A 101,692-nucleotide genomic window follows, 5' to 3' on the forward strand; every position below is an offset into this window, starting at 1 on the left:
TCCGCAGCGGACTGGCAGCCGGCCAGCGCAAGCACGGCGCCGGCGAGCAGGATCGCACGCATCTTCATGAAGTCCCTCTCCAAATTCCGCAGCTTCCTGAGCCGATCCCGCCGGCAAAGACAAGACCGATCTTCGCGTTATAGTGGCGCGATGACCCGCCCCGACACCGCCGCCCAGACCCGCCACCGCCTGCGCTCGATCCTGGGAGGATCGGCCGGCAACCTGGTCGAATGGTATGACTGGTATGCCTATGCGGTGCTCGCCAGCTACCTGGCGCCGCACTATTTCCCCGAGGGCACCAGCCAGGACATCAGCGCCTGGATCGTCTTCGCGATCGGCTTCTTCATGCGGCCGATCGGCGGCTGGCTGATGGGCATTTACGGCGACCGGCGCGGGCGCAAGGCCGGACTGACCCTGTCGGTGACGCTGATGTGCGCCGGCTCGATCCTGATCGCCGTGACGCCCAGCTATGGCGAGATCGGCGTGGCCGCCACAGTCGCGCTGGTCGTCGCCCGCCTGCTCCAGGGATTGAGCCTGGGCGGCGAATATGGCGCCAGCGCCACCTATCTCTCCGAAATGGCCGGCAGGAAGCATCGCGGGTTCTTCTCCAGCTTCCAGTACGTCACGCTGATCTCGGGCCAGCTCGTCGCGCTGCTCGTGCTGCTGGTTCTCCAGGCGGTGATGAGCGAGGCCGACCTGAAATCCTGGGGCTGGCGCATTCCCTTCGCGGTGGGCGGCGTGCTGGCGCTCGGCGTGTTCTGGCTGCGCCGGCGCCTGGCCGAAACCGAGAGCTTCGAGAAGCGCGAGGCGGGCAAGAAATCGAGCGCGCTGGCGCTGCTGCGCGAGCATCCGCGCGAGGCCGCGGTGGTGATGCTGCTCACCGCGGGCGGCACCCTCGCCTTCTATGCCTATACGATCTACCCGATCGCCTTCCTCAAGAAGACCGCCGGCTTCTCGGACACGGCAGCGACACAGGTGAACGCAGCCGCGCTGTTCGTGTTCATGGCGATCCAGCCGCTTGCCGGCGCGCTATCCGATCGGATCGGGCGCAAGCCGCTGATGGTAGGCTTCGGCGTGCTCGGCACCCTGCTCAGCTATCCGATCTTCGTAGCGATGGAAGGCGCGCGTGACGGGCTGACTGCCTTCGCGCTGATGACCGGGGCACTGGTGATCGTCACCGGCTACACCTCGATCAACGCCGTGGTGAAGGCCGAGCTGTTTCCGGCGCATATCCGCACGCTGGGCGTGGCCCTGCCCTATGCGCTGGCCAACGCGCTGTTCGGCGGCACCGCGCCGAGCGTGGCCCTGTGGTTCAAACAGGAAGGCTGGGAGCGCGGATTCTACTGGTATGTCACTGGGATGATCGCAATCTCGCTGCTCACCTATCTGCGCATGCGGGACACTGCGAAACACTCGCAGATCCTCGAGGACTGATTAGCTATTGCTAATCATTAGCAGATTTTTCCAATGACCCGCGGCACCCGCCTCGAGGTCGATCCGGCGCAAGCTGTTGGCGCGCGCCCGAAATAACCCGGCCGGCCCTGTATCCGCCAATGGACTCGGAGCCCGTCAAACAATCGTGCGGTGATGGATGTTGATCGGTGCATTCTTCTTGATGCTTGCGGCACTCAATCAGGAGGTGCCGGTCCAATCAACTGACCAGGGAGTCCTTGTTCAATCGGGCCCCGTAAGGAGACTGGACAGGAATGTTCGCCAAGCCCTGATGCCGGGAAAGCCCGACAAGCAAATCAAGCCAGTCAAAGGCTTTTCCTGCCGGCACTTCCTGGGCTATTCCGAAGCTCAAATGCACGTAAATGTGCAAATGGGTGACAGGGCCTGTTCGGGAGAGATATTTCCAGACCATGGCTTCCGCCAGGTCAATTACCTGCGGACTTCCGCGGGTTCGTTGATGGTGGTGATCTATAGTCCGCGTGATCGCATCGATGCCGCCAGCCGCGTGATAATCTACCTGAATGGTGGTCCGCGCTCCATCACCACCAACCGCCCCCTGGCCCAGCAGTTGGTAGCGAAAGGCTATACCGTCCTCATGCCCGTCTATCTCGGCGAGCTCGAGACTCTTCATCCGGCGCCGGATATGCCCGGTGCGGTAGAGCAAATTCGCGCGCTGACACGCTGGGCGGGCGACCGGCTGGTCGCGACGGTGGGAATAAGTACCGGTGCCTATCTTGCAGCGGCCGCCTGCACGGCACATTGCCCGCCGCGTATCCTCCTGGCGCCGCCGCTTACCACGCCCGAAGACGTGATGTCGGATAAACGGGTCGACTGGAGCAAACTGACCGACGGCTCTTGCCTGTGGCGACACAACGGCCCGCACCGGGTGTGCGCCGAAATAGAGACTTTCCTCAAATCCTTTTGGGGCGAGCGATATTATCGCACGAGCCTCACGAGCCTGTTGCGGGGCCAGTGCGCCCGGGTGCGGATCGTCGTCTCGCCGGACGACACCCGCGTTTATGACCCCAAGGGGATTGCCGACCTCCGTTCCGCCGGATGCGCGATAGAAACGCCGGCCGGGTATCAACATGCGATGGTCGATGCGAGCCCGGTGCTCAACGAGCGAACGCTCGCGTTGATCGCGCGCCAGGAAGCGCCGCGCCCAGCCGGGCAGATGCAATCGGTCCAATAGCGCGGCGCTCGACAAGGACGTCCGCGCTAGCGCCCGGAGAGAATCCGTCGAAATGAAACGGCCAAAAGATTTTGCGACAAACCGTTACGGGTTCGCGCAAATGGCTACGTCTATTGTTTCCACGCGTTGCAGCCGTGCAATACCGGCGTTAGGCTCGGCGTATAAAACTATGGAATGCCACAAGCAGCTTTAGCCCCCGCCTTGGACCAAGAGACCCGCCTGCTGATCGTCGATGACGATCCCGGAATCCGCGAGCTCACCGCGGCCTTTCTCTCGCAACATGGCTATATCGTCGATATCGCCTCGGGCGCGACCGAGATGCGCACGCTCACCGCGCGCCATGATTACGACCTCATCGTGCTCGACGTGATGATGCCCGGCGAGGACGGCCTGACCATCCTGCGCTCGATGGACCGCGAGGCCGGCCCCGCGGTGATCCTGCATTCGGTGATCGGCGAGGATATCGACCGGATCGTCGGACTGGAGATGGGCGCGGACGACTATGTGCCCAAGCCCGCCAATCCGCGCGAGCTGCTGGCGCGCATCCGCTCGGTGCTGCGCCGCAGCCAGGGCGATCGCGGCGCGGCGCCGACGGCGATTCCCGCCCGTGCCTTTTTGCGCTTCGCCGGCTGGCGGCTCGATCCCGTGGCGCGCCAGCTCTGGGATCCAGACGATGTGATCATCAACCTGTCCGACGGCGAGTTCCGCCTGTTGCTGGCACTGGTGGAGCGGCCGCGCCGCGTGCTGACCCGCGACATGCTGCTCGATCTCTCGCGCGGGCCCAATGCCGAGCATTTCGACCGGGCGATCGACGTGCAGATGAGCCGCCTCCGCAAGAAGCTGGCGCGGCCCGGCTCCGAGGACCTGATCCGTACGATCCGCAACGAAGGCTATATGTTCGTCACCGAAGTGACGGCCAAGTGATCCGGCAGTGACGCGCCGTTCGATCACGGTTCCCATCGTATTGCTGGTTATCGCCGCGGCCCTGATCGCGACGACGACGCAGTTCACGATCATGTTCAACGGCCCGCCGCCGGGCCCGGGACCGCTGCCGCTTGCCCGCGTTGCAGAGGCGCTGAAGGGCGGCGTGGTGCCGCCTTCCGCCCAGCGCCGGATGAGCATTACGCGAACAAGCGAGGACAAGTTCGGCCGCGAGGACGAGCGCCCCTCCCCCGCGCGCGATGCGGCGATCGCTCGGCTGATCGGCGTGCCCGCCGCACGTGTGCACGGGCTCTATCAGTTCCCCGCGCGCGATCCCGACCAGGACATGCACGGCAGCTTCACCGTGGCACTGGAGGACGGCGACGGCTGGATCATCGCCTCGAGCAGCTTCCGCCCCACCTTCACGCCCTGGCACCTGGCGCGACTGATGGGCATGCTGGCGGTGCTGCTCGTGCTCTCGCTGCTCGCCTGGGGCGTCGCACGGCGCATCTCGCGCCCGATCCGCGAGCTGGCCGGCGCAGCGACCCGGATGCGGCTGGGCGCGCGCCAGCCGATCCCCGACAAGGGCCCGCGCGAAGTGCATGAGCTCGCCCGCGCGCTGGAGAGCATGCAGGAGCGCATCCTGCACGAGGCGGAGAATCGCGGCGCCATGCTCGGCGCGATAGCGCATGATCTCGGCACGCCGCTGTCGCGCATCGCGTTCTGGGTCGAGCAGCTGCCCGACGCCGCGCGGCTGCGCGCCGAGGCGGATATCGAGGAGATGCGCGCGATGCTGAAGGCCGCGCTGCGCTTCACCCGCGACGAACGCAGCGCCGCGCCGCACCAGAAGCTCGACCTGGGCAGCCTGATCGAGAGCCTGGTCGAGGATCTGGCCGCGGCGGGCACCCCGGTGGAAGTCGAATCCGGCCCGCGCGCGGTGGTGCGCGGCGATCCGGCGCAGCTCCGGCGGCTGTTCACCAACCTGATCGAGAACGCCGTGCGCTATGGCGAGAGCGCCCGGCTGCATTGGCGCCCGATCGACGGCAAGGTGGACGTGCTGGTGGAAGATGACGGCCCCGGCTTCGACCCCGCCCGGGCAGAGGCGCTGTTCGCCCCGTTCGTGCGCGGTGAGGCGTCACGCAACCGCGAGACCGGCGGCACCGGCCTGGGCCTGGCGATCGTCCGATCGATCACCGAGGCACATGGCGGCGAAGTGACGCTGGAGAATCGCGATGGCGGCGGCCGGGTTCGGGTGCGCCTGCCCGTTTGAGTTGCAACATGTTGCAACATTTCGCCATTGCGCGAAATTACGTCGTATTTCCGGGATGTGACCAGAGCCCCTGACCAAGGAGGCGGTATGGAACATCAGGACGCGCATGATCTGGGCCTGGCCCATGATTTGAAGACCATGGAATTGCTGGCAAGCCGGCGACGCGCGCTCGGCTGGTTCGCCAGCGCAGGCGGCGCAGCGATGCTCGCCGCATGCGACGGCGGATCGGGCACCACCGCGAGCACCGCCAGCACCGGCACGACCACCGTGACGCCGACCCCGACCTCGTCGGCCACCGCCACGCCGACGCCCACCGCCACCGCGACCAGCGGCAGCTGCGTGGTCGATCCGACCGAGACCAACGGCCCCTATCCCGCTGACGGCACCAACACGTCGAGCGGCGCCACCTCCAACGTGCTGACCGCGTCCAACGTGGTGCGCAGCGACATCCGCTCGAGCTTCATCGGCAGCTCGACCACCACCGCAGCCGGCGTGCAGGTGACGCTCACTCTCACCCTGGTCGATGTGAACTCGGCCTGCGCGCCACTGGCAGGCTATGCCATCTATATCTGGCACTGCGACCGCGACGGGAAATACTCGCTCTACGACCTGCCGGCGGAAAGCTATCTGCGCGGCGTGGGCGTGACCGACAGCAATGGCCAGGTGAGCTTCACCACCATTTTCCCGGGCTGCTATTCGGGGCGCTGGCCGCACATCCATTTCGAAGTGTTCTCGAGCCTGGCGAACGCCACCGGCGGGCGCTACGCCACGCTGATCTCGCAGCTCGCCATGCCGAGCGCGGCGTGCAGCACGGTCTATAACAACGCGACCGGCTACACGACGAGCATCCGCAACTTCGCGAGCGTGAGCATCAACAGCGACAATGTGTTCGGCGACAACACCAGCGCACAGATCGCGCAGCAGACCCCGACGATGAGCGGCAGCGTCTCCGACGGCTACACCGCCACTGCGGTGATCGGCATCGCGCGCTGAAAACGCGCGCGAGCGGCGGGAGCGAGACTGGCCTGCTCCCGCCGCCTTGGCCGAATTTCTAGAGGATCATCCCACCGCCGCCGCGGATCGCGAGCACGCGGCCGATCGAATCGAACAGCGCGTCCATCGCCACCGGCTTGAACAGCACGTCGTCGGCACCCACGGCCAGGCAGCGCTCGCGCAGGTCGACCGCGGTATCGGCGGTGACGACGATGATCGGCAGCTCGCCCTTGGCGTCGCCGCGCGCACGGATGCGCTGAATGGTCTCGAAACCGTCCATGCCGGGCATGCGCAGATCGACCAGCACGACGTCGAACGAATCCGCGTCGAGCATAGCGAGGCCCTCCTCGGCCCAGCTCGCTTCGGCCATCGTCGCCCCGGCAACGTCGAGCATGTCCTTCACGACCCGACGGTTCATCGGATCGTCCTCAATGAAGAGGATGTTCATGCCCGCCCGCCCGTGGCGACCGGTTTCCAGGAAGTGCGCGCGACCGATTTTGTCATGTCCGGTGTGCTATCGTCCTAAGCCGCCCGAGATACAAGCGGGTCGCGACCACCCGCATTTGAATTTTCTTCCGCAGGCGGAATGATAGCATTGATCAGGTCGGCGCCGGTAACGGGTTTTTCGATTATTCGTCCGCCACTTGCCGCAATCAGCTCATTTGTGGTCTCCACATCGGGCTTCAGCCAGAGCACGAAATGGGCCGTCCCCTCGCATGCCGAACGCAGGCTGTGGAGTGCCGCCACGGCGCCATCGGCATCGGCCTTGAGGGTCGCTTCGTCCGCCAGGAGATGGGTGACGTCGCCCGCCTCGAGCATCGGCAGCGCCTCGGCCACGCTCGCGGCGAAACGCAGCCTGGCGACGCGCGGCTCAAACAGCGTGCGCAGCATCGAACGGGCGATCGGATTCTTGTCGAACACGACGAGATCGAGCCCGCCGGCACACTCGCTCGCAGCCGCCGCCTCAGGCGCCTCGGCAGGGACCAGCGGCAGATCGAGGATGAAGCGCGAGCCCTTGCCGTCTTCGCTCTCCACCTGGATGTCGCCACCCAGCGCGCGCGCCAGGTTACGGCAGATGGCAAGGCCGAGGCCGGTACCGCCGAAGCGGCGCGTCGTGCTGGTGTCGACCTGACGGAAGCTCTCGAATATCTCTTCGAACTTGGCGCGCGGGATGCCGATGCCGGTATCCTCGATGCTCAGCTTCAGGCGACGGTCATCGCCCTCCCCTTCGCCTACCGCGCGCAGCGTGACGCCGCCCTTCTCGGTGAACTTGATCGCGTTGGAGAGCAGATTGAACACCACCTGGCGCAGGCGCGCGGCATCGCTGACGATCCAGTGCGGCGCATGGCTGAGCTCGAGCTTGAACGACAAGCCCTTGGCCTGCGCCTGCTCCTCCCAGAGCCGCGTGACTTCGCGCAGCATCGCCGTCAGGTCCATCGGCGCCGCCTCGACGGTGAGGTTGCCCGTCTCCATCTTGGCGACGTCGAGAATGTCGTCGACGAGCGCGCGCATCGTCACGCCGGCGCCGTGGACGATACCGATCCGGTCGCGGGTCTGCGCCTCGAGCTTGGGATCGGAGAGCATGACCTGGGTCATGCCGAGAATACCGTTCAGCGGCGTGCGGATTTCGTGGCTGGTCGTCGCCAGGAACTCCGTCTTGGCCTTGAGCGCCTTTTCGAGCGCGCTGTTGGTCTCGTTCAGCACGATATTGGCGGCGCGCACCTTGTTGCGGCTGCGCCGGATCGTGAACAGGCCCCAGCCAAGCGCCGCCATGACGATCACTGTCGCGGCACCGATCAGCAGGAACAGGATCAGCTGGAAGCGCTGCGTGCGCGTGGCCTCATCCGCCTTCAGGCGCTCGATATTTGCCTGCTGGTCGGCATAGTTGAACTTGGCGGCCATCAGCGCGGCACCGGTGGTCGTCGCCACCTTCGAGGCTTCGTCCTCGAGCCGCTTGAGCGCCTCGAGATGCGCGAGCGCCGAGTGCGTGTCGCCGGCCTTGGTGAAGATCTCATAGGCGAAATAATGGTCGTTGCGGAATTCGACCCGGCTATGCTCGATATCGATGCCGTCAAAGGCCTGGCGGATCAGCTGCACCGCCCGATTCATGTCCCCGCGCTGCGAGGCAAGCTCGGCCGCGGTGGAGAGCATGTGCCGACGCAGCAGATCGGCGTCGGCCCCGCGGATCAGTTCGAAACCACGCTTGACCGTGCGATCGGCCTGATCGAACTGCCCCAGCGAGATCTGCCCGCGCGCCAGATTGCTGAGCATCATCGCCTCAAGCGCAGGCTTGCCAAGCTGGCGGGCGATGCCCACCGCAAGCTGATATTCGGCAATCGCCTCCTGATAGCGCTTGGCGGAGGACAGCGCATTGCCGCGATTATTGTGCAACGAAAGCGAGAGGATCGGATCCCCGTCAAAAGTCTCGACGGCGCGCTGGAAGTTCTTCTCCGCGCTGTCGAAATCGTTGGCGGTATTATAGAGCTGGGCGATGTTCTGATAGGCGATCGCCTTGCTGCGCAGCTCGCCCACTTGCTGGAAGATCTCCGCCGCCTGCTGATAGTTGTTGAGCGCGCGCACCGCCTGGTCGCGCGCCATGAACAGCGCTCCCTGCGACATCAGCAGGTCGCCGCGCAGCTTGATCGGCTCCTGGATCGATTCGATCAGGCGCAGGCCGTCCGCGAGCAGCGGCGCAGCCTGGTCCGGCTGGTCCATGCGCAGATGCGCCTCGCCGGCGAGCCAACGTGCGGCGGCAAGCCCCATGCGCTGCTGGCGCTGATCGGCAAGCTTGCGCGAAAGCGCGTCGATCGCGACAGCGTGGCGCAGCGCCTCCGGCTGATCGGCCAGCATGCTTTCGCGTGCCGCCTGGATCTCGGCGGTGATCGCCGGGGTGAATTCCTTGGCGGCATCGGCAAAGGCGGGAACCGCGACCAGCAATGCGACGAACGCCAGGAGATGGCGAAGCGCGGCGCGCATCAGGCGCGCTTCCAGAAACTCTCGGGGCGAACGAACGAGGTCGGCGACCCGCCCGCATTGTCGAGATGGCCATCGTCCGCCAGGAACTTGCGGAACGCGTCGAGCCCAAGCGGGCGCGAAATAAGGAAACCCTGCACCATGTCGCAGCCCATCACGCTGAGCAACGCCAGCGCCGACGGAGTCTCGACACCCTCGGCGGTGACTTCCATCTCGAGCGCATGGGCCAGGTCGATCGTCGAGCGGACGATCAGCGGGTCGCGGTTGCTGCTGGTCAGCTGCATCACGAACATCTTGTCGATCTTCAGCTCGCGCGCCGGCAGCTTCTTGAGATAAGCGAGCGAGGATAGCCCCGCACCATAATCGTCGATCGCCAGCGTAACGCCGCTGTCGGCGAACCATTGCAGGTGGCGGATCGCGCTCTCCGGATCGCGGATCACCGCGGTCTCGGTGATCTCGAAGCCCAGCTTGGCGTCGGTGTCGGCCAGCATCTCGCAGACTTCGTTGACGAAGGCGGCATCGGCCAGGAGCTGGCCCGAGATGTTGACGAAGAGCAGCATGTCGAAGCCGTCGGCACGCAGCTTCTTCTGGTCCTCGATCACCTGGCGCAGCGTCCAGAGCGTGAGCCGAGCGATTTCGCCCGCCTGCTCGGCAACAGCGATGAAATCGCCCGGCAGGATCAGGCCCCGCGTCGGGTGCTGCCAGCGGACCAGTGCCTCCGCGCTGGCGATCTCCTGGCGGCGGACATGCACCTTGGGCTGATATTGCAGGAACATCTCGCCGCTGGCGATCGCGCGGGGCAGTTCGCGCATGAGGGTAAGCTTGTCGAAGGCGAGATCGGCGCGGGTGAGATCGAGCATCACCACCCGGCCGTCGGCGCGTGCCTGGTCCAGCGCGGATTCGGCAGCTTCGGCGAGCAGGACCTCGTCATCTTCCACCGAAGGGGCGGCGGCGACACCGAAATGCATCTGAAGCTGGTGCGGCTCGCCGTCCAGGTCGAGCGTCCGCAGGAAGCCCTTGCGGATCTGGTCGATCTCGTCCGCCGCGGCTTCGGGCGATTCCCGCTCGAAGGCGATCTCGATGATCGCCCGCCCGGCGGCGGCGATCCGGACGTCGGGCACCAGCGAAGTGATTCGCCGCGCGACATCCAAAACCAGCGAATCAGCGCGTGCGCGGCCAAGGTGCCGGCGCAGCGACGCAAAATTTGCGATCTCGCAGAGTCCCAGAACGTGCCAGTATCGGCCTTCGATGTTGCGATCGTTACTTGCCCGGTGCAGTTCGCCCCGGCGCGGCGCGGAGCGACTTCCGCCCCGCACGCCACTATCGCGGCGGGCTTCGCGAACTTCCTGAGACAGCACGAATTCCCTCGCGATTTCCGCGTGTTCCGCGGAACTCGCGACCGCGCTGAACCCAGCGCTGGCCCGGGTCACCAAAGGCTCTTTTCGTGCCGACATGCACCCTAGGCCTAGGGGAAGACCCTTGAAGGAACCGTTAAATCGCGAAGCCTTGACGATTTCGATCCCGCCAATTCCGCAGAAATCCTGATTGATTCATTGTTAAGAGCTCTTTAACCATCCGAATCGCGCATCCGTGCGCACCGATGGGAGAATATCAATGTCTGCGTTTTTCGACCTTCTGTTCCGTGATGGCGGCGGCGGCACTGACATCCGTCCGTTCTGAGGAACGTTCATCCGGGCCGGCGATGAAGCGACTTCACTCGAAGCCGCGTTGACCGGCCCGGACGACAAAACAGGAAGGCGGCCCCGAGCCGCCTTTTTTATTGTCCGTCGTTTTTGCAGCCCGCCCCCTCGCCCGAACGGGAAGTGTCGATTGACACCCCTTAATCATCTTCGGTACTCGCGGGGGCATCCCTTTCGGGACACACCTGCTCCCTTCCGCGAGAGTCAGTGCGCGCCTTTCGGCCGTGGCCTGCCTCTCTGGATTGGGGCTGACACATGATGATTCGAGCGTTGGAGAAGAGGGGCTTATGGAGTTTCGCGAGAACCGAGCGCTAGTAACGGGCGGTGCCGGATTTATCGGTTCTCATCTGTGCGATCGCCTCATCGAGAGCGGCGCGGAAGTCCTCTGCCTCGACAATTTCTATACGGGTCGCCGGCGCAACGTCGAGCATCTGCTCGCGCACGCCCGCTTCGAGATCAAGCGCCACGACGTGACCTTCCCGGCTTATGTCGAGGTCGACAAGATCTTCAACCTCGCCTGCCCCGCCTCGCCCGTCCACTACCAGTTCGACCCGGTGCAGACGACTAAGACCAGCGTCATGGGCGCGATCAACATGCTCGGCCTCGCCAAGCGGCTGAAGATCCCGGTGCTCCAGGCCTCGACCAGCGAGGTCTATGGCGATCCGTCGATCCATCCTCAGGTCGAGGCCTATTGGGGCAACGTCAACCCGATCGGCCCGCGCTCCTGCTATGACGAGGGCAAGCGCTGCGCAGAGACGCTGTTCTTCGACTATAAGCGGCAGCACAAGGTCGATGTGAAGGTGATCCGCATCTTCAACACCTACGGCCCCCGCATGCACCCCGCCGACGGCCGCGTCGTTTCGAACTTCATCGTACAGGCGCTGCGCGGCGAGCCGATCACGCTCTATGGCGACGGCTCGCAGACGCGCTCCTTCTGCTATGTCGACGATCTCGTCGACGGCATTCTTCGCATGATGAATGCCGGCCCCGACATGGCGGGACCGGTCAACCTCGGCAATCCGGGCGAGTTTACCATGCGCGAACTGGCAGAGATCATTCGCGAGCTGGTCGGCAGTTCGGTATCGATCGAGCATCGGCCGCTGCCGCAGGACGATCCGCGCCAGCGCCAGCCGGACATTTCCCAGGCCAAGGAGAAGCTTGACTGGACGCCGAAGGTTCCGCTGCGCGAAGGCCTGGTCAAGACCATCGCATATTTCGACGAGCTTCTGCGCGAGGACGCGGAGATCGCCTGATCGCTCTTGTTTCGTTACGTTTTTAGGAAATTCCGATGCGCATTGCTATGATCGGCACCGGCTATGTCGGCCTGGTTTCTGGCGCCTGCTTCTCTGACTTTGGCCATGAAGTGGTCTGCGTCGACAAGGACGCGCGCAAGATCGAGCTGCTCCATCAGGGCGTGATGCCGATCTACGAGCCCGGGCTCGACGCGCTGGTCGCCTCGAACGTGAAGGCGGGCCGCCTCTCCTTCACGACCAACCTTGCTGAAGGCGTGAAGGATGCCGATGCCGTGTTCATCGCGGTCGGCACGCCGAGCCGCCGTGGCGACGGCCATGCCGATCTCAGCTATGTCTTCGCCGCCGCGCGCGAGATCGCCGAGAACCTGACCAGGCCGAGCGTGATCGTCACCAAGTCGACCGTGCCGGTGGGCACCGGCGACGAAGTCGAGCGGATCCTGCGCGAAGTGGCGCCGGGCATGGACGCCCAGGTGGTCTCCAACCCGGAATTCCTGCGCGAAGGCGCGGCGATCGAGGACTTCAAGCGGCCCGACCGCGTCGTCGTCGGCACCGACGACGAGGGCGCGCGCGAAGTGATGCGCGCCATCTACCGCCCGCTCTCGCTCAACCAGAACGCGCCGGTGGTCTTTGTCGGCCGCCGCACCAGCGAGCTGATCAAGTATGCCGCCAACGCGTTCCTTGCGGTGAAGATCACCTTCATCAACGAGATCGCCGACCTGTGCGAGCAGGTGGGCGCGGACGTGCAGGAAGTCGCGCGCGGCATCGGCATGGACAACCGTATCGGCTCCAAGTTCCTCCATGCGGGCCCCGGCTATGGCGGCTCGTGCTTCCCCAAGGACACGCTGGCGCTGCTCAAGACCGCCGGCGACAACGAGACCCCGCTGCGCATCGTCGAGGCCACTGTGCAGGTGAACGACGCCCGCAAGCGCGCCATGGGCCGCAAGGTGATCAAGGCGATGGGCGGCGACGTGCGCGGCAAGACCGTGGGTCTGCTGGGCCTCACTTTCAAGCCGAACACCGACGACATGCGCGACGCGCCGAGCCTGGCGATCGTCTCGGCACTGGAAGATGCCGGCGCCACGGTGAAGGCCTATGATCCGGAAGGCTTCGAGCAGGCACGCCCGCTGCTGCCCAATGTCGAGTTCAGCGAGAACGCCTATGAGGCGGCAGACGGCGCGGACGCGCTGGTGATCGTGACCGAATGGGACGCATTCCGCGCGCTCGACCTCGGCCGCATCAAGTCGCTGCTCAAGGCGCCGCTGCTCGTCGACCTGCGCAACATCTATCCGCCTGCCGATGCGGAACGCGCCGGGCTGAAGCTGGTTGGCATCGGTAAGCCCAAGCGCGCCTGATCCCGGCCCTTCGGGGAGGAAAGCAATGAAGGCCAGCCTGCTGCAGATGACGAGCGGGATCGACCCGGCCGCCAATGCGCACGCCATCGCCGATGGCGTGGCGCAGGCGGCCGCCGAGGGCGGTGCGATGCTGTTCACCCCCGAAATGTCCGGCCTGCTCGACGGCAATCGCGAGCGCGCGCGGGGGCATGTGGTGGCTGAAGGCGAGGACCTGGTCCTCGCCGCCACCCGCGAAGCGGCGGCAAAACACGGCATCTGGGTGCATCTCGGCTCGCTCGCGGTGCTTGGCGAAGGCGGCAAGTTCCTCAATCGCGGCTATGTGATCGACGGGACCGGCGCGATCCGGGCAAGCTATGACAAGCTCCACCTGTTCGACGTCGACCTGCCCACCGGCGAGAGCTGGCGCGAATCCAACACCTATCGCCCGGGCGAGCGCGCAATCCTGGTCGACACGCCGATCGGCCGGCTGGGCCTGGCGATCTGCTACGACATGCGCTTCCCGGACCTGTTCCGCGCGCTGAGCGATGCCGGCGCCACTGCCCTCTCCGTGCCCGCCGCCTTCACCCGCCCGACCGGCCAGGCGCATTGGCACGTGCTGCTGCGCGCCCGCGCGATCGAGGCCGAGGCCTGGCTGATCGCGGCCGCGCAGACCGGCGTCCACGCCGACGGCCGCGCCACCTATGGCCATTCGCTGGTGATCGATCCCTGGGGCGAGGTGCTGCTCGACATGGGCGAGGAAGCCGGGCTTGGCACGGTAGAAATCGATCTTGCGCGCGTCGACGACGTCCGTTCGCGCATTCCCGTGCTTCGCCATCGCCGCCCCATCCCCCCCGTCGAGACCTTCGCATGAGTACCAAGACCGAAAACGCCAAGGTATCGGCGCCGATCGAGGATCGGCAGCAGCTGATCGACTATTTCGCCGGGGGCGAGAAGCCGAAGGAACGCTGGCGGATCGGCACCGAGCACGAGAAGTTCGTGTTCGCCACCGACGACTTCCACGCGCCGAGCTACACCGAGCAGGGCGGCATCCGCGACCTGCTCGACGGGCTGACCGCCTATGGCTGGAAGCCGGTGCTCGAGGGCGACAACGTCATCGCGCTGTCCGGCCCCGACGGCACGGTGAGCCTGGAGCCCGCCGGCCAGCTCGAGCTCTCCGGCGCGCCGCTGGAGAATCTCCACGAGACCTGCAACGAGACCGGCCGCCACCTGGAGCAGGTCAAGCAGGTCGGCGAGCGGCTGGGGATCAACTTCCTCGGGCTCGGCATGTGGCCCGACAAGACCCGCGCCGAGCTGCCGATCATGCCCAAGGGCCGCTACGCGATCATGCTGCGCCACATGCCGCGCGTCGGCAATCTCGGCCTCGACATGATGCTGCGCACCTGCACGATCCAGGTGAACCTCGATTATGCGTCCGAAGCCGACATGGCACAGAAGTTCCGCGTCGGCCTTGCGCTCCAGCCGCTGGCGACCGCGCTGTTCGCCAACTCGCCCTTCACCGAGGGCAAGCCCAACGGCTTCCTGAGCTTCCGCTCGAACATCTGGTCGGACACCGATCCGGCGCGCACCGGCATGCTGCCCTTCGTGTTCGAGGACGGCTTCGGCTATGAGCGCTACGCCGAATACGCGCTCGATGTGCCGATGTACTTCGTCTATCGCGACGGCAAATATATCGATGCCGCCGGCCAGAGCTTCCGCGACTTCCTGAAGGGCGAACTGCCCGCCTATCCCGGCCACAAGCCGACGATGGACGACTGGGCCGATCACCTGTCGACCGCCTTCCCCGAAGTCCGCCTCAAGACCTTCCTCGAGATGCGCGGCGCCGATGGCGGCCGCTGGGGCCGGATCTGCGCGCTGCCGGCGCTGTGGGTCGGCCTGCTCTACGACCAGGGCGCGCTCGATGCCGCCTGGGACCTGGTAAAGGGCTGGTCGATGGAAGGCCGCGAGGAACTGCGCAGCTCGGTGCCGAAGCTCGCGCTCGACGCGCCGCTGCCCGGCGGCGGCACGCTCAAGGACATTGCCGGCGAAGTGCTCGACATCGCCGCTGCCGGCCTCAATGCCCGCGCCCGCCTCAACGCCTCGGGCGACAATGAAAGCGGCTTCCTCGATCCGCTGCGCGAAGTGGTTCGCACCGGAAAGGTGCCGGCGCAGGTGCTGCTCGATCGCTTCAACGGCGATTGGGGCGGCGACATAAGCCGTGTCTATGAGGAAGCACGCTTCTGAGGCTGCCCATGCCCCGCGCCTATGGGCCGGGCCCCGCTGGGCATGGCGCAGGCTGGCCCAAGCTGCTGTAGGGGAAGATCATGGCCTATTTCCTCGGCATAGACGCGGGCGGCAGTCATTGCCGTAGCCGATTGGTGGACGAGCGCGGGACGATCCTCGGCACGGGCGAGAGCGGCCCGGCCAATACGCGGATCGGCATCCAGCGGCTGCACGATGTGCTCAGCGACGTGATATCGCAGGCCCTGTCAGCCGCGGCGCTGGACGATGCACAGGTGGCGGGGATCCGCGCCGGCATGGGCATTGCCGGGATCACCCGCACCGGCATGCGCGAGCAGCTCGCCGCCCTGCCCTTCCCTTTCACCGACATCGCCTTCGCCACCGATGCGACGATCGCCAATCTCGGCGCGCATGGCGGCGCCGAGGGTGCGACGCTGATCATCGGCACCGGCAGCGTCGCCGAAGTCCGCGTCGGCACTAACAGCTTCACGATCGGCGGCTATGGCTTCCCGATCTCCGACGAAGGCAGCGGCGCCGCGCTGGGGCTGAGCGCGATGCGCCATGCCCTTCGCGCGCTCGACGGGCGCAGCGAAGTGACGCCGCTCAGCCACGCCGTTACCGCCGGCTTCGGGCACGACACCGCCCGCGCCGTCGCCTGGATGGATGCCGCAACGCCCAAGGACTATGCCGCCTTCGCCCCGCTGGTCATGGACTATGCCGAGAACAACGACGCGATCGCCCGCTCGATCGTCGAAGACGCGGCACTCCACGTCGAGCGCTTCATCGAGACGATCTTCGCCCGCGGCGCGGTGCGCTGCGCGCTCGCCGGCGGGCTGGCGATGCGGATGAAGCCCTGGCTGCGCGCCCGCACCGTGGCGCGGCTGACCGACGCGGCCTCCGACCCGCTCGACGGCGCATTGCTCCTGGCCGGGCTGCCTGCCGCCTCGATGCCGACGCGGAGGCCCGATGTCGACTGAAGCCACCGACCCCCGCTACCGCGAGATCGACCGCTGGCCGACCGAGGCAGCGGTCGAGGCGATGCTCGAGGCCCAGCTTGCCGCGATCGCCGCGCTGAAGAGCCAGACCGGCGCCATGGCCGCGGCTATCGAGGCTGCGGCGGAGCGGCTGCGGCGCGGCGGACGCATCGCCTATGCCGGCGCCGGCACCTCGGGCCGGATCGGCGTGCAGGACGGCGTTGAGCTCACCCCCACCTTCAACTGGCCGTTCGAGCGGCTGGCATTCCTGATCGCCGGCGGCCCCGCCGCGCTCACCCGCACCCAGGAAGGCGCCGAGGACAGCCGCGAGGCAGCGGAAGCATCGATCGCGGAGGAAGGCATCGGCCCCGACGATGTGCTGATCGGGATCGCCGCCAGCGGCCGCACGCCGTATGTGATCGCGGCGCTGGAAGCCGCACGGGCGGCAGGCGCGCTGACCATCGGCGTCGCCAACAATCCCGATGCCCCGGTGCTGCGCGCGGCCGAGCATGCGATCCTGGCCGATACCGGCAGCGAAGTCGTCGCCGGCTCGACCCGGATGAAGGCCGGCACCGCGCAGAAGGTGACGCTCAATCTGATCTCGACCGGGATCATGTTGCGCCTCGGGCTCGTTCATCACGGGCTGATGGTGAACATGCAGGTCTCGAACGCGAAGCTGCGCCAACGCGCGATCCGGATGGTCGGCACGCTGGCCGAGGTTGATTCCGGCCCGGCCGAATCTGCGCTCGACGCGGGCGGGCGCGACATCAAGACAGCGGTGCTCGTCGCGCGCGGGCTGAGCGCCGATGATGCTCGGGCCCGGTTGAAGGCGGCGCAAGGCAGCCTGGGCGCGGCGCTGGACACGCTGGCGTGAAGGCGCTGGTCAACGCGCGCATGCTGCTGGCCGAGGGCTGGCGCGACGATGTGTGCGTTGTCGTGGAAGGCGACCGGATCGCCGCGATCCTGAGCGACGTGCCCTCGGGTGCCGAGCGGATCGATCTGGACGGCGGCACGCTGCTTCCGGGGTTTATCGACGTCCAGGTGAATGGCGGCGGCGGGCTGCTGTTCAACGACGATCCCAGCGTAGAGACCATCCGCGTGATCGCCGAGACGCATCGCCGCTATGGCACCACCGGCATGCTGCCGACGCTGATCAGCGACGATCTTTCCGTCGTCGAGGCCGGCATCCGCGCCGTCGATGCGGCGATCGAGGCGGGCGTGCCCGGCGTGCTCGGCATCCATATCGAGGGGCCGTTCCTCAATCCCGTCCGGCGCGGCATCCATAGCGAGAACAAGATCCAGCCGCTGCAGGACAGGTTCCTGGCGCTGCTCGAATCGGGCAGGCGCGGCAAGACGCTGGTGACGCTGGCGCCCGAAGCGGCAACGCCCGAGCAGGTCGCCCGGCTGACCGCGGCGGGCGTGATCGCCTCCGCGGGCCATTCGGACGCGCCCTATGAGACGGTGCGCGACGCGATCGACAATGGCCTGACCGGCTTCACTCATATCTTCAATGCGATGTCGCCGCTGCTCAACCGCGCGCCCGGCATGGTCGGCGCCGCGCTCGAGGACCCGGAGGTGTTCGCCGGGATCATCGCCGACGGCTATCACCTCCATCCGGCGACCCTGCGTGTCGCGCTGCGCGCCAAGGGGCCCGAGCGGCTGATGCTGGTCACCGATGCGATGCCGAGCGTCGGCAGCGACGAGAGCGTGTTCCTGATCCACGGCCGCGAAATCCACCGCGAGGGCGACCGGCTGCTCGGCGCCGACAACACGCTGGCCGGCTCGACGCTCACCATGGCGGGCGCGGTGAAGGGTATGATGGAGCAGGGTCGCGTCGGGCTCGACGTGGCGGCGCACATGGCTTCGGCCACGCCGGCGGCCTTTCTGGGGCTTGCCGGCGAGCTTGGCCGGATCGCGCCGGGGTTCCGCGCGGACATGGTTCTCGTCGACGAAGATCTTGCGGTGCAACAAAGCTGGATCGCGGGCGTGTCTCGTGACCTAGAAGCAACAACGGCTCAGTACGTTAGTTAATAGCGTTGTTAGCAGTTGCGAAAGCTTCGCAAGCGCTGGTAAAGCTTGAAGAAGAGATTCAAAAAAGGGGATTTTGTGAACCTCGAGTTCGGGACGATCCGTGCCGCCAAGGGCGAAGCACGCAGCACCCGCTCGCGGTGGCAGCCCAGTCGCGCCAAGTTGCGCGCAAGGCTGCACGCAACCCTGATACTTCTCGATCTCGCATGTATCTTTGTCGGCTTCTTCGTCGCGGGCCTGATTTACGAGCCCGGTTCGGGGATCGAGCAATGGTTCTACGCCGCATCGGCCTTTGGCGCGGTGTACCTGGCCGTCGCGCTCAATGGCCATGCCTATGCCACCGAAGTGATCGTCGCGCCGGGCAAGGGCATATTGCGCTCGATCCAGGCGTTCGCGATTTCGGCAGCGGTGATCCTGCTCGTCGCTTTCTATTTCAAGGCGACCCAGAACTATTCGCGCGTCACCATAGGCCTGGGCAGCGGCCTCACGGTCGCGTTGCTGGTCATCGCGCGCCAGCGCTTCCTGGGCAGCGCCCGCAAGATCCTGGGCGGCAACCCCTATAGCGTGGTGCTGATCACTGACGGGACGCAGCACATCGCGCCCGAGGGCTTCTCGCTGGTGATCGCGGCCGACGACGCGCTCGATCCCAACGACGATTCGCCGGACATGTTCGACCGGCTGGCCGCCGTGCTTGGCGAGGCGGACCGCGTCGTCGTCGGCTGCTCCGCCGAGCGGCGACTCAACTGGATGCGCGTGCTCAAGGGCCTGGGCATCCGCAGCGAGATCTTCGCGCCGGAGCTCAGCTCGCTGGCACCGCTCGAGATGGGCCGCTGGAACGGCGAGCCCACGCTGGTCGTCGCCGATGGCCCGCTCAGCAAGTTCGATTCCTTCATCAAGCGCGGCTTCGACATTCTCATCGCGGGCGCCGCGTTGCTGGTACTGGGCCCGGCCATGCTGGTGTTCGCGCTGCTGATACGCCTTGAAAGCGCCGGCCCGGCCCTGTTCGTCCAGACGCGCATCGGCCAGGGCAATCGCATGTTCCGCATGCTCAAGTTCCGCAGCATGCGCGCGGACAATTGCGACGGGAACGGCGACACCTCGACGCAGCGCGACGACGACCGCATCACCCGCATCGGCCATTTCATCCGCCGGACCAGCATCGACGAACTGCCGCAGCTGCTCAACGTGCTGATCGGCCATATGAGCATCGTCGGCCCGCGGCCGCATGCGCTCGGCTCGCGCGCCGAGGACAAGCTGTTCTGGGAAATCGACGAGCGTTACTGGCATCGCCATGCCGCCAAGCCGGGCTTGACCGGCCTGGCCCAGATCCGCGGCTATCGCGGCGCAACGATCCGCGAACGCGACCTGACCGATCGGCTGCAGGCCGATCTGGAATATCTGAAGGACTGGTCGATCTGGAAGGACATCAAGATCCTGATGATGACCTTCGGCGTGGTGGTGCACAAGAACGCCTATTGACGGCGGCGTTCAGAGCACGCCCATCCGCTCGCCGTGATAGGCGCCGCTGCGGATCGGCTCCCACCAGTCGCGGTTGGCGAGATACCAGTCCACCGTCTTCGCCAGCCCGCTCTCGAAGGTCTCGCGCGGCCGCCAGCCCAGTTCCGCCTCGATCTTGGAAGGATCGATCGCATAGCGGCGGTCATGCCCCGGCCGGTCGGCGACGAAGCGCATCAGCTCGCGGTGCCGGCGCCCGCCCACCCGGGCATCGAGCAGGTCGCAGATCGCTTCGACCACCTGCAAATTGGTGCGCTCCTGGCGGCCGCCGATCAGATAGGTCTCGCCGTTGCGCCCCCGGGTCAGCACCCGCTCCAGCGCTTCGGCATGATCGTCGACATAGAGCCAGTCGCGGATGTTCGCGCCCTGGCCGTAGATCGGCAATTCCCTGCCCTCCAGAGCATTGAGGATCACCAGCGGAATCAGCTTTTCCGGGAAGTGGTGGGGGCCGTAGTTGTTCGAGCAATTCGAAAGCACCACCGGCAGTCCGTAGGTTTCGTGCCAGGCGCGGACGAAATGGTCCGAAGCCGCCTTGCTCGCCGAATAGGGCGAGGACGGCGCATAGGGTGTCGTCTCGCGGAACATGCCGCTGTCGAACGGCAGATCGCCGAACACTTCGTCCGTGGAGATATGGTGGAAGCGAAACGCCGCGCGCTGCGCCTCGGCCAGGCCGCGCCAATGCTCGAGCGCGGCATCGAGCAGCCGCACCGTGCCCAGCACATTGGTCTCGACGAACGCCGCGGGGCTGTCGATCGAGCGATCGACATGCGTCTCGGCCGCCAGGTGCATCACCCCTTCGATCCGCTCCTCCCGCATCAGCCGGTGGAGCTGCGCGGCATCGGCGATATCCGCCTCGACGAAGCGGAAATTGGGCTGCCGCATCACGCCGTCCAGCGAGGCGATGTTGCCGGCATAGGTGAGCTTGTCGACGCAGACGACATGGTAGCGCTTCGCCACCAGCAGCCGGCACACCGCCGAACCGATGAAGCCCGCACCGCCGGTGACGAGCACGCGGCGGATCGCACCCGGGGCAGCCGGGGCCTTAGCCTCGATGCTCATGACGCCATTTCCACACAGCGGCGAAGATAGGCGGCATAATCGGTCTTGCCGAGCAGGTTCGCGCGGGCGAGCACCGCCGCCGCGTCGATATGCCCCAGATCGAAGGCGATCTCCTCGGGGCAGGCGATCTTGATCCCCTGGCGATGCTCGATCGTCCGCACGAAGCTGGAGGCATCGTGCAGGCTGTCATGCGTGCCGGTATCGAGCCAGGCATAGCCGCGGCCGAGGCGATTGACCTGCAGGTCGCCGGCATCGAGATAGGCGCCGATCACATCGGTGATCTCCAGCTCGCCGCGCGGCGACGGCTTGAGCCCGCGCGCAATGTCGCTGACCCGGGAATCGAAGAAATAGAGGCCGGTCACCGCCCAGTTCGACCGGGGCGTTTCCGGCTTCTCGACGATCGTCTCGGCAATGCCGGTCTCGGGATCGAAGGTGACGACGCCGTAGCGCTCGGGATCCTCGACCTGATAGGCGAAGATCGTCGCGGTGCCGGCCTGCGCGGCCTCGACCGCGGCACGGCCCTTCGCCGCCAGCCCGTCGCCATGGAAGATGTTGTCGCCCAGCACCAGCGCGGCCGGACCGCCGTCCAGGAACGCCTCGCCGATCAGGAAGGCCTGGGCCAGCCCGTCGGGGCTCGGCTGCTCGGCATATTCGAGGCGGATCCCGAACGCCGACCCGTCCCCGAGCAATTGCCGGAAGGAAGAGAGATCGCGCGGCGTGGAGATGATCAGGATTTCGCGAATGCCGGCGAGCATCAGCATCGACAGCGGATAATAGATCATCGGCTTGTCGAAAACGGGCAGAAGCTGCTTCGAAATGGAGAGCGTCGCGGGATAGAGGCGCGTGCCCGCACCGCCCGCCAGGATAATGCCCTTCATTGCCGTACCGCCATGCTATGGCCAGGCATGAACTCCCCCCGGCCCCTTGGATGCCAGACCGATTTTCGCGTGTTCTGGTTCAAATTCCCTTAACCCTCGCCGCCAGGGTATAGCAGGATAAACATAAACTAGATCGCTGGCGGCGGCATAGCTTCCTAAATCGCCCGCCATGCTGCATTCCGGTACCATGACGGAGACACAGACGAACGGCGCGACCGGCGGGCTTTCGCCTGCGCGCCTGACGCATCTCCAGCGGCTCGAAGCCGAGAGCATCCATATCCTGCGCGAAGTCGTCGCCGAGGCCGAGCGCCCGGTGATGCTCTATTCGATCGGCAAGGACAGCGCGGTGATGCTTCACCTCGCCCGCAAGGCCTTTTATCCGGCGCCCCCGCCCTTCCCGCTCCTCCATGTCGACACGACCTGGAAGTTCCGCGCGATGTACGACCTGCGCGACAAGGCGGCGCGCGACGCCGGCATGGAGCTGCTGGTCCACAAGAACCCTGAGGCCGAGGCGCTGGGGATCAACCCGTTCGACCATGGCGGCCGCCACACCGACATGTGGAAGACCGAAGGGCTCAAGCAGGCGCTCGACAAATACGGCTTCGACGCGGCCTTTGGCGGTGCCCGGCGCGACGAGGAGAAGAGCCGCGCCAAGGAGCGCGTGTTCAGCTTCCGCACCGCCAGCCACCGCTGGGACCCGAAGAACCAGCGCCCCGAGCTCTGGCACCTCTACAATGCCCGCAAGGAGAAGGGGGAGAGCATGCGCGTCTTCCCGATCTCCAACTGGACCGAGCTCGACATCTGGCAATACATCCTTGCCGAGAAGATCGAGATCGTCCCGCTCTATTTTGCCGCGCCGCGCCCGACGGTGGAGCGCGACGGGCTGTTGCTGATGGTCGATGACGAGCGCTTCCGGCTCAATCCCGGCGAGGAGCCGGTGACCCGATCGGTGCGCTTCCGCACGCTCGGCTGCTACCCGCTGACCGGCGCGGTGGAGAGCGAGGCGGATACGCTCGAGGCGGTGATCCAGGAGATGCTGCTGACTACCACCAGCGAGCGCCAGGGCCGCGCGATCGATCACGACCAGGCGGCGAGCATGGAGAAGAAGAAGCAGGAGGGGTATTTTTGACGCGCCACGTCATGCGCAGCGTGACGAAGCGTCAACCCCGGCGCAGGCCGGGGTCTCGTGCCACGCACTGCTCGCCCGCCATCTCACGAGATCCCGGCTTTCGCCGGGATGACGGATTGATTTTATGACCTCCTACCGCCCCGACGCCCTCATCGCGTCCGACATCTCCGCCTATCTCCAGCTGCACCAGAACAAGTCTCTGCTGCGCTTCATCACCTGCGGCAGCGTCGATGACGGCAAGTCGACGCTGATCGGGCGGCTGCTCTACGATTCGAAGATGATCTTCGAGGACCAGCTCGCGAGCCTCGAGGCGGACTCAAAGCGCGTCGGAACCCAGGGCGGCGAGATCGATTTCGCGCTGCTCGTCGACGGCCTCGCCGCCGAGCGGGAGCAGGGCATCACGATCGACGTCGCCTACCGGTTCTTCGCGACCGAGAAGCGCAAGTTCATCGTCGCCGACACGCCCGGGCACGAGCAGTACACCCGCAACATGGTGACCGGCGCCTCCACCGCCGATCTTGCGGTGATCCTGATCGATGCGCGCAAGGGCGTGCTGACCCAGACGCGCCGCCATTCCTATCTGTGCCATCTGCTCGGCATCCGCCACATCGTGCTGGCAGTGAACAAGATGGACCTGATCGGCTACGACCAGGCCGCCTATGACGCGATCGTCGAGGAGTATCGCGCCTTCGCCGAGAGCATCGGCATCACGGTGTTCACCCCGATCCCGATCTCGGGCTTCAAGGGCGACAACATCACCGGCACCAGCCCGAACACGATGTGGTACACCGGCCCGGCGCTGCTCCAGCATCTGGAAAGCGTCGAGATCGATGCCGATGCCGATGCCGCGCGGCCCTTCCGCCTGCCCGTGCAGTGGGTGAACCGGCCCAACCTCGATTTCCGCGGTTTCGCGGGCCTGATCGCGGCCGGCACGATCAAGCCCGGCGACAAGGTGCGCATCCTGCCTTCGGGACAGACGACCAGCGTCGCGCGGATCGTCGCGCTGGGTGGCGACAAGGCCGAAGCAGTTGCCGGCGAGAGCGTCACCCTCACGCTCGCCGACGAAGTCGATTGCTCGCGCGGCGACGTCATCGCCGCCGCCGACGCGCCGCCCCAGGTCGCCGACCAGTTCCAGGCGACGATCGTGTGGATGGATCAGGCCGAGATGCTCCCCGGCCGCGCCTATTGGCTCAAGCTCGGCACCCAGACGGTGAGCGCCACCGTCCAGCCGCCGCGCCACGCGGTGTGCGTCAACACCATGGCCGAGCTCAGCGTGAAGACGCTGGGGCTCAACGATATCGGCGTGGCCGAAGTCTATACCGATCGCGGCGTGGTGTTCGAGCCCTATGCCGAGAGCAAGGACCTGGGCGGCTTCATCCTGATCGACAAGGCGACCAACGCCACCGTTGCCGCCGGCATGCTCAATTTCGCGCTGCGCCGGGCGCAGAACGTCCATTGGCAGGCCACCGAGATCAACCGCGAGGCGCATGCCCGCCAGAAGCACCAGGCACCGCGCCTGCTGTGGTTCACCGGGTTTTCGGGCTCAGGCAAGTCGACCATCGCCAATCTGGTCGAGAAGCGGCTCCACGCGCTCGGCAAGCACAGCTTCCTGCTCGATGGCGACAATGTCCGCCACGGGCTTAACAAGGATCTGGGCTTCACCGATGCCGATCGGATCGAGAATATCCGCCGTGTCGGCGAAGTCGCCAAACTGATGACCGATGCCGGGCTGATCGTGCTCACGGCCTTCATCTCGCCCTTCCGGGCGGAGCGCGAGCTGGTGCGCCGGATGCTGCCCGAGGGCGAGTTCTTCGAGATCTTCATCGACACCCCGCTGGACGTGGCGGAGGAACGCGACGTGAAGGGCCTCTACAAGAAGGCGCGCGCCGGCGAGATCGCCAATTTCACCGGCATTTCCAGCCCCTATGAGGCGCCCGAGGCTCCGGAGATCCGGGTGGACACCACCCGGGAGACCCCCGAAGAGGCAGCCGAACGGATCGTCGAGACGATCATGGGCGGCTGGAGTCCGGTAATTTGAACGATCGCATCCTGTCGATCCGCCGCCTGTTCGAAGGCTGGATGAATCTGCTGGTGGTGCAAGTGCGCGTGCGGGGCCATGTGCTCGAGCGGGCGCTGGTCGAGCATCCCTCGGGCGTGCAGATCCTGCTCTATGATCCCGAGCGCCGCGTGGCGCTGGTCGGCAAGCAGCTGCGCCTCGGCGTGCTGCACCTCGACGCCGCGCAGCTCTTCGAAGCGATGGGCGGCATGACCGAGGGCGGCGATGCCGAGGCAACGGCGAAGCAGGAAGCCTGGGAGGAAGCGGGCGTGCACGTTTCCGACGTGGAATTCGCCGGTCATGTCTGGATGACCCCTTCGAGCACCACCGAGCGCGTGCACCTCTATCTCGCGCCCTATCACGCCGAAGACCGCGTCGCGGCGGGCGGCGGCGTCGGCGACGAGCATGAGCATATCGAGCTTGAGGAACAGCCACTCGCCGAACTATGGACACAGGCCCGGAGCGGTGCAGCATTCGATGCGAAGCTGTTCATGCTGCTCCAGGCGCTCCACCTCCGCCAGCCGGACCTGTTCAAATGACCGATGCAGACCTTGCCCGCTCGATCGCGGAAGAAGCCGGCGCGCTGCTGCTGCGCATCCAGGATGAATGCGCGGGCGGCGATCGCGGCGACCGCGAGGCGAACGCGCTGATCCTCGCCGCGCTGGCGCTGGCGCGGCCCGACGATGCGGTCCTCTCGGAGGAATCGGCGGACGATCCGGCGCGGCTTTCGGCGCGGCGGGTGTGGATCGTCGACCCGCTCGACGGCACCCGCGAGTTCGCCGAGCGACGCGACGACTGGGCAGTGCATATCGCGCTCGCGATCGACGGGGCGCCCGCGGTCGGCGCAGTCGCACTGCCCCGGCTCGGCTGCACCCTGTCCAGCGATCGCCCGCCCGCCCTGCCCGAAGGCGCGTTGCCGCCGCGCATGCTGGTGAGCCGCACCCGGCCGAGCAAGCTCTGCGCCGATGTCGGCGAGCGGATCGGCGCGGTGCATCTCGGCATGGGCTCGGCCGGTGCCAAGGCGATGGCGGTGGTGCGCGGCGAGGCCGAGATCTACCTCCACTCGGGCGGCCAGTATCAATGGGACAATTGCGCGCCGGTCGCGGTCGCGCTGGCCGCCGGGCTGCATGCCTCGCGGATCGATGGCTCGCCGATCGTCTATAATCAGCCCGACACCAGCCTTCCCGACCTGTTGATCTGCCGCAAGGAATGGGCGCCGATCGTGCTCGAGGCCGTGAAGGATTGCGGGGCGTAACGCTGGCCAAGCCGCAGCCGTCATCCCGGCGAAAGCCGGGATCTCATGCGGCTCCGCTCCTGCCTTTCGCCTGAGATCCCGGCTTTCGCCGGGATGACGGAAATATGTGAGATTCGCCCCCTAAGTGACTCTCGCCGAGTCCCGGCGACTCGCGGATTCACCGCGAGTCGCGCATAGACGGCGATTCCCGAACATGGTAAACGCCCCGTTTGGGAGGGGCGTGTTTGACTGCCGATATCTGGTTCTTTCTGGCGATCGGATTCAGCTTTGCGGGCTATGCGACCTACCTGATCGGGCTGCGTCGCGAGCTGGTGGAGCCGAACCGTGCGTCGTGGCTGATCTGGAGCGCGGCAACCACGCTCGAGGCGCTGACCTATGCCGCGGTGAACCCCGGCGCGCCGCAAGGTTGGGTGTTCGCATTGTCCTCGGTCGCCTGCATCGCGGTGACGCTCGGCATCTGGCGGCGCTCGTCCTGGGCCCCGCCCTCGCCCACCGAGACCTTCTGCATCGCCGCCAGCCTGAGCGCGCTGATGCTGTGGCTCGTCTTCCGCGAAGCCTTTTGGGCGCACATGCTGGTGGTCGCCGCGGTGCCGGTGAGCTTCTGGCCGACCTGGGCCAGCGTGTGGACCGATCGCAGCCGCGAGCGTTCGCCGGCCTGGGGCCTGTGGACTTTCGGCGACCTCGCCACGCTGCTGGTCGCGGTGCGCGCCAGCGAACCGGGCGTCGCCGAGCTTTCCTATGTGATCGTCGAGTTCCTCTGCCATGCCAGCGTGTGGTTCCTGATCGGCCTGGCGACGATCAATCCGCTGCGCTCCTTCGGCACGCGCCGGGGCGGGCTGGTCTGGCTCGATCGCTACCGGCCGTCGAGCAACCTGTTCAAGGTGGGCGACAATCATCTGGGCAAGGCAGTGTTCGCCGCCGCCGGCTTCGCCGAGGGCGATGTGCTGATCGAGTTCACCGGCCGACGCTTCCGCGCCGATCAGATCCCCAGCCTGATGCGCGGCCGGGGCGACCGCTTCGTCCAGGTGACGCCCGATCACTATATGGGGCCGTCCGGGCGGATCGACGACCTGGTCAACCATAGCTGCGATCCCAATGCCGGGCTGCGCTTCACCGATCAGGGCGTGTTCCTGGTCGCGGTGCGCGTGATCGCGCCCGGCGAGGAGATCGCCTGGGACTATTCGACGACGCTCCGGGAATCGAACTGGCACATGATCTGCCAGTGCCGCTCGGAGGGCTGCCGCCGGGTGATCGGCAATTTCGACAGCCTCGATCCCGATCGCCAGGAATGGTTCCGCGCGCGCAACCTGGTGGCGCCCTATCTGCGGCGGAAGGACGACGTCGCCGGGCCGCGCAGGGTGGCCGGGCGGCGCTAGGCCGCGATCCCGCTCGGCTGGGCCAGCTGGGCGGTGCCGAGCGTCAGGATCGCCTTGGCGCCGGTGCCCCTGCCGTCGCTGACGAGGTCCAGCTTGCCTTCCATCGCCAGCATTGAATTGGCGCACCAGTGCAGCCCGAGACCACCCGATTTGTGCGCGCGGGTCGAGAAGCCGCGCTGGAACAGGGTGGGCGCGGTGGCGGGGTCGAAGCCCTCGCCATCGTCGCGGATATGGATCTCGGTCGTGTCGCCCTTGTGGTGGATAGTCACGGCGATCGAGCCGCTGGTGCGGCCCGTCGCGGCGATCGCCTCGGCCGCATTGGCGAAGAGGTTGCCGACCACCTGGCTCAGGATGACGCGGTTCGCCATCACCCAATGCGGGTGCGCCGGGAAGCTGAACGCGATCGAGTTCTCGCCCGAATAGCGCGCGATCGTGGCGTTCTGGGCGACGATATCGGTGATGTCGCAGGCATCGAGCGGCGGGCGCTCATGCGCGGCCTCCTGCTGCTGGCCGATGATCTCGAGCACATGGTGCAACGCCTCGCGCCCGACCGCGATCTGGTCGCGGCGATCACTGCGCTCCTGCTCCACGCTCTCGATCGCCGCGGCGAGGAAGGCGACCAGCTTCTGGCGGCGCACCGCGGGGATATCCTCATTGGCAAGCTCGCCGAGCGCGCGGTCGAGCAGCGCGCGGTCCATCGGTGCGCCGGTGCCCAGCCCCTGGCTCATCACCGTGCTGATCGGGTTGAGCGCGTTGCGGACATTGTGCATCACCGCGACCGCGCTTTCGCTGCGGCCGAGCGAGAAGCTCTGCACCTCGAGCTGCTCGCGCAGGTCCTTGAGCTGTTTGAGCATCGAATTGAAGCTGGTGACCAGGCTGCCGATCTCGTCGTCGCGCTCCCGGTCGGTAAGCAGGCCGAGCGTGCCCGAGGCACGGACCACGCCCATATGCTGCTCAACTCGCTTCAGCGGCCGCAGGACCAGCCGGGTGATCATCCGGCGCAGCGCCAGCAGCACGATCGCCAACAGGACCGACGACCCGACCACGGCGAGGATCAGCATGCGCGTGCCGAGCGTCGAAAGGTCGCGCGGCACGCTGTAGGTGACGGTGGCAACCGAGCGGCCGTCCGCCCCGAGGATCGGCACCGCGATCTGGGTGCGCCTGGCACCGGGAGTCCGGGTGACCTCGGCCACCGGATTGTCGAGCGCCAGGCTCGCCTTGAGCTGGAGCAGCGTGCTGAGCTGCGCGGCGGTGACCGCGCGCGCCATCAGCACATAGCCGCGCGGGCTTCCGCTGCCGTCGCTCTTGCGGACCTGCGCAATGCCCACCGCAGCGAGCGTATCGCCCAGCCGGACGAAGAAGCCCGCCGAGCTCTGCCCGTGCAGCGCCCTGGCAAAGTCGAGCCGGGCAATCGCCTCGGCCAGCCGCGCGCGCATCGCCGGCACATCGGCCTGCTTCTCCAGATCGAGCCAGCGCGCGATCACGATCTCGCGGCCGGGCCGGACATAGGCCATGCCGTTGACGTCTAGATTGACCATGGCGAGGGTGGAGAAGCTCTCCTCCTCGAACGCCTTGGTCGGGTTGGCCATATAGTCGTAGGACGAATTCCAGTCGCCATAGTCGCGCACCGCGTTCTCGACCTTGGCCGAGACGTCATGCACCACGGCCTGGGTACGCGCGACGTGCGCGCTGACGGCATCGTCCTCGAGATGGCGGAAGCTCGGGGTGATGACGGTGGCCAACAGCACGGCGAGCGCGGCCGCGCCGAGCAGCCCGACGCCGGTCAGGATCAGGACCAGTTTCGCGCCGAGCGAGGCCGGCGCCTTCAGGCGCCACGCGGATGGCATCAGCCGTTCGTCCCGTTGCTCAGCTCGGCCTCGGGCTCGTCGGTGGTCATGAAGCGCTGCTCGGCCAGGACCAGCGCATCTTCGGCATCCATCGGACGGGCGAGATAATAGCCCTGCATATGGCTGCAGCCGGCCAGGCGGAGCGCCTGGAGCTGCGCCTGGGTCTCGACGCCCTCGGCGACCACTTCCATGCCCAGCGCGCGGCCGAGATGGATGATCGAATGGACGATCGCGGCGCTCTCGCGCTCACGGCCCATACCGTCGACGAAGCTGCGGTCGATCTTGAGGCAATCCAGCGCGAAGCGGCGGATATTGTAGAGGCTCGAATAGCCGGTGCCGAAATCGTCGAGTGCGATGCGGAAGCCCATCTGGCGCAGGCGGAACAGCGTGTCGGCGGCGCGCTCGACATCGTCGAAGATCGCCGTCTCGGTAATCTCGATCTGGAAGCGACCGGGCTCGACGCCGGCATTGGCGACGCGCTCCATCACATGCGCCACGAAATTGTGGCGGCGGAACTGGCGCGGCGAGAAGTTCACCGAGACATATTGCCCCGGCCAGGTCTTCACCGTTGCAACGGCCTGGTCGATCACCCAGTCACCCAGCTCGTGGATCAGGTTCGATTCCTCGGCGATCGGGATGAACATGCCCGGCGAGACCATGCCATATTCCGGGCTGCACCAGCGGATCAGCGCCTCGAAACCAGTGATCTCGAGCTGGTCGCGGCCGACGATCGGCTGGAACACCAGCTTGAGCTCGCCCTTGGCGATCGCCTCTGAAAGCCCGCCTTCGATCTGGCGGCGGAAGCGGATCGATTCGTCCATCGCCTCATCGAACAGGCGGACGATGCCACGGCCGGCATGCTTGGCTTCGTTGAGCGCCAGATCGGCGCGGCGCATCACGTCGATCGGATCGTGGATCGTGCCGGGCGCGACCACCATCAGGCCCACCGAGGCACCGCCCTGCACCGAATGGCCGAACACCTTGAAACTGATCGAGACGGCCTTGAGCAGCCGCTCGGCGACCATAGTCGCTTCGTCCTCACCGGTGACCGGATAGAGCATCGCGAACTCGTCGCCGCCCAGGCGAGCGACAAAGCCCTCGCCAGGCACGTTGGTCTGGAGGATCTCGCAAACCATGCGGATCAACTCGTCGCCGGCGAGATGGCCAAGCGTGTCGTTGACGATCTTGAACCGGTCGAGATCCATCATCGCCATGGCGAAGCACTGGTCGCCCTTCACCGCCTTGCCGAGCATGTGGAGGAACGACAGGCGGTTGGGCGCGTCGGTAAGCGAGTCATGGTTGGCGATATGGACGGCGCGGGATTCGTTCGCGGCAAGCTCGAGCTTCTGCTCCTCGAGCAGCGCGATCGCGCTCTTCAGCTTGCCGTCGGTTTCCCAGCGATGCGCCAGCGCCGTGGCGGTCTGCATCACTTCCTCGGCCTGGAAGGGTTTGGCGATGTAGAAGATCTTGTCGGCCGGCCCCGCGGCGCGGCTGATGTCGAGCGGCGAGAAATCGGAATAGCCGGTGACGATCACCAGGTTGATGTCGGGATCGAGCGCCCGGATACGGCGGGCAGTTTCCTTGCCGTCGATGCCCGGGGGCATGCGGACGTCGATAAAGGCGACGGCAAAGCGGTTGCCGGTCTCGATCGAATCCTGGATCGCCTCCACGGCGTCGAGGCCCTGGTTGAAATGCGCGCAGTCGAAATCGAGCGTGTCGTTGGCGGGGGCCGGTTCCGGCGCGGCATCGTCGTCGCCGAAAAGTTCGGCCGCCATGGCGTTGAGCGCATTGGCGTTTCCGCTGCAACGGGCCCCGAACACCTGGCGATACGACTCGTGCATCGCCGGTTCGTCGTCCACGATCAAAATGCGCACCTGCGAAATCCCCTCGCTCAAACCTGCAAACGGGGTAAGCGGACAGCGTTAAGGAGGCGTAAAATCGTTACGCCTTCGCAGAGGAAATGCTGCGGGACAGGGTTAAGGCGCACCGCTTGGTTTACCCGCCGCCCCGGCCACGATAGCAAGGCCGCATAACAGGAGGATGCATGACCGAAGTGCTGGCCGCACGATCGCTGCTGTTTGCGCCGGGGGATTCCGAACGGAAGATCACCAAGGCCGGCGCCAGCGGTGCCGATCTGGTGCTGCTCGACCTTGAGGACGCAGTGGCAGAGGCGAGCAAGCCCGCCGCCCGCACGCTGGTCGCCGAGCACCTGAAGACGGCGGCGCGTGCCCAGCCACAATGGGTACGGATCAATCCCCTCGACACCCCCCATGCCCTGCCCGACCTGGCAGCGATCGTGCCGGGCCGGCCCGACGGGATCATGTTGCCCAAGGCGACTCGCACCGAAGCCGAGCTGCTCCATCATTACCTGACGGCCCTGGAGGCGGCACATGGCCTGCCCCAGGGCGGGATCCGCACGATCGTGGTGGCGACCGAGACGGCGCCGGCGATCTTCGGGCTGGGCAATTATGGCGGCTGCCCGCGCCTCGCCGCGCTCACCTGGGGCGCGGAGGATAGCGCCACCGCGCTCGGCGCCACGCACAATCGCGACGAGACCGGCGAATATGACTTCCCCTATCAGGTGTTCCGGGCGCTGGCGCTTGCCGGGGCGGCGGCAGCCGGCGTGTCTCCAATCGAGACGATCCATGGCGACTTCCGCGACCTGGATGGGCTCGAAAAGGTCGCAACCAAGGCGCGCCGAGCGGGTTTTCGCGGGATGCTCGCGATTCATCCGGACCAGGTTCCGATCATCAACCGTGCGTTTTCGCCTTCTTCGGAGGAAGTCGAACGGGCAAAACGCATCGTCAATCTGTTCGATTCCCATCCGGGTGCCGGCACCATCGGGCTCGACGGCGAGATGCTCGACATGCCGCACCTCAAGCGGGCCCAGGCGGTGTTGGCAATGGTTCGTGAATAGCGTTGCGTTCCCGTAGCTTAAGGCTAGGAAATTGCTGATGCAGGTGCGCAGGGCCCGATGATCGACGCTTCGGCCGAACCGCTCCCCGTGGGCGAGGACGAGTTCCGCCTGATCGCGGACAGCGCCCCTGTCGCCGTGTGGGTCACGCGGCTCGATCGCCGGCGCAGCTTCGTCAACCGCGCCTATGTGAACTTCCTTGGCGTACCCTATGAAGAAGCGCTGGATTTCGACTGGCGGCGGATCATCCATCCCGACGATGCCGCGCGGCTGCTGACCGAGTCGATCGCGGGCGAGGCCAGCCTCGACACGTTCGAGCTGCAGGGCCGCTATCGCAACGCCGAGGGCGAATGGCGCTGGCTCCATTCCACCTCGCAGCCGCGCCGCGACGCGCAGGGGCGGCACATCGGCTTCATCGGCGTCGCGCACGACATCACCGAGGCCAAGACCGCCGAGCTCGCGCTGCGCGAACGCGAGGCGCAGCTTTCCGCCTTCATCAGCCAGACCACGGCGGGCTTCGCCCAGGTCGATCTGGACGGCCGCTTCACGCTGGTGAACGACCGGTTCTGCGAGATCTGCGGGTGGAGCCAGGAAGAGCTGATGGGCATGACCATGCAGCAGATCACCCATCCCGACGACCTGGGGCGGAACCTGCCGCTGTTCGACAAGGCGGTGCGCCAGGGCACGCCCTACACCCATGAGAAGCGCTACCTCCGCAAGGATGGCAGCGTGGTGTGGGTGAACAATTCGGTGGCGGTGATCCGCCGCCCGACCGGCGAACCGTTCGGCGTGCTATCGGTCACGCTCGACGTGACCCAGCGCCGCGAGGACGAGGAATCGCTGCGCCGGAGCGAGGAGACGCTGCGCCTTGCCACCGAGACTGCCGGCATGGCGACCTGGGAAGTCGACCTGGAGACGCTGGAAGGCGCCTGGTCGCCCAACCGCTTCGACCTGCTGGGCATGCCGCGCAGCCCCGACAGCCACGGCACCTTCCAGCAATGGCTCGACCGGGTGCACCCCGAGGACCGCGCCATGGCCGAGACCGCCGCGCGGCGCTGCTTCACCCGCGGCGTGCCCTACACGATCGAATATCGCATCCTGCGCGCCGATGACGGCACCGAGCGCTGGCTGCAGAGCCATGGCAGCCGAATCGACTATACCGACAGCCGCAAGAGCCGCTTCGTCGGCGTCTCGTTCGACATCACCGACCGCAAGCAGGCCGAGGAAGCGCTGCGCGAGAGCGAGGCGCGCTTCCGCACGATCTTCGAGCAGGCCAACGACTTCCTGATCACCACCACGCTCGACAACCGGATCACCTCGGTGAACCCCGCGGTGATCGAAGCGATCGGCTATTCGGAGGAAGAGATCCTCGGCCGGACGATCGCCGACTTCATGGATCCGGACCAGTTCGTGATCAGCATGGAGGCGTTCAACCGCAAGCTGATGCATGGCGGATCGACCCGGCTGACCATCAAGCTGCGCGCCAAGGACGGGCGCGAGCTGATCTGGGAAGTCAATTCGCAGCTCAGCCTCGACGAGCAGGGCCAGCCGGCGGCGCTCCACGCGATCGCGCGCGACATGACCGAGGCGAAGCGCGCCGAGACGCATCTGCGGCTGCTGATCGACGAGCTCAACCACCGGGTGAAGAACACGCTGGCGATCGTCCAGGGCATCGCGCAGCAAAGCTTCAAGGACGATGTGCCCCCGCGCCAGGCGCGTGCCGCCTTCGAGGGCCGGCTCGCCGCGCTTTCCGAGGCGCACAATTTGCTGACCCGCGAATATTGGAGCCTCGTGTCGATGCGGAAGATCATCGACGACGCGCTGCGCCCGCATGGCGGCGAAAACGGCCGCTTTACGCTGGACGGGCCCAACCTGACGATCCTGCCCAAGACCGCGATCAGCCTGGCGCTTGCAGTCCATGAGCTGGCGACCAACGCCGTGAAGCATGGCGCGCTGTCGCGGCCCGAGGGCCATGTCTCGATCGCCTGGCGACGCGTGGACGAAGGCGGGGCCGCGCGGCTGGTAATGACCTGGGAGGAACGCGGCGGGCCGACCGTGGCGATGCCGACGCGGCGCGGCTTCGGTACGCGGATGATCGAGCGCGGGCTGGCCGCCGAGCTCGGCGGCACCGTCAAGATCGAGTTCAGGCCGGAGGGGCTGGTCTGCCGGGTCGATGCGCCGCTGCCCGAGGGCGCGGAATGAGCGGGCTCGAGGGCCTTCGCGTGCTCGTCGTCGAGGACGAGCCGGTGGTGGCGATGTATCTGGAGGACATGCTCGAGGCGCTGGGCTGCGAGACGATCGGCCCGGCCAGCCGGCTGGCCGACGGGCTTGTGCTGGCCGAGAGCGGCGGCTTCGACGCGGCGATCCTCGACATCAACCTGGGCGGCGAGCGCAGCACCCCGATCGCCGAGGCGCTGCGCCAGCGCGGCGTGCCCTTCGCCTTCGCCAGCGGCTATGGCGTGCCGCCCGACGGCTTTGGCGACGGCATACCGATGATCGAGAAACCCTATCGCGAGGCCCAGGTCGCCGGCGCGCTCGACCTGCTGATCCACTCCTAGGGGCGGCAGCACGCGTCCTACCGCGCATGCGGCAGCGACTCGTCAAAGTACACGAAGTACATGCCAATCGCGGTTCTTGCGGGAGCTTAAGTTCCCTCTTTTCCCGGTAACGCGCCGCATCTCGCAACATTCTTGCGCGAGCGGAATCCTATCTTTCCTACAGGGTCAAAGAGCGGCCGGCGACGAAACCGGCCGCGGGAGCCCAGCAGGCGAAATCCTACATTGCAACCCTGTCGTCATCCTGCCGAAAGCCAGGATCGCACGCGGTTCTTGCGGCGTCTCGCTCTACCGCCCGAGATCCCGGCTTTCGCCGGGATGACGGGAAGCTCGGGCCCGGTTGCTCAGAAGGTCTTGGTCACGCGCAGCTGGAGCGTGCCCGCCTTCTCGCCCTGGCCGGTGCGCAGACCGGTCTCGAAATCGAAGGACCAGGCGCCCTTCAATATGTCGAACCGCGCGCCGAGGCTGAGCTGGAGCTGCTCGCGCTTCCAGCCATTGCCGCTGAGCGAATAGGTCGCCAGGCCCGGGATATCGGCATAATCGAGCCACTGGGCATCGACATCGGCGAACTCGTGGTTCCACTCGGCGCGGACCCGCGGGGTGACCGAGCCGAAGCTCATCTTCTGGCGATACTGGAAGCGGGCGCCGATCGTTCCGGTGAGCGAGCGCACCTGCCGGGCATCGAAGCGCAGATTGTACCGCCCTGCCCCGGTCTCGACATAGGCATCGAGATCGGCGTCCATATATTCGCCGCGGCCATAGAGCGACCATTGCAGCTGGCCGTCCGTGCGATCGACGCCGAGCGAGACGCCCGCCACCGTATAGCTGCCGTCGCGGCTGCCGCGCGCCACTGCATCCACCGCCGCGGCGATGCGCCGGGTGGTGAAGTCGAGCTGGCCGCGCCCGACCATGCCGTCGATGAAGGTGCCGTCCGCGGGCTGGAGGCTGGCATAGGCCGCGTAGATCGTGCTGGTGCCGCGAACCTGCGCCCCGCTGCCGATCCGGCTGAGATCATTGCCATAGCCGCCGCCGACGCCGACCACGATCCCCTCGCCGAGCTTGAGGTCGGCACCGGCGCTGAGGCCCGCGGTGGTCGCCGTCACCTTGGAGCGGTCGGTGGTCTTGTCACGCGTGCCGATATCGATCGCGCCGCCCGCCCAGGTCGCCAGCGAACCGGTACGGCGGGTGCCGTCCCCATTGGTGTCCGCAGCCTGGCTCCGGCCGCCGGTGCTGGGCGCACCGGCCGCCGGGCTCACGCCGCGGCCATAGCCGACCTGGCCGCCCCGCGAGAACGGTGACTGCGGATCATTGGCGACGCGGCCGAGCGCCGGATCCTCGCCCGAAACGCGCATCCGCTCGGTGATCGCCAGGCCCCAATCCTTGTCGCTGGGCCGCTCGGGACCGGTATAGCCGTCGCGCGAGACCAGCGTGACGCCCATCGCCATCCCCGCCCGGCCGCCGCCATTGTGGAGCTGCTCGGTGCGCCGCATGAAGTTGGAGACCTGCGCCCGGGCGAAGCGGCGCGCCGCTTCGGACTGGGCATCGCTGATCGCGCCGACATTGGGATCGGTGCGCGGATCGGGGCGCGCCTGCACGGTGAGCGTGACCGTCGACGGCGCCGAGGTGCCATAGACGTTGTTCAGCGTGTAGGTGACCACGATCGTGCCGCCGAAGCGATTGTTCGGCGTGACGTCGAGGCGGTAGCCGCCGCTGCCCGTCGCAACGATCGCCGTGCTGGCCGAATTGGCCGGCAGCACGCTGACCACGTTCGCGCCGGTGAACGGACCGCGGGCCGCACCGTCGGTGAGCATCACCGACACCATCTGGCCGTCACCGGTGGTCGCCGTCTTGGGCGCGGCGATCGGCACCTGGCCGACCACCGTGATCGTCACCGTGCCGGGCGCCGAGGTGCCACCCGGGCCGACCGCGACGAAGGCGAAGCTGTCGGTACCGGCATAGTTCACTGCGGGCGTGTAGGTCGCGATGATCGGCGTGGCCGGGGCGGCATCGCCCGCGGGCTTTGCCGAGGAGCCGCCGCCGCTGAGCGTGACGGTGCCGTGTGCCGGCGGGGTGCTGATCTGGATCGTGTCATAGACGCCGGTGACCAGCGCCGAGAGATCGATGTTGACGCTGGTGCCCGCCGTGGTGGTGCTGCCCGCGACCGAGCCGGTGCCCGGCGCCGCGACCGGCGGCGGCGGAGTCGCCACCGTCAGGCTCACCGTTGCCGCAGCCGAGGTGCCGCCCGGACCGGTAACGGTGTAGGCGAAGCTGTCCGCACCGAAATAGCCGGTGGTCGGCTTGTAGGTGACGACATCGCCACTGACCGTGGTGGTGCCGTGCGCCGGCGCGCTCGATACGGTGAGCGTGCTGTGCACGCCGGTGATCGACGGTGCCAGATCGATGGCGGTGCCGGCGCTGTTATAGGCGACGGACACGCCGCTCTTGTTGGCGGCGGTCGGCGCTGCGGGCGTCGCCACCGTCAGGCTCACGGTCGAAGCGGCGGAGGTGCCGCCCGGGCCGGTTGCCGTGTAGGTGAAGCTGTCAGCACCGTAATAGGTGGCGGCCGGGGTGTAGGTCACCACTTCGCCCGCGACCGTCACCGTGCCGTGCGCCGGCGCCGTGCCGATCGCGATGGCCGAGCGCACGCCGGTGATCGAGCCCGACAGGTCGATCGCGGTACCCGCACTGGCATAGGGCACGGCCACGCCCGACTTGTCCGCGGTGACCGGGGCCGGCGGCGTTGCCACCGTGAGGCTTACGGTCGCCGCCGGCGAGGTGCCGCCCGGGCCGGTCGCGGTGTAGGTGAAGCTGTCCGCGCCATAATAGGTGGCGGCGGGCGTGTAGGTCACGACATCGCCGGCGATGCTCACCGTGCCATGCGCCGGCGCCGTCCCGATCGCGATGCTCGAATGCACGCCAGTGATCGAGGCGGAGAGATCGATCGCGGTGCCGGTGCTCGCATAGGGCACCGCCACGCCCGACTTGTTCGCCGCAACCGGTGCTGCCGGCGTGGCCACCGTCAGGCTGACCGTCGCCGGTGCGGACGTGCCGCCCGGGCCGGTCGCCGTATAGGTGAAGCTGTCCGCACCATAGTAGGTGGCGGCGGGCGTATAGGTCACGACATCGCCCGCGATGCTCACCGTGCCGTGCGCCGGCGCGGTGCCGATCGCGATGCTGGCATGCACGCCGGTGACCGAGGCCGACAGGTCAATCGCGGTGCCGCTGCTCGCATAGGGCACCGCCACACCCGACTTGTTCGCGGCGACCGGCGCCGCCGGCGTCGCGACGGTGAGCGTCACCGTCGAGGCAGCCGAGGTGCCGCCAGGGCCGGTCGCGGTGTAGGTGAAGCTATCCGCGCCGTAATAGGTGCCGGCAGGCGTGTAGGTCACGACGTCCCCGGCGATCGTCACCGTGCCATGTGCCGGATTGGTGCCGATCGCTATGCCCGAATGCACGCCGGTGATCGAGCCCGACAGGTCGATCGCGGTGCCGGTGCTGGCATAGGGCACGGCCACGCCCGACTTGTCCGCGGTGACCGGCGCCGGCGGGTTCGCCACCGTCAGGCTGACCGTCGCCGGTGCGGAGGTGCCGCCCGGGCCGGTCGCGGTATAGGTGAAGCTGTCCGCGCCGTAATGGGTGGCGGCGGGCGTATAGGTCACGACATCGCCGGCGATGCTCACCGTGCCGTGCGCGGGATTGGTGCCGATCGCGATTCCGGAATGCACGCCGGTGATCGAAGCGGACAGATCGATCGCCGTGCCGGTGCTGGCATAGGGCACCGCGACGCCGCTCTTGTTGGCGGCCACGGGCGCCGCGGGCGTGGCGACGGTCAGCGAGACCGTGGCCGGCGCCGAGGTGCCGCCGGGGCCGGTCGCCGTGTAGGTGAAGCTGTCCGCCCCGTAATAGCCCGCGACGGGCGTGTAGGTGACCACGTCGCCGGCGATGCTCACCGTGCCGTGCGAAGGCACGCTGGTGGCGATGCTCGAATGCACGCCGGTGATCGCGCTGCTGAGATCGATCGTCGTGCCGGTGCTGTTGTACGGGACGGCGACGCCGCTGACCGCGCTGACCGTCGGGGCCGCCGGGGTGGCGACGGTGATGGTCACCTGCTTGGTGTCCGAAGTGCCGCCCGGACCGGTCGCGTTATAGGTGAAGCTGTCCGACCCGTGATAGCCGGCGGTCGGGGTGTAGGTCACCGTGTCGCCGGAGATGCTGGTGGTGCCGTGCTGCACCGGCGTGACGATGGCGATGCTGCTGTGCGGGCCGCCGGTGATCACGCTCGACAGATCGATCGGCGTGCCGCTGCTGTTATAGGGCACCGAAGCAGTGGTGTCCGCCGCCACCGGCCGGGCGATGAAGGTGAAGCTGGCGGAAGTCGTGCTGACCTGGCCGTTGACCGTGACCGTGACGGCCTGTGCGCCGGTGCCGGCGGCCGGCGCAGTGACGGTCAGCGCGGTCGCGCTCGCCCCGGTAACGGTGCCGTTGCCTGCCGAACCGAAGCTGACAATGTTGTTGGCCGGCGTGGTGCTGAAGCCGGTGCCGCTGACCGTGACCACCTGGCTGACCGGGCCCGAGCCCGGCGACACGCCGGTGACCGTCGGCACCACGACGAAGCTGCCGCTGCTCGCCGCGCTGGTGGCCGGGTAGCCCGCCGGCGTGAAGGCGCCGAGCGTGAGCGCCGAAACCGAGCCTGCGGTGACGCCGGTATAGGCGATCGTCACGGTGCAGCTGCCGGCCGGGACGCTGAAGGCGTTGAACTGGAAGTTCGCGCCGCTATCCGAACCGCTGGCGCCGCAGCTGCCGCCCACCGCGCCGCGGCCGACCAGCGCCGAGCCGCTGAACAGCGGCGCGATGCTGGGCGAGGCCGAGGCATTGCTATTGGTGAAGGTGATCGTCGCCGTGCCGCTCTGGCCGACGCCGAGCGAGCCGGTCGAGAAGCTGACCGTGGTGACGATCGGCGCCGCTGCGTTGACGGTGAAGCTCTGCTGCGCCTGCGGCGCGGCGTTCCAGTTGGAGTCGCCCGCCTGGTTGGCATTGATCACGCAGGTGCCGGTCGCGGGGAAGCTGACCGTGGTGCCCGAGAGCGCGCAGCCGCTGCTGCTGCCGTCGAGCGTGAAGACGACCGTAAGGCCCGAGCCGGCGGTCGCGCTCACCGTATAGGTGGCGCCGCCCACCGCCGCACCGGTGGGCGCGGTCGAGGTGAAGCTGACCGTCTGGCTGCCCTTGGCGATCGTGCCCGAGACGGGGGTGCCGTTGGCGGTCACCGGGGTGCCCTGGCTGTCGCTCGCCTGGACCGTGTAGTTGAACCCTCCGGCGAGGACCGGCGTGCCGGTGACCGCGCCGGTCGACGGATCAAGGCTGGTGCCCGCCGGGAAGGCGCCCGAGGCGAGCGCATAGTTATAGGGTGCAACACCGCCCGACGCCGTGTTGCTCTGGCTGTAGCTTGCGCCGACCGCTGTGCCCGATGCCGCGCCGGAGGTGACCACCAGATTGGCCGGCGTCACCGTGAAGCTGCGCGAGACCGTGGCCGCCGCGGTGTAGGCGCCGTCGCCCGCCTGGTCGGCATTGACGGTGCAGGTGCCGGTGGCGAGCAGCGTCAGCGAGCTGCCCGAGACGGTGCAGACACCGGTCGTGGTCGAGCTGAAGGTCACGGCCAGGCCGGAGTCGGCGCTCGCCGAAAGCGTCAGCGGCGACGCCGACAGCGAGGCGTTGGACAGCGTGTTGAAGGTGATCGCCTGGCCGAGCTTGCTGACCGCGACCGTATAGCTCTGGCTGTTGGTGAGCGCGCTGCCCAGCACGCCGGCCGAACTGTCGGTCACCGTCACGGTGAAGTTGAACGTGCCGCCCGTCGTCGTCGTGCCCGAGAGCACGCCGCCCGTGGAGAGCGTGAGCCCGGTGGGCAGTCCGGCGCTGGCGGTGAAGGTGTAGCCGGCGGTGCCGCCGCTCGCGGTGAAGGTCTGGGTATAGCTGCTGTTGGCGGTGGCGCCCGGCAGCGTGCCCGCCGCGGGCGACATCGCCAGCGGCGCGACATAGGTGTAGGTCGCGCTGTCCGAACCGCCCGTGGTCGACACGACGACGCTCACCGTGCCCGCACCGTGCGCCGGCGCAGTGAAGGTCAGCGCGCTGCCGCTATTGGTGTCAACCGCCACGCTGCTGCCGCCGACGGTCAGCGTCGCACCGGTCAGGTTGCTGCCGTTCACCGTCACCGTGTTCAGCCCCGCGGTGGAGCCGCCCGCGGGCGAGAGCGAGCTGATCGCCGGCCCCGCGACATAGGTATAGGTGCTGGTGGCGGTGCCGCCGGCCGTCGTCACCGCGACAGTGGCCGGGCCGGCCGGCTTCGAAGGTGCGGTGAAAGTGATGACGGTGCCGGAGTTGCTGTTGATCGTCACGCCGGCGCCGCCGACGGTCAGCGTCGCGCCGGTGAGGTTGGTGCCGTTTAGCGTCACCGCGCCGCCCGCGAGCGGGCCGCTGTTCGGCGACAGCGAGCCGATCGTCGGCGCCGCGACATAGGTGTAGCTGGTCGAGGCGCTGCCGCCCGCGGTGGTGACCACCACGCTCACCGTGCCGGTGCCGGCGGGCGCGGTGAAGGCAAGCGCGCTGCCGCTGTTGCTGTCGATCGCGACGCTCGCGCCGTTCACCGTCAACGTCGCGCCGGCAAGGTTGCTGCCGTTCACCGTCACCGAGTTCAGGCCGGTTTCCGGACCGCTGCTCGGCGACAGCGAGCCGATCAGCGGCGCGGCGACCACGGTGAAGTGGCGGACCGTGCTGGTGGACGGATTGCCGAGCGCATCCTTCGCCACCACCGTGGCGGTGCGCGCGCCGGTTGCCAGGCCAGTCGCGTTGTAGGTCCAGCTGGTGCCGGTCACCGACGCGCCGACGACGGCGCCGCTGTCGATCTGCACTTCGACCGTGGTGCCCGATTCAGTGGTGCCGGACAGCGTGACGCTGGCCGCGGTCTGCTGGTTCTCGGTCGGCGTGCTCACGATGGGCGCAGCCGGGCCGGTGGCGTCGACGTCGAAGCTGATCTGGCTCGAGGCGCCCGAAGTGACCGTCGACAGCGTCTGGGTGACCTGCGCGGTGTGGCTGCCGTCGTTCAGCGTCGAGGCGGTGTAGGTCCAGTTGCCGCTGCCATCGGCGGTGATCGCCGAGCTGCTGACGCTGGTCGCGCCCGCGATGCTGATGTTGATCGTCGCACCGGGCACCGCGGTGCCGGAGAAGTCCGGCGTGCGGTCTGCGGTGGGCGAGGTGATCGCGTTGATCGTCGGCGTCAGCACATAGGTGAAGCTGCGCGTCGCGCTCGACCCCGCGCTCGACGAGACCGAGACGTTGACGGTGCCGCCCACGCCCGACACGCCCGCGGAACTCGCGGTGGGCACGGTCAGCGTGATCGTGGTGTCGTTGCTGATCGTGAAGTTGCCGGCAGTGAAGGTCGTGCCGCCGAACGTCACCTGGTTGGCGTTGGTGAAGTCCGAGCCGGTGAGCGTCAGCGTGCTGGCGCTGCCGCCGCCGGTGGTGCTGCCCACGCCGTTGGCGACCGTCGCGGAGAGCGACGTGAGCGTCGGGGTCGGTGTCGCGCGGGTGACGGTGACGACATAGTCCTTGGTGGTCACGCCGTCCTGCGCAGTGACGCGCGTGGTGATCGTAGTGGTCCCCACTCCCAGGTTGATCGCGCCCGAAGCGCTGCCCGAGGTGACGCTCACCGAGTTGACCGTCACCGTGGCATTGGCCTGGTTGACTGTCGGCGTCGCGGTGACCGAGGTGACGTTGCTCGCCACGCTGGCGGTGTAACTGGTGGTGCCGGAAGTGAAGCCGGTGTTCAGCGCGACCGTGCTGGCGCCGTTGCGGATCACCAGGTTCGAAAGGTCGGCGTCGTTCGACAGGACGCTGAAGCTCACCGGCTGGTTCGTGGCGGTGTAGGCCGGGGTCGACTGATCGGTGACGTTCACGCTGAAGCTCACCGTACCGCCCGACGGCGGCGTGCCGCTGAGCCCGCAGTTCGACGCGATGGTCAGCCACGCCGGCGGTGCGGTGGCGCCCGCCGCGCAGGTGCGCGTGCCGAAGCCGCCGGAGGTGGTGATGGTGTAGCCGCTGAGCGGCGCCCCCGCCGCTGCCCCGGTGCTGGAGATGGTGGCGGTAAGCACCGGATCGGCGACCGTCACCGTCACCGTCGCCGGCGACGCGGAGACGGTCGAGCCGTCGGACGCGACCGCGCGATAGGTGAAGCTGTCCGAGCCGTGATAGCCGGCCGTCGGCGTGTAGATCAGCACCTTGCCCGCCGCATTAGCGCCATTTGCGACGTTGAGCGTGCCGTGGCTGGGCTGGCTCGCCGGGCTGACATAGGTGGCATTGGCGACCGAAGCGGTGAGATCGATATTGGTCGGAACCGCGGGCGAGCCATTGCTATAGGCGGCGTTCGCGCTGGCATTGGACGCGGTCGGCGTCGCCACCGACACGGTGATCGCGCCGCTGGTGCCGGTGATCGAGCTGCTGACCGTGTCGGTCGCGGTGATCGTGCGCGAGCCGGTGGTGTTGAGCGTGGCGGTGAACGTGCCGGTGCCGGAGGTGAGCCCGCTGTTGCCCGGCAAAGTCGCCGCACCGTCGGTCGAGGTGAAGTGCACCGTCCCCGCATAGCCCGTCGCGACATTGTCCGCCGCGTCGAGCGCGGTGACCGTCAGCGTGTTGAACGAAACCCCCTGCGTGGCTGACGCGGGCGCCGAGACCGTGAATCGCGTCGCCGCCGCCGGCGTTATGTTGAAGGCGTTGCTGGTGGCACCGGTCAGGCCGCTGGAGCTGGCACTCAACGTATAGCCCGTCCCGACCTTGTTGATGCTGAGGCCGGTGAAGGTAGCGACGCCGCCCGACGCCGTAACCGTGGTGGTGCCGCTGAGCGTGCCCGAACCGGGATTGTTGGCGATCGCGAGCGTGACCTGCGCCGTGCTCGACGAGACCAGGTTGTTCGAGGCGTCGAGGATACGGACGGTGATCGACGGCGTGATGCTCACCTGCGACACCGCGTTGGTCGGCTGCTGCTGGAAGGCAAGCTTGGTCGCGACCGGGGCGGCGACGCAGGTGATCGCGATCGACGAATTCGCCGCGCCCGCATTGGTGTTCTCGGTCGAGAGCTTCGAGCGGATGGCATAGGTGCTGGTGGCGGTGCTCACGACATAATCGGTCGTGCCGCTGACCTGGTTGAACTCGCCATTGGGCATGCCGGCCCGCGACGGGACCGAAGTGAAGTTCACGCCGTTCGAGCTGATCGAACCCCAGCCATCCATGTTGGAGGCGAGCGTGACCGTCACGCGGATCGTGTCGCCGACATCGAAGGACATGCCGGTCGTCTCGACCGAGTAGATCTCGTCGGTGGCGTTGCCCGTTGGGGTGGGGGTGCCGCTCGTCTTGGTGAAGTTGCCGACCGTGTCGATCGAGCCGCTCCAGGTGTGCGAGCCCGAATTGAGCGCGGTGCAGCCGGTGGAGGCCCAGCTCGCCACTGGCATGGCGGCCACGCCGATCGCGGAAGTGGCGATGGCGATGCGACCGAAAAGCCCCCTCGCGCAGAGGCTGACGCCACCTGGCTCGTGCGTATCTCCAGAGGATTTGCCGAAGCGGGCAAGTCTCTTGACCAGCAGCCCCATGGACTTGCTGACGACACGCATAGGCGAGCCAAATATCGACGCCATTCCTGTATCCCCCAGGCGAATCCATTTTGAAGGATTCGCGGCAGTCGTAATATAACTGTGCCAAAATACTGCAAGCAAACGGATTTGCCTGAGTCGTTTCGGAGATGACTATGGATTCAGGTAGTTTATGGGACAGATTGCTTCAAAACGGTTCTATTTTTAATTCTTCCGCACTGCGGAATAGATCCAATTCAGATCATAATTTTCCCAGTGATTATGAAGAACAACTTTCATCCATACTACCCGTAGCGACGGAATCGGTAGCGTTATGGCTTGCCAACTATGGCAAAAGGCACCTTACTGCCTGCGGCCGCAGGCGTGGCGGGGCCGAGCATAGTTCCATCCATTCCGCCCACGCATCATTACCTTCCGGGAGGGGTATATGGACTATTTCATGGGTCAGATCATGCAGGTCGGCTTCAGCTTCGCACCGCGCGGATGGTTTACCTGCCAAGGCCAGATACTTTCGATTTCGCAGAACACCGCGCTGTTCTCACTGCTCGGCACCACCTTCGGCGGCGACGGCGTCCAGACCTTCAAGCTCCCCGATGCGCAGGGCCGCGCGCTCATCGGCGTCGGCAATGGCCCGGGCCTGCCGCCCACCAGCTGGGGTGAAATCGGTGGCACCCCCAGCGTGACGCTCAACCCCCTCCAGATGCCCATTCACAATCACGGGGCGATATTCACCCCGCAGGGTGGCGGCGCGATCTCGGTGACGCCGACGCTGCAGGCAACCGTGCTGGGCCGCGGCGCCGCGGCGAGCGAAACCGCGGCGCCGGCGGCCGGCGCGACGCTGGGCATCGCCGCCGATACGTCGTCGGTGGGCACCAGCCCGGTGCTCTACGTTCCGGCCGGCACCACCGGCGGCGCGGCAGTGAACCTGGGCGGCATCTCGTGCACGGCGACGGGCGGCCTGACCGGCGGCAGCGTCACCGTGCAGAATGCCGGCGGCAGCCAGCCCTTCTCGATCATGCAGCCCTATCTGGCGGTGATGACCTGCATCTGCTCCGCAGGCGTGTTCCCGTCGCGCAACTGATCCGGATCGGGGCAGGGTTTGCGCCCTGCCCCCATGCCGCGGAAATCAGCTGAAGACCGCCTCGTAATGGCGGCTCGCCGCCGAGGGCATCAACTGGGTGATATGGATGTTGTGCGGGCCGCCCTTGCCGCAATCGAACTCATAAGTGGTATCGAGCAGATACACCGCGCTCGGCGCATCGAAGAACAGCGAGAACGGCTCGCGCGTGTCGATCCCGATGAGCGGCGGCCGGCGTTCGATGCGCTCGAGGGTGACTTCCACCGGGTTGGGAAGCGTGGCGATGCGCACCTTGCGGCCGACCCAGGGCTCGAAATCATCCGCTGTCAGCAACTGCATGTCTCTCTCCCCCGCCTTTCAGGCCCGGGCCTGATGGACATCCCCTTCTTTGCAGCCGGCACGGATGCGGACAAGATATCGAAACCCCCGCTTTGAAGCAGTCTCCATGCAGTCTCCGCTCCCTCCCTTCCCCCCCGCCCGCGGCAAGCCGATCGACGATGCCCCGCTGCACGCGTGCGGCATCCGCCTGCGCCGGGCCGGCGAGGCAGACCTGCCGGCGCTCATGCGGATCCACCATCTGTGGCGGCAGAAGGACCTGCTGCTCGCGCCCTGGACCGCGGCGCAGAAGCAGCTCTTCCTCGACGACCAGTTCCGGCTGCAGCACGTCCATTATGTCGCGCACCGCCCCAAGGCCGATTTCTACGCGATCGTGTCCGCCGAGCGGGACGGTGCGGTGCTCGGCAAGCTCTATCTCGACCGTTCGGCAGCCGAATGGCGGATCGTCGACCTGCTCCTCGACACCGCGCTGCGCGGCCGCGGCGTGGGAACCGCGCTGATCCGCTGGATCCAGGACGCAGCACTTCAGGCAGGCGCCACCGGCGTGTCGCTCCAGGTGGGGATCAACAACCCGCAGGCGCAGGCCTTCTACGAGCGGCTGGGCTTCGTGGAACTGCCGGGCGGCGACAGCATCAACCGGACGCTGCTCTGGACGGCGGCGCCGCGCTGAGCGCTATTCGACGGTGACCGACTTGGCGAGGTTGCGCGGCTGATCGACGTCGGTGCCCTTGGCCACCGCGACATGATAGGCGAGCAGCTGCACCGGCACCGCATAGACGAGCGGCGCGATCAGCGGGTGGACCTTGGGCATGGTGATCGTCGCCACCGTGCCCTCGCCCGCGACTTCGATCCCGTCATAGTCGGAGATCAGGATCACCTTGCCGCCGCGCGCCTGCACTTCCTGCATGTTCGACACAGTCTTCTCGAAGAGCGGACCCGAGGGGGCGATCACGATCACCGGCACGGCATCGTCGATCAGCGCGATCGGGCCGTGCTTCATCTCGCCGGCGGCATAGCCTTCGGCATGGATATAGCTGATTTCCTTGAGCTTCAGCGCACCTTCCAGCGCCAGCGGATAATCGGTGCCGCGGCCGAGATAGAGCACGTCGCGCGCGGTGGCGACGACGCCGGCCATCGCCTGGATCGCATCGTCATAGGCAAGCGCGCCGTTGAGCGCGGCGGGCGCCTCGGCGAGATGCTTGACGATCGCCTTTTCCTCGGCGGGGGTCAGCTTGCCCTTGGCCTTGGCAAGGTTGGCGGCGAGCGCGGCGAGCACCGCGAGCTGGCAGGTGAACGCCTTGGTCGAGGCGACGCCGATCTCGGGCCCGGCATGGGTGGGCAGCAGCAGGTCCGCCTCACGCGCCATCGAGCTGGTCGGGACGTTGACCACCGCGGCGATCGTCTGGCCCTCGGCACGGGCGTGGCGGAGCGCGGCGAGCGTGTCGGCAGTCTCGCCCGACTGGCTGATCACGATCATCAGCCCGCCCTCTTCCATCACCGGCGCGCGGTAGCGGAACTCGGAGGCGACATCGAGATCGACCGGCACGCGGGCGAACTGCTCGAACCAGTATTTGGCGACCATGCCGGCATAGAAGCTGGTGCCGCAGGCGACGATGGTGACGCGCTTGATCGTCGACAGGTCGAAATCGGGGATCGGCAGCGTGACCTGCTCTTCCATGCGCTGGAGATAGGCGCGCAGCGTCTGGGCGACGACGATCGGCTGCTCGTAGATCTCCTTGAGCATATAATGCCGGTGGTTGCCCTTGGAGACGAGCTCGCCGGTGACGCCGGAGATGGTGATCGGGCGCTCGACGGGATTGTTGTCCTTGTCGAAGATCTGGGCGCCGTCATGGGTGATGACGACCCAGTCGCCCTCCTCGAGATAGGCGATGCGCTGGGTGAGCGGCGCGAGGGCGAGCGCGTCCGAACCGAGATAGGTCTCGCCGTCGCCATAGCCGACGACCAGCGGCGAGCCGAGGCGGGCACCGATCAGCAGGTCCGGCCGCTGGCGGAACAGAATGGCGAGCGCGAAGGCGCCGTGCAGGCGCGGCAGCACCTCCGCCACGGCCTCGGCGGGGGCCATGCCCGCCTCGACCTTCTCGCTGACCAGATGCGCGACGACTTCGGTGTCGGTCTCGCTCTCGAAGACGCGGCCGCGGGCGATCATCTCGTCGCGCAGCGCCTTGAAATTCTCGATGATGCCGTTGTGGACCAGCGCGAGCTCGGCGGTGGCGTGCGGATGCGCGTTGTTGGTGGTCGGGCCGCCATGCGTCGCCCAGCGGGTGTGGGCGATGCCGGTGGTGCCGGGCAGCGGATTGGCCGCCAGCTCCTTGCCGAGATTGACGAGCTTGCCCGAGGCGCGGCGGCGCTCGATCCGGCCGTCGACATCGGTGGCGATGCCGGCGGAATCATAGCCGCGATATTCGAGGCGCCTCAGCCCGTCGAACAGGCGATCCGCAACATCTTCCTTGCCGACGATCCCGACGATTCCGCACATGCCTTGGGTGTTCCTGCTGAGAGCCCGGCGATCAGCCGAGGATTTGGATCTGGTCGATGCTGTCGACGGCGATGCGCGTCTGGAAATGCGAGCCGACGGGCACGCGGCGGGCAATGCCCTTCACGCGCACGCGCTTGCCGACCAGCACGTCCTCGGCATGACCGCCGAGCTTGTCCTTGAGCGCGTTGCGCGCCGTGCTGTGCAGCTCGATCGTGAGGTTGCCGGGATCGCGATAGTCGGCCGCCGAGTTGAGATAGGCGCTGAACCCGCCCGCGCCGCCCGAGGCGACGACGAACTCGAATACGCCTTCCACTTCGCCGGTCTTCGAGGCGGCGACCGCCTCGATCGTCTGGGCCGGGCCCATCGCCGCCTGTGCCTGGGCAAGCGCCGGCGAGGCAACCACCGTGGCGAGTATCGCGGCTATCGTCCGTGCGCGCATCACTTCCTTGCCTCCTTCCGGGCCTTCATCTTCTCACGGAACGACCGTGCCCAGCCCGGCTTGACCTGTTGATCGGCCCGGGTGATGCCGAGCGCGTCGCTCTCGACGTCGCGCGTCACCACCGAACCAGCGCCCACGATCGCCCCGTCGCCGATGGTGACGGGCGCAACCAGCGCGCTGTTGCTTCCTACAAAGGCGCCGTTTCCGATCACTGTCCGGTACTTTAAAAATCCGTCATAATTGCAGGTGATCGTGCCCGCGCCGATATTGGCCCCGGCCCCGACGGTGGCGTCGCCGATATAGCTGAGATGGTTGGCCTTGGCGCCCGGGCCGAGCACCGCCTTCTTGATCTCGACGAAATTGCCGACCTTGGCCCCCTGCTCGATCCGCGCGCCGGGGCGCAGCCGCGCATAGGGCCCGATATCGGCGCCCGACAGGATCTCGGCACCTTCGAGATGGCTGAAGGCGTGGATCACCACCCGGTCCGCCACCGAGACGCCGGGGCCGAACACGACGTTCGGCTCGATCGTCACGTCGCGGCCGACCACCGTGTCATAGGCGAACCACACCGTCTCCGGCGCGACCAGCGTGGCGCCCTCGACCATAGCGCGGGCGCGGCGGCGCTGCTGCCATTCCTGCTCGAGCCCGGCCAGCTCGCCGCGGCTGTTGACCCCCGCCACTTCGATCGCATCGGTCTCGATGCCGACCGAGAAGCGGCCCTCGCGGCGGGCCAGCTCGACCAGGTCGGTGAGGTAATATTCGCCGGCGGCATTGTCGTTGGTGAGCTGGGCGAGGAGGCGGAACAGGTCCGACGAGCGCACCGCCATCAGGCCCGAATTGCAGAGGGTTACCGCGCGCTCCTCGGGCGTCGCGTCCTTGTATTCGACGATCTTGTCGAGCCGGCCGTCGGGGCCGACGATCACCCGGCCATAGGCGCCGGGATCCGCCGGGCGGAAGCCGAGCACCACGACGCTGGGGCCACCATCGCCGTGGAGCGCGTCGAGCATCCGGCGCATCGTCGAGGGCGTGACGAGCGGCACGTCGCCATAGAGGATCAGGACATCGCCCCGGAAGCCGGCGAGCGCCCCCTCGGCCATGCGCACGGCATGGCCGGTGCCGAGCTGCTCGGCCTGCTCGGCGGTCTCGACCCCGAGCGGATGCACCGCCGCCTCGACCTGCTCCTTGCCAGCGCCGACCACCACGACCTCGCGCTCGGCGCCGAGCGCCTTCACCGCGTCGATCAGGTGGAGCAGCATCGGCCGGCCGGCGATGGGATGGAGCACCTTGTGGGTGTCGGACTTCATCCGCGTGCCCTTGCCGGCGGCGAGGATGATTGCTGCGATCGGTGCCGTCATTTGTCCTCCGTGGCCTCGTCCCCTGCCACGATAACCTTGCCAATTCCATAGCCCGGCTGGCAGGCAGCACCGCCATGGCTGATTTCCCCTTCGACATCGTCGGCTTCGACCTGGACGGCACGCTGATCGACACGAGCCTCGACCTGCTGAACGCAACCAACCACGCACTGGGGCTGGCCGGGCGGCCGCTGCTCGACGTGGCGGCGGTGAAGACGATGGTGGGGCGCGGCGCCAGACACATGCTCGAGCAGGCGCTGGAAGCATCGGGCGGCTATGACGCGGCACTGATCGACCGGCTGCACCCCGCGCTGCTCGACTGGTACCGCGACCATATCGCCGACCATTCGCAGCCCTTTCCGGGCATGCGCCAGGCGCTGAACGCGCTGGGGCCAAAAGGCGTGACGGTAGCGATCGTGACCAACAAGCGCGAGGACCTGGCGGTGCGGCTGATCGAGACGCTGGGCCTGAGCGCGCGCTTCGAGACGATCATCGGCGGCGACACGATGGGCCCGGGCAATGCCAAGCCCTCCCCCCTGCCGATCCAGGAGATGATCCGGCGCTGCGGCGGCGGGCGGGCGGCGTTCGTGGGCGATTCGATCTTCGATGTGCAGGCAGCGAAGAATGCCGGGGTGCCGAGCATCGCCGTGCGCTTCGGCTTCCTGTCGCAGCCGGTGGAGGAACTGGGCGCGGATGCGGTGATCGATTCCTTCGCCGAGCTGGTGCCGGCGCTGGAGCGGCTGGGGGCCTAGACCTCCAGCGCCCCACCCCTGTAGCCGCTACTCCCGGTGCTTCAGCTGGTGGAGCAGCACGGCATTGCCTTCGCTGTCCTGGATCACGCGCATCCGGCAGACCGGCGACTGGATCAGGTCGCTCTTGAAGGTGACGCCCTTGGCTTCGAGATCGGCGCACAGCGCGTCGAGATCCTCGACCTCGAAGGCAATGGTGCCGCCGGCATCGGCCGCGGGCTTGTCCCCGGTCACATCAGTGAGCGCGAAGCAGCCGCCGCCTGGCAGATCATATTCGACCCAGGGAATGCCTTCGGGCGCACGGCTGATCGGCAGGCCGAGCGTCTGCTCGTAAAAGGCGCGGGCCCGGGCGAGATCGGTGACCGGGTACATGGTGAAGGCGACCTTGCGGAACATCGCATCCCTCCTGCCGAAAGCCCACGCAGCATAGCGCGCCCGCTCCAACAAGGCAAGGATTTGTTCCCTTTTTGTTTCAATGCCTTCAGCCGACCGGGCGATAGCCCTTGCGGTATTTGGTCCAGAGATGGCGGGCGAGCATGAGCGGGGGCATGCGCAGCCAGTGCGAGCGGATGTAGAAGGCCAGCCGGGTGAGCCGGCGGGTGCCCCTGCCCCAGCCGTCACGGGCGGTGAGGCGGCGGAGATGGAGGCGATCGATCAGCGTAAGGCGTTGATATTCGGTGGGGACCTCGGTGCCGTACAGGGCATGGCCGAGGCGCAGGGCGCGGGCCATTTCGCGCTCCAGCGCGTGGTGGCGGGCGCGCTCGACCAGGCCCTGGGTGCCACCATCCCGGACCAGACAGTGAAAGTCCCAAAGGTTGCGCATGCCGCCGGCCAGATCGCCGTCCGCGAGGAGATGGGCAACGGCATGAACCAGCACATCGAGATGCGAAAGTATGCGCAGGCCGTTCTCGAGCGGCTCGCTGGCGGCGATCAGCGCATCCGCATCGGGGCGGATCCGCGCGGTCAGCGGCAGGATGGTGTGGTGGACGTCGATCATCCGGTCACGCTCGCGGTGGATGAGCGGCGGCAGCTCGTGCATCCAGCGGCGATAATAGGCGTCGTCATAGGGATCGGGCTTCACCCATTCCCAGCCCGCGGCGAGCAAGGCGGCCTCCGCCTCCTCGATCCGATCGCGCGGCACGAGGATATCGAGATCGCCGATATTGCGGCCGGTCGCGGGCGAGAGGCCTGCCGCGGCAAAAGCGGTGCCCTTGAGGAGGATCACCGGCATGGCGAGCGGCACCAGCGCGCGGCGGGCCATCTCCGCCTCCCACAAGGCGGCCAGGCGGACCTGCTCGGCCGAGGCGATCGCATCGTCGACCAGACGCTGGACCTGGGCCGGGAGCACCAGCCCGTCCAGGCGGCTGGCGAGCGTTCCGGCCATCTGCTCCGCCCGCGCCACGGCGAAGAGTTCGGTCCACTCGCGTCCGGAAAAGCCGCCCGAAGCGGCCGGATCGCGCAGCACCGCGGCAAGGCGCCAGCCGGCGTTCATGGCGCTGCCTCGACCAGGGCCTCGACAAGCGCGATGCCAGTGTCGGTGTCCGGATAGTCTATTGCGCGCGCCGGGACCGATCGGACGAGACGCGTGAGCGCATCGAAGCCGCGCTCGGCCAAATGGACATAGTTGGTCGAGGCCTGGGTCAGGCGGACAAAGGCTTCGCTGGGCGGCACCGGGCGCTCGGCCGCATCGAAGCCGAAGCGCGGGAAGAGCAGCAGTGCGGGCTCGGCCGGATCGGCCATCGCCGCGATCGCGCGGGCATCGGGAACGAGATGGCGGATATCGCCCTTGGGCGTGCCGGCGAGCAGCGGCCCGAACCGGGCATCGGGCAGCGCGGCGCGAACGACCGCGATCGCCTCGTTCTTGAGGCTGACCAGGCGGGGAAAGGCATGCGCTGCGCCGGTGGCGGGATCGATCAGCACGAACTCGTCGCCCATCAGCCGCCAGCCGCGCGCCATCAGCAGCGCCGCGAGCGTCGACTTGCCGGCGCCCGAGATGCCGGTCATCAGCACCGCCTTGCCGTTCCTTTCGACCGCCGATGCGTGCAGCAGCAGATAGCGGCGCTGGGCGAGCGCCATCTGCAGGTTCATCCCCATCTCGGCGGCGAGCAGCCCCTGGGCGAGCGGCAGCGGTGCGGCATCGGGAATGGTGAAGTCGCCGCCGATATGGACCGCCGGGCGAATGAACCTGCGCCAGGGCCGCGCGGCGCGGAGATGGACGTTGAAGTCCGGAATCTCGGGCCGGGGATAGTCGCGGTAGAGATCCTCGAGCGCGGCGACGGGGCCGCGCCAGTCGCTGCCGATGCGGAAGCCGGCGGGGCCGATCCGGAGATACGCGACGTGCCTCACAGCCGCTCGACCAGCCCGGCCTGGACGAGCTCGTCGAGCCTGATCGCCAGCGCGAGCGGATCGGCATCGAGCAGGTCGTAGCGTTCGGAAAGGCGGGCGAGCAGCTGATCGACGCTTAGGTCGTCGCCGGCCAGCGCCTCCAGCATCTCGGGTACCGGCGCGTCGACGACATGGGTGATGCCCGAGGCGCGGTGATAGATCAGGGTGAGCGCATCGAGCGGGACGATGCGGAGGGTTTCGGGCCGGGCGGCGCGGTAGGTGGTCATGCGGCGCCTGCCCCTGAGAAAACCGTCACCCCGGCCTTGTTCCGGGGTCCACCAGGAGGCGAGCCATGGACAAGAGGCTCAAGCCATTCCGGTGCGGCGCGGTGGACCCCGGCACAAGGCCGGGGTGACGAAGAAGGAAGAAAGCCCTTCGGCGATCGCATACCAAAGCGGCTCAGCCGCGCGGCATCTGCAGCGAGGCGAAGCAGGTGAAGCCGCTGGTGCCCGATTGCAGGCGGCGGATGTAATTGGTGTAGGCGCGGCTCTGTTCGTAGGTGGTGCCGGGCAGCGTGCCGCCGTTGAGCGCGTTCTTGACCTCTTCCGCCTTGAACGGCCGGCCCGCCGCGGGAAAGGCGCCCTGGGTGCCGGCAGGCACGAGCTTGCCATCGGCGGCGACATATTGGCCGGCGCGGCCCGGATCGGGGACCGGGATCTCGCAGTTCATCACCGAAGCATTGGTCTGCGCCAGCGCCGGGCGGATCGAGACGATCGCCGAGGCGCTCGCGGCGCCCAGCATCAGCGCGCGGCGGCTTGCCTTGGGGAGCTGGTCTTCGTCTGCCATGGCGCATTGTCCTGCGCCCGGTGGCGTTTCGCAATCGTAAATCGACGATCGCGATCGTCGTCCCCGCGAAAGCGGGGATCCATCTCGTGCGCTATTGGCACAAACTGCCGGTGCGCCCGCGGGCAGTCCAGGAGATGGGCCCCCGCTTTCGCGGGGGTGACGATTAGTTGTGGGGTGACGGAACGAGAAGCCCCCCCTAGAAGAACCGCCCATGCCCCACTCGACCGGCACCAAGGCGCTCCTGGCGCTCGGCATCGTCGCCATCGGCGCGCTGGCGGGGCTGTTGCTGCATGGCGACCTGCAGACCAGCCTGCTGATGCTGGTATGCGGCGTGGCCGCCGTGCTGCTCGCCACTGCGAGCAGCGACGCGATGGGGCCGCTCGATGCTGCCCCCGCCGCCGCCGAGGGGCCGGGCATCGGCGAAGTGCTGGAGGCGATCGCCGAGCCGGTGCTGCTGATCGCCGATCGCCGCGTGGTCGCCGCGAATGCGCCCGCACGAACGCTGCTGGGCCAGCACATCCTGGGCGAGGACGTGCGCGTGGCGATCCGGCATCCCGCGGCCGCCGAAGCGCTGCTCAGTCCGGGTCACGGCGAATCCGCCGAGCCGATCCACCTGGTCGGCCTGGGCACGCGCGACCAGCGCTGGGAGATGCGGGTGGAGACGCTGAGCGACGGGCGCCGCATCGTCCAGCTGAGCGACCATACCGGCAGCTATGCCACCGAGCGCATCCGCGTCGACTTCGTCGCCAATGCCAGCCACGAGCTGCGCACCCCCCTCGCCTCGCTGCTCGGCTATGTCGAGACGCTGGAGGACGGCGCCGGCGACGACCCCGAACTGCGTGCGCGCTTCCTGAAGATCATGCACGGCGAGGCGCGCCGGATGCAGCGGCTGATCGACGACCTGATCTCGCTGAGCCGGATCGAGGCGGAGAAATATCGCGCGCCGGACAATCCGGTGGCGATGGACGAGCTGATCGACGAAGTGTGCCTGGAGCTTTCGGGGGCGCCGCGCGCAGGCGACGTGGTGACCGAGATCGCCGAGACGCAGAAGGTGCGCGGCGACGCCTCGCAGCTGAGCCAGCTGCTCCACAACGTCATCGGCAACGCGATGAAATATGGCCGCGAGGGCACGCCGATCCTGGTGCGCCTGGCGCCCGAGGGGGATTCGATGGTGCGCCTGAGCGTGACCGACCAGGGCGACGGCATCCCCCCCGAGCACCTGCCGCGGCTGACCGAGCGCTTCTACCGCGTCGATCCCGGCCGCAGCCGCACGATCGGCGGCACCGGGCTGGGCCTGTCGATCGTCAAGCACATCGTCGAGCGGCACCGCGGCCGCTTCGACATCGCCAGCACCGTCGGCCAGGGCACGACGGTGAGCGTGATGCTTCCCGTGCACGCTGTCATAAAGACGTAACTGTACTGCAACAGAGCCGGGGCGAACCGCAGGGCGATTCTCGCCCGTTTCCGCCGTTCCCGGGAGACACGACATTTTCGGCAGGCTGGCTCTCGTGGCGACCGCGCTGACGCTGACTGCCTGTGGCGGCAACAGCGCGCGGGAGATCCGCGTGGTCGGCTCGTCGACGGTCTATCCCTTCACCACCGCGGTGGCCGAAGCCTTTGTCAACCAGGGCAGCGGGCACCGCGCGCCGGTGGTCGAATCGATCGGCACCGGCGCGGGGCTGAAGCGCTTCTGCGAAGGCGTGGGCTGGCAGTTCCCCGACATCGCCAACGCCTCGCGGCGGATCAAGAAGAGCGAATATGCCGAGTGCCAGCGCAACCAGGTCGGCGAGATACTGGAAGTGCAGATCGGCATCGACGGCGTGGCGCTCGCCGAGGCGAACAACGGGCCGAAGCTGACGCTGACCAAGAAGGACGTGTACCTGGCGCTCGCCGCGCACCCGTTCGGCAAGGACAGCAACCCGGCGCGGACCTGGCGCGACGTGAACCCGCGCCTGCCCGCCATCCCGATCCAGGTGATGGGCCCGCCCTCGACCAGCGGCACGCGCGATGCGCTGGTCGAGCTGGTGATGGAGCCGGGCTGCGCCGAGGCCGACACGGCCGCGCATGCGATGAAGGCGGCGAAGGACACCAGCCCCTACGACAATCGCTGCAAGCGCATCCGTGACGACGGGCCGTACATCGACAAGGGCGAGAACGACAATCTGATCGTCCAGGGGCTGGCGCAGAACCCCAATGCGATCGGCGTGTTCGGCTATTCCTATCTCGAGGAGAATGCCGACCGGCTGCACGGCGTGCCGATCGACGGCGTCGCGCCGAGCTATGCGACGATCGCCAATGGCAGCTATCCGGGCGCGCGGCCGCTGTTCCTCTATGTGAAGAAGCGCCACCTGCGCGCAGTGCCCGGGCTGGCCGACTTCCTGAAGCTCTATGGCACGATGTGGAATCCGGCGGGCAAGCTCGCCCGGCGCGGGCTGATCGCCGCCCCCGACGCGGTGCGCGCGCGCTCGCTCGAGATCCTGGCGCAGCGCACGCCGCTCGACCCGGCCGGGCTGCACTGATGAACCCGCTGGCGCTCCTCTTCCTGATCGCCGGGCTGGGCCTGATCGGCTGGCTGACCGGCCGCGCCCGCGCCCAGCGCATCGATCGCGGCGGCGCCAAGCGGCTGCATTCGCTGCCCTCGCAGCATGGCTGGTATGTCGCGACCTGGGCGGTGCTGCCGGCTTTGCTGTTCGTCACCGTCTGGGCCTCGCTCTCGCCGGGGCTGGTGCGCAGCGCGGTGCTGGAGCATCCCGCCGCGGCGCAGCTGCCGCAGTTCGCATTCGAGCGCGACGCGCTGCTCGCCGAGGCCAAGCGCGTCGCCGAGAATCCCGAGGATGCCAGGGCTTTCGATCCGCTGGCCCAGCAGCTCGCCGCGCCGACCCGCGCGGCCGAGGCGCGCTACAACTGGATCGGCGGGGGGATCGCGATCCTGCTCGCCTTTTCCTGCGGCCTGTTCGCCTGGTCGCGGGTGCGCGGCGAACTCAAGGCGCGCAACCAGGTCGAGCGGATCGTGATGCTGGCGCTGCTCGTCGCCTCGCTGATCGCGATCCTGACGACGCTGGGCATCTTCCTGTCGCTGCTGTGGGAATCGCTGCGCTTCTTCGAGCAGGTGCCGATCACCGACTTCCTGTTCGGCACGCACTGGAGCCCGCAGGTGATCGAGGCGTCCGACCCCGGCAAGTCGCTGGGCGCAGTGCCCTTGTTCTGGGGCACTTTCTTCATCGGCGCGGTGATCGCGATGCTGGTCGCCATCCCCTTCGGGCTGATGAGCGCGATCTACCTGACCCAGTACGCAGCGCCGCGCGTCCGCGCCTGGATGAAGCCGACGCTGGAGATGCTCGCGGGCGTGCCGACGGTGGTTTACGGCTATTTCGCCGCGCTGACGGTGGCGCCGGCGGTGCGCGATCTGGCGGTGCATCTCGGCATGCCCTTCGCTTCGTCCGAGAGCGCGCTGGCGGCGGGGCTGGTGATGGGCGTGATGATCATCCCGTTCGTCTCCTCGATGGCCGACGATTCGATTGCCGCGGTGCCGACCGCGATGCGCGACGGCAGCCTGGCTATGGGCGCGACGCACAGCGAGACGATCTCGCGGGTGCTGCTGCCCGCTGCCCTGCCCGGCGTGGTGGCGGGCGTGCTGCTCGCCGTCAGCCGCGCGATCGGCGAGACGATGATCGTGGTGATGGCTGCCAGCGGCGCCGCCAACATCACGCTCAACCCGTTCGAGAGCGCCACGACGGTGACCAAGCAGATCGTCGACCTGCTGACCGGCGAGGCCGAGTTCGACAGCCCGAAGACGCTGGCGGCCTTCGCGCTGGGGCTGACGCTCTTTGTCATCACGCTGCTGCTCAACATCGTCGCGCTGCGCGTCGTGAAGAAATACCGGGAGGCCTATGAATAAGCCCGCTCCCGAGGCTGCGCCCGCGCGTGCGCCGACCGACTGGAAGACCGAGGCGATGCAGAAGCGCATCCGCCGGCGCTATGCGCGCGAGCGGCGCTTCAGGCTGTTCGGGATGCTGGCGGTGATCCTGTCGGCCGCGTTCCTCGCCTTCCTGCTGTTCACCATGGTGACCAATGGCTGGCGCGGCTTCACCCGCACCGAGATCGCGCTGCCGCTCGACTTCCCGGCGATGGCGCTGAAGGTCGATCCCGCCCAGCTCGCGACGCCGGGCGCCAACCTGGCGCTGGCGGGGGCGGAGCTGGAGGACAAGGTCGCCAACGCCGCGCTTGCCGCCTATGGCCCGCAGAGCGTGCCGGTGCTGTCCGACGCCGCCTGGCTCAAGGTGCGCGAGGCATTGAAGGCCGATCCCTCGCTGCTCGGGCGCAAGGCGATGCTGTGGGTGCCGGCATCGACCCAGATCGAGCAGGGGCTGCGCGGCAACGATCCCGCCGCGGCGCCGCTGGCGAAGACGCTCGACGGCGCGGGCAAGCTGCACACCGGGTTCAACGCCGGCTTCTTCAGCGAATCGGATTCGACCGACCCGGTGGCGGTGGGCATCTGGGGCGCGCTCAAGGGATCGCTGCTGACCATGGCGGTGACCTTCCTGATCGCCTTCCCGATCGGCGTGCTCGCGGCGATCTATCTCGAGGAATATGCGCCCAAGAACCGCTGGACCGACCTGATCGAGGTTTCGATCAACAACCTGGCGGCGGTACCCTCGATCATCTTCGGGCTGCTCGGGCTGGCGGTGTTCCTGGGCAGCTGGAGCCTGTTCGGCGTGCAGATGGGGCCGCTGCTGCCGCGCTCGGCCGCGCTGGTCGGCGGCGTGACGCTGGCGCTGATGATCATGCCGGTGATCGTCATCGCCAGCCGCAACGCGATCAAGGGCGTGCCGCCCTCGATCCGCGATGCGGCGCTGGGCATCGGGGCGAGCCGGATCCAGGTGGTGTTCCACCATGTCCTGCCGCTCGCCATGCCCGGCATCCTGACTGGCACGATCATCGGCATGGCGCGCGCGCTGGGCGAGACCGCACCGCTGCTGCTGATCGGCATGCGCGCCTTCATCGTGACGCCGCCGGGCGGCTTCACCGACCCCGCCACGGTGCTGCCCGTGCAGATCTTCCTGTGGTCCGACGAAGTGAGCCGCGGCTTCGTGGAGAAGACCAGCGCGGCGATCATCGTGCTGCTGGTGTTCCTGCTCGCCATGAACGGGCTGGCCATCTATCTTCGCAACAAGTTCGAGACCCGCTGGTAATGACCGACGCCGCATCCTCTCCTGCCGCTTCCGCGCACAAGATGTCGGCGCGCGGCGTCAGCGTCTCCTATGGCGACAAGCAGGCGATCCGCGACGTCTCGATCGATGTCGACATGGATCATGTGACGGCGTTCATCGGCCCTTCGGGCTGCGGCAAATCGACCTTCCTGCGCACGCTCAACCGGATGAACGACACCATCCCGAGCGCGCGGGTGACCGGCGACATCCGCCTCGACGGCGAGGACATCTATTCGAGCGCGATGGACGTGGTGCAGCTGCGCGCCCGCGTGGGCATGGTGTTCCAGAAGCCCAACCCCTTCCCGAAGTCGATCTACGAGAACGTCGCCTATGGCCCGCGCATCCACGGCCTGGCGACCTCGCGGGCGGCGCTGGACGGGATCGTCGAGCAGTCGCTCCGCCGCGCCGGCCTGTGGGACGAAGTGAAGGACCGGCTGAACGACAGCGGCACTGCACTCTCGGGCGGCCAGCAGCAAAGGCTGTGCATCGCCCGCGCGATCGCGGTCGACCCCGAAGTGATCCTGATGGACGAGCCGTGCTCGGCGCTCGACCCGATCGCCACCGCCAAGATCGAGGAGCTGATCCACGAGCTGCGCGGGCGCTATGCGATCGTGATCGTCACGCACAACATGCAGCAGGCGGCGCGCGTCAGCCAGAAGACCGCCTTTTTCCACCTCGGCCAGCTGGTCGAGTATGGCGATACCGATAATATCTTCACCGCGCCGAAGCAGGAGCGGACGAAGGACTATATCACCGGCCGGTACGGCTAGGAGCGAGGAACATGTCGACCGGCCAGGAACATACCGTCAAGGCGTTCGATCAGGACATCGGCCAGCTGCGCGCACTCATCTCGCAGATGGGCGGGCTGGCCGAGCAGGCGATCGAGGACGCGATGCTGGCGCTTTCGCGCGGCGATGCCGAGCTGGCCCATGAAGTGCGCAAGAAGGACAAGCAGATCGACGCGATCGAGGCCGAGCTGGAAAAGCTCGTCGTCCGCGTGATCGCGCTGCGCGCGCCGATGGCCGACGACCTGCGCGAAGTGATCGCCGCGCTGAAGATCGCCGCGGTGATCGAGCGGATCGGCGACTATGCCAAGAACATCGCCAAGCGCGTGCCGCTGATCCATGCCGAGGGCGAGGAGCGGATCGAAGTCGTCTCGATCCTGCCTTCGATGGGCCAGCTGGCGGCGGACATGGTGCACGACGTGCTCGACGCCTATTCGGCGCGCGATGCACAGGCAGCGGTGCGGATCTGCGCGCGCGACAACGCGCTCGACGATTTCTACGATTCGATCTTCCGCACGCTGGTGACCTTCATGGTCGAGAATTCGAAGACGATCAGCCAGGTGGCGCACCTGCTGTTCGTGGCGAAGAACCTGGAGAGGATCGGCGATCACGCCACCAACGTGGCCGAGATGGTCTATTTCGCGGCAACCGGCGAGTACATGGCCGAACGCGAGACCGGCGAGGCCGGAGCGAACTGAGCGGGGAATGGGGAAAACATGGCCCGAGTGAAAATGCTTCTCGTCGAGGACGACGCCGCGATCGCGGAGCTCGTCGCCTATCACTTCAAGCGCGAAGACTATGAAGTGAAGCACACCCCCGACGGCGAGGAAGCCCTGCTCCTCGCCAAGGAGGCGACGCCCGACATCGTGCTGCTCGACTGGATGGTCGAGGGGCTGAGCGGCATCGAAGTGTGCCGGCGACTGCGCCGCATGCCCGAGACCGCGAACGTGCCGATCATCATGCTCACCGCGCGCGGCGAGGAAGAGGACCGGGTGCGCGGGCTCGAGACCGGGGCGGACGATTATGTCACCAAGCCCTTCTCCCCGCGCGAGCTGGTCGCCCGTGTCGGCGCCGTGCTGCGCCGCGTGCGCCCGGCGCTGGCCGGCGAGGCGCTGACCTATTCGGACATCGAGATGGACACAGTGGGCCACAAGGTCCGCCGCGGCGGCGAGCTCGTGCAGCTGGGGCCGACCGAATTCCGCCTGCTCAAGCACTTCCTCGAGCATCCGGGCTGGGTGTTCTCGCGCGAGCGGCTGCTCGACGCGGTGTGGGGGCATGACAGCGATATCGAGAGCCGCACCGTCGACGTGCACATCCGCCGCCTGCGCAAGGCGATCAACCACGGCAACCGGCCGGACATCATCCGCACCGTGCGCTCGGCGGGATACGCGCTCGACGCGGGGAACTAGGGCCTTCTCCCGACACCATAGCTCGTCATTCCCGCGCAGGCGGGAATCCATTGGCACCGCCGTCCCGCTTCCTTCGGGAAGCCAGCCAGAATGGATCCCCGCCTGCGCGGGGATGACGGCGCGGTGCACGGACGGGAGGAGAGAAGATGACCGCGATTTAACGAAACCATCCCCTCCCCCCTCGCGTTGCTGGGTCCGGGCGTAACGAACGCGCCCGATTTCAGGAGACGCACCCCATGAAGCTCCTTGCCCTCGCGGCCGCGCTGACCTTCGTCGCCGGCGCCGCGCATGCGCAGACTTCGGCGCAGAAGGCCGAATCCCCAGCCAACAACGATGCCAGCAAGCTGGGCGGCTATGCCCCGAGCGCGCCGCTGTTCAGCACCGGCACCACCCCGCCCCCGGGCACCCAGGTGGTGTTCGTACCGAGCACCCAGACGCCGACCGAGGCCTTCCCGCCGCCGGCGCCCAAGGAAAGCTACCCGGTGTGCAAGCGCGGCCAGTTCGACGGCTGCCGCCAGCGCGGCGGGCGCTGATCGCACGCCGAACGCCCCTTTTTGCGGGACCGAAATGTGCCGGGCGCGCAACGTTGCGCCCGGCACATGCGTTTCGGGGGACGACGGGCGGGGGATGAGAGAGGATAAATCGCAATGAAGTTCATCTTGCTCGCATCGGCCCTGGCGCTTGGCGGCACCGCCTTTGCGCAGGACGTGCCCCAGACCGCGTCGCAGACCGCCCCGGCACCGGCGCCGACGCCCCCGGCACCGCCGACCGACACGGCTACCCCGCCGCCGGCGCCCGACGCGCCTGCGGTCCCAGCCGATCCCGCGACGCCGCCGGCACCGCCGACCACGCCGCCGCCCGCCACGCCGGAAACCCCCGCTGCCCCGGATGCAGCGACCCCGCCCGCGCCGCCGGCCGCGCCGGCAGCCCCCGAGGCCGCGCCGACTCCGCCGGCTCCGCCCGCGGCTGCTGCACCGATGCCTTCCGACCCGAAGAGCTATCCGCGCTGCTCGAAGACCATCAAGGACCATTGCCGCCAGTCGCGGTGAGGGTTTGGGGCGGGTGCACGCGCCCGCCCCAAACCGTCATCCCGGCGAAAGCCGGGATCTCGGGCGACTCTTTTCCCGCCATCGCCTGAGATCCCGGCTTTCGCCGGGATGACGGTGCAACGGGGATGACGGCTGTGGCGTCGGGATGGCGGATGTGGCTAAGCTCTCTGGCAAAGGAGAGCCTGCATGACCATCGACTTCAAGGACCGCGTCGCGATCGTCACCGGTGCCGGCGGCGGGCTGGGCCGCGGCTATGCGCTCGAGCTGGCGAAGCGCGGGGCGAAGGTGGTGGTCAACGACCTGGGCGGATCGCGTGACGGCACCGGTCATTCCGACGCGGCGCTCAAGGTGGTCGAGGAGATCGAGGCGCTGGGCGGCGAGGCGATGTCGAACGGCGGCAGCGTCACCGACTATGACCACATGGTCGCGATGGTCGAGGCGGCCAAGGCAAAATGGGGCCGGATCGACATCCTGATCAACAATGCCGGCGTGCTGCGCGACAAGAGCTTCGCCAAGATGGAGCCCGAGGACTTCCGCTTCGTCGTCGACGTCCATCTGATCGGATCGGCCAACTGCACCAAGGCAGTGTGGGAGACGATGCGCGAGGCGAATTACGGGCGCATCCTGATGACCGCGAGCTCGACCGGGCTGTTCGGCAATTTCGGCCAGGCGAATTACGGCGCCGCCAAGCTCGGCCTCGCCGGGCTGACCAAGACGCTCTACCTCGAAGGCGCGAAATACGGGATCAAGGTCAACACGATCGCGCCGGTGGCGGGCACGCGGATGACCGAGGACCTGTTCCCCGAGGAAGCGTTCAAGGCCTTCGCACCCGAGAATGTCGCGCCTGCCGCGCTGTTCCTGGTGAGCGAGGACGCACCGACCAACATGATCGTCGGTGCCGGCGGCGGCGTGGTCCAGGCCGCCTATGTGACGCTGACCCAGGGCGCCAAGCTCGAAGCGCTGACGCCCGAGGCAGTGCAGGCGCAATGGGCACAGATCACCGACCGCACGGGCGAAATCGTGCCGGGATCGGGGGCGGAGCAGACGATGCTGATTTTGGGGAAATTGCAGAAGGGGTAGCCGACCTCCTTTCCAGTTCGTCATTCCCGCGAAGGCGGGAATCCATTGACGCCGAACTTGCGGATCTTCCTAGACGTCAGCCGCAATGGATCCCCGCCTTCGCGGGGATGACGGAACGAAGGGGCGACTCAACCCGCCTTACCGTATTGCTTCACTAATACACATAGGGTATATCCTCCCCCACAGGAGGAGACTGCCATGTATAGCGAGAGCGATCTGGCCAGTGCCGTGGAAGCGGGGGCGCTTTCGCCCGCCGCGGCCAATGCGCTGCGCAACTATGTCGCCGAGCGCCGATCGGCGCCTGCGGTGGACGAAGAGCATTTCAAGCTGCTCACCGGCTTCAACGACATCTTCGTGGCGATTGCCGCGACGCTGATCCTGGTCGCCGCTGGGCGCATCGGCGCCTATTTCGGCGAGATGCTGATCGGCGCGGGCCCGGAGCCGCGGATTGTCGGCGGCTACATGATCGGCGGGGGCATCGCCGTGGCCGTGACCAGCTGGCTGCTCGCCGAATATTTCACTGCGCGGCGCCGGATGGCGCTGCCCTCGATCCTGCTGCTGTTCGGCTTTGTCGGCGGCGTGGGCGCGACGCTGGCGGGCATCTTCGCCGCCAACATCCCCTGGATCGAGGAGCAGATGCGGATCGCCACCGACCTGCAGCGCCAGCAGCTTGGCGCCGGCATCGCCGCGATCGTCGGCCTGCTGACCGCGGCGGCCGCCTGGATCCACTGGAAGCGCTTCATGGTGCCGATCACCGTCGCCGCCGGCGCGATGGTCGTTGTCGGCATGGGCGTGGCGATGCTGCTCGCGCTGGTGCCCCAGGCCCAGGACTGGGTAAACGAGGCGCTGCTCGTTGCCGGCGTGGCGATGTTCTTCTTCGCGATGCGCTGGGACATGAGCGACCTGGAGCGCCGCACCCGCCGCTCGGACGTGGCCTTCTGGCTCCACCTCGCCGCGGCGCCGCTGATCGCGCACCCGGTATTCCACATGCTCGGCGTGTTCGACGGCGACGTGACCGGCCCGACCGCGGCCGTGGTGATCGCACTCTATGTCGTCTTCGCCTTCGTGGCGCTGGCGGTGGACCGCCGCGCGCTGCTCGTCTCGAGCCTGATCTACGTGCTGTGGGCGATGTACGCGCTGTTCCAGGCGACCGGCGCGGTCGAGCTGGCGGCCGCCCTCACCGCGCTGGTGATCGGCTCGGCGCTGCTGCTGCTCTCCGCCTTCTGGCAGCCGATGCGCCGCATCGTCGTCGGCCTGCTCGGCGGGCTCGAGGAGCGGCTGCCGCCGACCCAACTGATTACGGCCTGATTGGACCCAGGCCGGTTCCTCCTCCGGGAGGAAGAGAGCTCAGGTCCCCAGCCCGGCTCTCAATACCCTGCCCCTCCCGCGCTCCGGCGCGGGAGGGGTTTTTCGTCGGGTGCTCGATAACTTGCTTGTTCCCCGGCAGAAGCCGGGGCCCAGGGGCACGAGCGACATGGCAGAGAAACCCTGGGCCCCGGCTTTCGCCGGGGAACAGCTTTCTTCTCGATGCTGGCCTATTCCTCGACCAGCTTCATCAGCCGGCGCTCGACCGGCGCCAGCACCGGGCCGAGCTCGTGGCCGCGCTTGAGGATCGTGCCGCTTTCGCCGACCAGCGCCCACATGCCCTGGCGGTTGCGCAGCGCCGGGCGCTTCTCGATGCGGAATTCGGGGCGCTCGGCGGCGCGGCGGAAGGCGGCGAACACGGCGGCGTCGAGATCGAACGACATCGCATAGTCGCGCCAATGGCCGGCGGCGACCATGCGGCCGTAGAGATCGAGGATGCGCGTGAGCTCCGGGCGATCGAAGCCGACCTGGCCGGGGCGTCCGAGAGGGAGCGGCGTTACGGTTCCCATCTAGGCGCTGTCGCGCTGCTCCCCATCGGTGCGGCGTTCGGCGAGCACGGCGTCAAGCCGCTTGCGCATCGCCTCCAGCTCGCAGCGCATGATCTCGAGCTTCTGCGTCTGCGGATCGAACAGCTCGCTGCACGGCGTGCCATAGGGCACGAAGTCCTTCTGCCACTTCTCGGCCTCGACCAGCGTCGGCTTGGCCGGGATGCCGACCATCACCGCGCCCGGCGCGACATCCTTGGTAACCACGGCATTGGCGCCGACACGGGCACGCTCGCCGACGGTGATCGGCCCCAGCACCTGCGCGCCCGAGCCGAGGATCGCGCCGTCGAGGATCGTCGGGTGGCGCTTGCCGGCCACGCCGTTGTCGGGGCTGGTGCCGCCCAGCGTGACGCACTGGTAGATGGTGACGTCGTCGCCGATCTCCGCCGTCTCGCCGATCACGACGAAGCCGTGGTCGATGAAGAAGTTGCGGCCGATCTTCGCACCCGGATGGATGTCGATCGCCGTTACCCAGCGCGACCAGTGGTTGACCACGCGGGCGAGGAAATAGAGGCGGCTGCGGAACAGCGCATGCGCGATCCGGTGATAGCCGAGCGCCCATACGCCCGGATAGAGCAGGATTTCCGCGCGGGATCGCGGCGCGGGATCGCGCGCCTTGATCGAATCCAGATACGCCACCAGGCGCTGCAACATGGCCGGTCCCCTTTGATCGGGTGCCCACATAATAGCTTAGCCGCCGGAATTCCAGAACGGCCCATGCCGATGCCCATATTGGGCTTTGCCGCGCTAAAGCGGATGTATCTTGTTGGAACTTGTTACGGCGGCCATCCATTCCGTCCCGGCCCAACCTTCAAGGTGCGAATGATCTTTGGAATAGACCTGTCCGCCCTGCTGCCGTTCATCGCCGTGGGCTTCGCCGCCCAGATGGTCGACGGCGCGCTGGGGATGGCGTTCGGGGTAATCAACTCCACGCTGCTCGTCAGCGTGATGGGAGTGCCGCCGGCGCATGCCTCCGCGATGGTCCACACCGTCGAGACCTTCACCACCGCCGCTTCGGGGGCGAGCCATATCTGGCACAAGAACGTCAACTGGAAGCTGTTCGGCCGGCTGCTGATCCCCGGCGTGATCGGCGGCGTGCTGGGCGCCTATGTGCTGAGCAACGTCGACGCATCGGTCACCCGCCCCTTCGTGATGACCTATCTCGCCTCGATCGGCATCTACCTGCTCTACCGTGCCTGGCGCGGGAAGGTGGAGCCACGCGAGCCCAAGATCATCGAGCCGCTCGGCCTGGCCGGCGGCTTCCTCGATGCGGCGGGCGGCGGCGGCTGGGGGCCGGTGGTGACCAGCAACCTGCTCGTCCAGGGCGCTTCCCCGCGCACCACGATCGGCACGGTGAACACGGTGGAGTTCTTCCTGACCACCACCGTCTCCGCCGCGTTCATCGCGACGCTGGGCTGGGCAGCGTTCACGCTGCAGACCGTGGGCATCCTGATCGGCGGACTGGTCGCAGCGCCGTTCGGCGGAATGCTCGCCAAGCGGGTGCCGACCCGGGCGCTGATGGCGCTGGTCGGCGTGCTGCTGACCATCACCAGCGCCTGGTCGGTGTACGTCGCGCTCAACCATTGAGCCACAGGGCGCGCCACGCCAGGCGCGCCCTGCCCCGCGCTAACTATCCTGCAACGCAGCAGTTTTCGTAATTTACGCGTTTTATAAGAGCGGGTGTGAACAGCGTGGTGTGACACTCATAACTGCATGGCATTGCAGATAATTCACCCGATCAATCAATTTATCGGAATTGATCGATGAAACCGATCATCGCGAACGGGCTTTCCAATTTCACATTGCGGCGCAGCAGCACTATCTCGCCATTGCAACAACAACCCCCGTTCCGGAGGAATACCAAGCAATGGCTCTCATCGGCAGCACCATCAAGCCGTTCACCGCGCAGGCCTTCAAGGAAGGCAAGTTCGTCCAGGTCACCGACGCGGACGTGAAGGGCAAGTGGGCGGTGTTCTTCTTCTACCCGGCGGACTTCACCTTCGTGTGCCCGACCGAGCTCGAGGACCTGGCGGACATCTATCCGCAGCTCCAGAAGATGGGCGTCGAGGTGTATTCGGTTTCGACCGACACGCACTTCAGCCACAAGGCCTGGCACGACACCTCGCCCGCGATCGGCAAGATCAACTACTACATGCTGGGCGACCAGAACCACGTGCTGTCGACCAACTTCGACGTGCTGCGTGAGGGCCAGGGCCTGGCCGACCGCGGCACCTTCGTCGTCGATCCGGAAGGCGTGATCCAGCTGGTCGAGATCACCAGCGAGGGCGTGGGCCGCAACGCGGCCGAGCTGCTCCGCAAGATCAAGGCTGCGCAGTACATCGCCGCGCACCCGGGCGAAGTCTGCCCCGCCAAGTGGGAAGAAGGCGCCGAGACCCTCGCGCCGTCGCTCGACCTGGTCGGCAAGATCTGATCCCCCAGGCGCCCGTTAGCCCCCTTTTTCGGGCGCCCATCGCGGCCCGGGACGAATGCCATCCCTATCGTCCCGGGCCGTTTTGTATCCAGCTCGTCACCCCGGCCCTGTGCCGGGGTCCACTGGGCAACCGGTGATGCGGCCAGAGAGATGCGGCCGCGCCCCACAATGACCACCGCCAGTCCTCGCGGCGCGGTGGACCCCGGAACAAGTCCGGGGTGACGCAGAAGGAAGATGCCATGCTCGACGCCAATTTGACCCAGCAGCTCAAGGGCTATCTCGCGAACATCCGCGAGCCGATCGAGCTGGTCGCCAGCCTGGGCGACGACGCGAAGTCGCGCGAGCTGGAGGAGCTGCTGAGCGAGATCGCCGCGCTTTCGGACAAGGTCGCGATGATCCGCGCCGATGACGACGCCCGCAAGCCCAGCTTCCTGATCCGCCGCACCGGCACCGATATCGGCGTGCGCTTCGCCGGCCTGCCGATGGGGCATGAGTTCACTTCGCTGGTGCTCGCGCTGCTCCAGGTTGGCGGCCACCCGAGCAAGGCGGCGCAGGAGCTGATCGAGCAGGTGAAGAACCTGGACGGCGACTACAGCTTCGAGACCTATTTCTCGCTGAGCTGCCAGAACTGCCCGGACGTGGTGCAGGCGCTGAACCTGATGGCGGTGCTCAACCCGCGCATCAAGCACGTCTCGATCGACGGCGGCCTGTTCCCGGCCGAGGTCGAAGCGCGCAAGGTGATGGCGGTGCCGACGGTATTCCTGAACGGCGAGCCCTTTGCCAGCGGCCGCATGGAGCTGGAGCAGATCGTCGCCAAGATCGACAGCGGCGCGGAGAAGCGCACTGCTGCCAAGATCGCCGGCAAGGATCCGTTCGAAGTGCTGGTGGTCGGCGGTGGCCCTGCCGGCGCGGCTGCGGCGATCTATTCGGCGCGCAAGGGCATCCGCACCGGCATCGCGGCGGAGCGCTTCGGCGGCCAGGTGCTCGATACGATGAGCATCGAGAATTTCATCTCGGTGAGCCACACCGAGGGCCCGAAGCTCGCCGCGCATCTGGAGCAGCACGTCAAGGATTATGACGTCGATATCATGAACCACCAGCGCGCCGCGAAGCTGATCCCGGCGAAGCAGGAAGGCGGGCTGCATGAAGTGGTGCTGGAAAGCGGCGCGAGCCTGAAGGCGCGCACCGTGATCCTTTCCACCGGCGCGCGCTGGCGGACGATGGGCGTGCCCGGCGAGGAAGAGTATCGCAACAAGGGCGTGACCTATTGCCCGCACTGCGACGGCCCGCTGTTCAAGGGCAAGCGCGTGGCGGTGATCGGCGGCGGCAATTCGGGCGTCGAGGCCGCGATCGACCTGGCAGGCCTCGTCGCGCACGTGACGCTGATCGAATATGACAGCCAGCTGCGCGCCGACGCGGTGCTCCAGCGCAAGCTGGGCAGCCTGCCCAACGTCAAGGTAATCACCTCGGCGCTGACCACCCAGGTGGACGGCGACGGCGAGAAGCTGACCAGCCTGACCTACAAGGACCGCAACCACGGCACCGAGCATCAGGTCGAGCTGGAAGGCATCTTCGTGCAGATCGGGCTGGTGCCGAACACTGAGTGGCTGAGGGATTCGATCGCGCTCTCGCCGCGTGGCGAGATCGAGATCGATGCGCGCGGTGAAACGAGCCAGAAGGGCGTGTTCGCGGCGGGCGACTGCACCACCGTGCCCTATAAGCAGATCGTGATCGCGATGGGCGCGGGCTCGACCGCGGCGCTTTCGGCGTTCGATTACATGATCCGGCTGCCCGACGAGCTGAGCGAAGCGGCTTGAGGCTCAAATTCCCCTCCCTTCCAGGGAGGGGAGTGCGCTTGGTTTTATCGCTCCGCTCACTATATTCGCGTCATACAATCGAAACAGGCGATCAATGGCGCAGACCACCTACCTTCCCACGCTCAAGCAGCTCCAATATCTGGTGGCGCTCAAGGACCATGGCCATTTCGGCCGGGCGGCGGAGAGCTGCTACGTCACCCAGTCCACGCTGTCGGCGGGCATTCGCGAGCTGGAGACGCTGATCGGCGTGGTGCTGGTCGAGCGGACGCGGCGGGTGGTGCGCTTCACCCCCTTGGGCGAGCGCATCGTCGAGAAGGCGCGGCGGGTGCTGCGCGAGGCGGACGAGCTGGGCGACCTGGCCCGCGCCGCCGGCCGGCCGCTTTCGGGCGAGATGCGGATGAGCGTGATCCCGACGATCGCCCCCTTCCTGCTGCCGCGCATCCTGCCCAAGCTGCGCAAGGACTATCCCGACCTGAAGCTCTATCTGCGCGAGGAGACCAGCGGCCAGGCGTGCGAGGGGCTGCACCATGGCCGCACCGACTGCGTGCTGCTCGCCCTGCCCTATGCATGCGGCGACGTGGAGACGGCGCCCTTGTTCGACGACCGGCTGTTCGTGGCGTACCGCGAAGGCGAGATGGCCCCGAGCAGCTCGATCCGCCCGGCCGAGATCGACGAGACGCGGCTGCTGATGCTCGAGGACGGGCATTGCCTGAAGGAGCATGCGCTGGCCGCCTGCAACCGCCCCGAGCTGCGCGCCGAGGCGACGATGCTGGGCACGTCGCTGCACACGATGGTGCAGATGGTCGACAATGGCCTGGGCGTGACGATGCTGCCCGAGATGGCGGTGGATTCGGGGATACTCGACCATACCCAGGTGGCGGCGCGGCCGCTCGACGCGGACAATGCCTCGCGTCGGATCGCTTTAGTGTGGCGCAAAGCGTCGCCGCGGGAACGCGACTTCCGGCTGCTGGCGGATGTGCTGGCGGAAGCGCGGCCTTAGGCTGTTTCCTGCTCTGCTGTTCCCCGGCGAAAGCCGGGGTCCAGGTGCAATGTCGTTCGAGAGGTTCACGCACCTCACCAAATTCGCTGAAACTGGGCCCCGGCTTTCGCCGGGGAACAGTTAGTGCTGCGTCGTCACCATTTCCCGGCAGCTTCCTCGTCGCTCGCCCGCGCCTCGACCCAGCTTGCGGCTTCCCCGCGCCACTCCCGCTTCCAGAAGGGCGCGTCGGTCTTGAGCCGGTCGATCAGATAGGCGCAGGCGTCGAGCGCTTCGCGGCGGTGCGCCGCGGCGGCGGCGATGAAGACGATGCGCTCGCCCACTTCCATGCGGCCCACGCGGTGGAGGATGGTGACGCCGAGCAGGCTCCAGCGGTCCATCGCCTGCTCCGCCAGCATGCACAGCGCATCCTCGGTCATGCCGGGATAATGTTCGAGCTCGAGCGCGGTGACGCCGCCATCGCCGCGAACCACCCCGGTGAAGCTCGCCACCCCGCCCGCGCCGCGCTCCTCGAGCGCCGCCAGCTCAACCGCCAGCTCGATCGGCGCGGGATCGATCGAGACGCGGATCATCCGCCGGTCACCGGGGGGAAGAGCGCGACTTCCTTCGCGCCGTTCAAGGGCGTGTCGAGGGCCACGAAGCGCTGGTCGACCGCGGCGCGCAGCCGGGCGGGATCGGCGAAGGCGGCGGCATGGCCGGGGCTCCGCTGTGCGAGCCAGGCGATCAGATCGGCGACGCTGGCCACGGCTTCAGGCGGGTCGATGCGCTCCTGCCCCACGCCCACCGCCTCACGGACCCAGGCGAAGTAGAGCAGGTCGATCATGTGTCCATGTGCCGCAGACCGACGCGCAGATAATCCCAGCCGGTGATCAGGGTGAGCGCAGCGGAGACCCAGAAGGCAGCGAGCGCGACCTGCCAGAGCCAGAGGAAATCGGGCAGCGCGCCGGCAAGGATCAACCCGCCCAGCGCGAGCAGCTGGAGCGTGGTCTTCCATTTGGCGAGGCGCGAGACCGGGAGCGACACCTGGATGCCGCCGAGGAACTCGCGCAGCCCCGACACGGCGATCTCGCGCATCAGGATCACCAGCGCCGGGATCAGATGGAGATCGGTGATCACCCCGCGCCCGGCGAGGATCAGCAGCACCGCCGCGACCATGATCTTGTCGGCGATCGGATCGAGGAACACGCCGAGCTTGGAGACGGTGCCCTGGGCGCGGGCGAGATAGCCGTCGAAATAATCGGTGACGCCCATCAGGCAGTAGATCGCGAAGGCGATGCCATAGCCCAGCCGCCATTCGGGCCACCACAGGAACGCCGCGAGCAGCGGCACGGTGATGATGCGGGATAGCGTGAGGATGTTGGGCAGCGTCAGCATTTGCAGACGCTTACCACCGGTGCTGCCCCGCCGTCATCCCCGGGTTTGCGCCCGCCCTCCACCCCGTCATCCCGGCGAAAGCCGGGATCTCAGGCGAAGGCGCGGGGAAGGAGCCGCACGAGATCCCGGCTTTCGCCGGGATGACGGTATGAGGTGGTGTGAGGGTTTGGGGGCTACTTCAACAACTTGAAGCGGATCGCCTGCCCTCCGCCAGCCGCCAGATCGAGGGTAAGCGTGTCGGCGCTGGTGACCATGCGCTTCTCGATCGCATAGGCGACCGGGTTCTTGACGTAATCGGCATCCGCCGCATCGCGGTAGATCTGCGCTTCGTAGCGCTTGCCGGGGGCGAGGAAATCGAGCTTCACCGGCAGCTTGCGCGCGGTCTCGTCGGTGATCGCGCCGAGATACCAGTCGCCGCCGCCGCGCGGCTGGCGCGCGACCACGACATAGTCGCCGATCTCCGAAGCCAGAGTCCGCGTCGTCTCCCAATCGGTCGGCACGTCGCGGATGAACTGGAAGGCGTCGAGATGCTTCTCGTAATTCTCGGGCAGGTCCGCCGCCATGTGGATCGGCGAGTAGAGCACGACATATTCGGCGAGCTGCGCGGCGAGCGTCGACTGGTTGCGCTCGGTGAGCAGCGTCTTGCCGTGCTCGAGATCGAAGATGCCCGGCGTGAAGTCCATCGGCCCGGCGAGCATACGGGTGAAGGGCAGGATCGTCAGATGCTCGGGCGGGTTGGTCGGGCGGCCCCAGGCGTTGAACTCCTGGCCCCGCGCGCCTTCGCGGCTCACCCAATTGGGCCAGGTGCGGCGCAGACCGGTGTCCTTGACCGGTTCGTGCGTGTCCATCGTGATATGGCGCTTCGCTGCGGCCTCGACCACCTTGAGGTGGTGCCGGACCATGAACTGGCCGGCGAACCACTGCTTGCCGCCCTCACGATCGAGGATGTCGCCCGAATGGCGGACATAGCCGGTCTTCACCGCGGGCACCCCGACCTTGGCATAGAGATCGAGCGCGGCATCGAGCTGGTTCTCGTAATTGACCACGGCGCCTGCGGTCTCGTGATGGCCGATCAGATGGACGCCCTTCGACTTCGCATAGGCCGAGAGCATCGGCAGGTCGAAATCTGGGTAGGATTGGGTGAAGCTGAACTTGTCGCCATTCTCGATCCACTCGCCGTCCCAGCCCTGGTTCCAGCCCTCGACCAGCACCCCGTCGAAGCCGTATTTCGCGGCGAAATCGATATAGCGCTTCACATTGGCGTTGTTGGCGCCGTGGGTGGGACCGCTTCCCCAGCTGGTCTTGTTGAGGTGCATCTCCCACCAGACGCCGACATATTTCCCCGGCTTGAACCAGTTCCGGATGTCGGGGAGCTTGCTCGGCTCGTTCAAGTTGAGCTCGATCCGGCTGTCGGCCAGCGCGCCGGGCGTGGTGCCGATCAGGATCGTGCGCCAGGGCGTGGCGAAGGGGCCGGTCTTCCTGGCGCCGACCCCGTCGGGCCAGGGCATCAGCCAGGCGGTGAGCGAGCCGGCGCCATCGCCCTGGAGCAGCATGCTCGGGAAATCGACCAGCGCAGCTTCGTGGAAGGACAGATACAGGCCGTTGTCGCCCTTCAGCGTCAGCGGCGTCTCGGCCAGGGTGATCCGGCGCGCATCGGTCTGGGTGTAGAGATACTCGTCGCGCTCCTGGCCGAGGCCCTGATACCACCAGGCCTGATAGGCGCCCTGCGTCCTGAACTGGGTGCGATCGGCCGTGACGCCGACCTGTTCGCCTGCCGGGATGCCGGCATAGGTGTAGCGGAAGCCGATCCCGTCGTCGAAGATGCGGAAGGTGACCTGCATCGCCTTGTTGAGCACAGTGTCGCCGGCGATCGTGACGGCCAGCTCGGCATGGTTGTCGCGGATCAGACGCTGCTCGCCCCAGGGCTGCTCCCAGCTGCTGTCCGAAGCCGTGCGGTGGGCATCGGTGATCGCAGTGTAGCGCGCCTGGGGCTCGCCGGCGAAACTGAGGCCGAGGGCCGAGGGGGCGATCACCACCTTGTCGCCGCGCTTCACCTCGTAGCGCGCCTGCCCGCCTTCGACCGAGACGCAGACTTCGAGCACCTTGCCCGGCGACTGGGCGCATTCCCGGTCCGCCGCCAAGGCCGTGCCGGGAAGCGCAAGTGCGAGGAGCGTGACGAGGGTGCGAGAAGTCATCCGGTTTCTTTCCTGTGGGGAGATCATTTGAGGAATGCCGCGCGCAGGCGCTGGCGGAGCGCGGCGCGTTCGCCCGCGCGCATCTCGCCGAGCGGGCCACGCTGGCCGGGCGGGATATGCGCGGCACCGTCCTCGCCGAAGACGTGCGCGCCGAACATCGCCTGCCAATAGGCGCGCTCGTGCGGCGGCAGCTGGCGATAGGCGAGGAGCGCGGCGAGGAAGACGTCGTGCGGCTGCTCGACGCCGGTGGCATCGTCGCCCCACCAATAGTTCACCATCGCGTTGAAGGGGCTCAGCGAGCTGACATGGTGCCACCAGAGGCGCGGAATGAAGAGCGCGTCGCCGGGATCGAGGAACGCCACCCGCGCGCTGGCCAGCGCATCGGCGAAGCGCGGGAAGCGCGCGAGATCGGGCGCCTCGGGATCGACCAGCGAAAGCGGCGGCGGATTGTCGAGCGGGCCGACATAGAGGTTCGCCACCTGATCGGGCGGGAAGAGCAGGAAGCGGCGGCGGCCGGCAAGCACGCAGGCGAGATTGTGATCGCGGTCGTTGTGCGTGCGGGTGTGGACCGGGCCACCGACCCAGAGGCGCGGCGCGACGTCCGCCGGCAGCAGCGGCATCGGGTTCTGCGCGACGAAATCGGGCATCTGGCCGCCGAGCGGCAGCATCTGCACGGCGACATAGGGCGCATTCTCCTCGCCCGCGAGGCGCAGGATCCGGTCGAGCGCATCGCTCAGCCGGGCGCTGCGGCGGGTGAAGTTGAACTCGCGCAGATCGGGGCCGTAGCCGAACTTGCCCCGGCTGCGCGCCGGCGCTTCCATCACCGGCACCGGCACGCCGCGATCCATGCCCTTGAGATAGGCGGGCAGCGCCCCTGCCCGGCCGGCGGCAAGCGCGGGCCAATGCTCGAACAGGCCCTTGAGCACCACCGGGACGCCGGCTTCGATCAGGCCGGCCAGATCGGCGGGCGGCGGCGCGGTGCGCGCAGCGACGCGCGGCAGGACGTCGAGCGGGCCCGGATCGGGATCGTGCGCGTGGCGGAGCGGCTCAGCCACGGGCGAGCCCGGCCAGCCAGGCCGCCTGGGTCGGCTGGCGCAGCACCTGCTCGCGGACGAAGCCGAGCATGCGGCGGAACTGCGCCTTCACTTCCTCGGGTGGCACCCGGTCGATCGCGGGGGGCCAGCTTTCCGGCTCGACGCCGTGGCCGAGGAACAGCGCGCGCCAGCTGTCCGGCGGGAGGTTTTCCGCCTCGAACGGCGCGAGTTCGGCGCGGGCGCGGAACAGGGCGAGCATATGCGCGAGATCGGGCGAGACCGCGCCGCCGCGCGCAGCCTCCCAGAAGGGGCCGGCATAGCGGGCGAGCGCATAATGGGCGGACTGGAAGTCGCGGAGCCGATCGAGCGCTTCGCTCGACGCACGGTTATATTCGGCGCGCTCGGCGACGAAGGCCGGGCTCGCCGGGAAATCGGCGAGGAGCTGGACGAGGCTGACCTGGAGGCCGAGCAGATCCATGCCGTGGACCGGATCGAAGCGCGCGCCGAGCGTGACGAGGTTGCCGGTCCAGGGCTGCACCGGGCGGCCCGGATCGAGCGCGCGGACCACGGCGCCCGCGAGCGGAAGGCCGGCAGCGGCGCAGGCGGCGGCGAGCGCTTCCTCGTCTCCGGCCAGCGCGCTCGACCAGGCATGGGTGACGAAGGTCGCCGGGCGACCGGGGTGGAGCGCAGTCCAGCCGGCCGGGCCGGCGCGGTTCTCGGCATAGACGGGCGGATCGGCGAAGGGCGGGCCGGCGGCGGCGAGCATGCGGTCTGCCGGGAAATGCGCGCGCCAGCTGAGGAATGCGGCACCGAGCGCGGCGCCGGCGTCGACGAACAGGTCTGCGCCCAGGCGACGGCCCTCGCCCAGATCGAGCGCGGCGATCGCCTCCCCTTCCCGCTCCACGGCAATATGTTCGGCGGCGTGGACGGTGACGCCGTGGCGGATCGCCGCGTCGCGCAGTAGCCGGGCATAGGCGATGGCCGGCAGATGATAGCCATAGTCGCAGCGGCCGTAGATCTCGTTCTCCGCATCGGGGAGCATCAGGCGGCCGTGGCGGGCGGCGGCGGCGGTAAGCGAGAAATCGTCGAGCGGGACGCTGAGGCCGTGCGCGCGCGCCTTCACCCAATGCGCAAAGAAATCACGCCCGGCGATCTGGGTGCCGGCAGAGCCATAGGCGTGGAGAAAAGCGGGTTGCACCGTGGATGTTCCCCGGCCGACGCCGGGGAGCTGATCTGGATCCAGTTCCACGAAATTCTGGCCGAGCGTAAGGCTGGCGCCGGTGGCGCGGAGCAGCGCGGCTTCGTCGATGCGGAGCTGGTTGTGCAGCGCCTCGAGCGCCGGGAAAGTGGCATAGGCATCGACGGGCGCGAGCGCGCTGGGCAGCTCGACGGCCTCGACTTTCACGCCGGAGGGGCTGAGCGCCCGCGCCAGCGCGGCGGCGGCGAGCCAGAGCGGCGCGTCGCGGCCGGCGACGATGACGGTGAAGGGGGTGCTCATGCCGACACCGCCCGGTCGTCGGCAGCGCCGCGCGTGGCCGAGCAATAGCCGGCGATGAACTCGGCGTGCGAAGGTAGCGCCGCGGCATTGGTGGCGATCCGCGCGCGGAGATCGGCGATACGATCCGCGACGTCGTCGAGCGGGGCGCGATCGGCCTGGCGATCATAGGCCCGGGGCACGATCCCCTGCCCCATCAGCACCGCCAGCCAGCTGTCGCGCGAGAACAGGCCGAGCTTGTAGTCCGGCGCGCGGCCGCTGGCGCGGAACAGCTCGATCTTGTGCGCCAGGCTGTCCGGCAACGCCATGTTGCGGACATGGTCCCAGAGCGGTTCGCCGTGGCGAGCATTGGCGGTGTAGTGGAGCACCAGGAAGTCGCGCGTGCGGTCGTAATGCACCGCGAACAGCCGGTTGAACTCGGCCGCGAGGCGCGGATCGATCGGGCCGCCCGGCCGGGGCATCAGGTTCGCGAGGTCCATCGTCGCCGCCTGGATCAGGAAGATGCTGGTGGACTCCAGTGGCTCGAGGAAGCCGGAGGACAGCCCGATCGCGACGACATTTCCCTCCCAGCCGCGCTCGCGGCGGCCGGCCTGGAAGCGCAGCATGCGGGGTTCGAGCAAAGGCGCGCCGTCGATCGCGCCGAGGACCGTCTCGCGTGCCTGCTCCTCCGAGCAGAAGGCGCTGGAGAAAACATAGCCATTACCGATCCGATGCTGGAGCGGGATGCGCCAGGTCCAGCCACCTGTCTGGGCAGTCGAGCGCGTGAAGGGCGTGATGCCGGCGACGCTGGCGCAGGGCACCGCCATCGCGCGGTCGCAGGGGAGCCACTGGCTCCAGTCCTGCCAGGCGACGCCCATGCTCTGCCCCAGCAGCATCGAGCGGAAGCCCGAGCAGTCGATGAACAGGTCGCCTTCGATCGCGGCGCCGGATTCGAGCGAGACGCGCTCGACCAGGCCGCTTTCAGCATTTCGGGCGACGTCGACGATCTTGCCCTCGACCCGCCGCACGCCACGCTGCGTTGCCCAGCCCCGCAGGAACCGGGCGTAGAGCCCGGCATCGAAATGATAGGCATAGGAGAAGGTCGAGCGGATCGAGCGTGTATCTTCATTGGGCAGGTCGAACACGCCTTCGCGGCACATCGCCACGGCGAAGCTGGTGTCGAACCAGTCACCGACATCCTTGCCGGCGGCCCTGGCGCGCAGCCAGTGATGCTGGAAGTCGAGCCCGCCCCAGCGCTCGCCAAAGGTGCCGAAGGGGTGGACATAGCGGCCGCCGGGCTTGTCCCAGCCGACGAACTCAATGCCCAGCTTGAAGCTGCCCTGGGTGGCGGCCATAAACTCGGCCTCGTCGAGCCCGAGCATCGCATTGAACTCGCGGATGTGCGGCAGCGTGGCCTCGCCGACGCCCACGGTGCCGATCTCGTCGGATTCGATCAGCGTGAGTGCGTAATCCGTATTGGGCAGCAGGCGGGTGAGCCCGGCCGCGCACATCCAGCCGGCGGTGCCGCCGCCGACGATGACGACGCGCAGCGGCGTCGCGGATGAACTCGACCTGGGCTGCATGCTACCCGCTCCCGAAAGAAATGGCGCCGCCGGAATGAAGGACGGCGGCGCCGAGGGGAGTTAGAACTTGAACCGGGCGCCGAACTGGAAGCGGCGATCGACACGGCTCCAGTTTGCGTCGCGGTAAACAGGCTTGGCGCCGGGCGTCTTGCTCGAGTCACCGAAGATCTGCTGCTGGAACACGCTGGTGGTGCCGAGCAGGTTCGATCCTTCGATCGACAGCTCGACCCATTTGGCCAGCGAGAAGCGCAGCGAGCCGTCCATGAACCCGGCCTCCTTCTGGAACACCGGCAGGCCGATGCAGCAGTCGAGGTTGTTGGTGAGGAAGCGCGAACGCCAGTTATAGGCGACGCGCATCGCCACCGGGCCCTTTTCGTAGAGCAGCACGGCGTTGAACGTGTGCTTCGAGATGCCCGCCAGCTGATGCGAGTCGATCACCACGCCGCGGCCGCCCGACACGTCGAGGCCCGCGCCGAAGCCGCCGGTACCGCCGGCATCGAGTGCGCCCTGGGTGACCAGGTTCGAGTTGCTGATGTCCGACTGATCGACATAGGTGTAGTTCAGCTGCGTGCCGAAGCCGCTGAGCACGCCCGGCAGGAAATCGAAGAAGGTCTGGAAGGCGAACTCGACGCCCTTCAGCGATCCCCCGTCGTCCCCGTTGCGCGGGCCGCGCATCAGCACCGTCTGGGTCGAGCCGTTGTTGGTGAAGCTGCGGTAGAACTCGCCGTACGCGATGCTCGAGTTCAGCTTCTTGTAAAAGGCATCGACGGTGAACGAGCTGCTGCGGCCGAAATAATGCTCGAAGGTGAGGTCGAACTGGTCGGCGGTGATCGGTTTCAGCGCCGGATAGCCCGATTCCGCGCGGAACACGAAGTTGTAGCCGGTGATCGTGCCGCCTGCGTTGCGGACGAGATAGGGCGAGGTCGCCGAACCGTCGAGCGTCGGGCCCTGGATCGTGACGAAGTTGCGCAGCAGGCCGAAATCGGGGCGCGACATCGCCCGCGAATAGCCGAAGCGCACGAACGTCTTGTTGTCGGCGAAGCCGAAGCGGACGTTGAAGCTCGGCAGCCAGTTGTCATAGCTCGTCTGGTAGGTGTTCGGCGTGCCGCCGCCGCTGGCGAAGGCCGCCACGTCCGGCGTGACGAAGCACATCGGATTGACCACCCAGTTGACCGGCAGCGCGGAGCCGCAGGGCTGATAGTTGGCGAAGGTGGTGGTCAGCGGATAGCCGACGCTGCCGTCCGACGCGATCTCGGTATGGACGTAGCGCAAGCCGATATTGCCGCGGACGTTGACGCTGCCGATGTTCATGCCCTCGCCGCCGAAGCGGAGCATGGCATAGGCCGCGGTGGTCTTCTCCTTGACGTGCATCACCTCGGACGGGAGGTAGCAATCGTTGACCGTGGCATCGGCGCGGTCGCAGATCGACGACCAGCCCGGCGCGATCGGCGAGTTGGTCGCCGGGCCGCCGAGGCCGTTGACGATGCGGGCGCGATCCTGAAGCGCGTCGCGGCTCAGATAGACCAGGCCGGGATTGCTATAGACGTTGCCGTCGAAGAAGTTGCTGCCAAGCGTGGTGGTTTCCCACAGGCCGGCGCCATAGCCCTTGAAGTCGGGATGCCCCGCCGCGCAGGCCGGATAGGCGCCGCCGGTGGTGTTGTCGATGTTGAAGCCCGGGCCGTTGCAGTTCCACGAGGCCGCGATCGGGGTCCAGTTGAAGGTCGAGTAGCGGACCGTCTGGCTGCGATCGGCATAGCGGACGCCGACCTTGAGCGAGTCGAGCCAGCCGCCCTCGTTGAAGTCATAGTCGAGGTCGCCGCGGATCGCGGTTTCCTTCGCATCATTGTCCTCCATGTGCGCCTGGATGAAGGGCAGCCAGTAATTGTGCGGGTTGGACACGCCGCCGGTGGCGTAGTTGACGTTCGAGCCCGGGAGCAGCTCGACCTTGGGCACGCCGTTGCTGTCGACGCTGTACTTCATGTTGGCCATCGAGCCGACCGCGACGAGGATGTCGTCATTGGTGGTGTTGGCCCAGACATGCTGGACGTCGAGATTGACGTGCAGCCGCTCGGTGGGATCCCAGCTGATGTTGCCCGACAGGTCCTGCGTCCGCTCGCGGTGATCGAAGTTGCGCGCCTCGTTCTGGAAATAGAGGCCGTCCTGCAGCGTCGAGCAGACCGAGGGCGCAGCGCAGTTGTTGACGAAGGGCAGGCCCGGCACGGCCGAGCCGGTGTTGATCGCGTCCGCGGTGCTGCTCCAGCTGCCCGCCCAGCTGCCATGGCCCTGGGTCAGCGTGCCCGACTGGAGCATGCCGTCGGGGCCGAAGACGAAGGCCGAGGTGCCCGGCGCCGGGCCGAGGATCGAGCTGGCGCGCGGATTGAAGGCAGGCGTGCCGTAGTAATTGCCGTCGAAGATCACATGGCTGGCCCGCTCGAGCCAGGCGTTGTGATATTCGCTGTCCATATATTGCGTGGTCACGCGGAAATTGCCGGCATTGTTCTCATACTGGCCAGCAAAGGCCATGCCGCGCCGCGTGCGATCGTAATCGACCTGCGAGTAGCGGATGCCGTCGGGGATATAGGCCCAGCCGGTGCCGCCAAACGGATTGGCGGTGCAGTTCACGGTGCCGTTGGTCATCACGCCATTGCCCTGGGCGTTGGTCGCGCCGGCCGAGCAATAGGTGTCGATCTTGTCCATGATCACGCTTTCGGTGCGCGTGACGACATGGCTGCGGGCGAAATCGGCGAGCAGGCCGAAGCGGCCGATATTGGTTTCCCAGGTATTGGAGATCAGGCCCGAGAACTCGCCGGTCCATTCCTTCGAGCGATCGCCATAGGTCGCCTTGGCATTGCCCGAGACGACGAGGCCCTTCTGATCGAACGGCAGGCGGGTGCGCAGGTTGACCGTACCGGCCAGGCCGCCCTCGATCATCTCCGCGGTCTGGTTCTTGTAGGCGTCGACGCCCGACATCAGTTCGGGCGAGATGTCGTTGAAGTTGAGGCCGCGATAGCTGTCGGCCGAGAAGCTGTCGCGCCCGTTGAACTCGGTGCGGACGAAGGTGAGGCCGCGGATGAGCACGCCGGTGGGCTCGCCCGAGGGATGGGTGGAATCGTCGGTCGACTGCATGCGCGAGGTGGTGATGCCCGGCACGCGCTGGAGCGCGCCCGACACCGAAGTGTCCGGGAAGGCGCCGATATCGGTGGCAGTGATCGAATCGACGACCGTGTCGGAATCGCGCTTGATCGTCTGCGCGGTCTCGAGCGCCTTGCGGACGCCGACAACGACGATCGCGCCGTCGCCCTCGTCCTGCGCCGATTCGGGCGCGCTGGCCGGGGCCTGGGCAGTCTGCGCCTGCGCCACGCCGGCAAAGCCCATCAGGGCCATGGCGGCAAGCGAGGCACTCCCCCTGAGTGCGGTGATCTGCTTCATGCTTCCTCCCTCCGTTTCGCCCCTTTGCGGAGCTGTTGCACGCGCAGGCGCCGCGGAGCCCTACCCCCGCGGCGCTGCGTCAATCCGGTTGCTGGTGCGTGAAGGTGCGATCGCGCGAGACGCGCGCACGGCCATGCCGCGCGCCGATGCGCTGAATCGCAAGCCGGCTATGCCGCGCTTCCCCCAAGACACCCTCCTTGTGCCGGCTGCGCTCATTGGCGCGGCCATCCACCGCGAGCAGACCGTCCAAAGGCGCGGAAATGCCTTCGGCCCTACCGGCTTGCTCACTTTGCGTAACTTTGCGTAAATTGAGCATGATCGCAAGAGGGAAATTTACGGGCAGAGATATTGATCTATCTTGTTATTTTATAGTGATATTATTGGATATTTCCGCTCTCGCCGGGCAGATTGTTACCGCAACAAGCGACTCACAAACTGCAATTTTGCCTTGCGCTTTATGCAAATTTTGCACAAACAGGCGCCCGCAATGCAACGCCATACAGTCTTGCATGCCTTGGGGAGGCTAGGGGCGAGCGCCGGTATCGGCGCTGCGCGGCAGCGTGAGCGCGAAGCCGGCGGCAATCAGCAGCGCGGCAGCGGCGAGGACCAGCGCATATTCGGCCTGGCCCTGGAAGACGCGGCCGACCAGCGGCCCCAGCATCGTCGAGGCGACGAGCTGAGGGATCACCAGGAACATGTTGTGGATGCCCATGTACACGCCCGCTTTGCCGGGCGGCACGCTGCCGGCGAGCATGGCATAGGGCATCGACAGGATCGCCGCCCAGGCCAGCCCGACGCCGATCATCGGCAGCCACAGGGCCAGCGGGTTATCGACCAGCAGGAAGCCGAGCAGCCCCGCCGCGCCGAAGCCGAGGCACAGCGCATGGGTGGCGCGGCGACCGAGCCGCTCGCCGACACGCGGCAGCAGCAGCGCGCCGAGCGCGGCGACGCCGTTATAGCCGGCGAACAGCACCCCCACCCAATCGGCGGCGGCGTTGTAGCCCGGCGAGGCCGGATCGGCGGTGCCGTAGTGGCGCAGCGCCAGCGCGGGCACGGTGTAGATCCACATGGCAAACAGCCCGTACCAGGTGAAGAACTGGACGAGCGCCAGCCGCTTGAGCAGCTGCGGCATCGCGCGGATGTCCTCGACGATCTCGAGCATGCCGATCGAGCTGCGCCCAAGCCGGCGCAGGCGGACGACCACCGCCTGGAGCAGCCCGAACAGGAAGCAGATGCCGGCGACGACATAGATTTCGCGCTTCCAGCCTGCGAGCGCGGCGGAACCGGCAATGACACCGCCAGCGAGCATCCAGACCATGCCGTGGCGCACCAGCGATGCGGCATGCTCGGGCGAGAGCATTACCGGCGACACCGCCTCTTCGGGCAGGCGCGGCGGCGCGGGACGCTCGCCGGTGGTGACGATCGTCCAGCCGACCGCGGCGAGCAGGCAGAAGCCGCCGATATAGAAGGCGGTGCGCACCGACTGCGGCAGCATGCCCGGCTCGGGCTGGCCGCTCAGCCCCACCCAATGGACGAGCATCCAGGGCAGTGCCGAGGCGAACACCGCGCCGATGCCGATGAAGAACACCTGCATCGCGAAGCCGGCGGTGCGCTGGCTCTCGGGCACCCGGTCCGCCACCAGCGCGCGGAACGGCTCCATCGCGATGTTGATCGAGGCAGTGAGCACCCAGAGCATCAGGCTAGCCGCCCACAGGCTGGGCGCGTTGGGCATCAGGAACAGCGCGAGCGCGGTGAGCAGCGCGCCGGCAAGGATATAGGGACGCCGGCGCCCGAGCCGGCCGCGGGTGCGATCGCTCAGATGGCCGATGATCGGCTGGACGAGCAGCCCGGTCGCAGGGCCGGCGATCCACAATATCGCAAGGTCATCGAGCTCGGCACCGAGCGTCTGGAAGATGCGGCTGGTGTTGACGTTCTGCAGGCCCCAGACGATCTGGATGCCGAGCAAGCCGAAGCACATGTTCCAGATCTGCAGCAGGCTGAGACGCGCCGGAGAACGCGCGGCATCGCTAGCCACATCGGGCCGGCCTGCTTGCAATGGAACCCCCTCAGCGTTTTAAACTGGCCGTATTCGGCTCTTCTCCAGCTTGGGCACAATGGGCAGCAGTAGCAACAACAATACGACGCTGCAGGATCTCGCGCAGCTGGCCGGCGTCTCGATCTCGACCGTCTCGCGGGCGCTCAACGATCATCCGCTGATCAGCGCGCGCACCAAGCAGAAGATCTGGGCGCTGGCGCGCGACCACGACTATCCGTTCCGCCCCTATATGCCCTCGGCACCGGTGGGCGCGGAGGGGACGATCGTGATCGTCACGCCGTTCATGCGCGGGCGGCCGCTGCCGCTCTCGCACCCCTTCTTCCTCGAGCTGCTCGCCAGCATCGGCGAGGCGGCGCGCGCGCGCGACTGCGACTTCACGGTGAGCCACACCACGCCGCACGACTATGACGACCTGGTCGCCACCACCACGACCAGCCGGGCGAGCGGCGTTATCTTCCTGGGCCAGGCGCTGCTCCACGACGCGTTCAACCAGCTCGTCGACAGCAACGCCAATTTCGTGGTGTGGGGCGCGCAGATGGCCGGGCAGCGCTATTGCTCGATCGGATCGGACAACCAGCTGGGCGGCCGGCGCGCGACCGCGCATCTCGCCCGACTGGGGCGCAAGGCGATCCTGTTCCTGGGCGGTACCGATCCCGAATCGATGCAGCGCAAGCGCGGCTATGCCGAGGCGTTGAAGGAAGCCGGGCTGGAGATGGACCCCAAGCTGGTGGTGCCGGTGGAGTTCGAGCTGGAATCGGCCGATGCGGCGGTGAGCCGGCTGCTGCGGCGGCACGTGCATTTCGACGGCATCGTCGCCTCCTCTGACCTCATCGCGCTGGGCGCGATCCGGGCGCTGCGCCGGGCGGGCGTGTCGGTGCCGGGCGACGTATCGGTGGTCGGCTATGACGACATGCTGCTGGCGCGGCTCTCCACGCCGGCGCTCAGCACGATCCGGCAGGACACGTTCGAGGCGGGGCGGCAGCTGGTGTCGCGGATATTGGACCCCTCCCCCGACCCCAGCGCCGAGCGGCTGCCGACCGACCTGATCGTGCGGGAGTCGTGCGGGGGTTAGGCCCTATCGTCATCCCGGCGAAAGCCGGGATTTCAGGCAATGGCAGGGAAAGAGCGGCACAAGATCCCGGCTTTCGCCGGGATGACGGCTATTGCCTTGCCGCCGCGCATGCCCCTCGGCTATGCCCGCGCTTCAGTCAGCGGGAAAACCCGCAATCAGAGGTAAAGGTTCGCTTATGCACGGTGCGCTCGGGTTGATGCGGGAGCGCCGATTCCTGCCCCTGTTCGTCACCCAGTTCCTAGGTGCCTTCAACGACAATCTGTTCAAGAACGCGATGATCTTCTTCGCGACCTATCAGATCTTCAATTCGGTGGAGGACGAGACCCGGTTCAGCGCGATCGCGACCGGCATCTTCATCCTGCCCTTCTTCCTCTTCTCCGCGCTCGCCGGCCAGCTCGCCGACAGCTACGACAAGGCGAAGATCATGCGGATCATCAAGGTGGCCGAGATCGGCATCATGCTGATCGGCGCATCGGGCATCTTCCTGAAGCATCTCGAACTGATGCTGATCGCACTGGTGGGCATGGGGGTGCACTCGGCATTCTTCGGACCGATCAAATATGCGATCCTGCCCCAGCACCTGAAGGAAGACGAAGTGCTGGGCGGCACCGGCATGGTGGAAGCCGGCACCTATATCGCCATCCTGTGCGGCACGATCGCGGGCGGCGTGATCAGCGCGCACGCCGCCGGCTTTGCGGTGGTGGGCGTCGCGGTGATCGGCTGGCTCGCCTCGCTCAACATCCCGTCGGCCCCGCCGCTGACCAAGCTCAAGATCGACTTCAACATCTTCCGCGCCTCGTGGAAGCTGATCTCCGCGACGATGCACATCCGCCGGCTCTATCTGGCGATCATCGCGATCAGCGTGTTCTGGACGATCGCCGCGGTGCTTGGCGTGCTGTTCCCGCCGCTGGTGAAGAACGTGTTCCATGCCCAGAAGGACGTGGCGAGCGTGTTCCTGGGCATCTTCTCGGTGGGCATCGCGATCGGATCGGTGATCATCAACCGGCTGCTCCAGGGCCATGTCTCGGCAAAGTACGCCGTGCGCTCGGTGCTGGGGATGATGGTGTTCGTGATCGGCTTCTATGTCGTCGCGCATCTCTGGCCGGTGAGCGACGGGCCGCTGCTCAAGGTTCGCGAATTCATCGCGATGCCGATCGGCTGGGCGGTACTGGGGCTGCTGCTGGCGATCGCGATCACCGGCGGCATGTTCGTGGTGCCGCTCTACGCCTTCCTGACCACCACCGTCGACAAGTCGCAGACCGCGCGCACCGTGGCGGCGAACAACATCGTCAATTCGGGCTTCATGGTGTTCGGATCGGTGGGCATCTTCGGCGTGAGCAACATCCCCGGCATCGGCGTGGCCGAGTGCATCTGGGTGGTGGTGCTGCTTTGCCTGGCCTCGGCCTGGTGCGCGAACCGGCTCTACAAGGCCGAGGACGCGCCGCATGCGCCGGACGTGCTTCCCTGATTGGGTCAGGCTTCCGCCGAACCGGAGCCGCGCCGTCAGCTCAGGCGATGAACGTGTAGAAGCAGACGAAGAACGCCGTGAAGCTGAGCGCGAACAGCTTCATGTCGCTGTCGTCGCGCAGCTTGCGCTGCTGGGCCACCGCATGACGGACATGGCGGCGGAACGGGTGGCGGCGGGGCGCATAGCCCTCGAGCAGGAGCTGGCGTTGCATGGCCAGCAGTTAACGACTTCTTAACTTTTGCCGCCAGCATTACCTTTAGTTAACCAGTGTCCGGCCTTGGGACGGCAAATGGTTTATTTCGGAGCCGGTCCGGTGCTGGCGCGGACCATCAGCTTGTGCTCGAGCGTGACGCGCGGCTGGGGCGGCGTGCCGAGGATCAGCTCGGCGGCGGCGGCGGCGAGATCATAGACCGGCTGGTGGATGGTGGTGAGCGGCGGCCAGACGGCGCGAGCCAGGTCCGAATCGTCGAAACCCGCGATCGACAGCGCACCGGGAACCTCGATGTCGTTCTCGTGCGCCACCGCCAGCGCACCGGCGGCCATGTCGTCATTGCCGGCGAAGATCGCGGTGGGACGCGCGCCCTTGCCGAGCAGGAGCTGCTGCGCGGCGGCATAGCCCGAATCGAAGCTGTAGTCGCCCGGCACCACCAGCGCGGGATCGAAGGCGATCCCTGCCCCCTCCAGCGCGGCACGATAACCCCGGAGACGCTCGGACGAGGAGATGTGGCTCTCCGGTCCCGAGATGAAGGCGATGCGGCGATGGCCGAGCCCGACGAGATGCTCGACCAGTTCGCGCGCGGCGGCGACGTCGTCCATCGTCGCCGCGAGCCCGGCCTCACGGCGCACGCCGGGGGCGATGCGGACATAGGGCAGCCCGCGCTTGTCGAGCTCGTCGAGCAACGCCGTCGCCTCGGTCACCGGCGGCGAAAGGATCAGCCCGTCGAGATGCGTCTCGTCGATCAGCGCCAGCACGTTGGAGACCAGATCGGGTGCCTGGCTGTCGATCGGCTGGACCAGCAGGCGATAGCCCTGCTCGGTACAGCGCTGCTGCGCGCCCGACTGGACGTGGAAGATGTAATAGGGGCTCGGATTGTCGTAGAGCAGCCCGATCTGGAACGACTTGCGCCCGGCGAGGGTGCGGGCGGCATGGCTGGGGCGGAAGTTGAGCCGGGCGACGACTTCCTCGACGCGCCGGCGCGTCTCTTCGCTGACATGCTTCTCGTTGTTGAGCACGCGGCTGACGGTCTTGAACGACACGCCTGCAATCTTCGAGACTTCCTTGATCGTCGGACGGCTGGACACATGCATTCCCCGCCGGGAAGCGGCCCCGGCCTTTGACCAGCCTTATTTGACAGCGCTGGCAGTGCGCAAGCACAGAAGCGGGTGCGATGCACGCGGTTCATCCCCTTCCCGCCACAGACTGGATCACCGCGCGGCTGCGGACCGGGGCGCGGCGGCCCTTCGTGCTGGGAATCGCCGGCGCGCAGGGCAGCGGCAAGACGACGATCGCCCGGGCGCTGGCGGCACGCCTGGGGTGCCCGGTGCTGTCGCTCGACGACCTCTATCTGGACGGTGCGGCGCGCCAGCGGCTGGCCGAGACGGTGCACCCACTGCTGCGCACCCGCGGCGTGCCCGGCACGCACGCCGTCGCCGCGGGGCTGGCGGTGATCGAAGCGCTGGCGCACGGCCCCACCTTGCTGCCGCGCTTCGACAAGGCGCGCGACGAGCCCGGCGCACCCGAGCGGGTCGATGGCCCGGCGGAGATGCTGATCCTCGAAGGCTGGTGTCTGGGGGCGCGGCCGCAGAGGGACACCGAACTGGCGGAGCCGGTCAACGATCTCGAACGCGAGCACGACCCGGACGGCCGCTGGCGGCGCTGGGTGAACGGCCAGCTCGCCGGGGCCTATCAGGCGCTATGGGCGCGGATCGACCAGCTGATATTCCTGCAGGCGCCCGGCTTCGAGATCGTGGCGGACTGGCGGATCGAGCAGGAACGCAATGCCGGCGGGCCGATGGCCGACGCCGAGATCCGCCGCTTCGTGCAGCATTATGAGCGGCTGACCCGCCACATGCTGCGCCATGGCTGCGACTGGGCCGATCTCACGATCGAACTCGATGCCGCGCGCCATTCCAAATTAACATAGATCAACTTTCCGACGCCTATTCCGCGATCAAGCAGAATCTGCGTGCGAATTCACCTATTCATATGTAAGGCGACCCGCAAACATCAGTAATACAACGCAAACATCGGACATATAGAAACTCTGGAGTTCAGTTTGCCGCCACCGCCCATCCGCGTCGGCCGCTTTTCCACGGCCGATATCAAGCCCGCCGATCGATACGATGCATGGCGGAGCGCGTGGCGGGGCATGGCGCCCCTGTTCGAGACCCAACCGCTCGAGGAGTTCCGGGTATCCAGCGAACTCGTCCGGCTGGGCGAGATCGGCTTCCTCTACACCGACATCGCCTCGCAGCGCTGGAAGCGCGACAAGCGCCTGGTTGACGAAGGCCAGGACGCGCTGGCGCTGGTGATTAACCTGGACGGCAAGGCAGCAGGCGTCGCCGGCGCGAATGATTTTCTGCAGATGCCGGGCTCGGCGGTGATCACCGATCAAAGCCAGACGTCGCTTCACGATTCAGCCGGCGGACGCAGCATCGGCTTCTCGGTCCCGCGCAGGATGGCGATCGAGGCGGGGCTCGACGTCGCCAGCCTGCACGGCGTGGTGCTGAACCCAGCCGAAGTATCGATGCTCGCCTCGCACCTGCTTCAGGTGCGCGAGGCCCTGCCCCGCTTCAGCGAAGAGGATGCTCCCCGGCTCGGCCAGACCATGCTCGACCTGCTGGTGTTGACGCTGAAGGGTGCCCAGCGCACCGACGCGCCGGGTTTCCGCGAGGACCCGGCGACATTGGTGCTGCGCGCGCGCCAGGAGATCCACGAACATCTGGGCTCGCCCGGCCTTACCATAGCCAATCTCTGCCGCAAGCTTGGGGTGTCGCGCAGCACGCTGCACCGCGTCTTCGAGGATCGCGGTGGCGTGCAGGCCTATATCCGCGACCTGCGGCTGGACGCGGCGCGCCAGACGCTGCTCAATCCGGACAGTGGCGAGCGCATCGGGGATATTGCCGAGCGGCTGGGCTTCAGCGACGCCGCGCATCTGAGCCGGCTGTTCAAGGCGCGCTTCGGCGAGACCCCCAGCGATTGCCGCGCGCGGAGCTCGCTAAGCCGTTGATGTCGCGCGCCGGCATCCCAGGCGCCTGCGACATTGATCCAATTTACTGACACACGTGTTCAACATGTAAATTCACACCTTGCCCTAGGGGATTCCCCCATGTGTGCCACGCGCCAAGTCGAGTCGCGGGCGCGTGTTCATGGGTGTCGGGGGCTTCAATTATGATCGATCGTGGCAATGGTGCGCGTGCGCGCAAGGCGATTTCGGCGCGCGTCGGCCGAGAAGCGCTGCTGCGCAAGGCACTGCTGGGATCGACCGCACTGATCGGCATCAGCCTCGCCACCCCTGCCCTGGCGCAGACCAGCGTGGGAGGCGGCACGATCTCGCCCAACGGGATCCTAACCAACAACACAGCCACTGGCGGCGGCGTGCAGCTGGATGGCACCAGCGGTTCGGTCACCGTGACGGATGTCACGATCGCGAATACCAACGGCACCCCGGGCGCGGACGCCTATCGACAAGTCGCGGCCGGCGGCCAGCCCGCGTCGCTGAGCACCCGCGGCGCCAACAGTTTCTCGACCAACCAGTCCGGCGGCGCCGGAATATCGTTGACCGCACCCAACGGTACCATCAGCTGGCTGATGGATCCGACGCAGAACGGATCGACCGTTGACCTCACCGGCAGCTACGGCGGCCGCTTCAGCACCAACGGGTCCATCCTCATCTGGGATAACGCGCTCGTTTCCAGCCTGCGCAACGTCACCGCCAACGGGACCGCCGTCGCGGGCCTGAGCGCGACCGCGGGCACCACGGTAACCTATCTGCTCAAGGCCCCGACCATCTCGGGCTTCGCCGCCGGCCTGCAGGCGAACGGGCAGACCGGGGTCAACATCACCACCACGGGCGGCTCGATCGCCGCCTCCAATACCGGCGTCGATGCCGATGCCGGTAGCGGCAACATCACGATCACCTCTGCCTCGAACATCACTGCACCGACCGGCATCGACGCGCTGGCGAGCGGCAATGTGAGCATCACCAGCAGCGGCACGATCAACGGCTCCGGCACCCCGCTCTATGGAATCCACGCGCAGGGCGGCGGCACCGTGGCGATCACCGTGAACGGCGCCATCGGCGGCACCACGCCCGGCGTTTACGGTATCTGGGCGCAGGCGGGGGCCGCGACCGGCAACACGATCGACGTCAACGCCAATGTCACCGGCACCACGGCCGGCATCTGGACAAGCAATGCCGGCCAGCCCTTCACGATCACGGTGGCCAGCGGCGGGACGGTGACCGGCGCCGCAGGCGCCGCGATCGACGATCGCGCGGGCAGCACGATCGTCAACAACGGCGCGCTGCTCGCAGCAAGCGGCGTCAGCAGCACCACGGTCAACATGTGGAACGGCGGCTCGCTGACCAACAACGGCACGATGGTGTCGATGGACGGCTATGCCTTCCGGACCTTTGGCGGCGTCACCAGCCTGACCAACATCGGCACGATCACCGGCAACAACGTCAATGCCGGCGCGATCTATCTTAGCAGCAGCGCGGCCACCACGGTAAGCCTGGCTGCCGGATCGACCGTCAACGGCCGCATCTTTGCGTATGATTCCGCCAATAGCGGCACTCGTACCGTTACGGTCGCCGGCGCGCTCAACGGCGACTATGAGGCGGCGAGCGGCGGCGACACGGCTGGCGACCTGGTCACCCTTGCCGCCACCGGCTCGATCACCGGCAATGTCCGCCTGGGCGGCGGCAACGACACGTTCAACTGGAATGGCGGCACGCTGGGTGGCTCGCTGGACGCCGGCGCCGGCACCAACGACAGGCTCAACGTAGCCCTTGGCACCGGCAACTCCGCGACGCTGGGCAGCTATAGCGGCTTCGAGAGCATGTATCTCGCCAGCGGCAACCTGACCATCGGCAGCATCATCAATGGCTATTACTGGACGATCAACGGCGGCAAGCTGACGCTCGACGGCAACTATTCCACCACCTTCGCCTCGGTCGCGGTGGTGAACGCCGGCGGCACCTTCGAACTGGCGGCCGGGCGCACGATCACCGGCGCCAATGCCGTCACCGCCAACGGCACCGTCATCAACCATGGCAGCTGGACCGGTTGGAACCAGGGCGGAGACGCGACGGTCTATGCTTCACCGCTCACGTCGAACTCCGGCCTGACGCTGACCAACGACGGCACGCTCCAGGGCATCGATGCCGATTATTCCACCGGCGTGAACCTGCGCGGCGGCACCGTCAGCATCACCAACAGCGGCCTGATCGCCGGCGGCGCGGCGGGAACCACGCATCTCACCAACGGCATTCGCGTCGAGAGCGCCACCAGCGTGAGCGTGACCAACCAGACCGGCGGGACGATCCGCGGCGCGATCGGCTTCGAGAACATCAGCAGCAGCGGCTTCTCGCTGACCAATGCCGGTACGGTCTCGGGCACCACCTACGGCATCGTGTCGAGCGGTACCTCGCCCTTCAACACCGTCACGATCAACTCCACCGGCACGATCAGCGGCGCGACGGGATCGATCCGCCTGGGCGCTGCGGGTAGCCAGACGGTCAACCTCAACGCCGGCTCGACCACCACCGGCGGCATCACCGGCACCGGCACCGGCGCGCGCGCGATCACGCTCGCCGGCCTGCTGACCGGCGGCTATGACGCGACCGCCAACAGCAACACGGCAGCCGACACTTTCACCCTGGCCAGCACCGGCAACATCACCGGCGCGATCGCGCTGGGCGACGGCAACGACAGCTTCACCTACCAGGGCGGTACGTTCGGCAGCACGATCGATGGCGGCGCAGGCACCGACAGCTTCGCCGTCGACATCGGCGCATCGACCTACAAGACGCTCGGCCTGTCGAGCTTCACCAATTTCGAGACCTTCGCGCTCACCTCCGGCAATCTGACCCTCACCGGCAGCCGTGACGGCGGCAATGGCTGGACCGTGGCGGGCGGCGATGCGACGACGCTCTATCTCAACGGCGCGCTGACCAACATCGCGGGCGTCGGCGTCACCCTGACCACCCCCGACCTGATGTTCGTCCAGTCGGGCGCGCAGCTGAGCGCGACCGGCGACGTGATCTATTCGAGCGGTAACGGCAACAACATCCAGAACAGCGGCACGATCACCTCGGGTACCGGCCTCTCCTCGGCCATCGCGATCGGCAGCGGCACCGTCGATAACTATGGCACGATCACCTATGCCGCCGGTGGCTCGATCGCGACGCAGGGCAACGGCGTTCTCGCCAGCTCCAACCAGCTCTCCCTCACCAACCACACCGGCGCGACGCTTATCGGCCGCTGGGACGGCGCGCGCGCCAACAACGGCGCCTATATCGTCAATGACGGCCTGATCCGGGGCGACCGCTTCGCCGGCGTCGAGATCACCGGCATCAGCATCGTTCAGAACAACGCCACCGGCCGCATCTATGGCGCGACCGGCGAAGGTTCGGGCCTGCTGATCAACAACGGCGCGGTGCAGGTCACCAACGCCGGCCAGATCGTCGGCGCGGGCACCGCCGGCATCTACAACGCTGGCAGCGGCCTGCTGACCCTCAGCAACTCGGGCACGATCGCCACGGGCACGCTCAACGGCTCGAACAACTATGTCCAGGGCGGCACCACCACGGCGATCCGCACCGGCAGCGCCAACATCACCAACAACGGCACGATCCAGGGCGCATCGGGCGGCATCGCCGCCACCGGCGCGCTGACGCTGACCAATACCGGCCTGATAAACGGCGTCGGCACCGGCTCGCTGGCTCTCAATGCCGTCGATGTCGGGGGTGTCGCGAGCATCCTCAACAGCGGCACGATCAGCGAAGGGACGAACTTCGCGATCAGCGCCACCGGCGGCGGCACCATCACCAACACGGTGAACGCCTCGCTCGGCGGCGGCAACGACGTGACCAATGGCTATGCGGTCTATCTGAACAACGGCACGACCTTCAACAATTACGGCCAGGCGGGCAGCGGCACCGGCGGCACGGTGCTGATCGGCAGCGGTGGCGGCACCGTGAACCTGTTCGCCGGCTCGGCCAGCGGCCGGATCATCGGCGGCGCCGGGAACGATACGCTGGCGATCTACAGCGGCCAGACCAACGCCAGCGCAGTGACGCAGACCTATACCGTCGCGGTGAGCGGCGGATCGGGCACCGTGACGCTGCAGAGCATCGGCCCGCTGTCGGCGGCGATCTATGGCGGGATTGATCTCGGCACCGGCAACGACACGCTGCAGCTGCGCGGCGCCGGCACCGGCGCGCAGGCAGGCAGCTTCTCGCTGGCTACCACGACGGGCGCCGAGGCCATCACCAAGCTCGACAGCGGCACCTGGACCCTGACCGGCGCGGCGATCACGCCCGGAATCCGCATCAACGCCGGCACCGGCAGCGCGGCAGGCACGCTGGTCTTCACCGGCACGACCGGGCTTACCGGCGACATCTATGTCAACGGCGCGACCATCCGGGCAACCACCGCCGGTGCGTTCGGCAGCAGCACGATCCACATGGTCGATCCGACCGTGCAGTTCGGCGCGGCGGGCACCTATGCCAATAACTTCCTGCTCGAAGTGGGCACGCCGGCGAGCGCAGATCCCACCATCTTCCTGAACAATTCGGGCGGCGCGGTGACGCTTTCGGGCACCATCACCACCGGCAGCGGCCTCAACGCCAGCAACCAGACGATCGACACGGCGCAGGCAGTGACGTTCAGCGGCACCGCAGGCAGCACCTTCCTGGTGAGCGGCGCCAACAACTGGAGCGGCGCCACCGTGATCGACACGGTTACCGTGACCGCCAGCGGCGGCGCGGCGATCGGCGATGCCAGCGCCGTCACCGTCAACAGCGGCGCGGGGCTGACGCTGGCCGGCAGCGAGACGATCGGCGGCCTCGCCGGCGCGGGCGCGGTGGAGCTGGGCGGCAAGACGCTGACGCTGGGCGGCAACAACGCCTCGACCACCTTCACCGGCACGATCGGCGAAGGCGGCATCGCCTATGTCGGCAGCTGGCATGTGAGCGACGGTCCGGCCTGGTCGACCAACCCCGCAGTCTATAGCGGCGTGGAAGCCGCCGCGCTGCTGTTCGGCGGCAGCGCCAGCGACTATCGCATTTCGACCAACGGCACCGACGTTGCGCAGATCAACGACAGCGTCTGGATGGACGGCTATGGCAGCCACACCCTCTACGCCACCACGCCGGCGGCAGACGACCTGCATCTCGACGCCGGGGCCGTCGGGTACAATGGGTTTGGCGACTATTCGGCCTATATCCAGGATGACTCCACCAGATTTGCCGGGCTGACCAACTACGCGTTCCGCGCGCCGACGGGCGGCGGGCTGACCAAGATGGGCACCGGCACGCTGACGCTGACCGGCGCCAACACCTATACCGGCACCACCACCATCCTGGGCGGCACGCTGGCGCTGGGCGGCAGCGGCACGCTCGCATCCAGCCTGATCGTCAACAACGCGGCATTCGACATCGCCGGCCACACCGGCGCGGTCAGCATCCTCAACATGACCGGCACGGGCACCACCGCGCTCGGCGCCAATGCCCTGACCCTCACCAGCGCCAGCGGCACCTATTCGGGCGCGATCGGCGGCACCGGCGCGCTGACGGTGAGCGGCGGCGGACTGTACACGCTGACCGGGTTCAGCAGCTATACCGGCGGCACCACGGTGACCGGCAGCGGCACCAATCTGGTGGTCGGCAACGGCGCCAGCAGCGGCCGGATCACCGGCGGCATCTCGGTCGATACCGGGGCAACGCTGACCTTCAGCCGCAGCGACAATTACGATTTCACCAGCGCGATCAGCGGCGCAGGCACCGTCCAGGCACTCGGCACGGTCTCGCTGAGCGGCGCGATCACCAACACCGGCGCCCTCAACGTCAATTCGGCGACCGGCGGCACGATCACGCTGACCGGCACACGGAGCAGCGCGAGCGTCAGCGCGGTTACGGTGGCGGGCTCGGGCAACACGCTGCGCGTCGGGCTGACCGGCTCGGTCGCTGGCGGCCAGTATCTCGGCGTCCGCCTCGACGGCACCGGCAACGGCATCGACAATTTCGGCGCGATCACCAACACCGGCACGGGCGGCGACAATGGCTGGGGCGCCGCGATCGGCGTCGCCGCGACCAGCGGCACCAGCGTGATCAACAACGGATCGCCCAGCAATTCCACTGCGACGATCAGCGGCCAGAATGCCGGCATCAACCATCTCAGCTCGGGCGGCGTGGTCGCCACCGGCCTGCTGACGGTGAACAATTACGGCCTGATCACCGGCAACCTCTACAACGCGGTCGAGAACCAGGGCGGCTCGGGCGCACTCACCGTCACCAACTATGCCACCGGCCGGATCGTCGGCCTGGGCAATTCCGGCGGCGGCAACGGCATCAGCATGGCCGGTTCCGGCGCGCTCACCCTCACCAATGCCGGCCTGATCCTGGGCCGCAGCAACGGCGTCGCGACCAGCAGCACGGTCAACATCATCAACAGCGGCACGATCACGTCCGGCACGCTCTCGGGCGGCACCAGCGGCGTGCTTACCCTCAGCGGCAGCAGCGGCATCCAGGCGATGGGCGGCACCATCACCAACAATGCCGGCGGCCTGATCCAGGGCGGCGTCAACGGCATCCTGGTGAGCAGCGGCACGGCGAGCGCGCTGACCGTCGACAACAGCGGCACGATCATCGGCAACACGCGCGACGGCATCGAGAATCTCAGCGCCGCGGGCGGCACGCTCAACGTCAACAACTATGCGACCGGCGTGATCACCGGCGTGGGCAACGGCACCCCGGGCACCGGCAGCGGCATCGCCACCACCAACGCCGTCGTGACACTGAACAATGCGGGCGTCATCCGCGGCCTCGACCAAGGCGTCTATACCGGCGCCAGCAGCTTCACGCTCACCGGCAATACCGGCATCATCGCCGGCCAGGCGAACGGCATCTTTGCCAGCGGCGCCGCGACCGTGACCAACAGCGGCACGATCGGCACCGGCACCGTGACCGGCACCGTCTTCACCGTCGGCAATGGCGGCGCGGGCCTTTCGATCGGCTCGGGCACCGTGACCAACAATGCCGGCGGCCTGATCGCCAGCGGCAACAATGCGGGCCTCAGCTTCACCGGCTCGGGCGCGGCACAGCTCACCAACGCCAGCGGCGCGACGATCCGCGGCTCGGGCGGCGTGATCGCAGGCAGCGCCTCGACCGCGACGATCACCAACAGCGGCACCATCGAGACCGTCGCTGGCAGCAACAGCTACGGCGTGGCGATCACCAGCGGCACGATCACCAACAATCTGGGCGGCGTCATCCGCCAGCAGAGCAGCAGCGGCCAGGTCGCGGTCTATGCGAGCGGCGCGGCGACGCTGATCAACGACGGCGTCATCTCGAGCGTTGCCAATACCTACGCCGTGCGCATCAACGGCACCGCCACGGTCACCAACAGCGGCTCGATCACATCGGGCAACAATGTCGCCATTATCCTGGTCGGCACCGGCAGCAACAGCGTCACCAATTCGGGCACCATCTCGGGCAGCTACGGCCTCGGCGCGTCGAGCGGTCCGGTCACGATCACCAACACTGGCACCATCGCCGGCACTGCCGCGGCGATCGACCTCGGCTACGGCGCCTTCGACGACACGCTGAACCTCAATGCCGGTACCATCAGCGGCGCGATCAACGTCTATGCCGGCGCCGACACGATCAACCTGCGCGGCGGCACGGTGACCGGCGCGATCGCGCTGGGCGACGGCAACGACATCTTCAACTGGAGCGGCGGCAGCTTCGCCAGCATCGATGCGGGCGCCGGCATCGATACGCTGAACGTCAGCCTTGCCACGGCGACGACGCTCGACCTGACCAAGGCCATCAATTTCGAGACGGGCAACCTGCTGACCGGCACGCTGACTCTGACCGGCGCCCAGAGCGGCGCGGCGGGCTGGACGCAATCGGACGGAACCGTGCTGAACATCGGCGCGGCGGGACAGGCAGCGAACCTGGCCGCCAACGGCGTCGGCGTAACCATCACCGGCGCCAACGCCACGATCACCGTCGCAGCGGGCAGCGCGCTGACCAGCACCAACTCCTCGGCTGTCGATGCCAGTGGCGACGGGCTGACGGTCATCAATGCCGGGACGCTGGGCGCGATCCTGTCGTCCGGGGCCAATGCCAGCGTCACCAATTCGGGAGCGGTCACCAGCACCGGGTCCGTCGCCGTCCTGATGAACGGTGGTTCGGTCACCAATAATGCCGGCGCGACGATCTTGGCGACCGGCACCAACGCCGCCGGTCTCCAATTCCAGACCGCCGCGGGCACGCTGACCAATGCCGGCACGATCACCGGCGTGGGCAGCGGCGTCAGTGCAGGCGCGGGTAGCGCGCTTACCGTGGACAATTCGGGCCAGATCAGTGCCACGACCGGCAACGGCATCAACCTGTCCATGCAAGGCGGTACGATCACCAATAGCGGCGTGATCGCCGGCGGCACCGACACGACCAGCTATGCCGTGCACACGGCAGCCGGCACTGTCACCATCACCAACAACGGCACGATCACCGGCGGTGGCGGCGGCGCGATCAGCATCGCCAATGGCACGGTGACGGTGAACCTGAACGCCGGCTCGACCACGACCGGCAACATCGTCGCAACCGGCAGCGGCACTCGCTCGATCAACATCTCGGGCACGCTGGACGGCAGCTACAGCTCGACCGGCCTCGCCGTCGACACGGTGGCGCTGCACAATGGCGGCTCGATCAACGGCGCCGATCTCGGCGGGGGCGACGACACCTTCCTCTATTATGGCGGCACGATCACCGGCATGATCGACGGCGGCGAGGGCAACGACGCGTTGTTCGGCGATTTCGGCGCGGGCAACAGCGCCACCGTCAGCCTTGCCAGCTTCATCAATTTCGAATCGTTCGGCGTCCTTTCGGGCGATGCGACGATCACCGGGCCCAGCGCCAATCCGGCGACCGCGATCTATGCCGGTGTCGGCGGCGTGCCGTCGGGCACGATCACCTTCATCGACACCGCGAACCTGACCGGCGACATCTACGTCAACGGCGGCAGCATCCGGGCGAACACGGCGGGCGCGTTCGGCACGGGCACGATCCACATGATCGACCCGACCGCGACCTTCGGCGCCACCGGCACCTATGCCAACAACATTTCGCTCGAAGTCGTCTCGCCGTCCTCGGCCGATCCGGCGACGCTGAACACCGATGCAGGCGTTGTCGCCACGCTGACCGGCGCGATCACCACCGGCAGCGGCGCGGGCATCGATCCCGCGCAGCAGCTGGTGATCGGCGGCGCGGGCACGATCGTGCTGACCAACGCGGCGAACAGCTGGGCGGGCACGACCATCGTCAATGCCGGCGCGACGCTGCAGGGCACGAGCGCCAGCATCTCGGGCTCGGCAATCGTCGCCAACGGCACGCTTGCCTATCAGCAGGCGGCGAGCGGCACCGTCGCGCAGGGCATCTCGGGTTCGGGCAATGTCCAGATCAGCGGGCTGGCGGCGGGCAACACCCTCACCTTCTCGGGCAACAATGTCCGCACCGGCAGCTTCGTCGTGCTCGACGGCTCGGCGATCGCCTTCACCGGCGTCACCAACACCGGCGCGGCGACCAGCGTCGTCCTTGCCGGTGCCGGCGGCAGCGTCACCAATTCGGGTTCGATCACTGGCGCGACCGGCGTCCAGTCGACCGGCACGGGTACGACCGTCGACAATTACGGCTCCATCGCCGGCGGCACCGCCTTCAACATGTCGGCCGTCAATCTGAGCGGCGCCGATACCGTGGTGATCAACCGCGCCGGTGCAGCGCTCACCGGCTGGCGCGGCGTGGTCGTCTCGGGCGCCAATGCGGTCATCACCAACTATGGCACCGTCACGGGCACCGTCGACAACGCGCTGAGCCTCGACAATGGCGGCAGCGCTACCAATGCGCTGGGCGGCGTGCTGAACGCGACCGCGCCGGGCGGCTGGGGCATCTATCTCAACGGCACCGGCACCGCGACCAACGACGGCACGATCAACGCCGATGTCGGCATTGTCTTTAGTGGCACCGGCGCACACACGGCGACCAATACCGGCACGATCAACGGCATCACCGGCGGCGTCGCCACCTTAACCGGTGCGGGCGCGGCGAGCCTGATCAACAGCGGCACGATCGCGGTGACCACCGGCTCCGGCGTCAGCTATGTCTCGGGCGGCACCGTCACCAATTCTGGCACGATCACCGGCGGCACTAACGGCTACGGCATCGCCACCACCGGCTCGACGATGATCACCAACCAGGCCGGCGGCACGATCAGCGGCGGCCTTGGCGCGCTCTATCTCGATGGCGCGGCGACGACCCTCGTCACGCTGGATGCAGGCTCGACTACCATCGGCACGATCGCCTCGGTCGGTACGGGTACCCGCATCATCGGCATCAGCGGCACGCTCGACGGCGACTATCTTGGCGGCGACGGGATGGACACGGTCACGATCGACACCGGCGCGACCGTTACCGGTCCGCTGAGCGGTGGCGCCGGCAGCGACCTGCTCCAGCTCAACGGCACCGGCTCGGCGACGCTGGCCAACACCGTGACTGGCTTCGAGAGTGTGACCAAGCTGGGCAGCGGGACCTGGACGCTCACCGGTGCCAACGATGCCGCCTATTGGACGATCTATGGCGGCACGCTGGTGACAGGCGGCGCGATCGGCGATGCCGCGCAGGTCGATGTCGCGGCGGCGGGCACGCTCCAACTGAGCGGCGACGAAGCCATCGGCGCGCTCTCGGGCAGCGGCACGGTCGCGCTGGGCAGCAACACCCTTGCCCTGCTCGCCGGCACCACCAGCTTTGACGGCACGCTGGCGGGGACCGGCAACCTGCTGATCGACGGCGCCAACCTGACGCTGGGCGGCACCGCGGGCCATAGCGGCCTGACCGAGATCCGCACCGGCAGCCTGACCCTTGCGGCAGGTGCGGCCTTCGATCCGGCTTCGACCCTGCTGGTCGGCACCGCCGGCACGCTCGACATGGGGACGACCGATGCGACGGTCGCGCTCGCGGCGCTGCAGGGCGTGCTGAACGGCACCGGCACGCTGACGGCGAGCGAATATCAGCTCACCGGCGCGACAGTGAACGCCAATCTTGGGGCGGGCACCGTCTTCAACCTGGGCGGGACCTCGACGCTGAACGGCACCGCAGCGGGCAATGTCTCGGTCCAGGCCGGCACGCTGGCGCTCGGCGCGGCGAACCGGCTGGCCGACACCGCGACGGTGGCGGTCGCCTCGGGCGCGACTCTCGATATCGGTGCCTTCGACGACACGATCGGCACGCTTGGCCTCAGCGGCACGCTCGCGGGCACCGGCACGCTGACCGCCGGCGAATATCAACTGACCGGCGCGACGGTGAACGCCAACCTGGGTACGGGCACCGTCTTCAACCTTGGCGGCAGCTCGGTGCTGAACGGTACCGCGGCGGGCAATGTCTCGGTGCAGGCCGGCACGCTAACGCTCGGCGCCGCCAACCGCCTCGCCGACACCGCGACGATGGCGGTCGCCTCTGGCGCGACGCTCGACATCGGCGTCTTCGACGACACGGTCGGCACGCTCGGCCTCGGCGGCGCGCTCGCCGGCACCGGCACGCTCACCGCGAGCGAGTATCAGCTAACCGGCGCGACTGTGAATGCGAACCTGGGTACGGGCACCGTCTTCAACCTCGGCGGCACTTCGACGCTGAACGGTACCGCGGCGGGCAATGTCTCGGTGCAGGCCGGCACGCTGACGCTCGGCGCCGCGAACCGCCTCGCGGACACCGCGGAGGTGGCGGTCGCTTCGGGCGCGACGCTGGACATCGGCGCCTTCGACGACACGATCGGCACGCTGGGCCTCGGCGGCACGCTGGCCGGCACCGGCACGCTGACCGCGAGCCAGTATCAGCTGACCGGCGCGACCGTGAACGCCAACCTGGGCACGGGTGC

At 67.5% G+C, this 101,692-nt stretch carries 76 protein-coding genes (1 of these 76 only partly in view); 44 read left to right on the forward strand and 32 right to left on the reverse strand.

Features of this window, described 5'->3' with window-relative positions:
• Window positions 1–68, reverse strand: the 5' end (the start) of a protein-coding gene (locus P6144_RS19145) for a DUF3617 family protein (RefSeq protein WP_277769424.1). 505 nt of this gene lie to the left of the window's left edge; only the first 68 of its 573 coding nucleotides appear in the window; it begins with the start codon at window positions 66–68; its stop codon lies off the left edge, out of view.
• Between the two features lie 82 nt (window positions 69–150).
• Between P6144_RS19145 and P6144_RS19150 the strand changes: the two genes are divergently transcribed.
• The 5 genes from P6144_RS19150 (at window position 151) to P6144_RS19170 (ending at window position 5,828) form a co-directional block, all read left to right on the forward strand.
• Window positions 151–1,434 (forward strand): MFS transporter, encoded by a 1,284-nt coding sequence (locus P6144_RS19150; RefSeq protein ID WP_277769425.1) that lies wholly within the window; start codon window positions 151–153, stop codon window positions 1,432–1,434.
• A 157-nt stretch (window positions 1,435–1,591) separates the two neighbouring features.
• Entirely contained in the window at window positions 1,592–2,644 is a 1,053-nt protein-coding gene (locus tag P6144_RS19155) for a hypothetical protein (RefSeq protein ID WP_277769426.1), read from the forward strand.
• A gap of 174 nt (window positions 2,645–2,818) precedes the next feature.
• Window positions 2,819–3,568, forward strand: a complete 750-nt coding sequence (locus P6144_RS19160; RefSeq protein WP_277769427.1) for a response regulator transcription factor — start codon at window positions 2,819–2,821, stop codon at window positions 3,566–3,568.
• Between the two features lie 7 nt (window positions 3,569–3,575).
• Complete coding sequence (locus tag P6144_RS19165) at window positions 3,576–4,835, forward strand: HAMP domain-containing sensor histidine kinase (RefSeq protein ID WP_277769428.1); 1,260 nt, start codon at window positions 3,576–3,578, stop codon at window positions 4,833–4,835.
• Window positions 4,836–4,922: 87 nt separating this feature from the next.
• The gene (locus tag P6144_RS19170; protein WP_277769429.1) at window positions 4,923–5,828 is read left to right on the forward strand and encodes an intradiol ring-cleavage dioxygenase; all 906 of its coding nucleotides are present in this window, start codon (window positions 4,923–4,925) and stop codon (window positions 5,826–5,828) included.
• Between the two features lie 58 nt (window positions 5,829–5,886).
• Here the strand turns inward: P6144_RS19170 and P6144_RS19175 are convergent, their stop codons facing one another.
• The 3 genes from P6144_RS19175 to P6144_RS19185 all read right to left on the reverse strand — a co-directional run bounded on the left by P6144_RS19175 (window position 5,887) and on the right by P6144_RS19185 (window position 10,078).
• On the reverse strand, window positions 5,887–6,276 hold the full coding sequence (locus tag P6144_RS19175; RefSeq protein WP_277769430.1) for a response regulator: 390 nt from the start codon (window positions 6,274–6,276) through the stop codon (window positions 5,887–5,889).
• 74 nt (window positions 6,277–6,350) lie between these two features.
• A complete protein-coding gene (locus P6144_RS19180; protein WP_277769431.1) occupies window positions 6,351–8,804 on the reverse strand; it encodes an ATP-binding protein in 2,454 nt (817 codons plus the stop codon).
• Window positions 8,804–10,078 carry a GGDEF domain-containing phosphodiesterase gene (locus P6144_RS19185; protein WP_347275837.1) on the reverse strand — a complete coding sequence of 425 codons (1,275 nt, stop codon included), beginning with the start codon at window positions 10,076–10,078 and terminating at the stop codon, window positions 8,804–8,806. Before P6144_RS19185 ends, P6144_RS19180 begins: the two co-directional genes overlap by 1 nt.
• Window positions 10,079–10,788: 710 nt before the next feature.
• Here P6144_RS19185 and P6144_RS19190 point away from each other — a divergent pair.
• From P6144_RS19190 to P6144_RS19225, 8 genes are all read left to right on the forward strand, one after another.
• Window positions 10,789–11,754: a UDP-glucuronic acid decarboxylase family protein gene (locus tag P6144_RS19190; protein WP_277769432.1), complete on the forward strand. Its 966-nt coding sequence runs from the start codon at window positions 10,789–10,791 to the stop codon at window positions 11,752–11,754.
• A gap of 35 nt (window positions 11,755–11,789) precedes the next feature.
• On the forward strand, window positions 11,790–13,106 hold the full coding sequence (locus P6144_RS19195) for a UDP-glucose/GDP-mannose dehydrogenase family protein (protein WP_277769433.1): 1,317 nt from the start codon (window positions 11,790–11,792) through the stop codon (window positions 13,104–13,106).
• A gap of 25 nt (window positions 13,107–13,131) precedes the next feature.
• Window positions 13,132–13,956, forward strand: a complete 825-nt coding sequence (locus tag P6144_RS19200; protein ID WP_277769434.1) for a carbon-nitrogen hydrolase family protein — start codon at window positions 13,132–13,134, stop codon at window positions 13,954–13,956.
• Window positions 13,953–15,326 carry a glutamate--cysteine ligase gene (locus P6144_RS19205; protein WP_277769435.1) on the forward strand — a complete coding sequence of 458 codons (1,374 nt, stop codon included), beginning with the start codon at window positions 13,953–13,955 and terminating at the stop codon, window positions 15,324–15,326. The genes P6144_RS19200 and P6144_RS19205 overlap by 4 nt, the downstream gene beginning before the upstream one ends.
• Window positions 15,327–15,406: 80 nt before the next feature.
• Window positions 15,407–16,300 (forward strand): BadF/BadG/BcrA/BcrD ATPase family protein, encoded by an 894-nt coding sequence (locus tag P6144_RS19210; RefSeq protein WP_277769436.1) that lies wholly within the window; start codon window positions 15,407–15,409, stop codon window positions 16,298–16,300.
• Complete coding sequence (locus P6144_RS19215) at window positions 16,290–17,171, forward strand: N-acetylmuramic acid 6-phosphate etherase (protein ID WP_277769437.1); 882 nt, start codon at window positions 16,290–16,292, stop codon at window positions 17,169–17,171. Before P6144_RS19210 ends, P6144_RS19215 begins: the two co-directional genes overlap by 11 nt.
• Window positions 17,168–18,328, forward strand: coding sequence for an N-acetylglucosamine-6-phosphate deacetylase (gene nagA / locus P6144_RS19220; RefSeq protein WP_277769438.1), 1,161 nt, complete (start codon window positions 17,168–17,170; stop codon window positions 18,326–18,328). The genes P6144_RS19215 and nagA overlap by 4 nt, the downstream gene beginning before the upstream one ends.
• Before the next feature lie 75 nt (window positions 18,329–18,403).
• Window positions 18,404–19,804: an exopolysaccharide biosynthesis polyprenyl glycosylphosphotransferase gene (locus tag P6144_RS19225; protein ID WP_277769439.1), complete on the forward strand. Its 1,401-nt coding sequence runs from the start codon at window positions 18,404–18,406 to the stop codon at window positions 19,802–19,804.
• A gap of 9 nt (window positions 19,805–19,813) precedes the next feature.
• On the opposite strand, the gene rfbB is transcribed toward P6144_RS19225, so the two are convergent.
• Window positions 19,814–20,899, reverse strand: a complete 1,086-nt coding sequence (rfbB, locus tag P6144_RS19230) for a dTDP-glucose 4,6-dehydratase (protein WP_347275836.1) — start codon at window positions 20,897–20,899, stop codon at window positions 19,814–19,816.
• Window positions 20,896–21,777, reverse strand: a complete 882-nt coding sequence (gene rfbA, locus P6144_RS19235) for a glucose-1-phosphate thymidylyltransferase RfbA (RefSeq protein WP_277769440.1) — start codon at window positions 21,775–21,777, stop codon at window positions 20,896–20,898. The genes rfbB and rfbA overlap by 4 nt, the downstream gene beginning before the upstream one ends.
• A gap of 187 nt (window positions 21,778–21,964) precedes the next feature.
• Between rfbA and cysD the strand changes: the two genes are divergently transcribed.
• The 5 genes from cysD to P6144_RS19260 all read left to right on the forward strand — a co-directional run bounded on the left by cysD (window position 21,965) and on the right by P6144_RS19260 (window position 27,593).
• Entirely contained in the window at window positions 21,965–22,906 is a 942-nt protein-coding gene (gene cysD, locus P6144_RS19240) for a sulfate adenylyltransferase subunit CysD (RefSeq protein WP_277769441.1), read from the forward strand.
• Between the two features lie 124 nt (window positions 22,907–23,030).
• Window positions 23,031–24,944, forward strand: coding sequence for a sulfate adenylyltransferase subunit CysN (cysN, locus tag P6144_RS19245; protein WP_277769442.1), 1,914 nt, complete (start codon window positions 23,031–23,033; stop codon window positions 24,942–24,944).
• Entirely contained in the window at window positions 24,941–25,501 is a 561-nt protein-coding gene (locus P6144_RS19250) for an NUDIX hydrolase (RefSeq protein WP_277769443.1), read from the forward strand. The genes cysN and P6144_RS19250 overlap by 4 nt, the downstream gene beginning before the upstream one ends.
• Complete coding sequence (locus P6144_RS19255) at window positions 25,498–26,217, forward strand: 3'(2'),5'-bisphosphate nucleotidase CysQ (RefSeq protein ID WP_277769444.1); 720 nt, start codon at window positions 25,498–25,500, stop codon at window positions 26,215–26,217. Before P6144_RS19250 ends, P6144_RS19255 begins: the two co-directional genes overlap by 4 nt.
• 224 nt (window positions 26,218–26,441) lie before the next feature.
• Complete coding sequence (locus tag P6144_RS19260) at window positions 26,442–27,593, forward strand: SET domain-containing protein (RefSeq protein WP_277769445.1); 1,152 nt, start codon at window positions 26,442–26,444, stop codon at window positions 27,591–27,593.
• Here the strand turns inward: P6144_RS19260 and P6144_RS19265 are convergent.
• Both P6144_RS19265 and P6144_RS19270 read right to left on the reverse strand, forming a co-directional pair.
• The gene (locus P6144_RS19265) at window positions 27,590–29,440 is read right to left on the reverse strand and encodes a CHASE4 domain-containing protein (protein ID WP_277769446.1); all 1,851 of its coding nucleotides are present in this window, start codon (window positions 29,438–29,440) and stop codon (window positions 27,590–27,592) included. The two genes, P6144_RS19260 and P6144_RS19265, sit on opposite strands and share 4 nt — an antisense overlap.
• Window positions 29,440–31,281 (reverse strand): EAL domain-containing protein, encoded by a 1,842-nt coding sequence (locus P6144_RS19270; RefSeq protein WP_277769498.1) that lies wholly within the window; start codon window positions 31,279–31,281, stop codon window positions 29,440–29,442. Before P6144_RS19270 ends, P6144_RS19265 begins: the two co-directional genes overlap by 1 nt.
• A gap of 203 nt (window positions 31,282–31,484) precedes the next feature.
• Between P6144_RS19270 and P6144_RS19275 the strand changes: the two genes are divergently transcribed.
• From P6144_RS19275 to P6144_RS19285, 3 genes are read left to right on the forward strand one after another with little or no spacing between them, the layout of a single operon-like run.
• Entirely contained in the window at window positions 31,485–32,357 is an 873-nt protein-coding gene (locus P6144_RS19275; protein WP_277769447.1) for a CoA ester lyase, read from the forward strand.
• 57 nt (window positions 32,358–32,414) lie between these two features.
• The gene (locus tag P6144_RS19280) at window positions 32,415–34,556 is read left to right on the forward strand and encodes a PAS domain S-box protein (protein WP_277769448.1); all 2,142 of its coding nucleotides are present in this window, start codon (window positions 32,415–32,417) and stop codon (window positions 34,554–34,556) included.
• Window positions 34,553–34,912, forward strand: a complete 360-nt coding sequence (locus P6144_RS19285; protein WP_277769449.1) for a response regulator — start codon at window positions 34,553–34,555, stop codon at window positions 34,910–34,912. Before P6144_RS19280 ends, P6144_RS19285 begins: the two co-directional genes overlap by 4 nt.
• 341 nt (window positions 34,913–35,253) lie before the next feature.
• Here P6144_RS19285 and P6144_RS19290 read toward each other — a convergent pair whose 3' ends face one another.
• Window positions 35,254–44,403 (reverse strand): Ig-like domain-containing protein, encoded by a 9,150-nt coding sequence (locus P6144_RS19290; protein WP_277769499.1) that lies wholly within the window; start codon window positions 44,401–44,403, stop codon window positions 35,254–35,256.
• 565 nt (window positions 44,404–44,968) lie between these two features.
• On the opposite strand from P6144_RS19290, the gene P6144_RS19295 reads away from it, so the two are divergent.
• Window positions 44,969–45,622: a tail fiber protein gene (locus tag P6144_RS19295; RefSeq protein ID WP_277769450.1), complete on the forward strand. Its 654-nt coding sequence runs from the start codon at window positions 44,969–44,971 to the stop codon at window positions 45,620–45,622.
• 45 nt (window positions 45,623–45,667) lie between these two features.
• On the opposite strand, the gene P6144_RS19300 is transcribed toward P6144_RS19295, so the two are convergent.
• Window positions 45,668–45,958 (reverse strand): hypothetical protein, encoded by a 291-nt coding sequence (locus P6144_RS19300; RefSeq protein ID WP_277769451.1) that lies wholly within the window; start codon window positions 45,956–45,958, stop codon window positions 45,668–45,670.
• A gap of 106 nt (window positions 45,959–46,064) precedes the next feature.
• Here P6144_RS19300 and P6144_RS19305 point away from each other — a divergent pair, with 106 nt between their 5' ends.
• Entirely contained in the window at window positions 46,065–46,625 is a 561-nt protein-coding gene (locus tag P6144_RS19305) for a GNAT family N-acetyltransferase (RefSeq protein WP_277769452.1), read from the forward strand.
• Window positions 46,626–46,628: 3 nt separating this feature from the next.
• Here P6144_RS19305 and glmS read toward each other — a convergent pair whose 3' ends face one another.
• The 3 genes from glmS to glmU are packed head-to-tail and all read right to left on the reverse strand — an operon-like array spanning window position 46,629 to window position 50,246.
• Window positions 46,629–48,452 carry a glutamine--fructose-6-phosphate transaminase (isomerizing) gene (gene glmS, locus P6144_RS19310; RefSeq protein WP_277769453.1) on the reverse strand — a complete coding sequence of 608 codons (1,824 nt, stop codon included), beginning with the start codon at window positions 48,450–48,452 and terminating at the stop codon, window positions 46,629–46,631.
• A 31-nt stretch (window positions 48,453–48,483) separates the two neighbouring features.
• The gene (locus P6144_RS19315) at window positions 48,484–48,894 is read right to left on the reverse strand and encodes a hypothetical protein (protein WP_277769454.1); all 411 of its coding nucleotides are present in this window, start codon (window positions 48,892–48,894) and stop codon (window positions 48,484–48,486) included.
• Window positions 48,891–50,246 carry a bifunctional UDP-N-acetylglucosamine diphosphorylase/glucosamine-1-phosphate N-acetyltransferase GlmU gene (gene glmU, locus P6144_RS19320; RefSeq protein ID WP_277769455.1) on the reverse strand — a complete coding sequence of 452 codons (1,356 nt, stop codon included), beginning with the start codon at window positions 50,244–50,246 and terminating at the stop codon, window positions 48,891–48,893. The genes P6144_RS19315 and glmU overlap by 4 nt, the downstream gene beginning before the upstream one ends.
• Before the next feature lie 74 nt (window positions 50,247–50,320).
• On the opposite strand from glmU, the gene P6144_RS19325 reads away from it, so the two are divergent.
• Window positions 50,321–50,995, forward strand: coding sequence for an HAD-IA family hydrolase (locus tag P6144_RS19325; protein ID WP_277769456.1), 675 nt, complete (start codon window positions 50,321–50,323; stop codon window positions 50,993–50,995).
• Between the two features lie 27 nt (window positions 50,996–51,022).
• On the opposite strand, the gene P6144_RS19330 is transcribed toward P6144_RS19325, so the two are convergent.
• From P6144_RS19330 to P6144_RS19350, 5 genes are all read right to left on the reverse strand, one after another.
• Window positions 51,023–51,388, reverse strand: coding sequence for a VOC family protein (locus P6144_RS19330; RefSeq protein WP_277769457.1), 366 nt, complete (start codon window positions 51,386–51,388; stop codon window positions 51,023–51,025).
• An 85-nt stretch (window positions 51,389–51,473) separates the two neighbouring features.
• The gene (locus tag P6144_RS19335) at window positions 51,474–52,484 is read right to left on the reverse strand and encodes a nucleotidyltransferase family protein (RefSeq protein ID WP_277769458.1); all 1,011 of its coding nucleotides are present in this window, start codon (window positions 52,482–52,484) and stop codon (window positions 51,474–51,476) included.
• The gene (locus P6144_RS19340) at window positions 52,481–53,338 is read right to left on the reverse strand and encodes an HprK-related kinase A (RefSeq protein ID WP_277769459.1); all 858 of its coding nucleotides are present in this window, start codon (window positions 53,336–53,338) and stop codon (window positions 52,481–52,483) included. Before P6144_RS19340 ends, P6144_RS19335 begins: the two co-directional genes overlap by 4 nt.
• A complete protein-coding gene (locus P6144_RS19345) occupies window positions 53,335–53,604 on the reverse strand; it encodes an HPr-rel-A system PqqD family peptide chaperone (protein WP_277769460.1) in 270 nt (89 codons plus the stop codon). Before P6144_RS19345 ends, P6144_RS19340 begins: the two co-directional genes overlap by 4 nt.
• 172 nt (window positions 53,605–53,776) lie before the next feature.
• Window positions 53,777–54,163: a hypothetical protein gene (locus P6144_RS19350; RefSeq protein WP_277769461.1), complete on the reverse strand. Its 387-nt coding sequence runs from the start codon at window positions 54,161–54,163 to the stop codon at window positions 53,777–53,779.
• 211 nt (window positions 54,164–54,374) lie between these two features.
• Between P6144_RS19350 and P6144_RS19355 the strand changes: the two genes are divergently transcribed.
• The 11 genes from P6144_RS19355 (at window position 54,375) to P6144_RS19405 (ending at window position 65,004) form a co-directional block, all read left to right on the forward strand.
• Entirely contained in the window at window positions 54,375–55,577 is a 1,203-nt protein-coding gene (locus P6144_RS19355) for an ATP-binding protein (protein WP_277769462.1), read from the forward strand.
• Between the two features lie 94 nt (window positions 55,578–55,671).
• Complete coding sequence (locus tag P6144_RS19360) at window positions 55,672–56,682, forward strand: PstS family phosphate ABC transporter substrate-binding protein (protein WP_277769463.1); 1,011 nt, start codon at window positions 55,672–55,674, stop codon at window positions 56,680–56,682.
• Window positions 56,682–58,061: a phosphate ABC transporter permease subunit PstC gene (gene pstC, locus P6144_RS19365; RefSeq protein WP_277769464.1), complete on the forward strand. Its 1,380-nt coding sequence runs from the start codon at window positions 56,682–56,684 to the stop codon at window positions 58,059–58,061. The genes P6144_RS19360 and pstC overlap by 1 nt, the downstream gene beginning before the upstream one ends.
• Window positions 58,054–59,355, forward strand: coding sequence for a phosphate ABC transporter permease PstA (gene pstA, locus P6144_RS19370; RefSeq protein ID WP_277769465.1), 1,302 nt, complete (start codon window positions 58,054–58,056; stop codon window positions 59,353–59,355). The genes pstC and pstA overlap by 8 nt, the downstream gene beginning before the upstream one ends.
• Window positions 59,355–60,143: a phosphate ABC transporter ATP-binding protein PstB gene (pstB, locus tag P6144_RS19375; protein ID WP_277769466.1), complete on the forward strand. Its 789-nt coding sequence runs from the start codon at window positions 59,355–59,357 to the stop codon at window positions 60,141–60,143. Before pstA ends, pstB begins: the two co-directional genes overlap by 1 nt.
• A gap of 11 nt (window positions 60,144–60,154) precedes the next feature.
• Window positions 60,155–60,856 (forward strand): phosphate signaling complex protein PhoU, encoded by a 702-nt coding sequence (gene phoU, locus P6144_RS19380; protein ID WP_277769467.1) that lies wholly within the window; start codon window positions 60,155–60,157, stop codon window positions 60,854–60,856.
• 18 nt (window positions 60,857–60,874) lie between these two features.
• Window positions 60,875–61,567: a phosphate regulon transcriptional regulator PhoB gene (gene phoB, locus P6144_RS19385; protein WP_277769468.1), complete on the forward strand. Its 693-nt coding sequence runs from the start codon at window positions 60,875–60,877 to the stop codon at window positions 61,565–61,567.
• Between the two features lie 236 nt (window positions 61,568–61,803).
• On the forward strand, window positions 61,804–62,100 hold the full coding sequence (locus P6144_RS19390; protein ID WP_277769469.1) for a hypothetical protein: 297 nt from the start codon (window positions 61,804–61,806) through the stop codon (window positions 62,098–62,100).
• Between the two features lie 114 nt (window positions 62,101–62,214).
• Window positions 62,215–62,616, forward strand: a complete 402-nt coding sequence (locus P6144_RS19395) for a Fe-S oxidoreductase (RefSeq protein WP_277769470.1) — start codon at window positions 62,215–62,217, stop codon at window positions 62,614–62,616.
• A gap of 186 nt (window positions 62,617–62,802) precedes the next feature.
• The gene (locus P6144_RS19400) at window positions 62,803–63,696 is read left to right on the forward strand and encodes an SDR family NAD(P)-dependent oxidoreductase (RefSeq protein WP_277769471.1); all 894 of its coding nucleotides are present in this window, start codon (window positions 62,803–62,805) and stop codon (window positions 63,694–63,696) included.
• A 198-nt stretch (window positions 63,697–63,894) separates the two neighbouring features.
• On the forward strand, window positions 63,895–65,004 hold the full coding sequence (locus tag P6144_RS19405) for a hypothetical protein (protein ID WP_277769472.1): 1,110 nt from the start codon (window positions 63,895–63,897) through the stop codon (window positions 65,002–65,004).
• 227 nt (window positions 65,005–65,231) lie between these two features.
• On the opposite strand, the gene P6144_RS19410 is transcribed toward P6144_RS19405, so the two are convergent.
• Together P6144_RS19410 and epsC are read right to left on the reverse strand one after the other, a co-directional pair.
• On the reverse strand, window positions 65,232–65,570 hold the full coding sequence (locus tag P6144_RS19410; RefSeq protein WP_277769473.1) for a DUF2794 domain-containing protein: 339 nt from the start codon (window positions 65,568–65,570) through the stop codon (window positions 65,232–65,234).
• On the reverse strand, window positions 65,571–66,260 hold the full coding sequence (gene epsC, locus P6144_RS19415) for a serine O-acetyltransferase EpsC (RefSeq protein WP_277769474.1): 690 nt from the start codon (window positions 66,258–66,260) through the stop codon (window positions 65,571–65,573). It abuts the gene before it with no gap.
• A gap of 168 nt (window positions 66,261–66,428) precedes the next feature.
• On the opposite strand from epsC, the gene P6144_RS19420 reads away from it, so the two are divergent.
• From P6144_RS19420 to P6144_RS19435, 4 genes are all read left to right on the forward strand, one after another.
• Window positions 66,429–67,193, forward strand: coding sequence for a sulfite exporter TauE/SafE family protein (locus P6144_RS19420; protein ID WP_277769475.1), 765 nt, complete (start codon window positions 66,429–66,431; stop codon window positions 67,191–67,193).
• Between the two features lie 280 nt (window positions 67,194–67,473).
• On the forward strand, window positions 67,474–68,037 hold the full coding sequence (ahpC, locus tag P6144_RS19425) for an alkyl hydroperoxide reductase subunit C (RefSeq protein ID WP_277769476.1): 564 nt from the start codon (window positions 67,474–67,476) through the stop codon (window positions 68,035–68,037).
• A 239-nt stretch (window positions 68,038–68,276) separates the two neighbouring features.
• On the forward strand, window positions 68,277–69,854 hold the full coding sequence (gene ahpF, locus P6144_RS19430; protein ID WP_277769477.1) for an alkyl hydroperoxide reductase subunit F: 1,578 nt from the start codon (window positions 68,277–68,279) through the stop codon (window positions 69,852–69,854).
• A gap of 94 nt (window positions 69,855–69,948) precedes the next feature.
• Complete coding sequence (locus tag P6144_RS19435; protein ID WP_277769478.1) at window positions 69,949–70,854, forward strand: hydrogen peroxide-inducible genes activator; 906 nt, start codon at window positions 69,949–69,951, stop codon at window positions 70,852–70,854.
• Between the two features lie 134 nt (window positions 70,855–70,988).
• Here P6144_RS19435 and P6144_RS19440 read toward each other — a convergent pair whose 3' ends face one another.
• The 10 genes from P6144_RS19440 to P6144_RS19485 form a co-directional block, all read right to left on the reverse strand.
• Complete coding sequence (locus tag P6144_RS19440; protein WP_277769479.1) at window positions 70,989–71,423, reverse strand: molybdenum cofactor biosynthesis protein MoaE; 435 nt, start codon at window positions 71,421–71,423, stop codon at window positions 70,989–70,991.
• Complete coding sequence (gene moaD / locus P6144_RS19445; RefSeq protein WP_277769480.1) at window positions 71,420–71,674, reverse strand: molybdopterin converting factor subunit 1; 255 nt, start codon at window positions 71,672–71,674, stop codon at window positions 71,420–71,422. The genes P6144_RS19440 and moaD overlap by 4 nt, the downstream gene beginning before the upstream one ends.
• Window positions 71,671–72,225 carry a CDP-diacylglycerol--glycerol-3-phosphate 3-phosphatidyltransferase gene (gene pgsA, locus P6144_RS19450; RefSeq protein WP_277769481.1) on the reverse strand — a complete coding sequence of 185 codons (555 nt, stop codon included), beginning with the start codon at window positions 72,223–72,225 and terminating at the stop codon, window positions 71,671–71,673. The genes moaD and pgsA overlap by 4 nt, the downstream gene beginning before the upstream one ends.
• 173 nt (window positions 72,226–72,398) lie before the next feature.
• Window positions 72,399–74,420 (reverse strand): glycoside hydrolase family 97 protein, encoded by a 2,022-nt coding sequence (locus tag P6144_RS19455; protein ID WP_277769482.1) that lies wholly within the window; start codon window positions 74,418–74,420, stop codon window positions 72,399–72,401.
• 23 nt (window positions 74,421–74,443) lie between these two features.
• Window positions 74,444–75,475 (reverse strand): cupin-like domain-containing protein, encoded by a 1,032-nt coding sequence (locus P6144_RS19460; RefSeq protein ID WP_277769483.1) that lies wholly within the window; start codon window positions 75,473–75,475, stop codon window positions 74,444–74,446.
• Entirely contained in the window at window positions 75,468–76,952 is a 1,485-nt protein-coding gene (locus P6144_RS19465; protein WP_277769484.1) for a tryptophan 7-halogenase, read from the reverse strand. The genes P6144_RS19460 and P6144_RS19465 overlap by 8 nt, the downstream gene beginning before the upstream one ends.
• A complete protein-coding gene (locus tag P6144_RS19470) occupies window positions 76,949–78,511 on the reverse strand; it encodes a tryptophan halogenase family protein (RefSeq protein WP_277769485.1) in 1,563 nt (520 codons plus the stop codon). Before P6144_RS19470 ends, P6144_RS19465 begins: the two co-directional genes overlap by 4 nt.
• Before the next feature lie 60 nt (window positions 78,512–78,571).
• The gene (locus P6144_RS19475; RefSeq protein ID WP_277769486.1) at window positions 78,572–81,940 is read right to left on the reverse strand and encodes a TonB-dependent receptor; all 3,369 of its coding nucleotides are present in this window, start codon (window positions 81,938–81,940) and stop codon (window positions 78,572–78,574) included.
• 79 nt (window positions 81,941–82,019) lie between these two features.
• Entirely contained in the window at window positions 82,020–82,190 is a 171-nt protein-coding gene (locus P6144_RS19480; protein WP_277769487.1) for a hypothetical protein, read from the reverse strand.
• A gap of 273 nt (window positions 82,191–82,463) precedes the next feature.
• Window positions 82,464–83,975, reverse strand: a complete 1,512-nt coding sequence (locus P6144_RS19485; protein WP_277769488.1) for an MFS transporter — start codon at window positions 83,973–83,975, stop codon at window positions 82,464–82,466.
• 79 nt (window positions 83,976–84,054) lie between these two features.
• Here P6144_RS19485 and P6144_RS19490 point away from each other — a divergent pair, with 79 nt between their 5' ends.
• A complete protein-coding gene (locus P6144_RS19490; RefSeq protein ID WP_277769489.1) occupies window positions 84,055–85,068 on the forward strand; it encodes a LacI family DNA-binding transcriptional regulator in 1,014 nt (337 codons plus the stop codon).
• 175 nt (window positions 85,069–85,243) lie between these two features.
• Window positions 85,244–86,536 carry an MFS transporter gene (locus tag P6144_RS19495; protein WP_277769490.1) on the forward strand — a complete coding sequence of 431 codons (1,293 nt, stop codon included), beginning with the start codon at window positions 85,244–85,246 and terminating at the stop codon, window positions 86,534–86,536.
• A 40-nt stretch (window positions 86,537–86,576) separates the two neighbouring features.
• Here the strand turns inward: P6144_RS19495 and P6144_RS19500 are convergent, their stop codons facing one another.
• Both P6144_RS19500 and P6144_RS19505 read right to left on the reverse strand, forming a co-directional pair.
• Window positions 86,577–86,747, reverse strand: coding sequence for a hypothetical protein (locus tag P6144_RS19500; RefSeq protein WP_277769491.1), 171 nt, complete (start codon window positions 86,745–86,747; stop codon window positions 86,577–86,579).
• An 83-nt stretch (window positions 86,748–86,830) separates the two neighbouring features.
• Complete coding sequence (locus P6144_RS19505) at window positions 86,831–87,844, reverse strand: LacI family DNA-binding transcriptional regulator (protein ID WP_277769492.1); 1,014 nt, start codon at window positions 87,842–87,844, stop codon at window positions 86,831–86,833.
• 80 nt (window positions 87,845–87,924) lie between these two features.
• On the opposite strand from P6144_RS19505, the gene P6144_RS19510 reads away from it, so the two are divergent.
• The 3 genes from P6144_RS19510 to P6144_RS19520 all read left to right on the forward strand — a co-directional run.
• Entirely contained in the window at window positions 87,925–88,680 is a 756-nt protein-coding gene (locus P6144_RS19510; RefSeq protein WP_277769493.1) for a kinase, read from the forward strand.
• A gap of 225 nt (window positions 88,681–88,905) precedes the next feature.
• A complete protein-coding gene (locus P6144_RS19515; protein ID WP_277769494.1) occupies window positions 88,906–89,766 on the forward strand; it encodes an AraC family transcriptional regulator in 861 nt (286 codons plus the stop codon).
• Between the two features lie 161 nt (window positions 89,767–89,927).
• Window positions 89,928–101,692, forward strand: an 11,765-nt coding sequence (locus P6144_RS19520; protein ID WP_277769495.1) for an autotransporter-associated beta strand repeat-containing protein, incomplete at its 3' end; no start/stop codon positions are given.

The sequence above is a fragment of the Sphingomonas sp. HITSZ_GF genome, from assembly GCF_029543155.1.
Lineage (GTDB): Bacteria > Pseudomonadota > Alphaproteobacteria > Sphingomonadales > Sphingomonadaceae > Sphingomonas.

What these genes read in the sequence shown, in the direction of transcription:
- P6144_RS19150 (WP_277769425.1), top strand. Translation starts at nt 151, where the DNA reads ATGACCCGCCCCGACACCGCCGCCCAGACCCGCCACCGCCTGCGCTCG.
- P6144_RS19155 (WP_277769426.1), top strand. Translation starts at nt 1,592, where the DNA reads ATGTTGATCGGTGCATTCTTCTTGATGCTTGCGGCACTCAATCAGGAG.
- P6144_RS19160 (WP_277769427.1), top strand. Translation starts at nt 2,819, where the DNA reads ATGCCACAAGCAGCTTTAGCCCCCGCCTTGGACCAAGAGACCCGCCTG.
- P6144_RS19170 (WP_277769429.1), top strand. Translation starts at nt 4,923, where the DNA reads ATGGAACATCAGGACGCGCATGATCTGGGCCTGGCCCATGATTTGAAG.
- P6144_RS19175 (WP_277769430.1), bottom strand. Translation starts at nt 6,276, where the DNA reads ATGAACATCCTCTTCATTGAGGACGATCCGATGAACCGTCGGGTCGTG.
- P6144_RS19180 (WP_277769431.1), bottom strand. Translation starts at nt 8,804, where the DNA reads ATGCGCGCCGCGCTTCGCCATCTCCTGGCGTTCGTCGCATTGCTGGTC.
- P6144_RS19190 (WP_277769432.1), top strand. Translation starts at nt 10,789, where the DNA reads ATGGAGTTTCGCGAGAACCGAGCGCTAGTAACGGGCGGTGCCGGATTT.
- P6144_RS19195 (WP_277769433.1), top strand. Translation starts at nt 11,790, where the DNA reads ATGCGCATTGCTATGATCGGCACCGGCTATGTCGGCCTGGTTTCTGGC.
- P6144_RS19200 (WP_277769434.1), top strand. Translation starts at nt 13,132, where the DNA reads ATGAAGGCCAGCCTGCTGCAGATGACGAGCGGGATCGACCCGGCCGCC.
- P6144_RS19205 (WP_277769435.1), top strand. Translation starts at nt 13,953, where the DNA reads ATGAGTACCAAGACCGAAAACGCCAAGGTATCGGCGCCGATCGAGGAT.
- P6144_RS19210 (WP_277769436.1), top strand. Translation starts at nt 15,407, where the DNA reads ATGGCCTATTTCCTCGGCATAGACGCGGGCGGCAGTCATTGCCGTAGC.
- P6144_RS19215 (WP_277769437.1), top strand. Translation starts at nt 16,290, where the DNA reads ATGTCGACTGAAGCCACCGACCCCCGCTACCGCGAGATCGACCGCTGG.
- rfbB (WP_347275836.1), bottom strand. Translation starts at nt 20,899, where the DNA reads ATGAGCATCGAGGCTAAGGCCCCGGCTGCCCCGGGTGCGATCCGCCGC.
- rfbA (WP_277769440.1), bottom strand. Translation starts at nt 21,777, where the DNA reads ATGAAGGGCATTATCCTGGCGGGCGGTGCGGGCACGCGCCTCTATCCC.
- cysD (WP_277769441.1), top strand. Translation starts at nt 21,965, where the DNA reads ATGACGGAGACACAGACGAACGGCGCGACCGGCGGGCTTTCGCCTGCG.
- cysN (WP_277769442.1), top strand. Translation starts at nt 23,031, where the DNA reads ATGACCTCCTACCGCCCCGACGCCCTCATCGCGTCCGACATCTCCGCC.
- P6144_RS19255 (WP_277769444.1), top strand. Translation starts at nt 25,498, where the DNA reads ATGACCGATGCAGACCTTGCCCGCTCGATCGCGGAAGAAGCCGGCGCG.
- P6144_RS19265 (WP_277769446.1), bottom strand. Translation starts at nt 29,440, where the DNA reads ATGCCATCCGCGTGGCGCCTGAAGGCGCCGGCCTCGCTCGGCGCGAAA.
- P6144_RS19270 (WP_277769498.1), bottom strand. Translation starts at nt 31,281, where the DNA reads ATGCACGAGTCGTATCGCCAGGTGTTCGGGGCCCGTTGCAGCGGAAAC.
- P6144_RS19275 (WP_277769447.1), top strand. Translation starts at nt 31,485, where the DNA reads ATGACCGAAGTGCTGGCCGCACGATCGCTGCTGTTTGCGCCGGGGGAT.
- P6144_RS19280 (WP_277769448.1), top strand. Translation starts at nt 32,415, where the DNA reads ATGATCGACGCTTCGGCCGAACCGCTCCCCGTGGGCGAGGACGAGTTC.
- P6144_RS19285 (WP_277769449.1), top strand. Translation starts at nt 34,553, where the DNA reads ATGAGCGGGCTCGAGGGCCTTCGCGTGCTCGTCGTCGAGGACGAGCCG.
- P6144_RS19290 (WP_277769499.1), bottom strand. Translation starts at nt 44,403, where the DNA reads ATGCCAGTGGCGAGCTGGGCCTCCACCGGCTGCACCGCGCTCAATTCG.
- P6144_RS19295 (WP_277769450.1), top strand. Translation starts at nt 44,969, where the DNA reads ATGGACTATTTCATGGGTCAGATCATGCAGGTCGGCTTCAGCTTCGCA.
- P6144_RS19300 (WP_277769451.1), bottom strand. Translation starts at nt 45,958, where the DNA reads ATGCAGTTGCTGACAGCGGATGATTTCGAGCCCTGGGTCGGCCGCAAG.
- P6144_RS19305 (WP_277769452.1), top strand. Translation starts at nt 46,065, where the DNA reads ATGCAGTCTCCGCTCCCTCCCTTCCCCCCCGCCCGCGGCAAGCCGATC.
- glmS (WP_277769453.1), bottom strand. Translation starts at nt 48,452, where the DNA reads ATGTGCGGAATCGTCGGGATCGTCGGCAAGGAAGATGTTGCGGATCGC.
- glmU (WP_277769455.1), bottom strand. Translation starts at nt 50,246, where the DNA reads ATGACGGCACCGATCGCAGCAATCATCCTCGCCGCCGGCAAGGGCACG.
- P6144_RS19325 (WP_277769456.1), top strand. Translation starts at nt 50,321, where the DNA reads ATGGCTGATTTCCCCTTCGACATCGTCGGCTTCGACCTGGACGGCACG.
- P6144_RS19330 (WP_277769457.1), bottom strand. Translation starts at nt 51,388, where the DNA reads ATGTTCCGCAAGGTCGCCTTCACCATGTACCCGGTCACCGATCTCGCC.
- P6144_RS19335 (WP_277769458.1), bottom strand. Translation starts at nt 52,484, where the DNA reads ATGAACGCCGGCTGGCGCCTTGCCGCGGTGCTGCGCGATCCGGCCGCT.
- P6144_RS19345 (WP_277769460.1), bottom strand. Translation starts at nt 53,604, where the DNA reads ATGACCACCTACCGCGCCGCCCGGCCCGAAACCCTCCGCATCGTCCCG.
- P6144_RS19350 (WP_277769461.1), bottom strand. Translation starts at nt 54,163, where the DNA reads ATGGCAGACGAAGACCAGCTCCCCAAGGCAAGCCGCCGCGCGCTGATG.
- P6144_RS19355 (WP_277769462.1), top strand. Translation starts at nt 54,375, where the DNA reads ATGCCCCACTCGACCGGCACCAAGGCGCTCCTGGCGCTCGGCATCGTC.
- pstC (WP_277769464.1), top strand. Translation starts at nt 56,682, where the DNA reads ATGAACCCGCTGGCGCTCCTCTTCCTGATCGCCGGGCTGGGCCTGATC.
- pstA (WP_277769465.1), top strand. Translation starts at nt 58,054, where the DNA reads ATGAATAAGCCCGCTCCCGAGGCTGCGCCCGCGCGTGCGCCGACCGAC.
- pstB (WP_277769466.1), top strand. Translation starts at nt 59,355, where the DNA reads ATGACCGACGCCGCATCCTCTCCTGCCGCTTCCGCGCACAAGATGTCG.
- phoU (WP_277769467.1), top strand. Translation starts at nt 60,155, where the DNA reads ATGTCGACCGGCCAGGAACATACCGTCAAGGCGTTCGATCAGGACATC.
- phoB (WP_277769468.1), top strand. Translation starts at nt 60,875, where the DNA reads ATGGCCCGAGTGAAAATGCTTCTCGTCGAGGACGACGCCGCGATCGCG.
- P6144_RS19390 (WP_277769469.1), top strand. Translation starts at nt 61,804, where the DNA reads ATGAAGCTCCTTGCCCTCGCGGCCGCGCTGACCTTCGTCGCCGGCGCC.
- P6144_RS19395 (WP_277769470.1), top strand. Translation starts at nt 62,215, where the DNA reads ATGAAGTTCATCTTGCTCGCATCGGCCCTGGCGCTTGGCGGCACCGCC.
- P6144_RS19400 (WP_277769471.1), top strand. Translation starts at nt 62,803, where the DNA reads ATGACCATCGACTTCAAGGACCGCGTCGCGATCGTCACCGGTGCCGGC.
- P6144_RS19405 (WP_277769472.1), top strand. Translation starts at nt 63,895, where the DNA reads ATGTATAGCGAGAGCGATCTGGCCAGTGCCGTGGAAGCGGGGGCGCTT.
- P6144_RS19410 (WP_277769473.1), bottom strand. Translation starts at nt 65,570, where the DNA reads ATGGGAACCGTAACGCCGCTCCCTCTCGGACGCCCCGGCCAGGTCGGC.
- epsC (WP_277769474.1), bottom strand. Translation starts at nt 66,260, where the DNA reads ATGTTGCAGCGCCTGGTGGCGTATCTGGATTCGATCAAGGCGCGCGAT.
- P6144_RS19420 (WP_277769475.1), top strand. Translation starts at nt 66,429, where the DNA reads ATGATCTTTGGAATAGACCTGTCCGCCCTGCTGCCGTTCATCGCCGTG.
- ahpC (WP_277769476.1), top strand. Translation starts at nt 67,474, where the DNA reads ATGGCTCTCATCGGCAGCACCATCAAGCCGTTCACCGCGCAGGCCTTC.
- ahpF (WP_277769477.1), top strand. Translation starts at nt 68,277, where the DNA reads ATGCTCGACGCCAATTTGACCCAGCAGCTCAAGGGCTATCTCGCGAAC.
- P6144_RS19435 (WP_277769478.1), top strand. Translation starts at nt 69,949, where the DNA reads ATGGCGCAGACCACCTACCTTCCCACGCTCAAGCAGCTCCAATATCTG.
- P6144_RS19440 (WP_277769479.1), bottom strand. Translation starts at nt 71,423, where the DNA reads ATGATCCGCGTCTCGATCGATCCCGCGCCGATCGAGCTGGCGGTTGAG.
- moaD (WP_277769480.1), bottom strand. Translation starts at nt 71,674, where the DNA reads ATGATCGACCTGCTCTACTTCGCCTGGGTCCGTGAGGCGGTGGGCGTG.
- pgsA (WP_277769481.1), bottom strand. Translation starts at nt 72,225, where the DNA reads ATGCTGACGCTGCCCAACATCCTCACGCTATCCCGCATCATCACCGTG.
- P6144_RS19455 (WP_277769482.1), bottom strand. Translation starts at nt 74,420, where the DNA reads ATGACTTCTCGCACCCTCGTCACGCTCCTCGCACTTGCGCTTCCCGGC.
- P6144_RS19465 (WP_277769484.1), bottom strand. Translation starts at nt 76,952, where the DNA reads ATGAGCACCCCCTTCACCGTCATCGTCGCCGGCCGCGACGCGCCGCTC.
- P6144_RS19470 (WP_277769485.1), bottom strand. Translation starts at nt 78,511, where the DNA reads ATGCAGCCCAGGTCGAGTTCATCCGCGACGCCGCTGCGCGTCGTCATC.
- P6144_RS19475 (WP_277769486.1), bottom strand. Translation starts at nt 81,940, where the DNA reads ATGAAGCAGATCACCGCACTCAGGGGGAGTGCCTCGCTTGCCGCCATG.
- P6144_RS19490 (WP_277769489.1), top strand. Translation starts at nt 84,055, where the DNA reads ATGGGCAGCAGTAGCAACAACAATACGACGCTGCAGGATCTCGCGCAG.
- P6144_RS19495 (WP_277769490.1), top strand. Translation starts at nt 85,244, where the DNA reads ATGCACGGTGCGCTCGGGTTGATGCGGGAGCGCCGATTCCTGCCCCTG.
- P6144_RS19500 (WP_277769491.1), bottom strand. Translation starts at nt 86,747, where the DNA reads ATGCAACGCCAGCTCCTGCTCGAGGGCTATGCGCCCCGCCGCCACCCG.
- P6144_RS19505 (WP_277769492.1), bottom strand. Translation starts at nt 87,844, where the DNA reads ATGCATGTGTCCAGCCGTCCGACGATCAAGGAAGTCTCGAAGATTGCA.
- P6144_RS19510 (WP_277769493.1), top strand. Translation starts at nt 87,925, where the DNA reads ATGCACGCGGTTCATCCCCTTCCCGCCACAGACTGGATCACCGCGCGG.
- P6144_RS19515 (WP_277769494.1), top strand. Translation starts at nt 88,906, where the DNA reads ATGGCGCCCCTGTTCGAGACCCAACCGCTCGAGGAGTTCCGGGTATCC.